The organism is Eilatimonas milleporae, from assembly GCF_003688555.1.
GTDB lineage: Bacteria > Pseudomonadota > Alphaproteobacteria > Sphingomonadales > Kordiimonadaceae > Eilatimonas > Eilatimonas milleporae.
This window is the reverse complement of the sequence record NZ_REFR01000015.1, coordinates 171,648-281,548: the sequence shown is the minus strand read 5'-3', so window position 1 is coordinate 281,548 and position 109,901 is coordinate 171,648. Positions and strand designations below refer to the sequence as shown.

General features: G+C 61.2%; 104 protein-coding genes, 2 tRNA genes and 1 pseudogene (1 of these 107 only partly in view). 52 read left to right on the top strand and 55 right to left on the bottom strand.

The genetic code is table 11. The features are described from left to right. Nucleotides 1-131: 131 nt before the first annotated feature. A tRNA-Arg gene (locus BXY39_RS17540) sits at nucleotides 132-208 on the bottom strand. A 139-nt stretch (nucleotides 209-347) separates the two neighbouring features. On the opposite strand from BXY39_RS17540, the gene BXY39_RS17535 reads away from it, so the two are divergent. Then, nucleotides 348-875 carry an Mpo1-like protein gene (locus BXY39_RS17535; protein ID WP_121940179.1) on the top strand — a complete coding sequence of 176 codons (528 nt, stop codon included), beginning with the start codon at nucleotides 348-350 and terminating at the stop codon, nucleotides 873-875. 45 nt (nucleotides 876-920) lie between these two features. Here the strand turns inward: BXY39_RS17535 and BXY39_RS17530 are convergent, their stop codons facing one another. After that, nucleotides 921-2,396: a phospholipase D-like domain-containing protein gene (locus tag BXY39_RS17530; RefSeq protein WP_147453628.1), complete on the bottom strand. Its 1,476-nt coding sequence runs from the start codon at nucleotides 2,394-2,396 to the stop codon at nucleotides 921-923. A 146-nt stretch (nucleotides 2,397-2,542) separates the two neighbouring features. Here BXY39_RS17530 and ccmA point away from each other — a divergent pair, with 146 nt between their 5' ends. From ccmA to BXY39_RS17475, 11 genes are all read left to right on the top strand, one after another. Then, the gene (ccmA, locus tag BXY39_RS17525) at nucleotides 2,543-3,274 is read left to right on the top strand and encodes a heme ABC exporter ATP-binding protein CcmA (protein ID WP_121940177.1); all 732 of its coding nucleotides are present in this window, start codon (nucleotides 2,543-2,545) and stop codon (nucleotides 3,272-3,274) included. Continuing rightward, nucleotides 3,271-3,999 (top strand): heme exporter protein CcmB, encoded by a 729-nt coding sequence (gene ccmB, locus BXY39_RS17520; RefSeq protein ID WP_245999418.1) that lies wholly within the window; start codon nucleotides 3,271-3,273, stop codon nucleotides 3,997-3,999. The genes ccmA and ccmB overlap by 4 nt, the downstream gene beginning before the upstream one ends. 161 nt (nucleotides 4,000-4,160) lie before the next feature. Further along, nucleotides 4,161-4,880 carry a heme ABC transporter permease gene (locus tag BXY39_RS17515; protein WP_121940176.1) on the top strand — a complete coding sequence of 240 codons (720 nt, stop codon included), beginning with the start codon at nucleotides 4,161-4,163 and terminating at the stop codon, nucleotides 4,878-4,880. Next, complete coding sequence (ccmD, locus tag BXY39_RS17510; RefSeq protein ID WP_121940175.1) at nucleotides 4,877-5,128, top strand: heme exporter protein CcmD; 252 nt, start codon at nucleotides 4,877-4,879, stop codon at nucleotides 5,126-5,128. Before BXY39_RS17515 ends, ccmD begins: the two co-directional genes overlap by 4 nt. After that, entirely contained in the window at nucleotides 5,125-5,640 is a 516-nt protein-coding gene (ccmE, locus tag BXY39_RS17505; protein ID WP_245999416.1) for a cytochrome c maturation protein CcmE, read from the top strand. The genes ccmD and ccmE overlap by 4 nt, the downstream gene beginning before the upstream one ends. Then, nucleotides 5,637-7,673 carry a heme lyase CcmF/NrfE family subunit gene (locus BXY39_RS17500; RefSeq protein ID WP_121940174.1) on the top strand — a complete coding sequence of 679 codons (2,037 nt, stop codon included), beginning with the start codon at nucleotides 5,637-5,639 and terminating at the stop codon, nucleotides 7,671-7,673. The genes ccmE and BXY39_RS17500 overlap by 4 nt, the downstream gene beginning before the upstream one ends. Further along, nucleotides 7,673-8,275 (top strand): DsbE family thiol:disulfide interchange protein, encoded by a 603-nt coding sequence (locus BXY39_RS19835; RefSeq protein WP_245999414.1) that lies wholly within the window; start codon nucleotides 7,673-7,675, stop codon nucleotides 8,273-8,275. The genes BXY39_RS17500 and BXY39_RS19835 overlap by 1 nt, the downstream gene beginning before the upstream one ends. Next, the gene (locus BXY39_RS17490) at nucleotides 8,272-8,775 is read left to right on the top strand and encodes a cytochrome c-type biogenesis protein (RefSeq protein WP_170163898.1); all 504 of its coding nucleotides are present in this window, start codon (nucleotides 8,272-8,274) and stop codon (nucleotides 8,773-8,775) included. The genes BXY39_RS19835 and BXY39_RS17490 overlap by 4 nt, the downstream gene beginning before the upstream one ends. A gap of 9 nt (nucleotides 8,776-8,784) precedes the next feature. After that, nucleotides 8,785-9,900 carry a c-type cytochrome biogenesis protein CcmI gene (gene ccmI, locus BXY39_RS17485; RefSeq protein WP_121940172.1) on the top strand — a complete coding sequence of 372 codons (1,116 nt, stop codon included), beginning with the start codon at nucleotides 8,785-8,787 and terminating at the stop codon, nucleotides 9,898-9,900. A 241-nt stretch (nucleotides 9,901-10,141) separates the two neighbouring features. After that, the gene (locus BXY39_RS17480) at nucleotides 10,142-10,552 is read left to right on the top strand and encodes a hypothetical protein (RefSeq protein WP_211332319.1); all 411 of its coding nucleotides are present in this window, start codon (nucleotides 10,142-10,144) and stop codon (nucleotides 10,550-10,552) included. Nucleotides 10,553-10,652: 100 nt separating this feature from the next. Beyond that, complete coding sequence (locus BXY39_RS17475) at nucleotides 10,653-11,228, top strand: NUDIX hydrolase (protein WP_121940170.1); 576 nt, start codon at nucleotides 10,653-10,655, stop codon at nucleotides 11,226-11,228. A 23-nt stretch (nucleotides 11,229-11,251) separates the two neighbouring features. Here the strand turns inward: BXY39_RS17475 and BXY39_RS17470 are convergent, their stop codons facing one another. Then, entirely contained in the window at nucleotides 11,252-11,881 is a 630-nt protein-coding gene (locus BXY39_RS17470; protein WP_121940169.1) for a septation protein A, read from the bottom strand. Nucleotides 11,882-11,964: 83 nt separating this feature from the next. Here BXY39_RS17470 and BXY39_RS17465 point away from each other — a divergent pair, with 83 nt between their 5' ends. The 7 genes from BXY39_RS17465 (at nucleotide 11,965) to BXY39_RS17435 (ending at nucleotide 18,920) form a co-directional block, all read left to right on the top strand. After that, nucleotides 11,965-13,341: an MFS transporter gene (locus BXY39_RS17465; protein WP_121940168.1), complete on the top strand. Its 1,377-nt coding sequence runs from the start codon at nucleotides 11,965-11,967 to the stop codon at nucleotides 13,339-13,341. Nucleotides 13,342-13,348: 7 nt separating this feature from the next. Beyond that, a complete protein-coding gene (locus BXY39_RS17460; RefSeq protein ID WP_121940167.1) occupies nucleotides 13,349-13,924 on the top strand; it encodes an RNA methyltransferase in 576 nt (191 codons plus the stop codon). A 102-nt stretch (nucleotides 13,925-14,026) separates the two neighbouring features. Next, the gene (locus BXY39_RS17455; RefSeq protein ID WP_147453626.1) at nucleotides 14,027-14,578 is read left to right on the top strand and encodes an invasion associated locus B family protein; all 552 of its coding nucleotides are present in this window, start codon (nucleotides 14,027-14,029) and stop codon (nucleotides 14,576-14,578) included. A gap of 227 nt (nucleotides 14,579-14,805) precedes the next feature. Beyond that, a complete protein-coding gene (gene rlmN / locus BXY39_RS17450) occupies nucleotides 14,806-16,047 on the top strand; it encodes a dual-specificity RNA methyltransferase RlmN (RefSeq protein ID WP_121940165.1) in 1,242 nt (413 codons plus the stop codon). A 201-nt stretch (nucleotides 16,048-16,248) separates the two neighbouring features. Next, complete coding sequence (locus tag BXY39_RS17445) at nucleotides 16,249-17,481, top strand: argininosuccinate synthase (protein ID WP_121940164.1); 1,233 nt, start codon at nucleotides 16,249-16,251, stop codon at nucleotides 17,479-17,481. A gap of 27 nt (nucleotides 17,482-17,508) precedes the next feature. Then, nucleotides 17,509-18,450 (top strand): AEC family transporter, encoded by a 942-nt coding sequence (locus tag BXY39_RS17440; RefSeq protein WP_121940163.1) that lies wholly within the window; start codon nucleotides 17,509-17,511, stop codon nucleotides 18,448-18,450. Continuing rightward, on the top strand, nucleotides 18,447-18,920 hold the full coding sequence (locus BXY39_RS17435; RefSeq protein WP_211332318.1) for a YtoQ family protein: 474 nt from the start codon (nucleotides 18,447-18,449) through the stop codon (nucleotides 18,918-18,920). The genes BXY39_RS17440 and BXY39_RS17435 overlap by 4 nt, the downstream gene beginning before the upstream one ends. A 138-nt stretch (nucleotides 18,921-19,058) precedes the next feature. Here the strand turns inward: BXY39_RS17435 and BXY39_RS17430 are convergent, their stop codons facing one another. The 4 genes from BXY39_RS17430 to BXY39_RS17415 form a co-directional block, all read right to left on the bottom strand. Then, complete coding sequence (locus BXY39_RS17430) at nucleotides 19,059-19,691, bottom strand: MarC family protein (protein WP_121940162.1); 633 nt, start codon at nucleotides 19,689-19,691, stop codon at nucleotides 19,059-19,061. A 15-nt stretch (nucleotides 19,692-19,706) separates the two neighbouring features. Next, a complete protein-coding gene (gene folD, locus BXY39_RS17425; RefSeq protein ID WP_121940210.1) occupies nucleotides 19,707-20,594 on the bottom strand; it encodes a bifunctional methylenetetrahydrofolate dehydrogenase/methenyltetrahydrofolate cyclohydrolase FolD in 888 nt (295 codons plus the stop codon). Between the two features lie 682 nt (nucleotides 20,595-21,276). Continuing rightward, nucleotides 21,277-22,605, bottom strand: coding sequence for a type II toxin-antitoxin system HipA family toxin (locus BXY39_RS17420; protein WP_121940161.1), 1,329 nt, complete (start codon nucleotides 22,603-22,605; stop codon nucleotides 21,277-21,279). Next, nucleotides 22,595-22,933, bottom strand: coding sequence for a helix-turn-helix transcriptional regulator (locus tag BXY39_RS17415; protein ID WP_121940160.1), 339 nt, complete (start codon nucleotides 22,931-22,933; stop codon nucleotides 22,595-22,597). The genes BXY39_RS17420 and BXY39_RS17415 overlap by 11 nt, the downstream gene beginning before the upstream one ends. Before the next feature lie 155 nt (nucleotides 22,934-23,088). Here BXY39_RS17415 and BXY39_RS19215 point away from each other — a divergent pair, with 155 nt between their 5' ends. Continuing rightward, on the top strand, nucleotides 23,089-23,292 hold the full coding sequence (locus tag BXY39_RS19215; protein WP_147453625.1) for a hypothetical protein: 204 nt from the start codon (nucleotides 23,089-23,091) through the stop codon (nucleotides 23,290-23,292). A 474-nt stretch (nucleotides 23,293-23,766) separates the two neighbouring features. On the opposite strand, the gene BXY39_RS17405 is transcribed toward BXY39_RS19215, so the two are convergent. Continuing rightward, complete coding sequence (locus tag BXY39_RS17405) at nucleotides 23,767-24,069, bottom strand: YggT family protein (protein WP_121940209.1); 303 nt, start codon at nucleotides 24,067-24,069, stop codon at nucleotides 23,767-23,769. A gap of 330 nt (nucleotides 24,070-24,399) precedes the next feature. On the opposite strand from BXY39_RS17405, the gene BXY39_RS17400 reads away from it, so the two are divergent. The 4 genes from BXY39_RS17400 (at nucleotide 24,400) to BXY39_RS17385 (ending at nucleotide 35,261) form a co-directional block, all read left to right on the top strand. Continuing rightward, nucleotides 24,400-27,501, top strand: coding sequence for an autotransporter outer membrane beta-barrel domain-containing protein (locus tag BXY39_RS17400; RefSeq protein WP_121940158.1), 3,102 nt, complete (start codon nucleotides 24,400-24,402; stop codon nucleotides 27,499-27,501). Between the two features lie 760 nt (nucleotides 27,502-28,261). After that, nucleotides 28,262-28,678, top strand: a complete 417-nt coding sequence (locus tag BXY39_RS17395) for a hypothetical protein (RefSeq protein ID WP_147453624.1) — start codon at nucleotides 28,262-28,264, stop codon at nucleotides 28,676-28,678. Nucleotides 28,679-28,935: 257 nt separating this feature from the next. Beyond that, complete coding sequence (locus BXY39_RS17390; RefSeq protein ID WP_121940156.1) at nucleotides 28,936-31,611, top strand: TonB-dependent receptor plug domain-containing protein; 2,676 nt, start codon at nucleotides 28,936-28,938, stop codon at nucleotides 31,609-31,611. Between the two features lie 299 nt (nucleotides 31,612-31,910). Next, nucleotides 31,911-35,261, top strand: coding sequence for a TonB-dependent receptor domain-containing protein (locus tag BXY39_RS17385; RefSeq protein WP_147453623.1), 3,351 nt, complete (start codon nucleotides 31,911-31,913; stop codon nucleotides 35,259-35,261). A 153-nt stretch (nucleotides 35,262-35,414) separates the two neighbouring features. Here BXY39_RS17385 and BXY39_RS17380 read toward each other — a convergent pair whose 3' ends face one another. From BXY39_RS17380 to BXY39_RS17370, 3 genes are all read right to left on the bottom strand, one after another. Beyond that, the gene (locus BXY39_RS17380; RefSeq protein ID WP_121940154.1) at nucleotides 35,415-35,978 is read right to left on the bottom strand and encodes a GNAT family N-acetyltransferase; all 564 of its coding nucleotides are present in this window, start codon (nucleotides 35,976-35,978) and stop codon (nucleotides 35,415-35,417) included. A gap of 110 nt (nucleotides 35,979-36,088) precedes the next feature. Beyond that, nucleotides 36,089-38,878, bottom strand: coding sequence for a DNA polymerase I (gene polA / locus BXY39_RS17375; protein ID WP_121940153.1), 2,790 nt, complete (start codon nucleotides 38,876-38,878; stop codon nucleotides 36,089-36,091). A gap of 94 nt (nucleotides 38,879-38,972) precedes the next feature. After that, complete coding sequence (locus BXY39_RS17370) at nucleotides 38,973-39,188, bottom strand: zinc-finger domain-containing protein (RefSeq protein ID WP_121940152.1); 216 nt, start codon at nucleotides 39,186-39,188, stop codon at nucleotides 38,973-38,975. A gap of 409 nt (nucleotides 39,189-39,597) precedes the next feature. On the opposite strand from BXY39_RS17370, the gene BXY39_RS17365 reads away from it, so the two are divergent. After that, on the top strand, nucleotides 39,598-40,575 hold the full coding sequence (locus tag BXY39_RS17365; protein ID WP_121940151.1) for an ABC transporter ATP-binding protein: 978 nt from the start codon (nucleotides 39,598-39,600) through the stop codon (nucleotides 40,573-40,575). Continuing rightward, complete coding sequence (gene nadB, locus BXY39_RS17360; protein WP_121940150.1) at nucleotides 40,572-42,200, top strand: L-aspartate oxidase; 1,629 nt, start codon at nucleotides 40,572-40,574, stop codon at nucleotides 42,198-42,200. Before BXY39_RS17365 ends, nadB begins: the two co-directional genes overlap by 4 nt. A gap of 237 nt (nucleotides 42,201-42,437) precedes the next feature. Here nadB and BXY39_RS17355 read toward each other — a convergent pair whose 3' ends face one another. After that, complete coding sequence (locus BXY39_RS17355) at nucleotides 42,438-42,794, bottom strand: energy transducer TonB (protein WP_245999409.1); 357 nt, start codon at nucleotides 42,792-42,794, stop codon at nucleotides 42,438-42,440. A gap of 759 nt (nucleotides 42,795-43,553) precedes the next feature. Between BXY39_RS17355 and BXY39_RS17345 the strand changes: the two genes are divergently transcribed. The 6 genes from BXY39_RS17345 to BXY39_RS17320 all read left to right on the top strand — a co-directional run bounded on the left by BXY39_RS17345 (nucleotide 43,554) and on the right by BXY39_RS17320 (nucleotide 51,527). Continuing rightward, nucleotides 43,554-43,630, top strand: a tRNA-Arg gene (locus tag BXY39_RS17345). Nucleotides 43,631-44,010: 380 nt separating this feature from the next. Next, entirely contained in the window at nucleotides 44,011-44,352 is a 342-nt protein-coding gene (locus BXY39_RS17340) for a MarR family winged helix-turn-helix transcriptional regulator (RefSeq protein ID WP_211332317.1), read from the top strand. A 133-nt stretch (nucleotides 44,353-44,485) separates the two neighbouring features. Further along, nucleotides 44,486-45,631, top strand: coding sequence for an efflux RND transporter periplasmic adaptor subunit (locus tag BXY39_RS17335; protein ID WP_170163930.1), 1,146 nt, complete (start codon nucleotides 44,486-44,488; stop codon nucleotides 45,629-45,631). A gap of 3 nt (nucleotides 45,632-45,634) precedes the next feature. After that, the gene (locus BXY39_RS17330; protein ID WP_121940147.1) at nucleotides 45,635-48,817 is read left to right on the top strand and encodes an efflux RND transporter permease subunit; all 3,183 of its coding nucleotides are present in this window, start codon (nucleotides 45,635-45,637) and stop codon (nucleotides 48,815-48,817) included. Further along, complete coding sequence (locus tag BXY39_RS17325) at nucleotides 48,814-50,283, top strand: efflux transporter outer membrane subunit (protein WP_121940146.1); 1,470 nt, start codon at nucleotides 48,814-48,816, stop codon at nucleotides 50,281-50,283. Before BXY39_RS17330 ends, BXY39_RS17325 begins: the two co-directional genes overlap by 4 nt. A gap of 23 nt (nucleotides 50,284-50,306) precedes the next feature. After that, nucleotides 50,307-51,527, top strand: a complete 1,221-nt coding sequence (locus tag BXY39_RS17320; RefSeq protein WP_121940145.1) for a multidrug effflux MFS transporter — start codon at nucleotides 50,307-50,309, stop codon at nucleotides 51,525-51,527. Nucleotides 51,528-51,687: 160 nt separating this feature from the next. On the opposite strand, the gene BXY39_RS17315 is transcribed toward BXY39_RS17320, so the two are convergent. Further along, nucleotides 51,688-52,590, bottom strand: coding sequence for a helix-turn-helix domain-containing protein (locus BXY39_RS17315; protein ID WP_121940144.1), 903 nt, complete (start codon nucleotides 52,588-52,590; stop codon nucleotides 51,688-51,690). 160 nt (nucleotides 52,591-52,750) lie between these two features. On the opposite strand from BXY39_RS17315, the gene BXY39_RS17310 reads away from it, so the two are divergent. Both BXY39_RS17310 and BXY39_RS17305 read left to right on the top strand, forming a co-directional pair. Continuing rightward, a complete protein-coding gene (locus BXY39_RS17310) occupies nucleotides 52,751-53,224 on the top strand; it encodes a hypothetical protein (protein ID WP_121940143.1) in 474 nt (157 codons plus the stop codon). Between the two features lie 95 nt (nucleotides 53,225-53,319). After that, nucleotides 53,320-54,129, top strand: a complete 810-nt coding sequence (locus BXY39_RS17305; protein WP_211332316.1) for an AraC family transcriptional regulator — start codon at nucleotides 53,320-53,322, stop codon at nucleotides 54,127-54,129. On the opposite strand, the gene BXY39_RS17300 is transcribed toward BXY39_RS17305, so the two are convergent. After that, entirely contained in the window at nucleotides 54,117-55,439 is a 1,323-nt protein-coding gene (locus BXY39_RS17300) for a hypothetical protein (protein WP_121940142.1), read from the bottom strand. The genes BXY39_RS17305 and BXY39_RS17300 overlap by 13 nt on opposite strands. Before the next feature lie 379 nt (nucleotides 55,440-55,818). On the opposite strand from BXY39_RS17300, the gene BXY39_RS17295 reads away from it, so the two are divergent. The 9 genes from BXY39_RS17295 to BXY39_RS17255 all read left to right on the top strand — a co-directional run bounded on the left by BXY39_RS17295 (nucleotide 55,819) and on the right by BXY39_RS17255 (nucleotide 63,962). After that, nucleotides 55,819-56,307 carry a nuclear transport factor 2 family protein gene (locus BXY39_RS17295; protein WP_147453621.1) on the top strand — a complete coding sequence of 163 codons (489 nt, stop codon included), beginning with the start codon at nucleotides 55,819-55,821 and terminating at the stop codon, nucleotides 56,305-56,307. Nucleotides 56,308-56,408: 101 nt separating this feature from the next. After that, nucleotides 56,409-57,626 (top strand): carbohydrate porin, encoded by a 1,218-nt coding sequence (locus BXY39_RS17290; protein WP_121940140.1) that lies wholly within the window; start codon nucleotides 56,409-56,411, stop codon nucleotides 57,624-57,626. 165 nt (nucleotides 57,627-57,791) lie between these two features. Continuing rightward, nucleotides 57,792-58,208 (top strand): nuclear transport factor 2 family protein, encoded by a 417-nt coding sequence (locus BXY39_RS17285; protein ID WP_170163929.1) that lies wholly within the window; start codon nucleotides 57,792-57,794, stop codon nucleotides 58,206-58,208. A 290-nt stretch (nucleotides 58,209-58,498) separates the two neighbouring features. After that, nucleotides 58,499-59,935: an aldehyde dehydrogenase family protein gene (locus BXY39_RS17280; RefSeq protein ID WP_121940138.1), complete on the top strand. Its 1,437-nt coding sequence runs from the start codon at nucleotides 58,499-58,501 to the stop codon at nucleotides 59,933-59,935. Further along, nucleotides 59,935-60,696, top strand: coding sequence for an SDR family oxidoreductase (locus BXY39_RS17275; protein ID WP_121940137.1), 762 nt, complete (start codon nucleotides 59,935-59,937; stop codon nucleotides 60,694-60,696). Before BXY39_RS17280 ends, BXY39_RS17275 begins: the two co-directional genes overlap by 1 nt. A 1-nt stretch (nucleotide 60,697) precedes the next feature. Continuing rightward, a complete protein-coding gene (locus BXY39_RS17270; protein WP_121940136.1) occupies nucleotides 60,698-61,183 on the top strand; it encodes a hypothetical protein in 486 nt (161 codons plus the stop codon). Nucleotides 61,184-61,370: 187 nt separating this feature from the next. Then, on the top strand, nucleotides 61,371-62,261 hold the full coding sequence (locus tag BXY39_RS17265; RefSeq protein WP_121940135.1) for an NmrA family NAD(P)-binding protein: 891 nt from the start codon (nucleotides 61,371-61,373) through the stop codon (nucleotides 62,259-62,261). A gap of 66 nt (nucleotides 62,262-62,327) precedes the next feature. Beyond that, entirely contained in the window at nucleotides 62,328-62,960 is a 633-nt protein-coding gene (locus tag BXY39_RS17260) for an NADPH-dependent F420 reductase (RefSeq protein ID WP_121940134.1), read from the top strand. 57 nt (nucleotides 62,961-63,017) lie between these two features. Next, nucleotides 63,018-63,962: a LysR family transcriptional regulator gene (locus BXY39_RS17255; protein ID WP_121940133.1), complete on the top strand. Its 945-nt coding sequence runs from the start codon at nucleotides 63,018-63,020 to the stop codon at nucleotides 63,960-63,962. Here the strand turns inward: BXY39_RS17255 and BXY39_RS17250 are convergent. The 11 genes from BXY39_RS17250 to trbB are packed head-to-tail and all read right to left on the bottom strand — an operon-like array spanning nucleotide 63,871 to nucleotide 73,403. Continuing rightward, nucleotides 63,871-64,131, bottom strand: coding sequence for a DUF2274 domain-containing protein (locus BXY39_RS17250; RefSeq protein WP_121940132.1), 261 nt, complete (start codon nucleotides 64,129-64,131; stop codon nucleotides 63,871-63,873). The two genes, BXY39_RS17255 and BXY39_RS17250, sit on opposite strands and share 92 nt — an antisense overlap. A gap of 3 nt (nucleotides 64,132-64,134) precedes the next feature. Beyond that, a complete protein-coding gene (locus tag BXY39_RS17245; protein ID WP_121940131.1) occupies nucleotides 64,135-65,352 on the bottom strand; it encodes a TraB/TrbI/VirB10 family type IV secretion system protein in 1,218 nt (405 codons plus the stop codon). Continuing rightward, nucleotides 65,349-66,371 carry a P-type conjugative transfer protein TrbG gene (gene trbG / locus BXY39_RS17240; protein ID WP_121940130.1) on the bottom strand — a complete coding sequence of 341 codons (1,023 nt, stop codon included), beginning with the start codon at nucleotides 66,369-66,371 and terminating at the stop codon, nucleotides 65,349-65,351. The genes BXY39_RS17245 and trbG overlap by 4 nt, the downstream gene beginning before the upstream one ends. Further along, complete coding sequence (trbF, locus tag BXY39_RS17235; protein WP_121940129.1) at nucleotides 66,368-67,057, bottom strand: conjugal transfer protein TrbF; 690 nt, start codon at nucleotides 67,055-67,057, stop codon at nucleotides 66,368-66,370. Before trbF ends, trbG begins: the two co-directional genes overlap by 4 nt. Continuing rightward, on the bottom strand, nucleotides 67,054-68,349 hold the full coding sequence (gene trbL, locus BXY39_RS17230; protein WP_121940128.1) for a P-type conjugative transfer protein TrbL: 1,296 nt from the start codon (nucleotides 68,347-68,349) through the stop codon (nucleotides 67,054-67,056). The genes trbF and trbL overlap by 4 nt, the downstream gene beginning before the upstream one ends. 1 nt (nucleotide 68,350) lies before the next feature. Continuing rightward, nucleotides 68,351-68,626 carry a putative entry exclusion protein TrbK-alt gene (gene trbK-alt / locus BXY39_RS17225; RefSeq protein ID WP_121940127.1) on the bottom strand — a complete coding sequence of 92 codons (276 nt, stop codon included), beginning with the start codon at nucleotides 68,624-68,626 and terminating at the stop codon, nucleotides 68,351-68,353. Between the two features lies 1 nt (nucleotide 68,627). Next, nucleotides 68,628-69,404 carry a P-type conjugative transfer protein TrbJ gene (gene trbJ, locus BXY39_RS17220; RefSeq protein ID WP_121940126.1) on the bottom strand — a complete coding sequence of 259 codons (777 nt, stop codon included), beginning with the start codon at nucleotides 69,402-69,404 and terminating at the stop codon, nucleotides 68,628-68,630. Then, nucleotides 69,394-71,832, bottom strand: a complete 2,439-nt coding sequence (gene trbE / locus BXY39_RS17215; protein WP_121940125.1) for a conjugal transfer protein TrbE — start codon at nucleotides 71,830-71,832, stop codon at nucleotides 69,394-69,396. The genes trbJ and trbE overlap by 11 nt, the downstream gene beginning before the upstream one ends. A 4-nt stretch (nucleotides 71,833-71,836) precedes the next feature. Continuing rightward, nucleotides 71,837-72,106: a VirB3 family type IV secretion system protein gene (locus BXY39_RS17210; protein ID WP_121940124.1), complete on the bottom strand. Its 270-nt coding sequence runs from the start codon at nucleotides 72,104-72,106 to the stop codon at nucleotides 71,837-71,839. Continuing rightward, nucleotides 72,106-72,393: a TrbC/VirB2 family type IV secretion system protein gene (locus BXY39_RS17205; protein ID WP_342779482.1), complete on the bottom strand. Its 288-nt coding sequence runs from the start codon at nucleotides 72,391-72,393 to the stop codon at nucleotides 72,106-72,108. The genes BXY39_RS17210 and BXY39_RS17205 overlap by 1 nt, the downstream gene beginning before the upstream one ends. A 38-nt stretch (nucleotides 72,394-72,431) precedes the next feature. Further along, nucleotides 72,432-73,403, bottom strand: a complete 972-nt coding sequence (gene trbB, locus BXY39_RS17200) for a P-type conjugative transfer ATPase TrbB (protein ID WP_121940122.1) — start codon at nucleotides 73,401-73,403, stop codon at nucleotides 72,432-72,434. A 187-nt stretch (nucleotides 73,404-73,590) separates the two neighbouring features. On the opposite strand from trbB, the gene BXY39_RS19210 reads away from it, so the two are divergent. Continuing rightward, nucleotides 73,591-74,604, top strand: coding sequence for a DUF6236 family protein (locus BXY39_RS19210; RefSeq protein WP_147453620.1), 1,014 nt, complete (start codon nucleotides 73,591-73,593; stop codon nucleotides 74,602-74,604). Between the two features lie 3 nt (nucleotides 74,605-74,607). On the opposite strand, the gene BXY39_RS17195 is transcribed toward BXY39_RS19210, so the two are convergent. From BXY39_RS17195 to BXY39_RS17150, 11 genes are all read right to left on the bottom strand, one after another. After that, nucleotides 74,608-75,024: a ribbon-helix-helix domain-containing protein gene (locus BXY39_RS17195; RefSeq protein WP_121940121.1), complete on the bottom strand. Its 417-nt coding sequence runs from the start codon at nucleotides 75,022-75,024 to the stop codon at nucleotides 74,608-74,610. 11 nt (nucleotides 75,025-75,035) lie between these two features. After that, a complete protein-coding gene (locus tag BXY39_RS17190) occupies nucleotides 75,036-77,042 on the bottom strand; it encodes a conjugal transfer protein TraG (protein ID WP_121940120.1) in 2,007 nt (668 codons plus the stop codon). A 22-nt stretch (nucleotides 77,043-77,064) separates the two neighbouring features. Continuing rightward, entirely contained in the window at nucleotides 77,065-78,822 is a 1,758-nt protein-coding gene (locus BXY39_RS17185; protein WP_121940119.1) for a relaxase/mobilization nuclease domain-containing protein, read from the bottom strand. Between the two features lie 247 nt (nucleotides 78,823-79,069). Further along, nucleotides 79,070-79,831: a lytic transglycosylase domain-containing protein gene (locus tag BXY39_RS17180; RefSeq protein WP_121940118.1), complete on the bottom strand. Its 762-nt coding sequence runs from the start codon at nucleotides 79,829-79,831 to the stop codon at nucleotides 79,070-79,072. A gap of 3 nt (nucleotides 79,832-79,834) precedes the next feature. Further along, nucleotides 79,835-80,347: a S26 family signal peptidase gene (locus BXY39_RS17175; RefSeq protein WP_121940117.1), complete on the bottom strand. Its 513-nt coding sequence runs from the start codon at nucleotides 80,345-80,347 to the stop codon at nucleotides 79,835-79,837. Beyond that, nucleotides 80,344-80,808 (bottom strand): DUF2840 domain-containing protein, encoded by a 465-nt coding sequence (locus BXY39_RS17170; RefSeq protein WP_121940116.1) that lies wholly within the window; start codon nucleotides 80,806-80,808, stop codon nucleotides 80,344-80,346. Before BXY39_RS17170 ends, BXY39_RS17175 begins: the two co-directional genes overlap by 4 nt. After that, complete coding sequence (locus tag BXY39_RS17165; protein ID WP_121940115.1) at nucleotides 80,805-81,089, bottom strand: helix-turn-helix transcriptional regulator; 285 nt, start codon at nucleotides 81,087-81,089, stop codon at nucleotides 80,805-80,807. Before BXY39_RS17165 ends, BXY39_RS17170 begins: the two co-directional genes overlap by 4 nt. 112 nt (nucleotides 81,090-81,201) lie before the next feature. Further along, on the bottom strand, nucleotides 81,202-81,750 hold the full coding sequence (locus BXY39_RS17160; protein WP_121940114.1) for a hypothetical protein: 549 nt from the start codon (nucleotides 81,748-81,750) through the stop codon (nucleotides 81,202-81,204). A gap of 51 nt (nucleotides 81,751-81,801) precedes the next feature. After that, nucleotides 81,802-82,173, bottom strand: coding sequence for a DUF2285 domain-containing protein (locus BXY39_RS19415; RefSeq protein ID WP_170163928.1), 372 nt, complete (start codon nucleotides 82,171-82,173; stop codon nucleotides 81,802-81,804). A 37-nt stretch (nucleotides 82,174-82,210) separates the two neighbouring features. Then, nucleotides 82,211-82,525, bottom strand: coding sequence for a transcriptional regulator domain-containing protein (locus BXY39_RS20130; protein ID WP_425458913.1), 315 nt, complete (start codon nucleotides 82,523-82,525; stop codon nucleotides 82,211-82,213). A gap of 134 nt (nucleotides 82,526-82,659) precedes the next feature. Beyond that, complete coding sequence (locus BXY39_RS17150) at nucleotides 82,660-82,932, bottom strand: DNA -binding domain-containing protein (protein WP_121940112.1); 273 nt, start codon at nucleotides 82,930-82,932, stop codon at nucleotides 82,660-82,662. 164 nt (nucleotides 82,933-83,096) lie between these two features. Between BXY39_RS17150 and BXY39_RS17145 the strand changes: the two genes are divergently transcribed. Next, complete coding sequence (locus BXY39_RS17145; RefSeq protein ID WP_121940111.1) at nucleotides 83,097-83,315, top strand: helix-turn-helix domain-containing protein; 219 nt, start codon at nucleotides 83,097-83,099, stop codon at nucleotides 83,313-83,315. Between the two features lie 54 nt (nucleotides 83,316-83,369). Here BXY39_RS17145 and BXY39_RS17140 read toward each other — a convergent pair whose 3' ends face one another. From BXY39_RS17140 to BXY39_RS17075, 14 genes and pseudogenes are all read right to left on the bottom strand, one after another. Beyond that, nucleotides 83,370-83,702, bottom strand: coding sequence for a DUF736 domain-containing protein (locus tag BXY39_RS17140; RefSeq protein WP_121940110.1), 333 nt, complete (start codon nucleotides 83,700-83,702; stop codon nucleotides 83,370-83,372). Nucleotides 83,703-84,375: 673 nt separating this feature from the next. Then, the gene (locus tag BXY39_RS17135; protein WP_121940109.1) at nucleotides 84,376-84,873 is read right to left on the bottom strand and encodes a GNAT family N-acetyltransferase; all 498 of its coding nucleotides are present in this window, start codon (nucleotides 84,871-84,873) and stop codon (nucleotides 84,376-84,378) included. A gap of 11 nt (nucleotides 84,874-84,884) precedes the next feature. Beyond that, nucleotides 84,885-85,262, bottom strand: a complete 378-nt coding sequence (locus tag BXY39_RS17130) for a VOC family protein (RefSeq protein ID WP_121940108.1) — start codon at nucleotides 85,260-85,262, stop codon at nucleotides 84,885-84,887. Continuing rightward, on the bottom strand, nucleotides 85,259-85,723 hold the full coding sequence (locus BXY39_RS17125; protein ID WP_121940107.1) for an SRPBCC family protein: 465 nt from the start codon (nucleotides 85,721-85,723) through the stop codon (nucleotides 85,259-85,261). Before BXY39_RS17125 ends, BXY39_RS17130 begins: the two co-directional genes overlap by 4 nt. Next, nucleotides 85,720-86,064 (bottom strand): ArsR/SmtB family transcription factor, encoded by a 345-nt coding sequence (locus tag BXY39_RS17120; protein WP_121940206.1) that lies wholly within the window; start codon nucleotides 86,062-86,064, stop codon nucleotides 85,720-85,722. Before BXY39_RS17120 ends, BXY39_RS17125 begins: the two co-directional genes overlap by 4 nt. A 67-nt stretch (nucleotides 86,065-86,131) precedes the next feature. Next, a complete protein-coding gene (locus tag BXY39_RS17115; RefSeq protein ID WP_121940106.1) occupies nucleotides 86,132-86,599 on the bottom strand; it encodes a hypothetical protein in 468 nt (155 codons plus the stop codon). A gap of 126 nt (nucleotides 86,600-86,725) precedes the next feature. After that, entirely contained in the window at nucleotides 86,726-87,655 is a 930-nt protein-coding gene (locus BXY39_RS17110; RefSeq protein ID WP_121940105.1) for a DUF2493 domain-containing protein, read from the bottom strand. A gap of 338 nt (nucleotides 87,656-87,993) precedes the next feature. Then, nucleotides 87,994-89,040, bottom strand: a complete 1,047-nt coding sequence (locus tag BXY39_RS17105) for a DUF7146 domain-containing protein (RefSeq protein WP_121940104.1) — start codon at nucleotides 89,038-89,040, stop codon at nucleotides 87,994-87,996. Nucleotides 89,041-89,275: 235 nt separating this feature from the next. Next, a pseudogene (locus tag BXY39_RS17100) lies at nucleotides 89,276-89,629 on the bottom strand (DUF6915 family protein); the annotation flags it as partial. Between the two features lie 11 nt (nucleotides 89,630-89,640). Continuing rightward, nucleotides 89,641-90,132: a DUF6878 family protein gene (locus tag BXY39_RS17095; RefSeq protein WP_245999406.1), complete on the bottom strand. Its 492-nt coding sequence runs from the start codon at nucleotides 90,130-90,132 to the stop codon at nucleotides 89,641-89,643. 72 nt (nucleotides 90,133-90,204) lie between these two features. Continuing rightward, the gene (locus tag BXY39_RS17090; RefSeq protein WP_121940103.1) at nucleotides 90,205-92,253 is read right to left on the bottom strand and encodes a ParB/RepB/Spo0J family partition protein; all 2,049 of its coding nucleotides are present in this window, start codon (nucleotides 92,251-92,253) and stop codon (nucleotides 90,205-90,207) included. Nucleotides 92,254-92,384: 131 nt separating this feature from the next. Continuing rightward, nucleotides 92,385-93,578 carry a DUF932 domain-containing protein gene (locus tag BXY39_RS17085; RefSeq protein WP_121940102.1) on the bottom strand — a complete coding sequence of 398 codons (1,194 nt, stop codon included), beginning with the start codon at nucleotides 93,576-93,578 and terminating at the stop codon, nucleotides 92,385-92,387. A 368-nt stretch (nucleotides 93,579-93,946) separates the two neighbouring features. Further along, a complete protein-coding gene (locus BXY39_RS17080; protein WP_121940101.1) occupies nucleotides 93,947-95,410 on the bottom strand; it encodes a DNA phosphorothioation-associated putative methyltransferase in 1,464 nt (487 codons plus the stop codon). Nucleotides 95,411-95,419: 9 nt separating this feature from the next. Beyond that, nucleotides 95,420-96,172 (bottom strand): hypothetical protein, encoded by a 753-nt coding sequence (locus tag BXY39_RS17075; protein WP_121940100.1) that lies wholly within the window; start codon nucleotides 96,170-96,172, stop codon nucleotides 95,420-95,422. A gap of 76 nt (nucleotides 96,173-96,248) precedes the next feature. On the opposite strand from BXY39_RS17075, the gene BXY39_RS17070 reads away from it, so the two are divergent. Further along, nucleotides 96,249-96,716, top strand: a complete 468-nt coding sequence (locus tag BXY39_RS17070; RefSeq protein ID WP_121940099.1) for an HIT family protein — start codon at nucleotides 96,249-96,251, stop codon at nucleotides 96,714-96,716. On the opposite strand, the gene dndE is transcribed toward BXY39_RS17070, so the two are convergent. The 4 genes from dndE to dndB are packed head-to-tail and all read right to left on the bottom strand — an operon-like array spanning nucleotide 96,713 to nucleotide 101,694. Further along, nucleotides 96,713-97,087: a DNA sulfur modification protein DndE gene (gene dndE, locus BXY39_RS17065; RefSeq protein ID WP_121940098.1), complete on the bottom strand. Its 375-nt coding sequence runs from the start codon at nucleotides 97,085-97,087 to the stop codon at nucleotides 96,713-96,715. The genes BXY39_RS17070 and dndE overlap by 4 nt on opposite strands. Continuing rightward, complete coding sequence (dndD, locus tag BXY39_RS17060) at nucleotides 97,087-99,078, bottom strand: DNA sulfur modification protein DndD (protein WP_121940097.1); 1,992 nt, start codon at nucleotides 99,076-99,078, stop codon at nucleotides 97,087-97,089. The genes dndE and dndD overlap by 1 nt, the downstream gene beginning before the upstream one ends. Next, nucleotides 99,075-100,607 (bottom strand): DNA phosphorothioation system sulfurtransferase DndC, encoded by a 1,533-nt coding sequence (gene dndC, locus BXY39_RS17055; protein WP_121940096.1) that lies wholly within the window; start codon nucleotides 100,605-100,607, stop codon nucleotides 99,075-99,077. Before dndC ends, dndD begins: the two co-directional genes overlap by 4 nt. Continuing rightward, complete coding sequence (gene dndB, locus BXY39_RS17050; RefSeq protein ID WP_121940204.1) at nucleotides 100,582-101,694, bottom strand: DNA sulfur modification protein DndB; 1,113 nt, start codon at nucleotides 101,692-101,694, stop codon at nucleotides 100,582-100,584. Before dndB ends, dndC begins: the two co-directional genes overlap by 26 nt. A 70-nt stretch (nucleotides 101,695-101,764) precedes the next feature. Between dndB and dndA the strand changes: the two genes are divergently transcribed. The 6 genes from dndA (at nucleotide 101,765) to BXY39_RS17020 (ending at nucleotide 109,557) form a co-directional block, all read left to right on the top strand. Further along, complete coding sequence (gene dndA / locus BXY39_RS17045) at nucleotides 101,765-102,934, top strand: cysteine desulfurase DndA (protein WP_121940095.1); 1,170 nt, start codon at nucleotides 101,765-101,767, stop codon at nucleotides 102,932-102,934. Between the two features lie 211 nt (nucleotides 102,935-103,145). Continuing rightward, nucleotides 103,146-105,053, top strand: a complete 1,908-nt coding sequence (locus tag BXY39_RS17040; RefSeq protein WP_121940094.1) for a DEAD/DEAH box helicase family protein — start codon at nucleotides 103,146-103,148, stop codon at nucleotides 105,051-105,053. After that, nucleotides 105,043-105,255 (top strand): CxC ATPase DNA modification system associated small protein, encoded by a 213-nt coding sequence (locus tag BXY39_RS17035; protein WP_121940093.1) that lies wholly within the window; start codon nucleotides 105,043-105,045, stop codon nucleotides 105,253-105,255. The genes BXY39_RS17040 and BXY39_RS17035 overlap by 11 nt, the downstream gene beginning before the upstream one ends. Next, a complete protein-coding gene (locus BXY39_RS17030; RefSeq protein WP_121940092.1) occupies nucleotides 105,255-107,234 on the top strand; it encodes an ATP-binding protein in 1,980 nt (659 codons plus the stop codon). The genes BXY39_RS17035 and BXY39_RS17030 overlap by 1 nt, the downstream gene beginning before the upstream one ends. Continuing rightward, complete coding sequence (locus tag BXY39_RS17025) at nucleotides 107,234-107,722, top strand: hypothetical protein (protein ID WP_121940091.1); 489 nt, start codon at nucleotides 107,234-107,236, stop codon at nucleotides 107,720-107,722. The genes BXY39_RS17030 and BXY39_RS17025 overlap by 1 nt, the downstream gene beginning before the upstream one ends. Further along, nucleotides 107,719-109,557, top strand: a complete 1,839-nt coding sequence (locus BXY39_RS17020; protein WP_121940090.1) for a DUF262 domain-containing protein — start codon at nucleotides 107,719-107,721, stop codon at nucleotides 109,555-109,557. The genes BXY39_RS17025 and BXY39_RS17020 overlap by 4 nt, the downstream gene beginning before the upstream one ends. A gap of 129 nt (nucleotides 109,558-109,686) precedes the next feature. Here the strand turns inward: BXY39_RS17020 and BXY39_RS17015 are convergent, their stop codons facing one another. Next, nucleotides 109,687-109,901: the 3' end of an RES family NAD+ phosphorylase gene (locus BXY39_RS17015; protein ID WP_170163927.1), read on the bottom strand. 385 nt of this gene lie beyond the right edge of the window; 215 of the gene's 600 nt are visible here — the last part of the coding sequence; its start codon lies off the right edge, out of view; the stop codon is at nucleotides 109,687-109,689.

Below are 109,901 nucleotides of genomic sequence, written 5' to 3'. Positions count from 1 at the left end.
GAAAAAGCCATCCCTCATCAACAAACTCCTTCATCCAGGAGCTTGAATCACAAAAAGGCCCCACCGTGAACCCTATTTATGGGTCCTGAGCCTAGAGTAGATGGTAATGATTTTCAGCTTTATGCTGGAAATGGTGTCCCCGGCAGGATTCGAACCTGCGGCCCTCAGATTAGGAATCTGATGCTCTATCCTGCTGAGCTACGGGGACCCATAGGACCATCAACAGCGCTTCTTTTACCGGCCTCCCCATCCAGGAACAAGCCCCGATCGCAACCGGAAAAGCCATGTGTCCTTGCGTGCCTTGCCGTATCCCGGCATGGTGAAGGGCTGTGAGGGGAGAGAACATCATGCGAAACTGGTTTTTCGGTCAAATGGCCATGTATGCGGCGTATCACCGCGACACCCGCAATCAGGCGACCCATCATGTGGGTGTACCGGCAATTGTGTTTTCCCTGATGGTTCTGGCCGCTCAGGTCCCCATCGCGATGACGGATGCCGGACCGCTGACATTGGCCGCCATTCTGATCGCCCTGCTGCTGTTGGTGTACCTGGTGGCCGTGCCGCTGGTCGGCATGGTGGCGGTTCTGGTTTACGGTACCCTGCTGTATCTGGCCGAAGGGGTGCCCGCCGGACTGGTATGGCCGGTTTTCGGCCTTGCCTTTGTCGGCGGCTGGATCGTCCTGTTTATCGGACATGCCTTCGAAGGCCGACGACCGGCCCTGTTCAGCAACCTGCTTCAGGTTTTCATGGCACCGGCCTTTCTTATTATGGAAATATTGTTTGCCTGCGGCCTGTTGGGCGCGGTGAAAACCGAGATCGAAGCCCGCATGCCTGCCTTTCTGCCGGAACACGGCAAAGACGGCGCGGCGGCATAATGCTATTGTGCACCCTTCTGTCCGCCAGACCCCTGAGATAAAGCTTTAGAGGTAGGGACTGAGCAGCCAGGCCAGCCGCCCTGCAAACCGTGTCAGCCGGGGATGTGCACGCAAGTCGTCCAGGCTAACTTTTTGGGAAGCCGCGAACCGTTCCTTCATGATGTCTGAAAGACTGTTTGCCAGCGTGCGCCCGTAGGCTTCCACATTGAATTCGAAATTCAGTTTCAGCGAGCGCGCGTCCCAGTTGCTCGACCCGATCAGGGCCCAATCATCGTCCACCACCATGACCTTGGCATGGTCGAAGGGCGGCGGTGACAGGAAAATCCGGCATCCCGCATCCAAAAGCGACGGCAGGCCAACGCGGACGATCGCGGAAAACAGAGGAAGATTGCTGTGTGCGGGAATGAGAATATCGACCTGCACACCGCGCAAGGCCGCCTGACGGAGAGCATGCCGCAAAGGCTCTAACGGCAGAAAATAAGGGGATATGATACGGACCTGCCGACGCGCGGCACCAAGGGCGCTGGCCATCAGCATGGACGTCCGGTCCAAAGGTTCGTCGGGCCCGTCCGGAATGGCACGGGCCACGGACAAATCACTTACCGTTTCTGAAACATCATGAATATCGTCCTGGATAACTTCCGGCGGATCCCATGGCTTGCCGGTGGCAAAGACCCAGTCATCGGCAAAAGTATCGATCATCTGGTGAATGACAGAGCCCTCAACATGGAATTGAAGGTCCCTTACGGCTTTTCCGTCAGGGCTGTCCTGAACGATATGATTTTTGCGGATGTTCATACCGCCGATAAAGGCATGGCGGCCATCCAGAATGAGCATTTTGCGATGAGTCCGCAGGTTGAAAAAGGCCAGCCGCCAGGACAGTCTCGCCGGATTGAAGCTGGCAACCGGCACGCCGCCCCGGCGCAACAGGCCCGCAACCGGGCGGAAGCCATAAAAATTGCCGACCGCATCCACAAGCACCCGCACATCCACGCCGCGGGCCGCTGCCCGTTTCAGACTGGCGATGAAACGCCTGCCGATGCTGTCGGCCTGAAAAATATAGCTGGTCAGCAGGACTGAGTGTTCGGCCGTGTCAATGGCTGCCAGCATCTCATCGTAAGCCGCGCGCCCGTCGCCGACAGGACAGATCCGGTTGCCGGCGGTCGGTGGCAGATGGGTGACGCGGCCGGCCAGGCGGTCATGGGCGCGCCAGCGGTCCGGAGCATCCGGCCACAATCTGTCCAATGGCGGTGACGGCGGTGCATCCACCAGCCCGCGCCGCGCCGGCAGACCGCTGCGTTGCCGTGCCGCGCGTGCCCGCCGTTCGATCCGGTTGATGCCAAAAAGAAGGTAAAGGACAAGGCCAAGGATCGGCACCAGCCAGACCACCCCAAGCCAGGACATGGCTGATGGGGCGTCGATCTTCGTGCGGAGGATATGGATGCTGGCGCCAAGCTGTAACGCCAGGAAAATAAGCCCCAGCCATATATTGCCGCCTGCACCGTCATCAAAAAGCGCCACTGCCCTCAATATCCCGACATGAACCCCTTATGCTTCGAGCCCTGCTGCCACCCTTTCCGCATGCCCCTTGATCCTTGGGGACACCTGGGTGGCATTTTATTTCCTTAATCTTGTGACCCGTCCCTGCTTTCGCTAGCGTGCCCGCCATGATGAGACAAGAACAATCAGATGGACACCGGAATACCGCGACAGGGCAGACATCTGCGGGCCCCGTCCTGTCGGGGCGGGGATTGGCCTGCCGGCGGGGTGGCCGGACCGTGTTTGAAGGTCTGGACATGGACCTCGCTTTGGGAGAGGTCGTTATTCTCGAAGGGCCGAACGGCAGCGGCAAATCCACACTCTTGCGGCTGCTGGCCGGCCTTGGGTCTGCCACCGGGGGACATCTGTCACTGGCGGGTATGTCGGCAGACCGGCGGATACAGGCGCGCATGCTTGTGTATCTTGGTCATGCCACGGCATTGAAATCCGTTTTCACCCTCGCCGACAATCTTGCCGATTTCGTACAAATGGCCGGCCACGACACCCCGGATGACGATCGCCTTGTGGAGGTTTGCAGCCATTTCGGACTGACAGCCCTTCTTGATCGGCCCGTACGCTATTTTTCCAGTGGACAGCGACGCCGCGCCGCGTTGTGCCGTTTTCTGCTTGTTCCCCGATCCATCTGGCTGATGGACGAACCCACTGTCGGACTGGATAGCGTCAGCCGGACGGCCCTTGCCGATATGATCAAAACCCACACAGATATGGGTGGTTCGGCGGTCATCGCATCGCACGATCCACTGGGGCTGGATGACAGGGTGCCCGCACGCACCCTGGATCTTAAGTCCTATCAGCCGGCGTCCACGGACCCCTATTGGACGGCAGAGCCTGCACCATGACCGCAGCGAAACAGGATATGCAGGAACATATCGCGCCCCCAGCTGACACACCGGCCGGCACCGTGTCCTTTGCCAGTGTTGTCAAGCGGGATATCCGCCTGGCGTGGGCGCAGGGCGGCGCGGCAGTCCTGGGACTGGCCTTTCTGCTGATGGGGGCCAGCCTGTTTGCGTTCGGCATCGGCCCGGCGCCGCAATTGCTGGCCCGTATCGCGGGCGGGACATTATGGGTGCTGACGGTGCTTGCCGTTCTGTTGAGCCTGGACCGGCTGTATCAGGCGGATTATGAAGATGGCAGCCTGGACGATATGGCCCTCAGCCCTATCGGCCTTGGCGGCATTGTTCTGGCCAAAGTCACTGCGCACTGGCTGGGCACTCTTTTACCGCTGGTGCTGGCTGCACCGTTTGTCGGCCTGCTCCTCAATCTTGAAGGGCGGCTGATGCTGCCACTGCTTGTCAGCCTGCTGTTCGCCACGCCGGCCCTAAGCCTGATCGGCAGCATCGGCGCCGCCCTGACGGTCGCTGTCCGGCGCGGCGGCGTGTTATTGTCCCTTCTGGTTTTGCCGCTTTATGTGCCGAGCCTGCTGTTCGCCATGAGTGCCGTCGAGGCCTTTGTCCTTGGCACCGATCCGCTGGCGCATCTGGCGCTGGCGCTGGCTGTCAGCCTGCTGGCGCTGGTGGTCGCGCCCTTTGCCTCTGTCGCGGCGCTGCGTCTGGCCCTGGATTAGGGATATAGGGGGATATAGCGGGACAGGACGGGATACCGGTGGAAACACGGCAAAGACCCACGGGGGCCGGCACAGTCCGCGATACGGACACGTGAAAACGCATACATGCGGCATGTTGGACGCTTGCCCAGGCACGCGGTTTGGGGGTAGGAGTTGAGGCCATGCACAGATTTGCCAATCCCGCCCGCTTCAACCGCCTGGCGGACCGTATTTTACCCTTTGCCGGTGTGCTGACCGTCTTTGCCTTTGTCGCCGGTCTGTATCTGGCCCTTGTCGCCAGCCCGGCCGATTATCAGCAGGGTGAAAGCGTGCGGATCATGTATGTGCATGTGCCGGCGGCATGGATGGCCGTCTTCGCCTATGTCGTCATGGCCGGCGCCAGCTTCACGGCCCTGGTCTGGCGGCATCCGCTGGCCCTGATCGCCGGGCGCGCGGCAGCCCCCATCGGCGCGGTGTTCACGGCCCTGGCGCTGATCTCGGGGGCGTTGTGGGGCAAGCCCATGTGGGGCACCTACTGGGTCTGGGACGGACGGCTGACATCGGTCCTGATTCTGTTTTTCCTGTATCTTGGCTATATGGCCCTGTGGTCGGCGTTCGAGGATGAGGACAAGGCCGGGCGCGCGGCGGCGGTTCTGGCGCTGGTGGGCGTCGTCAATCTGCCTGTGATCAAATTTTCGGTCGACTGGTGGAACACACTGCACCAGCCAGCCAGTGTCATGCGGCTGGACGGACCCACCATCCATGCGGACATGCTGTGGCCGCTCTTGGTGATGGCGCTGGCCTTCATGGGATATTTCACCCTGGTTTTCCTGTGGCGCATGAAATTGGAAGTGGACCGGCGCAAGCTGGCCGCCTTTCGTCTCGCGGATCAAGTGACATGACGGAATTTCTGCATATGGGCGGCTATGCCGCTTTTGTCTGGGGCGCTTACGGTGTGGCGGCGCTGGCCCTGATCTGGCTGGCGCTCGCCAGTCTTGGCGGCCAGCGCCGTGCCCGCCGCCAGGTGGATCGCCAGCGCGCCGCGCGCCGGCAGGGCGCACCAACCGCCCGGCCGGACGCCGCGGCTGAAACCGGGACGGCAACAAACACCCCTGCGACCGATCTGTCCCGGGCGGAGGGGGCGCTGTGACCGCGCGTATGTCGCACAAGGGTCTGACAGGCCGCAAACGCCGGCGTCTTGTGGTGTTGAGCCTTGCGCTTGCAACCCTGACCGGGGCGGTTCTCCTTGTCCTGTTCGCCCTGGGGCGGGACAGTCTCAGCCTGTTTTTGCAGCCATCGGCGGTGGCCGCCCGCGATCTGGCGCCGGGGACGCGGTTCCGCCTGGGCGGCATGGTGGCGGAAAACAGTTTTGAAAAACTGCCGGACGGCCTGACCTACCGTTTTGTCGTTACCGACTGCGCGGCGGATGTCCCGGTCCGTTTCACCGGCCTGCTGCCGGACCTGTTCCGGGAGGGTCAGGGTGTGGTGACCGAAGGCACCCTGGATGATACCGGACTGTTCGTGGCCGATACGGTGCTGGCCAAGCATGATGAAAACTATGCGCCGCCGGGCACCATGCCGGCGTCGCCCGATGCCTGCCGCCATCCGGAGGATGTACCGACAGCCGTTACAGAAAACGGACCGGCGGGAGGGGCACGGTGATCGCCGAAGTCGGACATTTCGCCCTTGTGCTGGCGCTGATGCTGGCACTGGCCGGCGCCGTTCTGCCCCATATCGGCATTGCACGGGGCGATGCGCGCATGATGGGGCTGGCGGACCATATGGCGCTGGGCCAGCTGACCATGGTCATCGTCGCCTTTGCCGCCCTGACGCATGCCTTTGTCACATCGGATTTTTCCGTCGCCCTGGTCGTGGCCAACAGCCATACGGCGAAGCCGCTGCTTTACAAGATTTCCGGTGTCTGGGGCAATCATGAAGGCAGCCTGCTATTGTGGGTGCTGATCCTCAGCGCCTTTGCCGCTGCCGTCGCCTGGCGGGGCCGGACCCTGCCGCTGCGCTTCCGCGCCCGGGCCCTGGCCGTGCAAAGTGCCATCGGCGTCGGTTTCCTGCTGTTTATTCTGTTCACCAGCAATCCGTTTCTGCGCCTGGATCCGGCGGCGCCGGAAGGTCAGGGCCTCAACCCCCTGCTGCAGGACCCCGGCCTCGCCTTTCATCCGCCGATGCTGTATCTGGGCTATGTGGGCCTGTCGGTCTCCTTCTCCTTTGCCATTGCCGCCCTGATCGAGGGCGAGGTCACCGCCGCCTGGGCGCGCTGGGTGCGGCCGTGGACACTGACTGCCTGGATCTTCCTGACCGCTGGTATCACCCTCGGCTCGTGGTGGGCCTATTACGAGCTGGGCTGGGGCGGCTGGTGGTTCTGGGACCCGGTGGAAAACGCCAGTTTCATGCCGTGGCTGGCGGCGACGGCGCTGTTGCATTCCGCCATCGTGGTGGAACGGCGCGATGCCCTGAAAAGCTGGACGCTGCTGCTGGCCATTGTCGCCTTTTCCTTTTCACTGCTGGGGACGTTTCTGGTCCGCTCCGGTGTGTTGACCAGCGTTCATGCCTTTGCCAGCGATCCGGCGCGGGGTGTTTTCATTCTGGCCTTTCTGGCGGTGGTCGTCGGCGGATCGCTGGTGCTGTACGCCTGGCGCGCGCCCAGCCTTGAGGGCGGCGGCCTGTTCGGCCTGGTCAGCCGGGAAAGCGCACTGGTCCTGAACAACGTCCTGCTGTCGTCCTTTGCCGCCGTTGTGCTGGTCGGGACTCTCTACCCCATTTTCGTCGAAGCCTTCGCCGACAGTCAGATCACCGTCGGCCCGCCCTTTTTTGAATTTGCCAGCGTCATGCTGATGAGCCCGCTGATCGTCGCCGTCGGGATCGGACCGCTCCTGGCATGGAAACGGGGCCGTCTGTCTCGCGCCTTGCAGATTCTGCTGCCGGTTCTGGCTGTGGCGCTGATGGCGGGACTTCTGCTGCTGTGGCGGACGGCCGGCGGGTATGTGATGACGGCGGTGGGCTTTGGCCTGGCCGTCTGGCTGATCGGCGCGGTGCTGGCCGATATGGCCGCAACGGCCAAACTGTTCGACGCCCCGGCACGGGCAGCGGGGCGTCTTTTCCGCCTGCCGCGCGCGCGCTGGGGGATGTGGCTGGCCCATGGCGGGGTGGGGGTCATTCTGCTCGGCATTACCTTTTCAGAAGCCTTCACATCGGAAACCCTGACCGTGATGGCGGCGGGCGACACCGCCGATGTGGGCGCATACCGGTTTCGCCTGGACGGCGTCGCCCCGGAAGCCGGCCCCAATTATGCCGCCGTTCGCGGGACGTTCAGCGTGTTTGACGGGGACCGGCTGGTGGCGACACTGCGCCCTGAAGACCGCGTTTATGCCGATCCCGTTCTGTCCACGACAGAGGCGGCCATTCATCCGCGCCTCAGCGGTGACCTTTATGCCGTCATCGGCGAAGCGGCCCCGGCCCTGGATGGGACCGAGCGCTGGTCGGTCCGCCTGTATTTCAAACCGGCGATATCCGGCCTTTGGGGCGGCACGGCGCTGATGGTGCTGGGCGGGCTTCTGTCCTTGAGCGACCGGCGCCTGCGCATGGGGGTGCTGGCGGGCCGCAAGGGACGCCCAGGTCCGTCACCAACCGCGCCGCAAGGCTCCGGTCCGGTCTCTCGCCCGGTCCGGGGGACGGCCTGATGGCCCGGCCCCTGTCGCGGCTTGCGGTGATGGCACCGGCCCTGCTGTTCGCGGTGCTGGTGGCCCTGTTTGCCCTGCGCCTGGGCGGCGACCGCAACCCGCAGGAACTGAAAAGCGTCCTGATCGGACGACCGGCGCCGGGCTTCACAGTGCCAGCCCTGACCGGCGGCAACGGGCCGCTGAGCCATACGGATCTGTCCACGGGCGGCCCCCTGCTGGTCAATTTTTTCGCTAGCTGGTGCCTGCCATGCCGGGCCGAACATGACAATCTGATGCGCCTGGCGCGGGATAAGGGCATCCCCATCATCGGGATTGCCTATAAGGACAAACCCCGTGCCGCCCGTGCCTTTCTCGCTGATCTGGGGAATCCGTTCATACGGACCGGGCTGGATGAAAGCGGCCGTGTCGGTATCGAATGGGGGGTGACCGGCGTGCCGGAGACCTTTCTGATCGATGGCGAGGGCATCGTGCGCTACCGCCATTTCGGACCTATTGTCGGCGACAGTCTGGACACACGGCTTCTGCCGCAAATCGCCGCCCTTGGTGGTCCCGGCCCATCTGCATCGGATACACGGACCGCAAGCGGGGAGGCCGCGTCGTGAGCCATGTGTTTCTGCGGCTGGCCGTTGTCCTTGCCCTGTCCCTGCCCGCTCTGTCCGTGGCGGTGGATGAAACGCCGCTGAAAGATCCGGCGTTGGAAGCCCGCGCCCGCACCGTGATGAAGGATATCCGCTGTCTCGTCTGTCAGAATCAGTCGATTGAGGATTCAAATGCCGACCTGGCCCGCGATCTGCGCCAGATTGTGCGCGAACAAGTCGCCGCAGGCAAAACGGATGACGAAATACGGGCTTATCTGGTCGCGCGCTATGGTGACTGGGTCCTGCTGAAACCCCCTTTCGATATGCGCACGGCGTTTCTGTGGATGTCGCCTCTCTTATTCCTCGGCCTGGCGGTGCTGTTGCTGATCCGCCGCGACCGGGCCCATGGCGCAGGGGCGATACCACCGGACCCCGATCTGAGCGCGGAGGAACGCGCACGGCTGGACAGCCTGCTGGAGACCGCGCCAGGCACCCCCCGCAACGGACATCTTGAGCGTGAGTGAGGACATGCGATGATCTGGGTCCTGCTGGGTGTTGTTGCCCTTATGGCGGCCGCGTTTGCCTACCGGCTTGGCGGTGTTCCGGCTTCCGGCGGCGATCCCCTTGCCCCGTTGAAGGCGCAGCTGGCCGACCTTGAAGCCGATTTCAAACGCGGTGAACTGGATGCCGACGCCTACCGGGCGACCAAGCTGGAGTTGCAGCGCCGTCTTCTCAAAGCCGCCGAGCGGCCGGACCGGCGTCTGACCGCAAATGCAACCCCGCGTCCGGCACCCGGACACGGACGGACAGGCCCTGTCCTGTTCACTCTTGCCGTCGTCCTTGGCGGTGCCGCGCTTTACGCCTGGCTCGGCACACCGGGCCTGGACAGTGCACCGGGCATGCGCATCAGCCGTGGCGCCACGCCGGTAACGCCGGAAGGACCGACATTCGACGAGGCCATCGCGGCGATCGAGGACCGGCTGGCCGGTGTCCCCGACGATGTCGAGGGATGGCGCATCCTGGCACGCACGGCCAATGCCCTCGGCGATTATGGCCGTGCGGCCCGCGCATATGGTGCCCTGTCCACCCTGGAACCGGACCAGCTGCAATGGCGGGTGGCCCGAATCGAAAGTTTTCTGGCCATGTCACGGGGACAGGTGACGCCGGCCGCGCGTCTTTTGATCGACCGCATGGTGCGCGATGTCCCCGATCATCCCGCCGGCCGGTATTATCTTGGCCTGGCACTGGATCAGGCGGGTGATGAGGACGGCGCCAAAGCGGTGTGGCAGGCCCTGCTTGACCGCACACCGCAGGACGCCCCCTGGCGGTCCCGTCTGGTGGCCGCCCTGCGGCGACTCGGCGCCGTTCCCCCGGCCCTGTCCGATGAGATACTGGAGGGGGTCGCCGATATGTCGCCGCAGGACCGCGATGCCATGGCACGCGGCATGATGGCACGCCTGGCCGCGCGGCTGGAGGAAACGCCGGCGGACGCGGATGGCTGGCTTATGCTGGCGCGCAGTCATCTGGCGCTGGGCGAAAAGGCTGTGGCCGCCGATGTCCTGCGAAAGGGCCTTGGCCATGTCAGTGCAGATCGCACAGCCGCCTTGCAGGCATTGCTTGACTCTTTGGGGCCAGATGCCTCACCCTGAAAAGGTCGATCAAGGAAAAACAATCGGCACGTGGCCACAGGCCGCAATCAAATGTATCCGGAAAAAATCGGATACCGGGCACAAAGGCCCCGCGAAGAAATCGTCAGATCGGACACAATCTGCTGCACGCACGGCCTTGGTGGGACGCATCCATCCGGCGCCGTCAGGGTAAAGCCGTTGGGCACGGCCGGAACAGCGGGTGCCGGGGGAGAGGGACAAGGGCCTGAAAAAGGCTCTGAGCTTGACGATGGTCATCGATCAGAATTCATCCACGCTACAGGCACAATTGCAGGCGCAGCTTCGGGCGACACAGGACGATGGATCCGGTGCGCGGCGGACCCTCAACCAGCGGGCGGATGCCAGTGAAGCCGGCCGGGATACAAGCCGCGACCGCCTGTCCTTTCGCGGTCAGGACGATGCGGCCGGCCGGTCCGGGGTCTCCCAAAGGGCGCTGGAAGCCGGGGTCTCGCGCCGCCGGCCCGACATATCCAGCGACCAGGACATTGCCGCCGCGCAAAACCGTGTACAGTCCCTGGAGGCCGGTGATGCCACCGCCGCACCGCAAACACGCGAAGCCCCCGTGGGTCGTTTGTCGGCAGGGAATGACCGGCGCGACGTGCCGCTGGGCCAGATTGTCGATCTGCGGGTCTGACACGGCCGGCGGTACATATCATATGCCCCGCCCGGGCTGATGAATGCCCGTCCCGCCATCGGTACTGGACAGGGGCGTATACCCCCGCCAGACTGGCGCCATGATAAAATCCGACACACCCGAAAACGATACGGCGGACACGGAGTCCGGGGACCCTTTCCAGGATTTTCACCGGACCGTGCCCGATGGCGACGATCATGAACGTATGGTCTGCCGGTCCTGCGGCTTTGTCCATTATGAAAACCCGAAACTGGTGGCCGGGTCCGTTGTCACCGATGGCGGCAGGGTTCTTTTATGCCGGCGCGCCATAGAGCCGAGAAAAGGGTTCTGGACCATTCCGGCCGGGTTTATGGAACTGCACGAAACACCTGCCGAGGGCGCGATGCGCGAAGCGTGGGAGGAAGCCCGCGCCCGCATCCGTGTGCACGACCTGCTCGCCGTCTATACCGTCAAGCGCATCTCGCAGGTCCAGATGATGTTTCGCGCCACATTGGACGACCCCGGCATTGCCGCGGGCCCGGAAAGTCTGGAGGTGGCGTTTTTCGACTGGGCGGATATTCCGTGGGACAGTCTCGCCTTTCCAAGTGTGCACTGGGCGCTCACCGATTTCCGCGCGGTTGAGGACAAAAACGCCTTCGCCCCCTTTTCCAATCCGAAAGGCTGGGAAAACGCCTGACCGGCCGCCGGTGCGGGTCAGCCTCAGTCCCGGCTGTCGTCGTCAAGCTGATAGCGGGCGATGACGGGCGTCTGCAACAGTGCGAAAACCAGGGTGATCGGCAGATAGCCGAAGGTTTTGAAATTGACCCAGACATCCGTTGTCTGGCTGCGCCACACCAGTTCGTTCAAAACGGCCATGGCGGCGAAGAAAAGCGCCCAGTTGCGGGTCATGACGACCCAGCCCTGTTCCGCCATGGGGGGCAGTCCGCTCGCCAGAACCGTTTTCAGCAGGGGCCGCCCGGTTACAAGCCCGACGATCAGAACCGTGGAAAAGATCAGATTGACCAGTGTCGGCTTCATTTTCACGAATGTTTCGTCCGCGAAATACAGGGTCAGGGACCCCATGACCATCACGATGACAAAGGATACCCACAACATGGGCGCGACATGGCGCGTCATCAGCCAGCTTGTCCCCATGGCCGCCACCATGGCGACCATGAAGGCGGCGGTGGCCACCATCAGCCCGCCCCATTGAAAGGCCGCGAAAAAAACGATCAGCGGCCCCAGCTCGATCGCCAGCTTGACAGGGACGGAAGGCGCCTTTGCCGCCACCGCGTCAGACGCCCGGCTGCCGGGCGCAGCGGGTCGGGGGGTATTGTCATCATCTGTCATATATCTGCCGCTTGTGGTTGTTACGGGCCTGATGTACTACCTTCGGCCCTATTTCCTGCCGCTCCATGTGATGACCGTCTCTTATGATACAGCTGTTCAAAGACCGCAACTTTCTGATCTTCTGGATCGGTGAACTGGTCTCGGTCATCGGGGATCACATCAGTCTGATCGCCTTTCCGTGGCTGGTGCTGCAAATGACCGGCAGCCCGGCCATGACCGGGCTTGTCTTCGCGGCACAGGGCCTGCCACGGGCGGTTCTGATGCTGGCGGGCGGGGCCGTGGTCGACAGGACAAGCCCGCGGGCCGTCATGCTGGCGACCAACTGGATACGCTGTGCCCTGGTGATGACCCTGGCCTATATGATCTTCACCGATACGGCGGGGCCCGCTTTCGTCTTTGTCATCGCCCTTGCCTTCGGGATTGCCGACGCCTTCTTCTATCCCGCCAGCACGTCGATCATTCCAAGTCTGGTCAAACCCGAACAGTTGCAGGCCGGCAATGCCGTTGTGCATATGACCGCCCATCTGGCCGTGGCCCTCGGCCCCATTATCGCCGGCCTGGTGATCGCCGGCGAAATTGGCGACATGTCCCATGGCGCGGCGCCGGTGCCGGCGGCGGACACCGCCGGCGGCTATCAGCAGGATCGTCCGGGCCTGGCGCGCGCCTTTTTTCTGGACGGGCTGACCTTTGCCGTCTCGGGCCTGACGCTGGCGCTGATCAGAACGCGGTCCCTGAAACAGCAGGACGCCAACGGGGAGCACGACGGGCAAGAGACGGCCGAAACCACGCAGACGACCGGGTCCGTCAACAAAAAGACATCCATGTTCAGGGATGTCGTCGCGGTGATGCGCCATATCTGGGCGCAGCCGCCGGTGCGCCTGTGCTTCATCGGTATCATGGCGCTGGAATTCTTCTATCAGGCGCCGATCTTTGTCGGCCTGCCGGCGCTGGCCAAGGAACGGTTTCTGGACGGCGCGCGGATTTACGGACTGGAAATCGGCGCCTGGGGCATGGGGGCCTTTATCGGCAGCCTGCTTGGCGGCATGGTCCGCCCCATACCGCCGAAATGGCTGCCGCGCGCGATGTTCGCGGCCTTTATCTTTTCCGGGGCCACGCTGGGCATGGTGGCGTATTTCGAGGCCTATCAGGTGGCGATGATCCTGTTTTTCTGTGCCGGGCTTGGCGACAGTTTCGTCTGGATCCAGTTCATATCCTGGCTGCAACGCATTACCCCCGGCCATATGATGGGCCGGGTGATGAGCATGCTGATGTTCATGGCGATCGGCCTTCTGCCGGTGGCGAACATGGCGATGGGGCTTCTGTTCGAACTGCATGTGATACGCACCATGTACGGCGCATCGCTGGCCATTATCACCATTTGCCTGATCGCGGTTCTGCATCCCGATGCACGCAAAACCGTGCCGCCGCTTGACAGCGGCAAAGCGACTGGGACAGCGTAAGCCTGTTATGCGCGGTTTTTTCGCCATCGGTATCGACGGGGCCTCCAAGGAAGGCAATGTGGGCAATCTGATCCGCACGGCCCATGCGTTCGGAGCAAACTTCGTCTTTGCGGTCAAGCCGAAACGCGTCGCCCACACAGGCGAGGTCGTGACCAAGGATTTCGCCGACACATCGAAAACCCACGAACAGATCCCCTTTTTCAATTATGATAGCGCCGACGCCGTACCGGTGCCGCAGGGCGGGCGGATTGTCGGGATAGAACTGGATGACGCCGCCATCGACCTGCCCAGTTTTCGCCATCCCGCCCAGGCTCTTTACGTTCTGGGCGGGGAACGCTCGTCCCTGTCGCCTGAAATGCGCGCGCGCTGCGATTTCATGATCAAAATTCCGACACACTTCTCTCTGAACGTGGCCACGGCGGGTGCCATTGTTCTATATGACCGGTGGCGGTTGATGGGCGGCTTTGCCGAACGGCCCGTGATGGCGGGACAGACGCCCGTGGAACCGCGCGGGCACGTCCACGGCCGGCCGATCAGCCGGCGGGACCGCGCCGCCAGACGGGTAAAAGCCGCCGGACAATGATAAAGGGGTCACAAACGGGGCAGCCAACAGGGGAAACGGACAGTGGTCGGTGTAAGGACACATAAGAAATTTTTCAGCCGGGCAGGCATGGGGACCGGCGCCATGATTGTGAATACCATGGTTATGCATGTCGTCGCTCTGGGCGCCATGGTTTTGACCATGCTGTGCCTTCCGGCATATGAGGCACAGGCGCAGGGACGCGGCAAGCGGGAACTCCTGGGCAGTTTCCGGGATTGGGACGCCCTTGTCATGACGTCGAACGCGGGCGAGAAAACCTGTTACATGATTTCAACGGCGAAACGCTGGACAGCCAGCCGCAAGAATGTCAGCCGCGGCGACATTTATGTGATCGTCCAACACCGCCCCGCCTTCGATGTGAAGGATGAGATCAATGTCAATGTGGGTTATCCCCTGAAATCCGGCAGCGAGGTGACTGTCAGCGTTGACGGCAAGCCGGCGTACCGTCTGTTTACCGAAGGGCGCGCGGCCTGGGCCTATGACCCGCGCGATGACAGGGCGATGGTGGCCGCCTTCAAACGCGGCAGCCGCATGGTGGCAAAGGCTACAAGCGCGCGCGGCACGGTGACAACGGACACATATTCCCTGTCCGGATTTACCGCCGCCTATAACGCCATCACCAAAGCCTGCCGCTGACGGGACTTCCACACGGCTTTGCCCCGGTTTCCTTGACAGGCCCCGATTTCCTTGACAGGCCCCGATTTCCTTGACAGGGACGCCGTGCCCGCGATAGGGACGGGCACCCCGCGAAACCGGGGTTTGCCTGGGCCGTTACCAAAGGCCCGCCACAATCATGACCAGAGGTCCTGGCGCCCGGCCGTCCCGTCATCAGGGGGCCATCCGGCAAAAGGCAGGAGAGACAGATGCAGATCACGCCCACCGGCGACATTCCGGTCGCCACCCACCGTGCCGATCCCGATGCGACAACCGGCAAACGCAATATTCTTGGCCTGGACAGGGACGAACTGCGCGTGGCGCTGACCGATATCGGCGTTCCTGAAAAACAGGTGAAAATGCGTACAGCCCAGGTGTGGCACTGGCTGTATCATCGCGGCATCAGCGATTTTGCCGTCATGACCAACATATCCAAGGATGTGCGCGGCGCGCTTGACCGTCATTTCATCATCCGCCGCCCGGAAGTGACCGAGGCACAGTATTCCAGCGACGGCACACGCAAATATCTGATCCGCTTCGCCGACGGGTCCGAGGCCGAAACCGTCTACATCCCGGAAGAAGATCGCGGCACGCTGTGCGTATCGTCCCAGGTGGGCTGCACCCTCAACTGCAAATTCTGCCATACCGGCACCATGCGCCTGGTGCGCAACCTGACGGCGGCGGAAATCGTCGCTCAGCTGATGGTGGCACGCGACGATCTGGGGGAATGGGAAAACCCGACGGAAGGCCGCAGCGTCACCAACATCGTCATGATGGGCATGGGCGAACCGCTGTACAATTTCGACAATGTCAAAAAAGCACTGGATATCATCATGGATCCGGAAGGAATCCAGATGTCCAAACGGCGCATCACCCTGTCCACGTCCGGCGTGGTGCCGCACATGGAACGGTGCGGCGCGGAAATCGGCGTCAATCTGGCCGTGTCCCTCCATGCGGTGCGGGACGATGTCCGCTCCGAGATCATGCCCATCAACAGGAAATACGGTCTCGAACAGGTGCTCGGCGCCTGTGCCGCCTATCCCGGCGCCCATAATGCCCGCCGCATCACCTTTGAATACACCATGCTGAAAGGCATCAATGACAGCGACGGCGACGCGCGCGAACTGGTGCGGCTGATCCGCAAATACAAACTGCCGGCAAAGGTCAATCTGATCCCGTTCAACCCCTGGCCCGGGACGGATTATGAATGCAGCGACTGGGACCGGATTCAGCGTTTTTCCGACATTGTATACGAAGGGGGCATTTCCGCACCGGTACGCACCCCGCGCGGACGCGACATCATGGCGGCCTGCGGCCAGTTGAAGTCCGCCTCGGAAAAAAAATCCAAGGCCCAGATCGCCCGCGAGACCGCTGCGGCGGCAACCGCGGTCGCGGCCACAGCCGAAACGTCACCCGAAGGCGATCATTTCAGTTCGACCGGTCTGACATAAGGCCGGCTTGCCTGTACCCGCTGCCATGTCACCGGCAAACAATAATTCATCGCCCCACCGGTGGATTGTTTTCCCCACGACATGGAGCCGCTCCGCCAGGTATGTTGCTGTGCCGCTGCCCTGTCTATTTGCCTTTGACCGGGCAGATGCCCTCTCTATACTCGCGGGCCAAACGATCACGCCAATCCACAGGGTTCTTTAATGTCTTCTTCTCCCATGAAAGTGGTGCTTGCCTATTCCGGCGGGCTCGACACCTCCATCATTCTGAAATGGCTTCAGGTGACCTACGATGCCGAAGTCGTCACCTTTACCGCCGATCTCGGCCAGGGCGAGGAGCTTGAGCCCGCGCGCAAAAAAGCCGAACTTCTGGGCATCAGGGAAATTTTTATCGAGGACCTGCGGGAGGAATTCGTCCGCGATTACGTGTTCCCGATGTTCCGGGCCAACACCGTTTACGAAGGACAGTATCTGCTGGGCACCGCCATTGCGCGCCCGCTGATCGCCAAACGCCAGATCGAAATCGCCGCCGCCGTGGGCGCCGACGCGGTGTGTCACGGCGCCACCGGCAAGGGCAACGATCAGGTCCGGTTCGAACTGGGCTATTATGCGCTGAACCCTGACATCAAGGTGATCGCACCCTGGCGGGAATGGGACCTGACGTCACGCACCCGCCTGATCGAGTTCGCCGAACAGCATCAGATCCCGATCCCCAAGGACAAGCGCGGCGAGGCGCCCTTCAGCGTCGATGCGAACCTGCTGCACACCTCATCCGAGGGCAAGGCCCTCGAAGATCCGTGGGCGGCGGCGGAGGAATTTGTCTACAGCCGTACGGACAATCCGGTCTCCGCCCCGGATGAACCGGAATTCATCGATATCGATTTTGAAAAGGGCGATGCGGTCGCCATCAACGGTACGGCCATGAGCCCGGCAACCCTGCTGACCGCGCTGAACGACCATGGCCGCCGTCACGGCATCGGCCGGCTGGATTTGCTGGAAAACCGCTTTGTCGGCATGAAGTCGCGCGGCATATATGAGACGCCCGGCGGCACGATCCTGCTGGCGGCGCACCGCGGCATCGAAAGCATCACGCTGGACAAGGGCGCCATGCATCTCAAGGACGAGATCATGCCCAAATATGCCGAACTGATTTACAATGGCTTCTGGTTCTCGCCGGAACGCGAGATGTTGCAGGCACTGATCGATACATCGCAGGACTGTGTGTGCGGCACCGTGCGGGTCCGGCTTTACAAGGGGTCCGCCCAGGTCGTCGGCCGGAAAAGCCCGATGAGCCTGTATTCCATGGCCCACGTCACCTTCGAGGAAGACAGCGTATACGACCAGCGCGACGCCGAGGGCTTCATCAAACTGAATGCCCTGCGTCTGCAACTGCTGAAACAGCGCGGCCGGGTCCAGGAACCGCCCAGTTACGAATAGGCATCAACCGGGAACGGTATCGACGGCATGGCCGGGACCATCAGCATCATCGCGCCGGTCTTTCTGGTGATCGCGCTGGGTTTCGGCCTGGGACGGACGGCCCTGTTTCGCCAGGGGGACGCCCAGGTCCTGATCACCTTTGTCTGGTATGTGGGGATCCCGGCACTGATTTTCGGGTTTATCGCGCCGAGACCGCTGCCGGGGGGCACGGAACTGATGCTGGCGGCGGCGTTTTACCTGTCCCTTTACAGTGTCTATTTTCTGGCGATGGCGCTGGCGAAACTGCTGTTCCGTCTCAGTCTGGGAGAGCAGGGTGTTTTCGCGCTGGCCACCTGTTTTGCCAATGGCGCCTTTCTCGGCGTACCGATCATGGAGGCCGCTTATGGCCCAGAAGGCGTGCGCCTGCTGCTGATTTTGCTGTCCTTTCATTCCCTGACACTGCTGCCCATCACCACCGTGGTGGTGGAAAGTGCCGGTGGCGGATCGGGCGCGGTGATCCTGCGCCGTGTGCTCGGTGCCATCGCCCATAATCCCATCATGGTGGCCCTGGCGGCCGCCCTTGTCTGGTCGGCGCTGAGCCTGCCCTATCCGCTTTGGCTGAACCGGCTTGTCAGCCTGCCGGCGGCGGCGGCCGCGCCGGTGGGACTGTTCGCGGCCGGACTGGCCCTGTCGCAGGTGCGGATTTCCGGTGACCTGCCGCAGGCCCTGACCGCTGTATTTTTGAAACTGGTGCTGCTGCCCGCCGCCGTTTACGGGATGGGCACCTATGTCTTTGCCCTGCCGGCCACATGGGTCGGCACGGCGACGGTGCTGGCGTCGCTGCCGACAGGGATGGTGGCCTACAGTTTCGCCAGCCAATACGGCATTGCCCCCCGGCGCGCGGCCTCGACCGTGTTGTTGTCGACCATCTTGTCAGTGATCAGCCTGACCGTCGTTTTGCTGCTTCTGAAATCGGGAGAAACCGGATGACCTACAATGATGACATGCCCTGGACCGTTTATCTGTCAGGGGAAATCCACACCGACTGGCGTGAGGAAATCACCAAAGGCGTGGAGGGCGCCGGCCTCAACGCCGTCCTGACATCGCCCGTGACGGCCCACGCGGACTCGGACGATTGCGGCGCCACCATATTGGGTGAACCGGAAAGCGCTTTTTTCCGCGATCAACTGGGCGCACGGGTCAATGCGATCAGGACCCGCAAACTGATCGAAGACGCCGATGTGGTCGTTGTGCGGTTCGGCGACAAATACCGGCAGTGGAACGCGGCCTTTGATGCGGGCTACGCCAGCGCACTCGGCAAGGCCGTCATCACCCTGCACGACCCGTCCCTGACCCACGCGCTGAAGGAAGTGGACGGCGCCGCCCTCGCCGTTGCCGAAACACCGGCCCAGGTGGTGCGCATCCTGCAATACGCCCTGTCCGGCATCCTACAGCGATAAGACCTGCCATTGGGGGCGGTATCCACCGCGACGGCTGTATACCGCCCGGCCATGGCATATCCGGACCAAGGGAATTAGGTCACGAACGGGAACGCCGGGCGCGACAGGCGGCCGGCCGTATCCCCTGTTTCATTCGGTTCAGACGACATCCGGGCGGAAAACGCCGACCAGACCGTCCAGAACATATTGCGCCGCCAGGGCCGCCAGAATGACGCCGAGAACCCGTGTGAGCACCGTGTTCACCGTCGGGCCCAGCCAGTCCATGACCTTGCCCGCCATCAGAAAGATGATCAGCGTCAGCAGAATGACAATGCCGAGGGCCGCCAGGATCGCGCCCTGCGCCGCCAGGCTGTTTTCATAATCTGTCATCAGCAGGATGACGGTGGCGATGGACCCGGGGCCGGCCAGAAGGGGCAATGCGACGGGAAAAACCGATATATCCTCGAAATATTCGTGAATTTCCTCAGCCGTTTCCTGTTTCCGCTCGCCGCGTTTTTCCATGACCATTTCAAAGGCGATGACAAACAGCAGAATGCCGCCGGAGACGCGCAAGGCATCGATGGAAATACTGAGGGCCGCCAGAAACGGTTTCCCCGCCCAGGCAAAAAACAGCAGGATCAAGAGGGCCACGATGGACCCCTTGATGGCCATGGCGCGTTTGTGCGCCCTGGACGTGCCCTGGGTCAGACCGGCGAAAACCGGCGCGATGCCGATGGGATCGACGATGACGAACAGGGCGACGAAGGCCCCGACAAAGGCGTCGTAAACCACTGGACCGGCCCTCCCTTAAAGTCGCGGGTCCTCAAGACCCGCCTGGCGGCAGGCCGCCACCAGCGTGTTGGCCAAAAGACAGGCGATGGTCATCGGGCCGACACCGCCCGGAACCGGGGTGATGGCGCCGGCATGGGCGGCAGCGGCCTCATAGTCCACATCGCCGACCAGCCGGGTTTTGCCGGGCCCTTTTTCGGGCGCGTCCACCCGGTTCATACCGACGTCGATGACGGTTGCGCCCGGTTTGATCCAGTCGCCCTTGATCAGATGCGCCCGGCCCACGGCGGCAACGACGATATCGGCCCGCGCCACCTCGTCCGCCAGATCTGCTGTACGGCTGTGGGCGATGGTGACGGTGGCGTTTTCACCCAGCAGCAGTTGCGCCATGGGCTTGCCGACGATGTTGGACCGTCCGACGATGATGGCGCGCTTGCCGCTCAGATCGCCAACAGTCTGTTTCAACAGCATCAAACAGCCACGCGGCGTGCAGGGGATCAGCCCGCCGGTACCGGTCGCCAGACGCCCGGCGTTGACCACATGAAAACCGTCCACATCCTTGGCCGGATCGATGGTGTCGATGACCTTGTTCGCATCGATGTGACCCGGCAGGGGCAACTGCACCAGAATACCGTGAACGGTCTCATCCGCGTTCAATTCGGCGATTTTGGCAAGCAGATCGGCCTCGGGCGTGTCGGCCGGCAGGGCGAAATGCAGGCTGTTCATGCCGGCTTCGCCGGTCTGTTTCACCTTGTTGCGGACATAGACCTGACTGGCCGGGTCCTCGCCGACAATGACCACGGCAAGGCCGGGCGTCAGGCCGTGATCGGCTTTCAGCCGCGCCACATGGCCCGCGATGCGCTCTCTTAAAGCCGCGGCGGTTTTCTTGCCGTCGATACGATTGATGCCGGGATGCGTTGCGCTCACGTGTCTGACCCCCAATTCATTCGGGCGTTTCCGGACGGTCGTCTTCTGCCGTTAGGTCTGCCCCGGAAAGCCGTGCCGTCAGCCCTGACGAAGCCTTCGGCCGGTGGCCGAATGTCACCGACAGGCTTTGCCGACGATCTGCCGTCTCGCTATAATCCGCATCGCAAACTGGGGCAAGCCGCAAGATATTACGGCCTATCCAACTCGATTCTGAACAAATTAAAGCATATCCGATGAAGGACCCTGTTTTGCAAAGCGCGGAAAATACATTGTCTATGTCTATGAAATCAAAAATCTGGGTCTTTGGATTTCTGATAGAAAATTCGCAATTAATTCCAAAGCCTTATAAACTCGATCTTCTTTGCATAGACGGAATTAAAAGACGCTGGCATACACATTGAGCAAAGTTATCAGTGGACACAATCAAAATTCAAAAACTAAAATATAGAATCGATAATACTTCTATATACAACAATACTAAAATTAAATATTGTGATCTTTGCATATGTATGAGACGAAATTTATTTGATTTTTTGTAGATATTCTGAAAAATATGTTTCAATTTGATAGCAGGCAGTGAAAATCGGTAACTTTATTGGACTGGCACTCTACGCATTCTGCCTTCGAACCCCAAAAGAGTGGGCAGGTTAGATATTAAGATTTAAGTTTGCACATTTTTTATTATATATTGTCGAGCTTTTTTAATTATAGAATCAAGATGCGTGTTACGCTCGCTTAATCCATAAAGGATTGAGATATTGAGGAATTGACCGCCTGCAAACAATCTCCGATCTACAGGGGTTAATTTGGCTTCATTAATAACACTACTCCAGTTTGTCGCAATCGTTTCCACAAGGTCATTGATAATCCTAACAGCACAGTCTTCATGTAAGAAGAATTGCTTTGCAGAATCTAGTAAAGTCGTTATCCGACTAGATCTATCATTTCCCACCAGCAGCATAGCTTGCGATGTTTCTCCGCCCGTTCGGCCCTGTGGACATATATCGTAGCTAGGAGTCAGTTCGAGCATTTCTCCATCCCAGAATGCGGCATGGTTACGGGCGTGATCGTCCGTATTACCGATTAAAACATTGAAAACCATTCTTCGGTAGAGTTCGATGAGAGTTATTTTAGGATCTGTGAATCTATAGCGAATTTTCTCTGCCAGATCGCCATAACTGGCATAACGGGCTTCCATTTCATCCAGACCAAGAATTGTTAACGCAGAAACCATAGCTCGTCGCAACCAGCCTGTATCCGTGGGCACTCGGTCAAACCGCTCTATAAGCAAAACATCTTTATCTAGTGTTTCGTTCAGGGAGACAGGAGCAACATTCAGACCGGCAAGAGCTGCCAGCCGCATGGCGATGTACTCACCCTTGACGACCGAGTATGCGTCGTTTGATGCAGAGAATTTAGCTATATATTTTCTTCCTCCAGATTCAAGTATTGCTTTCGGTCTAGCGCCCCCTATGGAGGTACCGTGATTAAGTACACGGTCAAGCGCTTCGGATAAAGGCAAACCCTTCTCTACTCGCTCACTAGCTTCAAGCAACTCTGCCAGAGAAGCGTTATCTTCGATACGCGAAACATACTCGGTTGGAGATGCTTGAAAGTCTAGAGCCCCAATTCTGTCTGATCCTGACTCTAATAGAAAACCCAGTTCATCATCTGTTTCTATCGCATCTAATGCTGTACCGGTTTTTCCAGTGCGTCGATTTAAGATGACCCGCCGCCCCCAAGCATCTGGAGATGCATCTCTAATAGAGCTATGCATAGCCCCTTTCACAGGCTTTTTTATTCCAGAATCAAGTGGAAGTTCGGGGAGAAAGATTGGAATTGCGCCGGATCGTTCGAGATAGGATCTACCGTAATTAAAAACCAGCTGACTTCCTGAACGACTCAATCTACCAGCAACCACCGGCTTACTTTGACCCGGCAACCAAATCCAAACATAACATTCGACATAGGGTGTACCGCTAGAAGTCATCTTTTAGGTCATCTTGGCTTTCGCGAATACGGCTGGGCAAGAGTGCAATCTTATTGCGTGTACTTTCACGTGTCGATTCAATCGAACCATCCAAATCGCCAAACAGAGGAATGCCGACAAGCCCTGCAAGTTCAAAAACCAAGCCGATTTCGCTTGTCATACTACCTTTTTCAATACGTTGAATAGTCGCACGACTTACACCAGCACGTTCAGCCAGTTGGGCTTCTGAGAACCCTCGTCTTTTGCGGCCAAGCTGAATGAGCTCGCCAAGCAGTGCGACAGCGCTTTCTGTTATTTTAGTGTATCTCCGCAATCGCTTCTTAGGCATAAAATCTATCCAAATGACTCATATATAGTACATAAAATCATTCTATGACTCATATATCAATCATTTTACATCAATCCAGATTCAATCTTCCAGAATTATGACCAATCAACCATCGGCGAATCTCAAAACCGATATGAGCACAAAGAGCAATTCGAATGGATGACGCCATTCGCTTGACCAACCAATACCATCCTTCCTGTTCGCGTAATTTTATGGATGGCATACGCAAAAACCTGAAAATACCAGAAGCCGAACTTTCAACAGTTAGCAAACATGCACTTGATCCTGGATTATGGCGGGCTTTATACGACCGCGAAAACGAAGATGTTACACTCTATAAGAGGCGCAAAAATCTCTAATGCTGTAGATCAATTTGCACTGCTGGAATTAGAAAACAACACACTGAACAACCAGAACACCATGAACGTTACTTTTGAGGCGAAGCCGCACGTTCGTAATTCGGCTTTGCATAGAGCTAAAGGGTCGGTGCGAATATTGCAGATTGATAGGTTTCCCAATGCGCAACGGTAGCACTTACCTAGAAACCCATCATAGTAACGCGCGATCATTGCCTTGAGAAAATTACTAAAGAGCCGCGAGCACTACATATGTGACTTAGACCCCATTCAGCGCTATACATTTGTTGTCGTAAAAATGGCCTCCTAAGCCATTGATAAAGACTGGTGCACACTTTATCCAACAGCATGCATCACAAGCACACCAAGCTTGTGGCCGGCACCGTACCGGGTCCCAGGACAGCTTTGGGATTAAAAGCAAGCTCTACAGCACCATGCCCCCAGTTACCAATACCGGGACAGACTTTCCAGGCCGGATCAATACCCATAGACGCCGAATATGGGCGCCACCGATGTGCGGATCAGAATCTGGAGGAAGTGAATGGCCAGCAAAAGCAGGATGGGAGAGATATCCATACCGCCCAGTGACGGCACAATCTGGCGGAACGGCCGGAGAAGCGGTTCCGTCACCGCATCGAGAAAGCTCAACACCGACCGGACAAAGGGCTGATAGGCGTTGATGACGTTGAAGGCGACCAGCCAGCTTAAAATGACACCGACGAAAACCGCCAGCTTGACCAGCCCAAGCAATGTGTCGATCAGCCAGAAAAGTGCGAACATGGATCCTGGAGCCTCCTTGAGGGATGCGGTGCCGCAATGATTTGTTGCGGCATGCATGCTGAATTGTCACAAGTTTTGCAACAGATGTAGGATCAAAGGGCGGCAGATGCAAATACCCGGCAAGCTTTGCCGCCCGACTCGGCCCTTTGGGGCAGTGTATCGTCCCATGGGACGGCATTTTTTGCCGGTGGGTTGTTTTTGCCCGGTTAAGGCCGGTGTGATTTTGTACTGTAAATCTACCGGCACCGCCGGTTTTTGAAGACACGCCAGGGACAACGGACGCCAGGGACAACGGACGCTGGGGACAAGAGACACTGGGGAAAACAGGCAATGGCCTTGTTCGGATCGGTCAGTCTAAGCGGATTGTTTTCACCGCTGAACACGAGGAACGGTTCCTCGTCCGGCGGCCTGTTCGGGTCTTCCGGCGGCAACCAGCGGAGCAATCCGATCATCCGGCCCGTTGTCGGGTTTGATCCCAATCTTCTCAGCGCCAGTCTGAACGCCCAGATTGCGCAGCGGTCCCTGACCACCCTGTCGGACGAGGACCGCGCCGCCATCAATCGCCGGGAGGAAGCGGTGATCGTGCCGCCCTGGGTGGCCGAGCAGGACAGCGATCCGCCGCTGAACCAGGAAATCCGCGAAGTGCGCGGCCTGTCCAGTTTCATCGACACCAACACCAGCGAGCTGGAGGCTGTCGCCGGCGATGCGGACCGCGAGGCGACATTCGTTCTGTTCCGGGCGCTCGAGCGGCTGCGGGTTCTGGCCGAATATGCGGGCCAGGACAGCACATCGGACAGTTCGCTGGCCCGCCTGGACGAACAGTTCCAGCAGGGCCTGGCGGAGGTGCGCGACTATATTGCCCGGACCGAGCTGGACAAGTTGGATATCCAGCTTGGAAACCGCACATCGAGAGCCGAGACCAGCACCCGTCTCGGCAAGGATGAAACCGATTTCCGGGGCGCGACGCTCACCGCCAGCGCGGATGACGTGCTGACCGGCCTGACAGGCACGGAAACCTTTGAGATCGCCGTCACCAAAAGCGGCCGGACCGATACCGTCACCATTGATCTCAGCCAGGTGACGGGGCCGCTGACACTGAACAATCTCGTCACCTACATGAACGAACAGCTTGCCGTCCCCCAGGCCGTGGACAAAGACGGACAGCCGATTTTTGACAGCGAGGGGCAACCGGTCTCCCAGATCAACAGCCAGTTCACCGTGTTCACGGACAGAACGCGCAATGAAGTGGGCCTGCTGCTGGACGGTACCCTGACCGAAGATGTCCGCTTTTCCGCGACCGACGGCAGCCCGACCCTGTTTGTCGCCGGCGCGGTCGAGCAGGTGCTGGACGGATTTGCCGTGACCAGCCGGATCAAGGAAATAACCGACCTGAGCGGCAGTCTCAGGGTGTCGGACACCTATTCCTTTTCCGGCATCGACATTCCCGAAACAGAACTGCGGGAGCGCACGGCGAAAAGCGACACGGATGAAGAACCGCTTGATCCGGCCATCGCCGCGCGCCGGGACCAGTTCCTGGCGGATTCCCGCAGGGAAGTCGTCGGCGAGGACCGCGCGGCGAAAGAGGCAGACGCGGTCGATGAAGACGCCTCCTCCATCACCAACATCACCGGCACCAGCCGTGTCAATGCCGACACCAGCGCCGCGCGGATTGCCGTCGACAGCGAGGGCAGTCTGTACGTTGTCGGGTCCTCGGCCGGGTCGTTCGACCGGCAGATCAATGTGGCCGAGGGCGAGGACGTCTTCCTGACCAAGTTCGACAGCGAGGGCAATGTCCTGTTTTCCCGCCTTCTGGGGGTGAGCGGCGATGCCGACGCCTTTGCCATCACGCTGGACAGCAATGACAATGTGATCGTCAGCGGCCAGACCGACAGCCCGGTGCGACAGGGCGATCTTCTGGACACAAAGGATGCCTTTGTCGCCAAATTCACCGCCCGCGGGGATGAGGTGTTCCGCTACCAGCTTGACAATTTCGGCACGTCGTCGGCTTTGTCGGTGACAACGGTGGCCAGCAGCACGCCGGGGGCCGACGATGACATTGTGGTGGGCGGTTTCACCACCAGCAGCATCAATGCGTCGACCACATTCAACGGCGGACGCGACGGGCTGCTGTTGAAACTGGACGGCACCCGCGGAACGGTCAGTCAGTCCGCCCTCCTCGGCACGGCGGGTAATGAGAGCATTGCCGGCGTCGCCGTCGCCGACGACGGCAATATCCTGCTGGCCCTGGAAGAAGACGGCAATGCGGTCCTGCGCAAGGTCAGCGCATCCGATTTTTCAACGGAAATTTTCAGCCTTGATCTGGGCAGCCTTGGCACGGACGGCGCCATTCAGGGCATTGCGGTGGACGGGACATCGGTTTTTGTCTCAGGCATCGTGCAGGGCACCGTGCCGGATGCCGGGGGTACCGCCACCGTCAACGGAACGCCGGCGGGCGGCCTGGACGGCTTTGTTACCGGTATCACCGATTCCGGCACCGGAGCCACGGCCAATTTCACGACGCTGATCGGAACAAGCGGGGCCGACAGGGTCAATGACATTCTGGTCAACGGCACGGACATCTTCGTCGCCGGCACCACCGCCGGGGCGCTCGGCACGGAAACCCAGACGGGCGCCACAGACGGCTTTGTCGCCCGGCTGGACACCACGACCGGGCTGGTGGAGGACATCGAGCAATTCGGCGAACTGCAAACCCGGTCAACCGGCGCCGGCATTGCCTTCGGCAGATCGGAAGGCAGTGTCCTGTCCAAGCTGGGCCTGTCCTCGGGCACTGTGAACGCCTCTGAAACACGGGATGTCATCACCCAGACATCGGCCCGGGAGGGCGATTATTTCACCCTGTCGGTGGAAGGCGGCCGCCGTGTCCGCATCGATATTGATGCCGGCGACACCTTTGACGACCTGATGCGGAAAATCCGCATCGGCGCGGTCGGTCAGGTGTCGGTGTCTGTCAGTTCCACCAGCGAGGGCGACAAACTGAAGATCGAGGCCGTGCGCGGCGGCCCCGCCATTGATCTGCTGCCCGGCAAAGGTGACAGGGATGCGCTGGAGCGTCTGGGCCTGGAACCCGGGCGACTGTTGCCGCAGGACCGGATTTTTACCAGCCTGTCCACGGACGAGAGCGACACTGACGATCTGGGCGGTGCCTTCGGTCTTGGCCTGGACGGCGTCCTGAACATCCGGGACAAGACGACGGCCCGTTTTGTCCAGACCGAACTGGAAGATGCCGTCGCAACGATTCAGCGTGCCTTCCGGTCGCTGGAGCCGAGTCCCCTGACCGATCTGTTCAGTCGTCAGGACGCGGCCTCCGGTCCGGTCTCGGAACGCACACAAAGACAGATTGCCGGTTTCCAGACCGCCCTGAACAGGCTTCAGCAAATCAACACATCGCCCAGCATCAGTCTGTTCGGCTGACGCTGCCGCACCGGCCTTTGCAGCCTGCGCCCCTGTGGGCAAGGACCATACGCAACAGGCGGACATGTCCTGTGGCGCCTTGGAAACTGATGGCTGTTACAGGGGAAGGATATCGCCGGAACCGGGGGATGCGGGAATGGGCACGCGATTGGGGGTCGAGTCTTTTCAGAGATCCCATTCCCGCTTTCCCTGTCCGGGAGACCTGACTATGAGCAAGCGGTGTGCCAAAATTAAATTCTGTGAAGCTTGGAAAAAAACTTCTTTATTTACATATAGTTAAAATTTTAACATGTGTGCGCTCACGTTAAGGATGAGCCGTAGAACCTTGTATTCTGCAAGATTTTAATATTGCAAATTACAATAAATCTTGCAACTTGCCGCAAATAAAACCTGCAAATGACGCGCGCAACCTGAACCTGATCGGAATCGATGAGTCTTAAGGGGGTGCGGCCCAAAGATTTTCTTAATCTCTGCCGGGCAAACTGGCAAAACCCGACCGATAAAGACGTGCGCCGATACGGAATAATCAAGAACACGGTCCCACCGGGTATGGACGGACGGAATAGGGCTCGATGAGCGTGGTACGGACAAAAGACATGGTACAATCGGCTGTGACAGCTAACCGGCATGAAACATGTGGAAAAGAATGATAATACAGCGGTCTATCGATAAGCGTCCGGGCGATAAGCGTCCGGGCTCACTCGGAACCGGCCCTTGCTTCGGACTGTTCTGTGACCGGTTCGTCAGGCTGGTCGCACGCGTGCCGGCGGCCGCCCTGGCCCTGATGGTCATGGCGGTCCTTGCCATACCGGCGGTGTCGCAATCAGCCACCGCCCAATCCGAGGACTCCGAGGGTGACGGCATCCTGCGCAAACTGGATATGCACCCCATAGTCTTCGCCCTCGTCCATCGGGGCCGGATTGATGGACGTGTGACCATCGAACTGACACTGGACGCCCAGTCACAAGACGACATGGCCGATATCCGCCTGCATGAACCGCAAATCCGCTCCGATTTCGTCACCGCCCTGAACGGTCTCGCCCGACAACGATTCCGGGTAACGGATCCGATCGATCCCGATCTGGTGGTGGCGTATCTGACGCCGTATTTAAACCGCAGGCTGGGTCATGACCGCGCCGCGATTTATGTGCAAAGCGCCCTGATCGAGCCTTTGTAATCCGGACCAGCCGGACGCAAGCGCCGGCAGCCGGGATCGCCCGTCATTTCCGCCTTCTACAACCTATGCGCCATGGCGCGGAAGCGTCAAAGCGTGCTGTTTTTGTGACAGGTGGGTGAATTTTCTTTGTTCAATAGGCTTTTGTACTGTGCCTGTGGTGCATCGCATCTTGACGGCATGATCAAAAATCTTAAGGATTGGTTGCGGGAGAGCGTGCCGATGGTGTCGTGCCGTGGGCTCATTTTCGGAGGGATTATATGCGTTTGAACCGTCTTTACGGGGCAACGGCTTTGATGGCCGGATGCCTGACTTTCACCATCAACTCATCAGCGAATGCCCAGGATACCGCGCAAGATGTATACGCGGACGAGGAGCTTGACGAGGTTGTCGTCACGGGCACCTATCTGCGCGGTAAAACCCAGGCCAGCAGTCCGTCGCCCCTGACTGTGATCGGCGCGGACAATCTGAATGAAATCGGCGCGACCAACTTCGCCAATCTGGTGCAGACCCTGACGATCAACAACGGCGCGCAGAACAATCCGGACGCCTTTACCCAGAACAGCACGACGGGGACGTCCAATTTCAACCTGCGCGGCCTTGGCGTGGCCTCGACCCTGGTGCTGCTGAACGGCCGCCGTCAGGTCAATTCCGGCACGGTGACGAATGACGGGGTCACCTTTGTCGACACCAGCTCCCTGATTCCGATGATCGCCACGCAAAGAATTGAAATCGTCAAGGACGGCGCCGCCGCCATTTACGGCACCGACGCGGTGGCCGGCGTGGTGAACTTCATCACCGACGATGATTTCCGCGGTATCGCCACGTCCGTGAATTACCAGTTCCTGACCGACGAGGGCAGCCAGGAGGATTTCCTGGCGCAGGTCAAGTTGGGCTGGGGCAATGACCGGCAAAGCCTGATGGGCGCGTTCAGCTTTTACGACCGCTCACCGCTGACAACGTCCGAACGGCGCCTGAGCCGTCCGGAAGACGACAGTTCCGCGCTTGGCAATCCAGGGTCCTTCATCGGTACGGGGGCGTTCAACCTGCCTGCGGGCGTGCCCTTTATCGACCCCACGGGGTGTGAGGAATTCGGCGGTATCCCGCAGCCTCTCGGCGCACCCGCCGGCGGTCTGACCCCGGGCTTCTGCCGCTTTGATTTCGGCGATTTCTTCAATCTGGTGCCGGAAGAACAACGCATCCAGGGTTATGGTGTCTTCAAGCAGCAGATCGGCGACGCCCATGAATTCCGCATCGAAGGTGCCTTTGCCCTGAACGAAGCGGAACGCGGCAACTCGCCCACTTTCCCCTTCCTGCAGTCCGACCGGGCGGTGGTGCCGACGGACCATCCGAGCAACCCCTTCGGCGAGCCGGTGATCTTTTTCGGCCGGGGAATCGGCAATGGCGGGCAGACCTCGCCCGCGCCCTTTGAATCCGACACCTACAGAATCAGCGCCACGCTCAACGGCGAACTGACCGGCGAGTGGACGTATGACGTCAATTATACGCATGCCTGGAATGACTTCTTCCAATCGACGGAAGACACCATCACGGACAATTTCTCCCTGGCGCTACAGGGCCTGGGCGGCTTTAATTGCGACGTCGCGGCCGGTACGCCGGGTCAAAACGGCTGTCTCTATTATAACCCGTTCGCCACCAGCTTCGGTGCCCTGCCGAACGATCCCGAAGTGATCGATTTCATCATCGGCGAGCAGCTCATCGACGGGCGGTCCGAATTGTCGACTTTCGAGGCGATTGTCTCGGGCCCGCTGTTTGATCTGCCGGCCGGTACGGTCGAACTGGCTGTCGGCTTCCAATACAGGGACGAGACCTTCAGCCGTGATTTTGACGACATCGCCAACGCGGACGGCTTCGCCTTTGTCATCGGATCACCCGATTTTGAGGGGGAACGGACCGCCAATGCATGGTTCATGGAAACCCTGATCCCGCTGCATGAAACGCTGGATCTGTCCTTTGCCGTGCGCCATGAGGACTATGGCGGAAGTATCGGCTCGACGACGGACCCGAAAGTGTCGCTGCTGTTCCGCCCGACGGAAACCCTGACGCTGCGCGGCTCCTACTCCACCAGTTTCCGCGCACCCAGCATCTTCCAGCTGGCCGGTGCCAGCACCAGCCTGAACCAGGTTCTGGATCCTGTGACGGGCAGCCAGTTCTTTGCCGCGGTCCGTACCAATCCGCCCGAGGGCGTCGAACGCGATCTGTTGCCGGAACAGTCGGAAGCCTTCAATGTCGGCTTTACCTGGCAGCCGGTCGACGGTCTCGACATCAATGTCGACTACTGGAACTATGATTTCTCCGACGTGCTGATCCAGGAGAACTTCCAGGCGGTGGTGGACGCCGACCCGACCGGGGACCGCGTGATCCGTAACGCGTCCGGCAATATTCTGCTTGTCCTGACGGACTTCATCAACGCGTCCAGCGTCCAGACGGACGGCTTCGACTTCAATGTGCGCTATGCCATCGATACCGATATCGGCACGTTCCAGCCCTTCTTCGAGGGGACATGGGTCAACAGCTATGACCTCCTGAATGCCCAGGGCGAAGACGTGATAGACGGCAAGGGCAACCGCAACTTCACCAATTTCGGCGCGCCGACGCCGGAATGGCGGTTCAACACCGGCCTGGCCTTTACCGACGGCACCCATGAAGGCCGGTTCTTTGTCCGCCACATTTCCGGCCTTGACGATGACCAGAATGGCGGCATTCCCATCGACAGCATGACCACGGTTGACGCGCAGTACCGTCTGAACGTGGCCAATCTGTTCGATTTTGACAGCGATCTCGGCTTTACCGTCGGCGTCATCAACGCGTTTGACGAGGACCCGCCGCAGGTGTTCACCAATGGCGGTTTCGAAAGCCGGACGCATGACCCGCGCGGCCGTGTTCTCTATCTGCAACTGGACACCAGTTTCTAGAGGGACGGAGCGATCACACACTGTACCCGGTTCAGGGCGGCGGCAACGCCGCCCTTTTCCATTTTGACGTGTTTTCGCGAGGACACGGAATCAGTGCCTTGAAAGGCAATTTTACCTTCCGACAAATGACCTTAATTACAAAACTGTTGTTATCGGGTAACACCTCACAGCGGTTGCACCGCAGCATATGGTAGTGATGCTTGACCTTTCCGGAACGGGAAAGGAAAACTGAAGACACGTCGGGTCTGCCGTGCGGGTTGAAGGCAGGCTCCGAACCGCTGCCTGAGGGAGGAATTAAAGTGATCAGAGCAATTTTGATGGCAAGCACCACGCTTGCCGGGTTTGCGGCTATGGCATCCATGGCCGCACCGGTTTCCGCACAGCAGGACGGTGAACCGGACGCCCTTGAAGAGATCACCGTCACAGGGTCCTATATCCGCCGCCGGTCGCAGACCGACACGGCCAGTCCCATCCAGGTGGTGGGCCGCGATGAGTTGCAGGCGGCGGGCGTGACCACGATTTCCGATTTCACCCAGCAGTTGACCGTCAACAACGGCGCGCAGAACAATCCGGATGCCTTCACGCAAAATCTGACCACGGGGACCAGCAACATCAACCTGCGCGGCCTCGGCGTGGCATCGACCCTTGTCCTGCTGAACGGCAAGCGGACCGTCACGGCGGCGCCGCAGACGGACGGAGGCGTCAGCTTCGTCGATACGGCCTCCCTGGTGCCGCCCATCGCCATAGACCAGGTTGAGGTTCTGAAAGACGGCGCCGGGCCGCTCTATGGTTCGGACGCGGTTGCCGGTGTGGTCAATTTCAAGACCCGCGGCAATTTCGAAGGCTTCGAAATCCAGAGTGAAATCAAGAATATCACGGAAACCAGCCAGCGGGATATCACGGTCGGCGCCATCGCCGGCTGGAAAAACGAAACCTTCCGCTTTATGGGCGCGGTGAATTATTTCGACCGCAGCAACCTGTCCCAGCGCGACCGCGATCTGCGTACGGCGGAAGCGATCGCCAACAATATCTCCATTTCGACTCAGTCCGGCTTTCCCGGTACCTTTATCGTGCCGACCGCACCGCAGGGCAATCTGACGGACACGATTGCCTTCCTGTCGGTCTATGACCAGCTGGCCCCGGTGTTCGCCAACCCGGCCTCGCCGCTGGCCCCCGATGTGCTGCCGACAGGGCTGCCGGCGCCGGGGCTGCCGCCGGAACTGGCGGCGCTGGGTATCACCAGCAATTCCTCGCCCGGTTTCATTCCCTTTCCCGGCGTGGCGGGCAGCCCGGTTCCAGGCAGCGTCTTCACCGGCTACGCGCCGGCGAATGCCGCCGCCGGCGGGGGTGTCATCAACATTCCGGCCGCCGCCGCCGCCCTTCTGGGGTTGAATGACGGCAGTGCGCCCATCGCCCTGGGCGCGGACGGTGTGGCCGATGCCCTGACGCCGCTGGTTTACAATTCCATTTACGGCATCGCCGCGCCGGGCGTGGCCGCCGGCCTTGGCGTGTCGCCGGATGCACTCAGCTTTGCCACGCCGGGCGCGGCGGCAGGGGCCGCGACACCCGCCTTCGCCGATCCGTTCTGCCGCGAGGTCGCCCAGCAGTTCGAGGATGTTGTGCCCCTGATCCAGGATTTCACCAATCCGTTGGACGGGTCCACCGCCCAGCTTGGCGCTTGCGGCTATGACTTCAACAATCAGTTCGATCTGGTGCCGGAGCAGACCCGTCTTCAGGGTTATGCCGAATTTGGCGCCCAGCTCGGCGACAGTGTTGAATTCTATTCCAATTTCTCATTCGCGGAAAATGAGTCGACGCGCGGCAATTCCAACTTCCCGATCACATCGCTGGTGCCCATTGCCGGCAACAACCCCTTCAACACCTTCCGGACCGATGTTTTCTGGGTCGGCCGGTCGGCGGGCAACAATTTCACCACCGATCCCCTCAATCCCAACCCGTCCACCCATGACACCACCACATGGCGCATCGAGGGCGGCTTCAAGGGTGAATTCGGCAATGGCTGGATTTTCGACGTGTCCGGCGTGCGCGGGGAAAGCGATTGGGACCTGACGGCGGGCGACGGCGTGCGCGACCGCTTCTTCCTGGCGCTGCAGGGCTTCGGCGGGCCGGATTGCGATGTTGCCGCCGGCACCCCCGGACAGAATGGCTGCCAGTTCTTCAACCCCTTCGGCAACGGCCTGATCGCCGGCCAGGATGAGCGGGTGCCGGTTCTGGACGCAAATTTCCAGCCGGTCACGGATGAAAACGGCAACACGGTTCTGGTGCCGGTGCGCAATTCCGCCGAACTGATCGACTGGATGCAGGGCCAGGTGACCATCGACGGCAAGTCGGAAGCCACCATTCTGGACGGCGTCGTCTCGGGCGATCTGTTCGAGACCGCCGCCGGACCGATCGGCGCCGCCTTCGGCTTCCAGTACCGGGACCAGTCGCTGGCCTGGGATTATGACGGCAACACCAACAGCAACAATTTCCTGTTCGTGCAGGGGGCCGATGATTTCGACGCCAGCCAGGACGTCTTTGCCTTCTTCGGCGAGGTTCTGGTGCCGATCACCTCAAAACTCGAACTGTCGGCGGCGGTTCGCTATGAAAATTACAGCGGCGGCGTGGGCGACACGATCGATCCGAAATTCGCCGTCCGGTATAACCCCACCGATGAGTGGAGCTTCCGCGCCACTTACAGCTCCAGCTTCCGGGCGCCCAGCATCTTCCAGCAGTTCGGCAATCAGACGACGCTGAACAGCGTGCGCGACCCGCGTGACAATGGCCAGCCCTTCATCGCCATCCGCACGCAAGGGGCCGACAATCTGAGCCCGGAGACCGCCGACACCTACACCGTCGGCTTCACCTGGCAGCCGCAGGCACTCGCCGGCTTCACCTTCGACGTCAATTTCTGGCGCTTCGAGTTCAACGATGTGATCGTCCAGCAGAACGCGCAGGAACTGGTGAACCGCGTCCTGCTCGGCGGCGAGACCGATCTGCTCGCCTTTACCGGGGATCAGGTGCCGGAGGGCCAACCCTTCGTCTTCCTCGACCCGGCGGACGGGTCCATCGACGCGGTGCAGAATTTCTATGAAAATGCCGCCTTCATCAATACGGACGGCCTTGACGTGTCGGCGTCCTATGTCTGGGAGACGGACGGCATCGGCACCTTCAACCTGTCGGCCATGGTCACCTATGTCAGCGAATATGATCTGTCGGGTCCCGGCGGCATCACCATCGAGGCCGCCGGCCGCCGCAACCGCGAAAACTTCGGCGATCCGGTGCCGGAACTGCGCGGTCAGGCCATGCTGGGGTGGAATTACGAACGGCACACGACCAATATCGCCGTGCGTCATATCGGCCAGTTCACCGATGACCAGAACAGCGTGTTCGGCACGCTGCCGGACGGCACGCCCGATTTCAACAATCTGATCGAACGCCGCGAGATCGACGGCATGACGACGGTGGACCTGTTCTATTCCTACGATTTCTCGGACTCGTTCGGCCTGACCAACGCGGCCCTGAATATCGGCGCGCTGAATGTGTTCAACGTGCGGCCCCCGGCCGTGCTGGGGGACGGCGGGTTTGAGACCCGCACGCACGATCCGCGTCAACGCATCGTCTATGCCGGGATCCGCTTCGGTTTCTAAGCGCCGCCCGGTCCCGACCCTCTTGAAAAGGGCGGCTTTTCAGCCGCCCTTTTCCATGGAAGTACGGAATACAGGCCGATCCGCCGGCCAGGTGAGATCATCAGGCCATAAAATCAGATCGGAAAAACAAGTAGGACAGGTCGGATCGCCGAATCAGGCCACCGGATCGCCCAAAGGCGGCAAGGCGGCGTTTTCCGAACGGCACGCGCCGGCATGTTCGTGCCGCAGGATGGACATGAAGCAGGTGTCCCAGCGCTCCTCCCCGCATTTGGCGGAGGAGCGGCGGCAGCCCTCATGGACGAAGCCCAGCTTTTCATAGGCCCGGATGGCCGGACGGTTGTGGGCATAGACATTCAATTCCAGGCGCATGATGTCGGGGATGCCGAACGCCATGTCGATCAGCGGCGCCAGCATGGGACCGGTCAGGCCCTGCCCGCGCGCCGACGGCGCGATCAGAACATAGACCAGCGCCGCATTGCCCTGAACGCGGTCCAGAACAAGCTGGGCATGACCGAAGGGGGTTTCATCCCGTTCCGCCATCCAGGCAAGGCGCGCGGGCATGTCGCCCTCGCCGGCCTCGGCAATACGCTGCCACTGTTGCGGGTTCAGGGGATAGTGAAGAAGGGGTCCGGCCCATTGCAGCACGTCGCGCGCGCTCGACACCCAGTGCGCCAGGGTCGGCAGGTCCTGCATGGTGAAGGGACGATGGATGATCATATGATGTCCGCCTGACCGGGGCTTTGCCCAAAAGGTTTAACAGGATTTACACAGGGCTTTTACAAGGGGTGCCGGAGCCCTCAAGGATGCAGACCCGATCCCGGCAAGCCCTAGTGGGCATCGTCCCAGTTGTCGCCGACGCCCACGTCGATCACCAGCGGCACGCTGAGGGTCACAGCCGGCAGTGCCGCATCGCCCATGACCTTGCGGATCACCGGGATCGCCCTGTCCACATCGCCCTCCGGCGCCTCGAACACCAGTTCATCATGGACCTGCAACAGCATGACGGTGCCGGAAAGGCCGGCATCGGCCAGGGCCGCCGGCATGCGGATCATGGCGCGGCGGATGATATCGGCGGCGGAGCCCTGAATGGGGGCGTTGATCGCCGCGCGTTCGCCGAAATTCCGCATGGCCGGATTTTTGTCCTTCAGCGCGGTGACATGACATTTGCGCCCGAACAGGGTGGTGACATACCCGGTTTCCCGCGCGTCGGCGATGGTGTCGTCCATATAGCGGCGGATGCCGGGGAATTTTTCGAAATAGGCATCGATGAAGGCCTGGGCCTCCCCGCGCGGAATGCCGAGCTGACGGCCGAGGCCAAAGGCGGAAATGCCATAGATGATGCCGAAATTGATCGCCTTGGCCCGGCGGCGCACCATCGGGTCCATACCCTCAAGCGGAATGCCGAACACCTCGGACGCCGTCAGGGCATGAATGTCGATCCCCTTGGCGAACGCATCCTTCAGCGCGTCGATGCCGGCGATATGCGCCAGGAGGCGCAGCTCGATCTGGCTGTAATCGGCGGCGATCAGCCTGTTGCCCGTCTCCGCCACGAAGGCGCGGCGGATTTGCCGGCCCACATCGGTGCGAATCGGGATGTTCTGAAGATTGGGATCGTTGGAGGACAGGCGCCCCGTTGTCGTCGCCGCCATGTGGAAACTGGTGTGCACCCGGCCGGTGCGGTCGTTGACCTCGCGGGCAAGGGCATCGGTATAGGTGCTTTTCAGCTTGGCGAACTGACGGTATTCCAGCACCTTCGCCGGCAGATCGTGCCCTTCGCCGGCCAGGGTTTCAAGCACTTCGGCATTGGTGGTCCAGGCACCGGTTTTTTTGGATTTCTTGCCGCCCTTCAGACCCATTTCATCGAACAGGATTTCGCCCAGCTGTTTCGGCGAATTGATGTTGAAGGCACGGCCGGCAAGGGTATGGATCTCGCCTTCCAGCCCGTCGAGGGCGACGGCGAAATCATTGGACAGCCTGGTCAGAACGGCGGTGTCCACCCTGATGCCGGCGCGTTCCATCGCCGCCAGAACCGGCGCCAGCGGGCGTTCCAGCCGTTCGTAAACGGTGGTGACACCGTTTTCGGCCAGACGTGGTTTGAGGATGTGCCACAGGCGCCCGGTGATGTCGGCATCCTCGGCGGCATAATGCGTCGCCTTGTCGAGCGGCACGCGGTCAAAGGTGACCTGCGCCTTGCCGGTCCCGGCCACCTCCTTGAACGACACCGGCGTGATGTCGAGATGAATGCCCGCCAGTTCATCCATGCCGTGGCCGTGCATGCCGGCCTCCAACGCATAGGACATCAGCATGGTGTCGTCGAAAGGCCGCACCGCGATACCCTCGCGCGCCAGGATCGACAGGTCGTATTTCAGATTCTGGCCGATTTTCAGGACCGCGGGGTCTTCCAGAAGCGGTTTCAGCGCGGCGATGACGGCCCCCTTGTCCAACTGGTCCGGCCGCTGCGCCAAAAGGTCGTCATCCCCGCCGGCCCCGGTATGACCCACCGGCACGTAACAGGCCCGGCCGGGCTCGACCGACAGGGACAGGCCGACCAGATCGGCGGCGGCCGCGTTCAGGGATGTGGTCTCCGTATCGACGGCCACGCGGCCGGCTTTTTCCGCCCGCGCGATCCAGTCGCGCAGCGTGTCCATGTCGGTGACGCAGACATAGTCCGTTGTGTCGGTGTCCACATGGCGGCTGACCGGGTCCGCCATCACCGCATCGCCGCCGAAACTGTGCGCGGCCTTCACCTTGAGCGAACGGAACTGCTGCGCGTCGAAAAACGCGATCAGCGGATCGGCCTCGACCGGTTTCAGGACAAGACCGTCCAGCCCCACATCCAGCGGAACCTCACGGTCCAGGGTGACAAGCCGCCTGGAGATGCGCGCGTCCTCGGCATGGTCGATCAGATTCTGCCGCCGTTTCGGCTGCTTGATCTCGCCGGCGCGGGCCAGCAGCGTTTCCAGATCGCCGTATGCGCGGATCAGCTCCGCCGCCGTCTTGATACCGATGCCGGGCACACCGGGCACATTGTCGACGCTGTCGCCGGCCAGCGACTGAACCTCGATCACCTTGTCGGGGGCGACCCCGAACTTTTCCACCACACCGCCCGCGTCGATGCGCCGGTCCTTCATCCCGTCATAAAGCGTGGTCCGCGCATCGATCAGCTGCATCAGATCCTTGTCGGAGGAGACGATGGTGACGTCCCAGTCACGCGCGCGGGCCTGCCGTGCATAGGTGGCGATCAGATCGTCGGCCTCGAACCCGTCCTTTTCAATGGACGGCAGGCCGAAGGCGGCAACGGCCTCGCGGATCAGCGGAAACTGCGGCACCAGATCTTCCGGCGGCGGCGGCCGGTGCGCCTTGTATTCGGGATAGATGTCGCTGCGGAAGGTTTTGCGCGCCGTATCGAAAATAACGCCCAGATGCGTGGGCATGGCCCCGTCGTTCAAATCCTGAAGCAGTTTCAGGATCATGGTGCAAAAGCCGTAAACCGCGCCCACGGGCGTGCCGTCGGCGCGCGTCAGCGGGCGGGAGCGCGCCAGCGCGTGATAGGCCCGGAAAATATAGCCCGAACCGTCGACAAGATAGAGATGGGGCGGTGTCTGTTCGTCGGGCATCACACTCTCGCCGTGGCTGGAAGGAGGGGCGGGTGACGGGCGGCCGCACCGCCCGCGCCAAAACCGGGCGCCGGACCTGCCCGGCGCTGTAAAATCAGGCGGCGGACAGTTTTTCCGCCTCGGCCCGGACCTCCGGGGTATCGGCCGGCCCGCCTTCAAGAATGAAAAGACGGTCGCAGTAGCCGCATACCACACGGCCGTCCGTGCCCATGTTCAGATAGACACGGGGGTGGCCGAGCGGCCCTTCATCGCCGTCGCAGGCAACCCGCTGGGTGGTGACGAATTTGATTTCGGGGGGCGCGATGGTCATAATAAGTGGTCCTCGCAATTAAGCGGTATCGGTGTGTCCGGCGGACACGGGCCTGTATACAAAGCCTTTGAAACGGGGCCTTCGACGGGCCGTCCGAACGGGTGTCCATGATCTGGTTCCGTGTATAGCGAAGCCGGCGCGGCACCACAAGCCGCACGGACGGCCGCATCGCGCAATGAACGGCCATGTCTTCATATCCCCCGGCATATCCCCCGGCATATCCTCTGGGCCCTTGCCACCCGCACGCCCCGCTCGACGCATTGACAGCCGCTTGAATTGACGGCGATCCGGCTTGAATGTTAGCGCTTGTGCATTATGTCAGGCACTCTCTGCGTGGAAAGCCGTGCGGCCCTTTTGGCCGCCGGATACGGGTCCGGGAATATAAGGGCCAGGATAAAGGGTTACGGCGTTGGGCGATGCGGCGATTGAAATCACGGGACTGAAGAAGGTTTACAAGGGCCGGGGCGGTACACCGGACAAGCTGGCGCTCAAGGGGGTCGACCTGACCATTCCGCGCGGCTCCATGTACGGCCTTCTGGGGCCGAACGGGGCCGGCAAGTCCACCATGATCAACATCCTCGCCGGACTGGTCAACAAGACCGGCGGCACGGCCCGGGTGTGGGGCTTCGACATCGATAAAAACCCCCGCAACGCCCGCGCCAATATCGGCGTCGTGCCGCAGGAACTGATCATGGATGCCTTTTTCACCCCGCGCGAGGTGCTGGAGATGCAGGCGGGCATGTACGGCGTGCCGGCATCCGACCGGCGCACGGACGAATTGCTGCGGGCCGTGCATCTGTTCGACAAGGCCGACGCCTATGCCCGTACCCTGTCCGGCGGCATGAAACGCCGCCTGCTGGTGGCCAAGGCCATGGTCCACAATCCGCCCGTACTGGTGCTGGACGAACCGACGGCCGGCGTCGACATCGAACTGCGCCAGCAATTGTGGGATTATGTGCGCGAACTCCACGCCCGCGGCACCACCATCGTGCTGACCACCCATTATCTGGAAGAGGCCGAGGAGCTTTGCGACACCATCGCCATCATCAATCACGGTGAAGTGGTCTGTGCGGAACCGACGGATCAGCTTCTCAGGCGAATCGACGAAAAGGAAATCGTCATCGAGGTGGCCGAAGCCCAGGACGGCATCCCGGCGGCGCTGGCCGGCTATCACGCCGTACTCAAGGACAGTCACCGCATCGCGGTGCAGATCAGCCAGCAAAGCGCCAATGTGGGCGCGGTGCTGGCCGCCGTTCAGGCGGCGGGCCTGACCATCCGCGACATTTCCACCGACGAAACCGATCTGGAGGATATTTTCCTGCAACTGACGGGCTCCGCAGGTGACGGATCTTCAGATGACAGCCCACCCGCGGAGACGGCGGCTTGAGGCGCACCTATGACATCGTCATCGCCGGTTCGGGCGCGGCCGGGCTGACGGCGGCGCTGAAACTGGCGCCCCATGCCCGCGTCGCCGTCCTGTCCAAGGGGCCCCTGTCCGCCGGGTCCACGGCCTGGGCGCAGGGCGGGATCGCCGCGGTTCTGGAAGACGGCGACAGTATCCAGTCCCACATCGACGACACACTCGTCGCCGGCGCCGGGCTGTGCAACGAGGAGACCGTGCGTTTCGTCGTTGAACGCGGCCGGCGGGCGGTCGAGGACCTGATCGCTCTCGGCGTGCCGTTCGACAAGGCCGACACCCGCGCCGAGGACGGCTACGGCTATCATCTGACGCGGGAAGGCGGGCACAGCCACCGCCGCATCATCCACGCGGCGGACGCGACCGGCAAGGCCCTGCAGACCACGCTGAACGCCCGCGTCATGGCCGAGCCCAATATCGACGTGTTCACCGACCATGTGGCGGTGGACGTGATCACCAACCGGCACCTGAAATCGGCACCGCCCTATCAGGATCAGGCCCACGGTCTCTACGTGCTCAATCTGGCCAAGGGGCAGGTGGAAACCTTCTCCGCCCGCGCCACGGTGCTGGCGGCCGGCGGGGCCGGCCGGGTGTATCTCTATGCCTCCAATCCCGACGGCAGCACCGGTGACGGGATCGCCATGGCCTGGCGGGCCGGGTGCCGCGTCACCAATATGGAGTTCAACCAGTTCCACCCCACCTGCCTGTACCACCCCAAGACCAAGACATTTCTCATCACCGAGGCCATGCGCGGCGAAGGCGCTGTGCTGAAGGGCGGCGACGGCAAACCGTTCATGCCCCGCTATGACGAACGCGGCGAACTGGCGCCGCGCGACATCGTCGCCCGCGCCATCGATTCGGAGATGAAGCGCACGGGCAGTCCCTGCGTCTGGCTCGATATTTCGCACAAGGACGCGGATTTCATCATTTCGCATTTTCCGACCATTTACCGGCGCTGCCTGAAACTGGGCATCGACATCACCCGCGAGGCCGTGCCGGTGGTGCCCGCCGCCCATTACACCTGCGGCGGGGTCCAGGCCGACCTTGACGGCCGCACCGATCTGGACCGTCTCTACGCCATCGGCGAATGCGCCCATACCGGCCTGCACGGGGCCAACCGCATGGCCTCCAACAGCCTGCTGGAATGTCTGGTGTTCGCCCAGGCGGCGGCGGCCGACATTCTGAACCGGCTGGATGACATGCCGCGTGCCGGCATGGCCCGCGATTGGGATGAAAGCCAGGTGACCGATTCGGACGAGGAAGTGGTCGTCACCCACAACTGGCAGGAATTGCGCCGGTTCATGTGGGATTATGTCGGCATTGTGCGCACCGACAAACGGCTGGAGCGGGCCAAGCGCCGGGTCGATCTTCTGATGGGCGAGATTCTGGAGTATTACGGCAATTTCCGCGTGACGGCGGATCTTCTGGAATTGCGCAATCTGGCCACCGTCGCCGACCTGATCGTGCGCTCCGCCCAGATGCGCAAGGAAAGCCGGGGCCTGCACTATACAGCCGATTATCCCGACACCGCGGCCGAGGCCCGCGATACGGTGCTCATCCCCTTCGGACGCGCCGTCTCCGATCGGGTGGCCTGAACGGCGGCACCGTCACCAGGCGGCGAAACCAATCATACGGCAGGGGCGGTGCAAGGCAGGCGGGATGCGGCAAAACCGGCCATGCGCTGCCTGGCGATTCGCCAGCCCCGGCAGGGTCTCGCGGCCCCGTCGTCATTCCCATGACAGGAACGATGCCGAAAACCAAAAGGGCACGCCGTGTTCACCACGGCATGCCCCCTGTATCCGGAATGTCCGGACCCCTATGGTGCGTAAGGCTTAGTCAAGCGCCCAGTTCAGCGGCAGGACGAAGCTCAGCTCCGTCTGGCCGGACGGCAGGGCCGGCAGCGGGTTCAGGCGGCCGACCAGCTTGGGAATTTCCCGGTCGAGAACCTTTTCGCCCGTCGGCTTCAGAATTTCGTGGGCCGTGATGGTGCCGTCGCCGGAAACCACCAGACGCACCTCGGCGCGGCCTTCGATTTCACGGGTCAGGGCAGAACGCGGATAGGTCTGCTTCGTGGCGATTTTCTTGGCGACGGCGCGTTTCCAGTCGTCCATGGAGTCCACCGCGCTTGCCGGAACCACGGCAACGACGGCACTGAGCAGAAAGCTTGCGGCAGTAAGAATACGGATCATTTTCATCACCTGAACTATGTTGCGGTCTCTAAAATCAATACGGCTTCTGGCCGGCGTATATCCCCTGGCTGGACTGTCCTGTGATTATCAGCCCATCCACCCCCGCCGGATGCATGCCCGCTCCCGGCCCGGTCACGTCTTTATCCGCTAGCTTCTTAAAAAAACGTATATGGACGGATTTTTCGAAAAGCAGCGGATGTCGACACATGGGAAAGGCGCAACCGCGCAAATCCCATCGGCCGCAGGTATAAATGTCCGCAATTAAGATTCCGTCTGTGATTTGATAAAATTGTATCTATCTTTCGAGGAGCCCCGTCCGACCCGCTTCCGCACCGCGCGCACCCAAGGAAAACGCCCGGAAAATCTGTGAGACCTGATCGGCGGGCTGCCCCGGAACACAGCACACCCGGCCGGACAGGGAACGCAAAACCGGGGGGGGGGACACCCGGCTGCCCGCAATCCCTGTTTCAGCCGGACGTTCCGGTGGGGCCCGTGCTTGCCTCTTGCCTCGCGGGGCCGGGGCGTGTAGTGTCCGCGCCGGCGCCGGCCCCTTGGCCGGACACTCAGGACAATTGTCCCGGCACCCGTAGCTCAGCTGGATAGAGCGCTGCCCTCCGAAGGCGGATGTCAAGTCTGGCGATCGCGAAAGGTGCTGGAAGAAAGAAGTGACTAAACAACGGCTTGAGCGGATATCGGGTTCGCTCTTCAAGGAGCCGGAAATCTCGCGTAAGCATGGCGTAAGCATCTCGCGAACGGTATGCACCCGTAGCTCAGCTGGATAGAGCGCCGCCCTCCGAAGGCGGAGGCCAGAGGTTCGAATCCTCTCGGGTGCGCCACTTTTCTTCATAAAATCAGCGCCTTAGAAATTTCGGTTCATCGGGAAACAGTGCTTACGCGGTGTTTACGTGGCCATTTTGCGGAAGCAAACGGCTCACTCGGGCGTGCGGAAACTTCCATCGGCCCGTTCACTTCGCCCTCCTCCTTGAAGCGGATCCACCGGTAGTGTCGGCTGAGCCGACGCAGGAACGCTAGCGCAGCGACTTTGATACAATTGAGACTTGACGACCGCGTTTGTAACGTGCATATACACGTCATGAGTCATTCACGCACCAATCTTCGCCAACTTGCGCTCGAAGCGAGTCAGGATTGCATGTGCCAGCGTACACGCAGAGCGTCGCGCCTCATAACGAAAGCGTATGATAACGCTCTTCGACCCATGGGCCTTCGGATCACGCAGTTCACGATGCTTGCCGCGGCGACGGCCTCGGACGGCGGCGCGAGCTTATCCGATGTGGCCGATCTCTTGGGCATGGACCGGACAACGCTGAGCCGTAATCTCAAGCCGCTTGAACGAGACGGGCTGATCGTCTTTTGCGATGACGAAATGAGGGGTCGCTCGCGCGCTATTCGGATTACCAAGAAGGGCGAAACCCTTTTTGGTAAAGCCGAGCCTATTTGGCGACGGGTACAGAGTAATCTTAAGTCGGACTTGGGGCCTACCGAATGGAAGCAATTCCATACGGCCATAACGACCGCATCAAAATCCATATCAAGTTAAACCAAAAAGGCGTTGGCAATGACAGATCGAGGTACGTTTCTACACTCGATAACGTGCATATACACTATAGAGGTCAGTGGTTATTCCACCTCGATGATCGCGTTCCACGCGCTTCGCAGTCATGGAGAATCCCATGCCAAATAAACTCGTCTCATTTGGCGCCCCGATGCTGCTCGCTGTGTCCTTGGTCGCTGCCGGCGCTGTTTTTGTCAGCCACGCAGAAAGCTCTCATCGGAGTAGTAAACCCGCTGCTGCGCTCAGTGTTTCGACCATGGCGGTCGAGCAGGCGGCATCGTTCTCCACCGAGCGTTTCTTTATCGGCCGGATCGAAGCCCGAAGGGAGACGGCGCTCGGATTTGAGTTCGGAGGGCGGGTAATCGAGGTCCTCGTCAACGAAGGTGACGCCGTCCAAAGCGGGACTGTGTTGGCCCGTCTCGATACAGATATTCTTCGGGCCGAGCGCGCTGAACTCGTTGGTATGCGCGATCAAGCTGCCGCCGACAGCGCTTTGGCCGACGCCACCCTCATTCGCATGCGCGAAGCGCGGTCACTTAACGCGATATCCGTTCAGGCTTTGGACGAGGCAGAAAAAGGGGCTCGCGCACGACGCGCCGCACTCCGCCGCGCCGAAGCAAGTGTGCGGAGCATTGATGTTCGCTTAGAAAAGAGTGTGCTGAAAGCACCCTATGATGGAGTCGTCGCGGAGCGATTTATCGATGAAGGTCTGGTTGTAGAAGCTGGATCTCCCCTTATTCGCTTGCTTGAAACTGGTGCGCTTGAAGCGCGAATCGGTGTCGCTGGTGACGGCGTCGGGTACTTCGAACGCGGCGACATCCACATCCTTTCTGTAGACGGGCGCAATTATAGCGCGACGGTTTCTGGCGTTCTACCGGTCCGTGATCGGACAACGCGCAGCGTCGACGTCATTTTCCATTTCAATGGCGATAGCGGTCCTCTTCGCCAAGGTGATCTAGCACGCGCCACTATCACGACTCCAATCGAAGAAAGTGGCTACTGGGTCCCGGTCGCTGCTCTGACAGAAAGTGCACGCGGACTTTGGGCGGTCTATGTGGCCGAACCGTCAGAAGGCGCCGATGCGATCATTTCACGGCGGGACATTGAGGTCCTCCATCACGACACGGATCGCGCTTTTGTCCGTGGTGCGCTGGAGCCTGGCGACCGTCTTGTTGCCGACGGTCTGCACCGCTTGTCTCCCGGCCTTCTCGTCGCGGTCAGAAACGCTGGATCTTCTTCCCTCGCAGTCCGGTCGGAGGACTAAGCAATGCAAAGTTCCAGTCAAATTCATAAAGACGCTTCGCGGACGACCATCGCCAGTCTCTTCTTTCGCAACCGGCACCTCCTGGTGCTGACGATCCTCGTCATTTTGGTGAGCGGTCTTTCAGCAATAGTGTCCCTTCCGAGACTGGAAGACCCTCGGATCGTGAACCGCAACCCACTCATCATCACACCGATGCCCGGTGCGTCGGCCGAGCGGGTGGAAACCCTTGTGACCGAAGTGCTCGAAGAGGCGCTTCAAGAGGTCGACGCGATTAAAGACGTGGAGTCGACGTCCAGCGCCGGTGTGTCGGTTATTGTCGTTGAACTCGAAGACGCGGTCACCGCGGCGCAGAACGCTGCGATCTTCTCTGAAATACGCGATAAAATCTCAGAAGCCCGACCGTCGCTGCCGGCAGGCGCGCTTGAACCGCAGATCGATGATAAGCGCGACCCAGCAGCCTATACGCTGATCGCTGGGGTTTCGTGGCGTGGTGAAGCGGAGCCTGCGCTAGGCGTGCTGAACCGGCGGGCTGAAGATCTTGCTGAACGTCTACGCAATGTTCCGGGGACAGAGCTCGTCAGAATTTATGGCGAGCCCGATGAAGAAATCACGGTCACTGTCAACGCCGAAGACTTGGCTGAACTCGGGCTGACGGCCGGCGACGTGGCGTGGGCGACCGCTTTGGCTGACACGAAGACACCTGCCGGTGTTTTGCGCGGTGATCGCGCTGACGTTTCGATCGAGGTTGCCGGGGAGCTTTCTTCGCTGAGCCGCATTGGCCATGTGCCGATCGCTGTCGGTGGCGACCAACAGTCCGTACGGATCGCAGACATTGCCCATATCGAGCGCGCCTATCGAGACCCCCCAACGGAAATAGGTCTCGTCAATGGCAAAAGGACCGTGTTCGTGGCAGCCCGCATTGGCTTCGGCAGACGTGTCGATCTTTGGGCGAAGGACGCGAATGCAGTGCTCGCCGAGGCGGCTGCGGAAACCGGCGGCCCTGTCATTATCGAACCCGTCTTCGAGCAAGAACGCTACACAACCGGCCAGCTCGCCGAGCTCTCCGGCAACCTTATTGCCGGCGCCTTGGTCGTTGTGGCGGTCGTGTTTGTTATGATGGGCTGGCGTCTCGCTCTTATCGTTGGAGCAGCCTTACCGCTGACGGTCGCCATGGTGCTGTTTGGGCTGCAAGTGTCTGGCAACGCCATTCATCAGATGTCGATCTTCGGTCTCATCATCGCGCTCGGTCTTCTGATCGACAACGCCATCGTCATGGCGGATGAAGTGGCCAAGAACAAAGCCGCTGGCAAAACGCCTTTGCAAGCGGTAGAGGCCGCCGTCGGGCATTTGTTCACACCGCTTTTCGCCTCAACGCTCACGACCGTTCTCGCCTTTGCCCCGATCTTTCTGCTGCCGGGCAGCGTTGGCGATTTTGTGGGCTCGATTGGTCAGATGGTCATCCTGGCGCTGATCAGCTCTTTCATTATTGCCATGACAGTTACCGCTGCACTTGCGGGCCTGTTCGCCGAACCAAGTGCGCCGGACGCACCGAAACGGTTTTGGCGCGATGGGCTGACCTCAAAGCGTTTCGGACGGTTCTATCGAGGCGCCTTGCTCTCAGGATTAAAACGTCCGTGGGCGGCGATCGTCGTCGCCATCGCAGCGCCAGTTGCGGGCTTTGCCGTCGCACCGACCTTGGGCAATCAGTTTTTCCCGCCGGTCGATCGCGACATGTTTGAAGTCGAGGTTTGGGCGCCGTCAGACGCGTCGCTTTCTCGCACGGCAGATCTTGCATACGCCATCGAAGCCGAGATCAAGGCCTTCGCGGAGACCGAGCAGATGACTTGGCTCGTCGGCGGCTCGTTTCCAAGCGTCTACTACAACCTCATGATGGATAAGGACGCGGCCGCGCACTACGCTCACGGCATTGTCACAGCCCCCTCTAACGAAGCGGCAAAAGCGATGATCGCGCCCCTACAAGCGCATCTCGACGAGCGCTTCCCGGACGCCCAGATTGTGCTCGGACAATTCGGACAGGGCCCGCCGCTCACCGCCGATATCGAGTATCGCGTTTTTGGTCCGTCAATCGCGGAACTCCAACGCATTGGCGAACGGCTTCGCACCGGACTCCAAAACTATTCGGGTGTCTTGCACACGCAAATGACGATGGAGGGCGGACACCCCAAACTTTGGTTCAACGCCGACGAAGATGAAACCCAATTGGCAGGTCTTCGCCTAACAGAGGTCGCTTCACAACTCCAAAGCAATCTTGAAGGCGCGACCGGCGGCTTCATCATAGAACAGTTAGAGCAATTGCCGGTCCGGGTTCGCTATGAAAATACCGTTCGGGCCGATGTGAGCGATATCGCATCAACGCCGCTCGTGACGCAAAACTCCGATCGGTGGGTGTCCGCGGCAGCTCTCGGCGACTTCACATTGCGCCCTGAACTGCGGAGCATTACCCGCTTTGATCGTGAACGGACAAATATCATTCGCGGATACACGGCCAATGATGCTTTGCCGATCGACATCACCCGGGACGTTCTTGAGCAATTGGAAGCAGAAGGCTTTATTCTTCCAGCGGGTTACCGCATCGAACTTGGTGGCGCCGTAGAACAAGACGCGGCGGCCAAGGGCAATCTGCTGACCTACGCGCCTGTACTCTTGACCCTTACCATTGCGACTTTGGTCTTAGTGTTTCGAAGCGCGGCGATCGCCGGCCTCTTAGGGGCCGTGGCGTTCCTGTCGCTTGGGCTTGGCATGCTATCGACGTTCGCCATTGGCTTTCCGATTAGTTTCAACACGATATTGGGAACCCTTGGCCTGATCGGCCTCGCCTTTAACAACGCTATTGTCGTATTGGCCGCGATACGGGCGAATCCGGTGGCTAAGGCTGGCGACCCAGAAGCCGTCACAGAGGCAATTCTTGGAACGTCTCGGCACATCGTATCGACGACCCTGACAACGATCGGTGGATTTCTGCCGCTCCTCCTATTCGTGGGCGGTGATTTCTGGCCTTCGCTTTCCATCGTCCTTGCGGGAGGGGTGGGCGGGTCGATGATCTTAGCCCTGATCTTTGTGCCTGCCGTCTATCGATTGGTCGTAAAGCCTGCTGGCAAACCTAAGGCCGCGGCATCGAAGACCGTCTCGCCATCTAGCCATTTCGCCTTTGGAAGCGCCCGATGAAACCGCTCATTTTTGCCGTCTTTGGCACCTTAACCTTGTCTGCATGTACAATTGGTCCCGACTACCAATTTGATCTCCAAGCACCGCAACAGACCTACGCGAATGAAACCGCGGCCATCATCGCCGCCGATGGTAAAGCGGGTCTCACAGCCGAAGCGTCATGGTGGGAGACTTTTGAAGACCCGCTACTATCGCGCCTGATCGGTGATGCTGTCGCTCACAATCATGACTTGGAAGCGGCGCGCGCCAATGTCCGGCTAGCGCGGGCGTTGCGTGCCGGCCGATATTCGCGGCTATTGCCGCAGGTCGATGCATCGGGCGCAATTGTGCGCCAACGGCCGAGTGAGAATGGTGCGATCGATATTGGCGCTCTATCAGATGCGGGCGTAGCCTCCCTTGAAACCAACCTCATCCAAACTGGTTTCGACGCCGGCTGGGAAATCGATGTTTTCGGGGCGGCACGTCGCGGCGTTGAAGCGGCGGCAAGGGAAGTCGACGCCGCTTATGATGCTCAGCGGGATGTCACCGTCACTGTGATTGCAGAGGTTGCGCGCAACTATGCGGAACTGCGCGGTGCGCAACGCCGTCTCGCGCTGATCGAAAAAAACATCGGATTACAGTCCGAAACAGTGGCGCTTGTTGAGGGAAAATACCGTGCTGGGGTTGCCCCGGAACTCGACTTAACGCGCGCTCGTGCAAATCTTGCCTCGACCGAAGCGCAGCGCGCTGACATCCGGGCCTCAGAACGCGCTACTGCGCATCGCTTAGCGGTCTTGACCGGGCAGGCGCCTGCCGCGTTGCTTGAAGAACTCTTGACTGCCGAGCCGCTTCCAAGCCCACCAGATATTGTCCCAACAGGGTTGCCATCAGACCTGCTTGTCCGGCGCGCGGACGTGCGTGAGGCTGAGCGGCGAATGGCCTCCGCCACCGCGCGCGTTGGTCAGGCCAAGGCTGATTTCTATCCGCGCTTTTTCTTAACGGGCAGCGCCGGGCTCGAAAGCACCTCGTTTACGGATCTGTTCATGGGCGGCAGCCAAGCCTGGTCAATCGGACCAGCAATCAGTCTGCCGATCTTTCGCGGCGGACAGTTGCGCGCAAATCTAAGCCGTTCCGAAGCCGAACTCGACATTGCGCGAACAAGGCTCGAACAGTCCATCCTCATTGCCGTCGAAGACGTGGAAACAGCATTGGTCAACTATGCCGAGGCACATCGCCGGCAGCAGGACCTAAGCGATGCGGTAGCGGCTGCAACCCGCTCTGTCGAGCTCGCGCGCATCCTCTATGATCGCGGCCTCAGCGAATATCTTGATGTCTTGGACGCCGAGCGGAGCCTGACTTCGCTCGAAGATACGCTCGCGCAAAGCGAGACCGGCACAATTGTCCGCACGATTGCACTTTACAAGGCCCTTGGCGGCGGCTGGCAGGTCTTTGAGCCATCCCCTCCCGACGTAGGCGCCAACAGCTAGAATACGACGGAAAGGCCATTGTGATGGAACATACCGCGAAATCGACAAGGGCCCCGCGCCCCGTCTCATCCGGCAAGGGCGTCATCGCGCTTCTTGCGGGACTATCGGCGGCTGGCCAGATCGCCAGCAATATTTATCTTCCCTCGCTACCTGACGTCGCCGCGGATTTAGCGATTGATCAGGCCCAAGCGCAGTCGACCTACAGCATTTATCTGGCTGTCTTTGCCGTCTCCCAGCTGTTCTACGGACCGATATCGGATCGCTTCGGTCGGCGTTCAATCCTCGCCATTGGTCTCATGCTGTATGTGCTGGGCAGCGCGCTTTGCGCATTTGCAGCCAGTCTCGACGTTTTACTGCTGGGGCGCGCCATCCAAGCGGGCGGCGCTGGCGCAGCTGTCGTCTTAGCCCGGGCAATCGTTCGGGACAGCTTCGAAGGACCGAGGCTCACCCGCGTTTTAGCCTTGGTCACCATTCTTTTCGCATTGGCGCCGGCGATGTCGCCGCTGCTCGGCGGTGTCATTCAGCAGCAATTGGGATGGCATGCGGTCTTTTGGGTAACGGCGGCGTTCGGCGTTCTCTTGATGGTGGGAAGTGTTCGCTTGCCAGAAACCAACATGAACCGTCTCGACCATGTCAGTCTAGGCCTTGCCGCCAAGAACTATAGCGTCGTTCTACGCGATCCCCAGTTCATCAAATTCGGCCTTGTTTCTGCCTGCGCCATTGCTGCCATGTCGGCGTTTTTCGGGGGATCACCCGCGGTCTTCATTGATCAATTAGGACTCTCGCCGATCGAATATGGCTTGTACCCGCCAATCGCCGTATCAGGTTTTGTCGTTGGCAGTATGTTCGTCCGGCGACGCGCTGAAAAACACTCCCTTGAAGAGCTAGCGATGATCGGAGTCATGATCATGCTTGCAGGCGCGCTCTTGAGCATTGCCTTGCCGGTCATGGGCATTGTCCACAAACACGGCTACAATGCCGGTATCATCCTTACAGTGACAGGCCTTGGCGTTCTCATGCCGTCGGCAGTTGCCGGCGCATTAGCACCGTTCAAAGAGAACGCGGGCTCTGCATCCGCAATGCTAGGTTTCCTGCAAATGGGGGCGGGAGGAGTAGCCGTCGCACTCGTATCTGCAATTCAGAACGATTTACCCTTAATCGCTTACCCCGTCGCCATGGTCGGCGCTGCAGCCTTGGGACTTCTTATACTCGTGATCCCAAGGCGAGCGGAAGTTTCTATGTGAAGACAATAAAAAGCCCTCTGGCCTTGGTCGTCAGAGATCTTAGACTTTAGAAATCAGGTTCTGGCGCAACAATAAGAGAACTGACGGGCGTCGCGGGATGGAAACGCGAACTCTTATTTTGCCGTAGCCCTTCGATAGTGCTTGCTCAACTGGGCCTCAATCACTGTCGCACCTCCTCGCGCCACCTGCCGGGCGTTGTGCCAAGGACGCGGCGGAAGGTGTCTGTCATGTGGCTTTGGGAGGCGAAGCCCGTGGTGTAGGCGATTTCGGCGATGGGCATTTCACCGAGGCGGAGGAGTTCGCACGCCTTTTCGACGCGCTTGCCGGTGACATAGCTATGCGGCGTGTCGCCGGTGGTGGCCTTGAAGGCGTCGGCGAAGGTCCAGCGAGGCATGTCGAGGGTACGAGCCAGGTCTTCGACGGTGAGGCGCTCAGCGAGACGATGTTCGACCAGCGTGTCGATGCGGGTGATCTCGGCGGGGCTGAGTAGCAGGATCGGTTGCGGCTTGCGCAGCGCGCCGGACTTGTCGAGGAGCCGGGCGATCAGCACCTGGGTCAGCCCATCCATTAGTAGATCGCTGGCGCCGCCGGACCGCGCGCTCTCGACCCACATCTGCATGGCTGTGCGGCGAACGGTTTCGTCGCGAAAAACGACAGCGCCCGTTAGCGCATTGAGTGTTTCGACGCTTCTGCCGGTGTTCTCTTTAATGAGGCTACCCAGCGGGGCAGCAGGAATTGAGGCATTAAAGACTGTTTGAGGGCCTCCTAGTTCGTAGTGGACTGCGGTATCTTGCGGAACAAATGACATATCGCCGGAACGAAGATGAATACCCTTTGACCAGCCGTCACCAGTATCCCATCGAAAGGGCACATTGGCTTCGACCGCAACGACGAGTGCGATCTGTGGGACGGCTGGGTCTATCGCGTCGAAAGCCTCTTGATGGGACTGAATGAAAGTGACCGGCAGCGACCCGCCCGATCGGTGTTCTTGCGGAAACGCCGCATAAGGCGACGCCGGATCGGTATAGAATTCCGCCAAAGAGGAGGCGGTTTGTTGAGTCATGTCATCCGCCTCCTTTTTCTGCGGGTGGATTACTCCTATCCATTAAACTATAGCATAGATCGGGCATGTATTCCGTAATCGTCGAGGGATTCAGGCTTCGCCGAGAGTTCGCCGACGATTCTGGAAGACGGTGCGGCTGTGCGGCTGCCATCCATCGTCGATGGTGTCCGGTTCTTCCAAATCCCCCCGTGATCGCCGCGCCGGCCGTAAGCCTGATAACCTGGCCCTTCGCGAACTCAGCGGCGGCGCCATCCGTCATGTCATACATGACGCGGGCGACACGATCAGCGCGAGCGATGCGCCGGAGATCGTCCTGCGGATCGCCGGGCGCGGCAAGATCGGCTGGCCGGAAGCGCCTACCAAAGACCGGTCGGGGGCCGCCATTTTTGTGCCGCCAGGGCAAACGCTGACGATCCTCGGCAAGGTGCGCGCGCTGCGGGTGGCGCTGCCGGGACTTGAAGTGACCGCCTCTATGGGCCCGCTTTCGGACGCCCTGATCAGCCTTCTCATCCCGCGCGCGTGGCATGCGCCGGAGCCAATCGCACAAGCCGCATTCACGCTGGTCTGCCTGCTCGTCGAGGAGGATCTGCAGCAGCGGGGCCGTCCGCAGCGTGAGCGATCACCGCTTCGCTGAGGTCGTACAAGGATCGTCGGCCTTTCCATCTTTGCAAATCCTGAAAACAGGTCGGTCCGGAATACCGCCAGGCCCGGACATGCTTTCCAGAGACCATGGACCGCGCGTCGGAGCATATTACTGGGCGGCAGCGTTCGGCCGGACCGCCGGACGAGCGATTGCGACTGCTGACGCTCGCGCGCGGTGAAATGTGGCCGGAGCGGGAGGTCTGCGAAATCGTCCTCGTCCTGGACTGCCGCGCCCGCGGGTTCACCATGACCGACATGGACGAGACTCTGTGCGTCGGCGAAACCGCTCTTCTGCCCCTCGGCGACGGGCTGATCTCAAGCGCTCATGGGCGGGTGATCAGTGCACGTATGGAGCAGCTTGCCGCGCCGCCCGAGCCCCAACGTTTGACCGACAGTTTGATCGCCCGACTTCTTCGACGCGCGTGGGCATCGGTTTACACGGCGCGGGATGTGGTCGAGCCAAGCTTGAGCCTCATCGAGGTACTCATCACACAAAGTCAGCGTGCGCATCAGGAGCGTCTGGATTTCCTTGACACGCTGGACCCCCGCATCGCTCGGGTGCTTGACTATATCGAAGTGCACTTTGGCGAAGGCTTGACGGTGGCGGAACTTGCCGACGTCGCTTGCCTGTCACCCGGGCATTTCTCCCGTTTGTTCAAGGCGTCGATCGGGGATGCGGTTTGGACCTACGTTCAGAGCCGCCGCTGCGAAAGGGCGAAGGAGATGCTGTTGACAACACAGTCCACCCTCTCCGACATCGCCTATGCCTGCGGCTTCGCCCATCAGGGCCATTTCACCCAGTGCTTCAGAAAGCAGTTTGATGTGACGCCTGGACAAGTGCGTAACGAGCCCTGTGCGCTGCCGGAGGGCACCCACGGATCGTGTCAGTCGGACTGAGACACACTATCGCCCCAAGCCACACCGCCGAGCAGGTCACCCGCCATGGGCGTGAACACCGTGCCTTCGCATCGCGCATATACGCCTGCGACGAAGTAAGGTGAGGCTCTCATCAGGGTTTCTGCCTCGCCCACGCTCATGCCACGGAAGACATACTGACGAGCGGAGGGCGGCGCACCCACTTCGGTGGTGACTTGCCCCGCCATCATGATCCGCGGTGCATTCAACTCCAGGAACCGCGTATACTGAGGGGCGGCGCGTTTGCGTGCGGCGTTCTTTCCGGGCGCGGTGCTGCAGGTCACCAAGGCCGCTGGAGGCGTTTCGATTTTTCCCGGATACGGAATATGATCAAAGGATGCCGCGATGGAGAGGCCAGGGTCATTGACGTCGAGGCGCACCAGAAAAGCCTCATTTGCGTTTTCAGGGTCCAGATAGAAGCCACCATCTCCCACGACATAGAGATGTGCTGCATCGTTCGCGCTTCGCCCGAACGCGGTTGCGGTCGAGCCTTCAACCCCATCTTCGGTCGTTGCGATTCGGGTAAGCCCGCCGTCGGGTTCAATCCGCACCACCGTGTTGTAAATGTGCGTGGTGCCGTAAATGGTTCCATCCGCGGCTATAGAGAAATCATCGATGATCAGATCACGGTGGAGGATTTCCGGTTCACCGGCTGCGAAGTCAGGGCCCTCTAGCGGCGTGCGGAGTATGGTCATCTGGCTGGTGTTGGAGATATAGGCGGCGCCCTTCGAAATCTTGATACCGTTAATGCCGGGGATGAGCTCTGATTGTTCCGGGTCGCGCTGGTAAAGCGCGTGCTCATGCCAAGTGGTGACGGAGTTGGTCTCCAGATCGATCCGGAAGATCCGACCGATCGTAGCGTCGTTCGCCAGGACCACTGTCGGGGTAAGGAAGGTCGCGCCGTTCAACCCTTCGGCGTCCGCCACGGGAATTGAGGTACGCAGCTCCCCCGTGGGCGCGAAAACAAAAATGTTCCACTGATCCTGTCCGTCGCGCCCTGTGGCGATGACCGTGTTGTCGATGCTGATCGCGAGGCCCATGGGGCTGATATCGCCGGAGAAGAAGACGGACACATCGCCGGAGGGCGTCGCCCGCAGGATGTCGTGTCCGATGGCATCGGGGATGAGCAAATCGCCATTGGACAAGACAACCAGGCTTTCCAGGAACGTATCTGGCGCCCAGCGAGCCAAACGCTCTGCCTCCACCCTTTCAAGCGCGCCATCCCGATGATCGATGGCGTCAAGATCGATCCGCGGCTCGGCTGTGGCCGAGCTAAAGGGCGCGAGCGCCATAATACCAGCCACAACTCCATAGTGTCTCAGTCTCATCGTTACCCCGCGCGTTCAGATGTTGGCTTAAGTCCATTCGAAGCACGATCAGAGAAATAGAGAGTTTTCGTCGCGGGGCGTTTCGAATTCGCGACTTTGCTTTGTGGAATTCAAACATACTGAAAACAGGCGTGCCGACGCCATGAGCCCTTGGCTGGGGCCGGGTCGGAGAAACCCGACTGCAAGCCATCCGCTCGCCGATGTTCGATTTACGAAAAACCCCGTCAGCATCTTGAAATGCCCAACCGCAGCCAAGCAGTACATTCGTTGCGCAGCCGGCGGAAGACGGCGGTCTTTACTGTCAGCGACTGCAGCGTCAATCGCACGGATTATGGAGAGTGAATTGAAGAGAACTCTTGTATCGGGTGTCGCTGCCGTCATCCTTGCAACGCCAGCCCTTGCAATAGTCCAAGAGCGACAGCTTTCGGCCGACGAACGCATTGAGACCGTCGAGCAATGGTACGCGACGCGTGATTACTCGATGCTCGCCGACGAGTTGGACTGGCGCCATGCACCGGGCTTCTTCGGCGGTGAAACATTGACCACGCGGGCTCAGGTCGAAGAGCAGTTAGCGCCATTCTATTTCGAGATGTTCGATAACATCGCGGTCAAGATCGAAAAGGTCGAGGCGAGCGAGCAGTCGGTCTTCAGTTTCGGTACTTATGTATTCACACCGCGCAATACCGACACGATCCATCGGGCGCCCTTCATCCATGTCTGGACGGTCGATGCAGACGGAAAGCTGGATACGCTGGTTCAGTATGCTGACACATATCTGATCAATCGGGCGCTCTCTGACGCGCGGGTCCTGACCTCACCCGCGCGCGAGTAATCCGCTGTTCAGGCTTCTTTTGAGCGTCGTCGGTCCTCTGGGTGCTGCTTCGCGGATGGAGGTGCAAGAAAAGGCATGGCCATTTGAGGTGAGTCCGGGGGATGATTTTGCAAGGCCAAGAACGACTTTTGCAGGTATCCAGCGTATGCGTTTTCTACGCCATCGCTCCATTTGCCCCCGCCGCTTTGGCGCAGGACTCCGTCGTTGATCCAGAGCAGTTGATCGAGGAACAGGATGGACCCGCAGCGCCCGGCCGCTTGCTGGACACCGTCTTTGAGACCTTGCCGGCGGCAAGAGATCGTCTTCGCCAAGACTATGGCATCAGCTATGCGGGAAATCACTTCGCGGGCATCTACACGGATGTGGATGAGGGCGAGGTGTCTAGCGCAGGGCTCGCCGGTCTGGCTGTGCGGTGGGACATCTTCAACCGTGCCGCCCCGAACCAGGGGTCCGTCATCGCCTATGTCGAAAACCGCCACGAAATCGGTGGGACGGCAAGCACAGCGTTTAACGCGGCTTTTGGTCCGGCATTCTCACCCAACGCCCTCAACTCGGCCGGAGAGTTCACCAGACTTCGGCAGTTGTATTATCGGCAAGCCCTGTTCGACGACGCGCTCATCACGGCGTTCGGCAAGTTCGCTTTGCGGGCGAACTTCTCATTCAGCCCACTGACGACCAATCGGTTTCGAAACTTTCAGTCTTCGGCGATGTCTCTGGCGCCTACCGCCCCATGGCCCGGCGATTCCGTCGGGCTATACGCGCGGTGGCAACCCGCAGATCGTCATTGGGGCGTCACCGCTGCGGTGGTCGACGCCGCGCCGGAGGTGAACGGCTTCGATTTCGACATTGATGGGCCTTACGTCCTCGGATCCATTTACCTCATGTCTGAACCCTGGCGCCCCGACAGTGGGACACCGCCGCCGCCACACTATGTCCAGGCAACGGTGTATCGCCAGCCGGATGCGGCCGGGCGCCCGGAAGGCTGGGGGATGATCGCCACCTATGACTTGCGGCTCCGTCCAGAATGGTCCGTGGGTCTGCGCTATGGATATGCCGAGGAGGATTTGAGTCCTGTCGAGCAGAACGCGGCGGCTGTGCTTGTCTTCAATAACCCTTTTCTGCGAGCCTCCGACGGCGTCGGTATTGGCGTCGCGTGGAGCCGAGAAGCGGCTTCGGCAGAGGACGTGCTGACCGCAGAAGCCTTTTACCGATGGAACGTGATCCCAGGATTTGAGCTCACCCCGACCGTCCAAATGGCGATGTCGGATGATAGGGGCGACGAACTCATCTTCGGACTTCGCACGGGGCTCTCGTTCTGAGATGGCGTGATCCTCCCGGGGCGCTGTGTCTGCCAAAATCATGATCGCACAAAACCTCATTGGAATTGTGAAATCGCCGGTGAAGTCGGCTCGCTACGCTCAGCCTGTTCTCGATGCTTCCTCGAACCGAAGCATCGGTTGATAGGTGAAATGAAAGAGGCTGAGATGACACCTCCAGACACACGCTCGGTCGTCGAGCAGTTTCTCAAATACACCGAAGAGCAGGATTTCGATGGGCACCGCGCCATCCTCGCGGAAGACTGCGTCTTCATTTATCCCTATGCGGCCGAAGGCGCGCCCGAGCGGATCGAAGGCCGGGACGCTATCATTGAGCGCGCGCTCATCGGTGGCTGGAAAACACGCAAGAGCATGAAGGTCGTCGGCTTCAAGTATGACGCGCTGGCCGATCCGGAATGGGCGCTCATTCAGTGGAGCAACACCTCGACGACGGACGAAGGCAAGCCCTACGACCAGCAATATGTCAACGTGATCCGCGTCGTTGACGGCAAGATGAAAGAATTCATCGAATACTATAATCCGCTGCGCGAACTGGCCGCCGGGAACCCCCGAGCCCGCACCTAGACCCTGCCTCTGCCCCCCTTGGCAGGAACAGCGGCCAAAGCGTTTGTCGGACCCGGCGCGTCATCGCACGCGCCGGGCTTTTTTTTGTTGTCATGCCCGTACAAATCAAGCGCGCGGACCGAATGTTCAAATTCTGCCATCGCTCGTCAGTTTCCAGAAATCACTCCCGCCGGCTGCTCCTTATCCTCGAAGCATGAAATCGGCTGTTGGCGTCGTCAGTTGCCAGACGTCAGCGCAGAACCACTGCAACCTGTCGCATACCGGCGTGCGCCTAACAATGGAGAGTAAGCATGGAGACTTATGATTACTTATGGATCGACGGCGAACGGGTCCGACCGTCCGGGTCGGAGACAGTCGATCTGATCAATCCTGCCACAGAGGATATCTATGCCCGAGTGGCGATGGGCGACACGTCAGACGTCGACAAAGCAGCGTGCGCTGCCCGGGCCGCATTCGCTTCATGGGCGGCGCGCCCCATGGGCGAGCGTGTTGCGATCATGAGACGCTTCGTGGACCTTTACCGGGAAAACGCCGAACGCCTGACGGTGACGGTGACGCGCGAAATGGGTGCGCCGGTTAAAATCTGCCGGAGCTTTCTCGTCGATGAAAATGGCAACGCCGCCGAAGCCTTTGTGGATCTCGCTGAAAGCTATCAGCACGAACAACCCATCAATGGCGCTCTTGTTATTCGCGAAGCTTACGGCGTTGTCGGCGCCATAACACCCTGGAACAACCCCCTCATCATGATGGTCGATAAGGCCGTGCCGGCGATGCTCGCTGGCTGCACGGTGGTGCAAAAGCCGGCGACACAGACATCTGTTGATGTGCTCGTCCTCGCAGAACTATTGGAGGAAGCAGGTCTGCCGAAGGGCGTCTACAATGTCGTCCCCGGCGCCGGGTCGGTGGTCGGACAAGCCATTATCGAGCATCCGGAGGTTGATCTTGTTTCGTTCACGGGCTCCACTGGCGGTGGGCGGAGGATCGCAGAGGCCGCCGCAAAGGGACCCAAGAAGGCAGTTCTCGAACTTGGCGGAAAGTCCGCTTGCATCGTTTTGGACGATTTCGACCCGCGAAAGGCGGCCGAGGTCGCCGCGGGCGCAATTTTTTCGAATTCCGGTCAGCTCTGCGCCGCGTGGAGCCGCCTCCTCGTACCGCGCTCCAGCCACAAAGCGATCGTCGAGGCGCTCGTAGCCCATGTAAACGCCATGAAGATCGGCGATCCTGAAGATCCAGATACGGACCTCGGTCCTGTGGTTTCAGCGAAGCAGAAACAGACCGTCACAGACTACATCCGGGTCGGCATCAAGGAAGGCGCGACGCTCGCCGTCGGCGGGCCGGAGACGCCGGACGGCCTCGAAAAAGGCTACTACGTCAAGCCGACAGTCTTCGACAATGTCGACAATTCCATGCGGATCGCACGGGAAGAGATCTTCGGACCAGTGCTCGTTGTCATCCCCTATGACGACGTCGATGACGCCGTGCGTATCGCCAACGACTCTGAATACGGACTGCATGGTGGGGTTCTTTCGAACGACCACGACAGGGCCTTGAGTGTCGCCAAGCGGATGAGCACCGGCCAGATCGGCCTCAATGCGTTCGCCTTCCACCTCACGGCGCCCTTCGGCGGCTATCGCATGACCGGCTACGGGCGATGCATGGGACCTATGGGGTACGAGGAATTTCTCCAGACCAAGGCCGTCATCTTCGAGCCGAAGGGAGGTGAATAATGACTGATATTTCGCTTGAGAACAAAACCGCGATTGTGACGGGAGCCTCTTCTGGTATCGGCGCCGCGACAGCCCGCGCTCTGGCAAGTGCCGGCGCGCGGGTGGCTCTTGTCGCCCGCCGGGCCGACCGCCTCGCTTCACTTGCTGAAGACCTCAATCAGGAGACGAAACGCTCTGATGCGGCGGTGGCGCTGTCCGCCGATGTTGCGACCAATGCGGGCGTCGAAAGGGCGTTTGCCGACGCCAAGACCGCGCTCGGATCGGTTGATATCCTCGCTAACATTGCTGGGGTCATGCTGGTTGCGCCGGTTCTTGGGACCAACACGGATCAATGGCGGCGCATGGTCGAAATCAATCTGATGGGGCTTATGCAACTGACGCAAAAGGCCGCAGAACATATGGTCGATCGCAAAACAGGCCATGTCGTTAATGTGTCATCGCTCGCGGCGCGGCACACCTCGTCGAACTTCGCCGTTTATTCAGCGACCAAGTTTGCCGTCGCTGCCTTTACAGAAACGCTGCGCAAGGAACTGATCGGCACTGGCGTGCGCACAACTGAAATCATGCCAGGCATCGTAAAGTCCGAGCTTGCCCAGCAGATCGAAGACGACGTCATCCGCGAGGACATTGGTCGGTGGATGGAATCTGTCACGCCTCTTGAACCGGAGGATATCGCCGAAGCGGTTCTCTTCGCGGTGACGCGACCGCCGAACGTCGCGGTCAGCGAAATGATCGTCCGTCCAACGAATGAGGAGCTTTGACATGGCAGACGCCATCACCCCAAAAGAAGTGCAGGCGCTGCGCCATAAACCGGTCGACGTCGCTCTCCTGAACAGCAATGATGTTCGCCGATTGATCTTCGACGTCTTCGCCCATTTCAGTCATCTTGCGCCCGCCGACTGGTTCCTCCAGCATTTTGACCCGGAGGACATGCACCTCGACTTCGGGCCGGTCCAGATACGCGACCATGACGGCTTTCGTGCTTGGTATACGGATTGGCTGGCCCATTGTCCGTGGGAGTATCACGAGATCAGCGGGATCGAAGTCGCCGGAGACGCGACCGGGGGCTTTCACGCTCAATTCCTCCTGCACCACACTGGTGAATGGCAGGGCGGTCCTGGCGAAATCAATGTGGCGATGACCGAAGACGGGCCATTCAATCGCCTCTTGCGTGAGACCTGGCGTCTAAAGGTCTCAGGCGGCGATCTGAAAATCACGTACTACGGTGCCGATTTCATTTTGCTCTGACGACGCAGCAATGACGCAATGCGGTTGATTCAACAGTGTCTCCAGAGAAGGTGAGTCACTCTTTACCGCGCAAGTGCTCGGCTAGTTTCAATTGAGCGCTTTGACGATCAGCGACCAGGCGAAAGTAAAAATAGTCTCCGATCGGGGTGTGCAGATCGTTTAACTGAAGTTCAAAAAGGATAGCCCCATGCCGACCACCCTTGTCACAGGCGCGACCGGTAACATCGGACGCGAACTCGTTCACCTCCTGTCGATCGATCCGCGTGTCGGCGAAATCCGGGTCGCGACACGCGATCCCGATAGCCCCTCGGCCCAGCTGCTGACGGCGATCGATCCCGCGATCGTGCATCCAGTGCGGTTCACGACCGATGCAGCGGATCTTGCCGAAGTCTTTGGCGATGGCGTCGATCGCATGTGCATGATCACGCCCATGGTGGGCGACATGGTTGCGTGGCAGGAAGCTGTCCTCAGCGCGGCGCGCGGTTTGAAACGCATCGTGAAAATCAGCAACGACGCGGCTCGTCCGACCTCGGAGGGGTCCGTTGAAGGCACGCCGCCAGCGGCGCACTGGGCGGGGGAAGAGATGCTGCGTGCCATGGACGTGGAGCAGGCTATCCTACGCCCGACGATCTTCATGCAGCATTTCATGATCGTTCCCGGGCTTTATCAGCGTGGAGACGACACGTTCTATCTGCCCTCCGGAGACGGACGCATGGCGATGGTCGACGCGCGCGATATCGCGTTCGCCGCGGCGGACTTGTTGTTACGTCCGAAAGCTGAGCTTCCGGATGAACCAATCTGTGTCACCGGTCCAGAGGCGCTAACCGGCGAAGACATGCGTGCCCGGATCAGCCTCGCCACCGGCCGGGCGTTCCAATGGAACAAGGATCCGGCGGCGTTTGAAAAGCATTCGAAGGCTGTCGGGACACCGGTTGAAATCGGAGGTGTCTATGCCGCCGGCGCTGAGGGTGCTTTCGCCTCTGTTCACGCCGACCAGTTTGAAACGGCGTTCGGTCGTCGTCCGACCAGCTTCGCCAAATTCGCGCTCGATAACGCCGCACATTTCCACGCCTTCTAGAACGGAGCCATAGCGATTGGTTGCTTGGAGGTTTTTTCGAGGAAGCAGAGATAAGGGAGTAGGTTTATGCGTATAGGGATCGTAGGCAGCGGCGCCATCGGAGGACCGCTCGGGCGTCTCTGGGCAAATGCGGGACACGACGTGATGTTTTCATCTCGACGCCCCGATCAACTACGGACGCTCGTCACAGCAGCGGGGAGCAAGGCGCGCGCTGGATCGGCCAATGAAGCCATGGATTTCGGCCAGATCGTGCTTGAGGCGGTTCCCTTTGCGGCTTCGCTCGATCTGCCAGCCGATCGGCTGGCAGGCAAAGCCCTTATCTCCGCCTCGAACTATTACCCGCAGCGCGATGGGGAGATTGATCTGGGCGGTGTGTCACAAAGCGAGGCGCTGGCGCAGCGCTTGCCGGGCGTTACCGTGGTCAAAGCATTCAACATGATGTTCGCCGAAGAGATCGAAGCGCGCGCCAACGGGGACACCAACGCTTCCCTTGCCATCTACTTTGCCGGTGACAGCGCCGATGCGAAATCTACTGCTGCTTCTTTGATCGAGGCGGCGAAATTCGCGCCTGTCGACGCCGGACCGCTGGCAGCAGGATGGATCTTCGAAAGCGGCGGCCCGCTTTATGCCAAGCGAATGTCTACAGATGAAGCGAAAAGCAAGCTGGAGAACCTTGCTCGAAACGGTGCTCCGTCGTGAACCGAAGCCTTATCAGCGGCGCTTCAACAAGCCCCCCTACTCGATTGGGCCGTACGCATGGCCGAGCATATTGAGACACTTCAACTGGTGAGCTTCCTCGCTGTCGCCGAGACGGGGAGCTTTCGAAAGGCGAGCGCGCGCCTCAGTATTGGCCAATCCGCCGTAAGCAGGCGGGTGCAGAGACTTGAAGATCTGCTCGGCGTATCTTTGTTCGAGCGACGGCCAAGCGGCGCAAGATTGACGGCAGCTGGATCGTGCTTTGCATCACGAACGCGCGCGCTTCTCGACGATCTCGATGCTGCGGTGGATACCGCGAGGTCGGCAGGCGTGGCAGGTAATGGACATCTCAGGATCGGGCTTATCGCATCGCTGTCGCGCGGGGCGTTGAGAGGCGTGTTCGAGAGCTTCCTGGCGGCGCATGACGACGTCGATTTATGCTTGATCGAGTCCGATCGAAGTGAACTCCTGACTCTGCTGAACCACCGGCGCATCGACGCCGTCTACGCAGCTGGCGAGCCTGACAACACTGTTGGCGACGGGCTCACGGTCGACGAAGAGGGCCTCTTTCTTGCCGTGCAAGCAGACGGACCGCTTGCTTCTCGTGAACATCTCGAGTGGGAGGACGTCGCGCAAGCCACATTCGTTGTCAGCGCGCGGGAACCCGGTCCAGAGATCCATGACTACATCATCCGTAGGGTGAGCGACCTCGGCCGCGCAGCGACCGTGCGTCGCCATCGCTTGGGTCGAGAAGGCATCATGACCCTTGTCGGGCTCGGATTGGGTGTCAGTCTCGTCGCAGACCATTGGCGTGGGGTTCAATACCCGAACGTCGCTTTCATTCCGATCGGGGCCGAAGACGAGAGGATTCCGTTCTCCTTAGCTTGGCGTGCAGAGAACGATAATCCCGCGCTCAGGCGTTTCCTGAGCCTGGCGCGGGTGGAGGCGAAGAAGGCCGCTTCTTCTCCTTTCGCAGCTTCGCAAAGCCCCGATCTGTCGCCATGAACCGCGCCAGCATGGGCGCGATCAGCTTGGCGGGCTCATGGGTTTGGCCGGTCTCGCGTGCGAGCGCCTCGGCATAGGCGACCAGATCGCGGTGGACGCCAGCAGGCAGTTCGAGAGCCACCTTTACCGGCTTGTCGTCGGGGATGGGTCCGAGTTTCAGTTTCGTCATCGATCAGCTTTCGTAGGGTTCAAGGATCAGGTCGCGCGTGACCATCACCCGGACTGGGAATCCGGGCCGGATGGTCAGGGTTGGCGGCACGGTGAGCTGGCGACGGACGATCTCGTCTCCGGCGCGGCCGACCGTGTCTTGAGCGCCGTCGCGGATCGCCTCGGCGATTTCGTCGTCCTCGTCCTGGCCGAACTCGAGACCGATATTGAGGATGGTGGCGAGGCCGGCGGCCCGCAGGAGCTGACCCCAATGATAGTCGACGCCGTCTTCGAGCCCGGCGTAACCGGCTTCGTCGGCGCCGGGCTGGCGTTCCAAGACGATGGAGCGCCCGTTGGGCAGGATCATCCTGGTCCAGACGAGGAGCACGCGACGCTGACCGAAGGCGACGCGGCTGTCATACTCGCCGATCAGTCGCGCGCCTTGCGGGACCAGGAGGAAGCGGCCGGTCGGGCTGTCATAGATGTGCTGCGTCACCTGGGCGGTGATCTGGCCGGGCAGATCGGAGCGCAGGCCGGTCACCAAAGCCGCCGGGATTGCGGCGCCGGCCTGGAGCACATACGGGCTTGCCGGATCTGTAAGACGTTCCGCGCTCATGGTGCGGCGATCAACAGGCTGGTCGAGAAACGCCTGACGCCTCTCGATGGCGTCCGGCTCCGATCCAGGCTGCGCGACCGTCGGAAACACCGTCTGCGGATCGATCTGCGGGCTCGTTGGGGCAGAGATGTCGAGGACGCCGCCGCTCTCGGCGGTGCTGGCGTCATGGAACAGCCGACTGAGGCGCGCCGCTTCCTGCTCCTGCAAACGCATCTGGTCTTCCGGGTCCATCGCGGGACCAGGGGCGACCGGCGCAACCGGGACTGGTTCGCCGCGCTCACGCGCCGCCAGAACCGGCCGCCCCAGTTCGCCCGGCAACGGCGGGCCGAGTTGCGGAACCTGGCTGTAATCCTCCGGCAGAGACAAGAGCTCGTCGGCGGTCGGCACGCGATCCGTATTGAACAGCTCGGTCGGCCCTTCACCGCGCTCTGGGTCCTGCAAGGCGACGATCAGGATCGCGCCGAGGCTCAGCCCGCCGACGGCGGCAAGGACGCCGAGCGTTTTGCGCGACAGGCGCATGACGCGGGGCGGATCGGGCCGCAGGCGCAGCTCCGCCGCGATCTCCGCCTCGGGACGCGGACCGGGCCGGATCTCCGTCTCTTCCCGGCCGTCGCCTGGGTCGCTCATGAGTCCGCTCCATCATGGCGTTCTGGCGCGCGACGCACGCCATCGGTGCGGACGATGCGCACCAACTGTTGACGATCGCCGAGACGCAGTTCGGCGGCGGCGAACAGACGGTCGACGATGATGTAGTTGCGGCGGATGCGGTAATTGACGAGCTGGCCTTCGCCTTCCGGTCCGATGATGAAGAGCGGCGGCATCTCACCCTGGCCGATGCCACGCGGGAACTCGATGAAGACTTGCCTTCCGTCATCGAAGGCGCGGCGCGGCCGCCAGGGCGGCCGGTCGCCTTCGATCCGGTAGCGAAACCGGAGATTGTCGAGGGCGACGTCGCGGCCGATCGGAAGCGTGGCCTCGGCGTCGGCGTTGCCGCGCCGCAGCGCGATCAGTTTGTCTTCCGGGTAGCGCCATGAAACCGAGGCCATATAGGCGCTCGGATGCGCGCGCAGCTCAAGATGGTAGGTCCGCCGGTCGGTATTGATGACGAGGTTGGTGACGATGTCGGGCCGGGTCGGCTTGACCAGGATGTGTGTGCGCTGGGTCTCGCCAGCGCCGCTGATCGTATCGCCGATGATCCAGCGGGCGGTGTCGCCTGCCGCGATCGGTCCGTTGCCGACAAGGTTTTCGCCGGGTTGGAGGGCAATGTCGGTGACCTGTCCAGGGGATAAGTAGACCTGATAGAGCGCCCCGGCGCTGTAGGGATAGAGTTGCACCGCGTTGATGAAACCGTCGCGCACAGGTTCTATGCGGGCTGCGGCGTTGGCCTCTTCGATCCGCTCGGGCGGCTCGCCGGCTTCTGGGAGCGGACCGCCGTCTTCTATGGACATGAGCTGTCCGGGAAGCGGCAGCGGCACGGGCCGCTCGACCACTTCGACCGGACGGGCGGGCTCCGGCAGGAGCGTCGCCTCGATGGGAGGGTCGTCATAGGCGATCTGCGGCGGACGGAAGGTCGCGCAGCCCGCCAGCGCGGTCGCCGCGAGCAGGATCGCCGGAAGCGCCGCTGAGTGAAAGTTCGAGTTTTTCATTGGGCGCTCTCCCGTGACCAGTTGATGGCGTGAACGAAAATGCCGAGTGGATTGCTGCGCAGACGCTCGGCGTCGCGCGGCGGCTGGATCGCGATGGTGAGGATTGCCGTCCAGCGTTCGGTCGCTGCGAGCTGTCCGTTCTGGTAACGGCGCTCGATCCAGGCGATGCGGAAGCTGTTGTCTGAGGCGCGGATCACGCTGGAAACCTCGACAGAGATCTGCGTCTGACCGACCCGCGCGAAGGGATCGTTGACCCGTGCATAGTCGTTGAGCGCGAGCGCGCCGCGATCGGTGGTGAAGTCGTAGGCGCGCAGCCAGCTTTGTCGGAGGACGATCGGATCGGCGGGGACCTGCCGAACGTTCTCGATGAAGCGGGCCAGGTGAAAGGCGATCTGCGGATCGGTCGGTCGGTAGTCTGCGGTTGCGGGCGCAACGGCCTGGGCCTGACCGAGTTCGTCGACCTCGACGACATAAGGCACGATGGTTCCTTGCGTCGATTGCCACGCCAGCGCACCTGCGAGCCCGCCGGAAAGCGCGAGACAGCAGAAGGCCGTGAGCCGCCAGTTGTGCGCCTGAACCCGCGCCGAGCCGATGCGCTCGTCCCAGGCTTGCGCGGCCTTCTGGTAAGGCGTGACTGGCTCGGGGCTTGTCGCGTAGCGGACGCTGGGGCGCTTGAAGAGGTTCATGGTTTCTCCGAAAGGCTGACCGACGTGCCCCCACCGCCATGGTCGCCGGAGCGGACGACATGGGCGGCCGTGGCGACGCCGTGATTGAGAGTCTGCTGGCGCCGGAGGCGCTGCGCCCAGGCGGGCGGGCCGTCATTGGCGGGCGCCGGCATGTCCGGCGTGTTCGAGAACTTGCCGCCGGTCGCGGTGAACGCGGCGCGCGATCCGCTTTGATAGCTCTCTTTCATCGCACCGGCGGCCTTACGTAGCGGACTTACCGCCGCGCTCATCCCAGCCTTGCCGACATTCGCGAGACCGGCGGCGACACCGGATGCGCCGCCGCCGGCGCCAGAACTGCCGAGGCGGTAGGCGGTGGACGCGCCGCCGGCGACAGAGGCCGCCCCACGTGCGCCCGCTCCAACGGCGCCGGCGGCCATACCGCCCGCCATGGCGCCGCCGACGGCAAGACCACCCGCCGCAAGGCCGGTTCCGACCGCAGCGCCCGCACCAAGCTGCGGACCGCCGGAAACGATGCCGTTGGCGATGCCAGGACCAAAGATGCCAAGGGCCAGCAATGAGAGTGCGGCGAGCACGACGGCCATCGCGTCTTCGATGGTGGGCTCGCCGGTGAAGCCGGCGGTGAACTCACCGAAGATGGTCGATCCGATGCCGACGATGACGGCGAGGACCAGGACCTTGACGCCCGAGGAGATGACGAGGCCGAGCACCCGCTCGGCCATGAACGCGGTTTTGCCGAACAGCCCGAAGGGCACGAGTACGAAGCCCGCGAGCGTCGCCAGCTTGAACTCGATCAGCGTCACGAAGAGCTGAATCGCGAGGATGAAGAAGGACAACAGGACGATCACCCAGGCGAACATGAGGATTGCGATCTGGATGAAGTTCTCGAAGAAGGAGACGAAGCCCATCAGCTCGCCGATGGCTTCGAGCAGCGGCCGTCCGGCGTCGAGCCCGACCTGCGCGATGCGGCCCGGCTGAAGCAATTCGCCCGCGGAGATACTGCCGCCTGAGGCGATCAGGCCGAGCCCGGCGAAGCTCTCGAAGATGATGCGCGCGAGCGCGTTCCAGTTGCCGATGATGAAGGCGAAGATGCCGACGAAGAGCGTCTTCTTGACGAGGCGGGCGATGATGTCGTCGTCGGCGCCCCAGGCCCAGAACAGCGCGGCGAGAGTAATGTCGATGACGATCAGCGTGGTCGCGAGGAAAGCAACATCGCCGCCGAGCAGTCCGAAGCCTGAGTCGATATAGGACGTGAAAACGTCCAGGAAGCGGTCGATGACGCCGACGCCGTCCATGTCACTCGTTCCCGTCCGGAGCGGCGTCGGCGGGACCGAAAAACCGCCGACGGTTCTCGGCCCACACCGCCTGGCAGGTGGTGTCCGTTACAAGGTCTTCTGGCGTGATCGTCCGGCAGCGTTCGAGTTCCGCGCGAAGCGGATCATCGGTAGGCGAAGCATCCTCGCTATGCTCAGACGGTGTTCGCCCGTCGAGCTGCGCGGCGGCGGTCAGCGCGGCCGCGATCAGGGCGATCACCGCGACGGCGCGCAGGAGTATCTGTGGGTCGCGCGCCATCTCAGTCCTGGAACATCCGGACCGTGGTGGGCGCGTAGCCCGTTCCGTAGTCGAGGAATTGGTTGAGATTCTCGCGGGCCTGGGCTTCGGCCGAGGCCCGCCGCGCAGCTTCGAGCGCCTGGGCGCGGTTCTGCGCGGCGATGGCGGCGGTCAGGTCGGCCATCTGGGTCGATTGCAGGGCGAGGAGCTGATTGCCTGCCTGCGCGGCCTGCAGGGCTCCTGTCGCGCCCTGGCTCTGGGCGACGAGCGTCTGCATCTCGGACCGCGCGCTTTCGATGTTGCCGACGACCCCTGCTTGGACACGCAAGGCGTCTTCGAACCCGGCCACGGAGTTGCGCCAGCGCTCGCGGGCGCCCGTCACCCGGGCGGCGAAGTCGCCGGTTCCGGCCGGCGCGCCATAGTCTTGCGCGAAGGCCTGTTCGATGTCGGCGACCGCATGCGCGATCCGTTGGGCTTCAGCGAGGAGCTGCTGTGTGCGCTGCACGGAGGCCTGCAATTGCGCCAATGAGGAATGCGGCAGGCTCGCGAGGTTGCGGGCCTGATTGAGCAGCATCTGCGCCTCGTTTTGGAGCTGGGCGATCTGGTTGTTGATCTGCTCCAGGGTCCGCGCCGCGGTCAGCAGGTTTTCGGCGTGGTTCGTGGGGTCGTAGACGATGCCGCCGAAGCCGCCGAACGGGAAGGCTTGTGCCGGCGGCGCAGTGATCGTGGTGACGCCGACGATGGCCGACGTCAGAATCGTGGCGGCGACAAGCGCGCTGCGCAGGGGTTTACGGATCATCGGAGGTCTCCTGTGCTGGGGGATTGAGAAGGTCGGCGGCCCAATGGAGGTCGCGGTGGTGGAGCCAGGCGGCGGCGAAGCCGCCGGGCCCATGCTTGGCGAGCACTTCGGTGATGGCGGCGTGATCGGTCTTGGACGACGCTGCCGTGAAGGCGAGCGCGACCTCGCCGAGGCCCAGCTCGAACAGCCGGTTGCCCCGCCGGGATTGGGCGTAATAGTCGCGTTTCGGCGTCGCGCGGGCGAGAATCTCGATCTGGCGGTCGTTCAGCCCGAACCGCCGATAGATGGCCGCGATCTGCGGCTCGAACGCGCGCTCGTTCGGCAGGAACACCCGCGTCGGGCAGCTTTCGATGATCGCCGGGGCGATGGTCGATCCGTCTACGTCGGACAGCGACTGGGTGGCGAAGACGACGCTCGCGTTTTTCTTGCGCAGCGTCTTCAGCCATTCCTTGAGCTGGCCGCCGAAGGTGGCGTCGTCGAGCGCGAGCCAGCCCTCATCGACGATGATCAGGCTCGGCCGTCCATCGAGACGGCCCTCAATGCGGTGGAAGAGATAGGCGAGCACCGCCGGGGCGGCGGCCGTACCGTTCAGACCCTCGGTCTCGAAGGCCTGCACATCGGCGGCCCCTAACTCCTCATGCTCGGCGTCGAGCAACCGACCGAACGGACCGCCGATGCAATAGGGCTGGAGCGCGCGCTTGAGCTCCTGCGATTGCAAGAGCACGGAGAGACCTGTGAGCGTGCGTTCCTCAACCGGCGCGGAAGCAAGAGACGTCAGCGCCGACCAGAGATGGTCCTTGGCGGTCGGATCGATGGTAACGCCTTCTCGCCCGAGCAGACCCGCGAGCCAGTCCTGCGCCCAACTCCGTTCGGTCGCGTCGTCGATCCGGGCGAACGGTTGCAGCGAGACCGCATCCTCAGCCTCGGACAGCGCTCCGGCCAAGTCTTCGAAGTCGCCTCCACAAGCGAGCGTCGCGCAGCGGATCGACCCGCCGAAATCGAAAGCGAAGACTTGGGCTTGCTCGTAACGCCGGAACTGAAGCGCCATCAGCGCCAACAGGACGCTCTTGCCCGTGCCGGTCGGCCCGACGATCAGCGTATGGCCGACATCGCCCACATGGGTGGAGAAGCGGAACGGCGTCGAGCCTTCCGTGTCTGCGAAGAACAACGGCGGTCCGTCCAGATGGTCGTTGCGCACCGGTCCGGCCCAGACCGCGGAAAGCGGGATCATGTGGGCGAGGTTGAGCGTCGAGATCGGCGGCTGGCGCACATTGGCGTAGAGATGTCCCGGCAGCGATCCGAGCCAGGCTTCGACGGCGTTCAGGGTTTCCGCCATGCAGGTGAAGTCGCGGCCCTGGACGATCTTTTCGACCGCTTTCAGTTTGGCTTCGGCGCGGCGTTCGTCCTCGTCCCAGACCGTCACTGTGGCGGTGACAAAGGCCGCGCCGACCAAGTCCGAGCCTAGCTCCTGCAGAGCTTCATCCGCGTCCACCGCCTTGTTGGCGGCGTCGGAATCCATCAGCGTCGAGGCTTCGTTGGTCATCACCTCCTTGAGGATCGCGGCGATGCCCTTTCGCTTGGCGAACCATTGCCGACGGATGCGGGTGAAGAGCTTGGCCGCGTCGGTCTTGTCGAGGCAGATGGCGCGGGTCGCCCAGCGATATTCGAAGGCCTGGCCGTTGAGCTCGTCGAGCAGACCCGGCCAGGTCGCGGTCGGAAAGCCGATTATGGTCAGCGTCTTGAGATGAACCTCGCCCAATCGCGGCGCCAGACCGCCGACGAGACCGCAATCGGCGAGCAGCGCGTCGAGGTACATAGGCGTCTCGGGTACGCGCACGCGCTGGCGGCGCGCCGAGATCGTCGAATGCAGATAGGTCAGCGTCTCCTCGTCGGAGAGCCAGGCCGCCGCCGGCATGAAACCGTCGAGTAGGCCCAAGACGCTGTCGGTCCGGCTAATGAAGCTCGTCAGATGCTCGTGGGGATCAGCGCCGCCGTCTTCGGCGCCCTCATAGAGCCAACGCTCGGCGCGGCTTGCATCGTCGGCCGGCGGCATCCAGACGAGCGTCAAAAAATAGGCGCTCTCGAAATGCGAACCGGCTTCTTCGAACTGCGCGCGGCGTTCGGCATCGACTAACGCCGAGACCGGGTCGGGAAATTCCGAGAGCGGATAATCGCGCGCCGGTAGCCGTTGCGCTTCGACGAACGCCGCCCAGCCCGATCCAAGGCGCCGGAAGGCGCTGTTGAGTCGGCCCGCGGTCGCCACCAACTCGGCCGGTGTCGCCGAGTCGAGATCGGGTCCGCGAAACTGCGCCGTGCGCTGAAGGCTGCCGTCCTTGTTGAGGACGACGCCAGGCGCGATCAACGCGGCCCAAGGCAGGAAATCGGCGAGCTTCGAGGCTTTGGAGCGATATTCTGCGAGGCGCATCATCGGCTCACGCCTCGAACCAGGTCGGGAAGCGCAGATGCCGGCGCGTGACGTCGACGATGTCCGGGTCGCGCTTGGCGGCCCAGACAGCCAGGAGATGCCCAACCAGCCAGAGCAACAGGCCGACCATCCAGAGCCGAAGTCCCAGGCCGACGGCGGCTGCGAGCGTGCCGTTGGCGATGGCGATCGCCCGCGGCGCGCCGCCGAGCAGGATCGGCTCGATCAGCGCCCGATGGACTGGCGCGGTGAAGCCGGGAATGTCGGCGCCGCCCGCCATCAGACGAGCGCCCCGCCGCCGAAGTCGAAGAAGGTCAGGAAGAAGGACGACGCGGCGAAGGCGATCGAGATGCCGAAGACGATCTGAACCAGCCGACGGAAGCCGCCGCTGGAATCGCCGAAGGCGAGTGTCAGCCCGGCGATGATAATGATGATCACCGCGACGATCTTGGCGACCGGCCCTTCGATGGATTCGAGGATCGCCTGCAGCGGCTCCTCCCAGGGCATGCCGGAGCCGGCCGCGTAAGCTGGGTCGGCGATCAGAAAGCCGAGCACGAGTGCTGTCACGTAATAAGGCCAGCGCGGATAGAGGATGGATGTTCTGGTCACTGAGTGTCTCCTTGCTTGTGGCTGAGGGCGTAATCGCCTTGGGAATCGAGGCAGGTGATGTGGGCGAGTTCGGCGAGGCGTCGGTCGGCGCCGCGCCCGGCGAGCACGGCGACGAGATCGATTGTCTCGGCGATCAGCGCACGCGGGACGGTGACGACGGCTTCCTGGATGAGCTGTTCGAGGCGGCGCAGCGCGCCGATGGCGGAACCGGCATGGATCGTGCCGACGCCGCCCGGATGACCGGTGCCCCAGGCCTTCAGGAGATCGAGCGCTTCGGACCCGCGCACCTCGCCGATGGGGATGCGATCGGGGCGCAGCCGAAGCGATGAGCGGACCAGATCGGAGAGCGTCGCGACGCCGTCCTTGGTGCGCAGCGCCACAAGATTGGGCGTCAGGCATTGCAGTTCGCGCGTGTCCTCGATGAGAACGACGCGGTCGGAGGATTTGGCGACCTCGGCTAGCAGCGCATTGGTCAGCGTCGTCTTGCCGGTCGAGGTGCCGCCCGCGACAAGAATGTTGCGGCGCTCGGCAACAGCGAAACGCAGCGCGTCCGCTTCGGCGCCGGTCATGATCCCGGCAGCGACATAATCGTCGAGGGTGAACACCGCGACGGCGGGCTTGCGTATCGCGAAGGCCGGTCCCGCAACGACTGGCGGAAGCAGCCCCTCGAACCGCTCCCCCGTCTCGGGCAGCTCAGCGGAAACGCGCGGATTGCCGGCATGCACCTCCGCCCCGACATGGTGCGCGACCAGCCGGACGATCCGCTCGCCATCGGCCGGGGCCAGTCGTTCGCCGGTCTTCGCGAGACCTTCCTTGAGCCGATCCACCCACAGACAGCCGTCCGGGTTCAGCATGATCTCGACGACGGAAGGGTCGTCGAGCCAGGCGCCGACATGCGGCCCGAGCGCGGTGCGAAGCATGCGGGAGCCGCGCTTGATCGCTTCTGTTCCGAAAGGTTGGACGGTCATTGGCGGCCCCGCAGTTGCTTACGGGGTCGATTAAGAAGACCGCTATTGGGCGCGGATCAACAGAGGCGACGGCGTAGTAGTGCGGCGGCGTGCAATGGCAGGTAAAAGGGATTGTCCCACGCTTTTGTCTTGTGCGTGGCCGGATGAATCGCAATCAAGTCTTCTGAATCGTACCGGGAATAAACTGATGATGAAACGAGCGATATACTTTCCACATATCTCGCTACCCCAAAATCTCTGGTTTACGCGCTCTCTCATTTATTGGGATAAGGTCTCTTCAATTGTACCTTCGGAATTCATGTATGAACCTGAGAAACTAGGCGAATACACTCAACGCCTCGTTCAGCTAAATCTTGTCGAGCCTATTTTTCCCGCAGCGCATCTGTATGGAGCGGACCGGTTTTATGAAGAATTTGACGGATATATTACTTCAAGAGAGCTAAAATCTCTTTCACCTCATAAGCGTTGGCATCGCTTACACATGGAAAAACTCGAGGCAATTGGAGAGAGGCTGTGTTCGCTTGGCGTCGCAAAGCCCCCGACAAAACAGAATAGATCTTGGTACAGCGTTCACCCTGACGTTTCTGATGCTTTTATGGTATATCTAACCTTGGTATTGGGCAGAACTTTAGATAAGGGCCCGGCTAGTCCAATAACCGATAAGAAAAAACTCTTGGCGCTCATCTCCAAAGATCGACCGGATTTCGGCCTATCGCAATCCGATATTCGTTCTGTGGAGAGTCGAGCCGTCCTACTCAAAGGATTGTTGCCGGTCCCACGGTCAAATGTATCACCGGAGAAGATCGCTGATTTCAAGTTCAGGTACGGGACCCAAATGCAGGCTTTCCGTAGAGAAGTCGAAAACGCTGTTTCCGAACTATCTGCAATAGCTGATGTTCGAGACCGGGCTTCTAGATCAGAGCATATTGTAAGTGGATTTCGAGAGCAAATCGAAGACATTGAGAGGCGAATGGAAACGTGGAAATGGCCGAAGGTCGACTTTAGTGATGTTTGCTCTATCACGGCGTTATCGGTAACTGGCCATAAGGCCTACGAACTAAGTGATGAGAGGCTCGGTATCGTTGCTGGTCTTGGACTTCTTGGTGCGGCGTACCGTGCTGTAACCAAGGAGCGAAGGGCGACAATATCAGAGCCTCTGGCCTATGCGGCGTTTGCTAACCGAAGGTTGGGCTCCCGCTGATCATCATTCAACACTGGTGACGATGTCATTTGAGACCTCTTTGGTGAGCGTGCTGCCTTTGGCGAGCCGCCGGCCGAGCGCTTCGACGAAGCCCTCATAGCGTTCGCGGCCCTTGGCCTGGGCGGCGTCGCGCATCGTATCGGGCAACGGCGGCGTGGTGGTGAGCCAGAACTTCACGAACAACCCGACCGCCTCGTTTCCGATAGTGACATCGCGTTCCAGCCGTTCGACGGCGCGGGTCAGCCGGTCGAGGCGGCGGACGATGGCGGCTTCACGTTGATCGGCCGCGTCCGGCGAGAGATAGGAAGCGAGCGCGGCTTCGACGATCTGCGATTTCGACACCTTGCGCCGCGCCGCGAGGCTCTCCAGTTCACCCGTCAGCGTGGGATCGAAATACACATTGAGGCGGTCCTTCTTCATCCTGGCGCCTCTCAAAGCTCGATGCCGTCTTCGGGGTCGAGCGACACCTGACGCGCGACGCCGCGGAACCGGTCCTGGAGCTGTTTTGCGCGCTGGGCATCGTCGTCGGGCTCATCATCCAGCGCGGCGAACTCCTCGCGCGCGGGCGCCGGACGTTCCGGCGCGATGTCTTCATGCTCCGGGATCTCGGGCTCGCGCCGGATGCCGCCATCGGCATCCTCGTCGTCCGTCGCCTTGCTCGGTGAGTTGGCCAGGTCTGGGCCGATGAACGGAACGGAGGCCCAATCATCGGCTCTGGATGCCGCCGGGCCTTCGATCACTCCCTTCGGGGCTGGCGGTGGCAGAATGCGCGCCTTTAGCTGGGGATCCTTGAAGTAGCGCGCCTTCTGCGCCCGGATCGGCGGCGCGCCAGAGACGAGCACCAACTCCTCATGGGGCGGGAGCTGCATGATCTCGCCCGGCGTCAGAAGCGGCCGCGCCGTTTCCTGACGCGAGACCATGAGATGACCGAGCCAGGGACTGAGCCGGTGGCCGGCATAGTTCTTCATCGCCCGCATCTCGGTCGCCGTACCGAGGGCGTCCGAGACACGCTTGGCGGTGCGCTCGTCGTTCGTGGCGAAGGCGACGCGCACATGGCAGTTGTCGAGGATCGCGTTGTTCTGGCCGTAGGCCTTCTCGATCTGGTTGAGCGACTGGGCGATCAAGAACGCCTTTAATCCATACCCGGCCATGAAGGCGAGCTGGCTCTCGAAGAAGTCCAGCCGACCGAGCGCGGGAAACTCGTCCAGCATGAGGAGAAGGCGATGCCGCCTGTCGGCGTGCAAATCCTCCGTCAACCTGCGGCCGATCTGGTTGAGGACGAGGCGCACCAGCGGCTTGGTGCGGCTGATGTCGGAGGGCGGCACGACGAGATAGAGCGTCGCCGGTCTATCGCCTTCGATCAGGTCGCGGATGCGCCAGTCGCAGCGGCTGGTCACCTTGGCGACGACGGGGTCGCGATAGAGGCCGAGAAAGCTCATCGCGGTCGAGAGCACACCCGAGCGTTCATTGTCCGACTTGTTGAGAAGTTCGCGGGCCGCCTGGGCGACGACCGGATGCGGCCGGTCCCCCAGATGCGGCGTCTTCATCATCGTCGTCAGGGTCGCCTCGATCGGACGGCGCGGATCGGAGAGGAAGGCGGCGACGCCGGCGAGTGTCTTGTCCGCCTCGGCATAGAGGACGTGGAGGATCGCGCCAACCAACAGCGCGTGGCTGGTCTTCTCCCAATGGTTCCGGCGTTCCAGCAGGCCTTCGGGATCGACCAGGATGTCGGCGACGTTCTGGACGTCGCGCACCTCGCTGTCGCCGCGCCGGACTTCCAGCAACGGATTGTAGGCGGCGCTGTCCGCATTGGTTGGATCGAATAGCAGCACGCGACTGAACCGCGACCGCCAGCCGGCCGTGAGCTGCCAGTTCTCGCCCTTGATGTCGTGGACGATCGCCGAGCCCGGCCAGGTCAGAAGCGACGGCACGACCAGCCCGACCCCTTTGCCTGATCGTGTGGGCGCGAAGCAGAGCACATGCTCGGGACCGTCATGCCGCAGATAGCTTCGCTCGAACCGTCCGAGCACCACGCCGTCAGGGTCGAGCAGACCGGCCGCCGCGACGTCCTTCGTCTGAGCCCAGCGCGCCGAGCCATAGGTGGTGACGTCGGAAGCCTCGCGGGCGCGCAGCACGGACAGGAAGATGGCGACGACGATCGACATGATGCCGCCGGCGCCGGCGATGATGGCCCCCTCGACGAACACCCTTGGCGCATAAGCGTCGTACCAGTACCACCACCAGAAGAAGGCGGGCGGGATGTAAACCGGCCAGCCGAACAGAGAGAACCAGGGCTCGCCGAGCTCCGGCTGGAAGCCGAGCCGCCACGCGGTCCACTGGGTGGCGGCCCAGACGAAGATCAGCGCGACCAGGCTGACGATCAGTATCTGACCCCAGAGGATCGTGGTGGCGGGAGATTGGGGATCGCGTTTCGTCATGGGGTTCTCTTTCGTCGGTGGCTCAAAGCGTCAGGCCGCGCTTGCGACCGAGCGACCAGTCAACGCCGCCGCCCGGGGTCATCGTGCCGGTCACGCTCTGGCCGAGATGCTTTTCGAGTTGCGGCTTCCAGGGCACGAGTTCGAAACCCAATCCGTTGTCGAGCATGGCGAAGCGGCCCGAGGCGAGATCGAGGCGCTGGCGATAGACGCCGGCGACGTTCTCGCCTTGGCTGCTCTTCTGGCGCTTCAATCCCGTCTCGGCTTCGAGCTTTGCGGCGGCGGCCGCGAGGTCTCGCTCGCGCAGCGTCTTCAGAAGATCGCGGGAGAAGCTGACACGGGCGCCTAGCCGGGTTGCAAGGCCTGCCGTCTCCAGATGATCGATCCGCCGTTCGAGGGCGACGGAGACCTCGGCGCCGAAGCCAGCCTGGCTAAGCGGTGCGCGCTCGCTGGCGAGCTGCAGACGGTCGAGCCAGGTCGCACCGCCGGCAGACACCTGCGCGTCCAGCGTCAAGTCGGATCTGCCGACCAAAGAGAGGCGCGGACGGCCGCCCTCGCGGGCTCTCCAACTCCGCGTCTCGACGACCCCGCCGACCGGCGTGTCGCCTGTCATGTCGAGATCGGAAAAGCGTAAGTGATGGATGCGGCCGTCGACGCCGTCGATGACGGCATAGGCCTCGCCCTTCAGCTCGTCATGCAGGCCGCGATCGACCAGCCGTCCGAGGATCGGTTCGGCTGGCTCTGCTTGGATGGCGAAGTCGGTAAGCGGCCGCTCGGCGCCGCTCCCCATCGCCCGGTGCATGGTCTTGATGATGTCGCCGCGCGTCGCGAGATCGCGCAGGGTCTGCTCGGCGCCGGGCTTCATCGTCCAGACCGCCGGGGCGAGCTTCTCGGCGACGCCGAGCCGTTCGAGCGTCTGCGCGCGGCCGATCAGGCGCCTGCGTAGGTCGGGGTCTTGCGGTTGGGGCGATCCGGGGCGCAGGTCCGCGACGCCGCCATTGTCATCGCCGAGGCTGCGCAGGGCCCGGTCGAGCCCCGTCCAGCGTTCCGCTTCGACCTCCTTGTCGAGACCTGCCGCGATCTCCTTCTCGCTGCGCGGCCCCAGCTCGAGTTCGACCAGTTGCTCGGCGCGTCCCCGCAGTCCGGATGAGATATAGTCGCGCGCAATGACGAGATCCTTGCCATCGTCGCCGCGACCCCTGACGAGAACGTGCACATGCGGATTGTCCGTGTTCCAATGCTCGACCGCGACCCAATCGAGCTCGGTCCCGAGGTCCCGTTCGGCCTGGCTCATCAGGTCGCGTGTGAAGCCGCGCATGTCTTCCATCTGACCCGCGTCCTCGGGTGAGACGATGAAGCGGAAGTGGTGGCGGTCGTCTTCGGTGCTCGCGGCGAAGGCGCGATCGTCGGCGGTGTCATGCTCCTTGTCGAACATCGCCGCGTCGCGACCGTCTTTCGTGACGCCCTCGCGCTTCAGATAATCGATGTGCTTGGCCAGCGGCGCCGACCGGAATCTCTGCCCGCGATGGCGCACGATCCGGGCGTTGACGATGACGCGGCGCTGCGTCCGGGCGAGGCCGCGCGAGACCTTCACGAAGCGGCCGCGACCGAAGGTCGATCGTCCGGCGCGCCAGCCGGACGATCGGAAGCCATGGCCGGTATGCCCCGCCTTCTTGGCCGCGCGCATGACCTGTCCGACGAAGCTCTTCGCCTTGCGGCCCGGCGTTCCCTTGTCGCGGATGCGGCCCGGGCGGACGCGGATGTCGTTGTCGCGCCCGTTCATGGTGAAACGGCCCCTACCGGCCGAGTGGCACGGCAAGACGGCAGGGAAAACAGAGCGCTAGCGTTATGTGCGGCACTGTCGACTGCCGTGCGGCGCGCGAAAAACCTAACAACAACAACGCCGTAGCCGCCTCTCGCGCCCGGCCTTTTATCTTGCCCTCCTCCCGTTGTTCCACTCTCCGTGTGCTGCACTCCTACCGGGGATGCGATGAGGCACGCCATGGTGCGCCAGATTGCGATTGGGGCGATCATTGCGAATTCTCCGCCTGGGGACGGATGAAGAGACCTGTCGGGCGCTCTTCGGGCTGTAGGAGATTCGAGATCGCGGGCTGGGCTGACGGCCCATTGGATTCCTGCTGATCGGCGATTGGTTGGTCAGCGGAACGCTGATCGATCCGGGCGACGAAGAGCGGTGCGGCGCGCCAATCGACGACGATTGTCGTGCGCTCGCTCTGCGGAGGAACTGTCGGCGCGCCGGTGACGGCAGGCGCCAGCGCGGCGATATAGGCATGGGTTTCGTGCGGCAGCCGGCGGCCGGTCGCGAGGTGCTCAGCGTAACGCTCCGGTCCCGCATTGTAGGCTGCGAGAAACCCCGGCGCGCCGAACCGGTCGTACATCTCGCGCAGATAGGCCGTGCCCGCCAGAATGTTGTTGCGGGGTTCGAACGGATCCTCGCCGAGACCGTAGCGGGCGCGCAGTTCGTCCCAGGTTCCGGGCATGATCTGCATCAGGCCCATGGCCCCGGCGCTGCTGACGGCGCGCGGATCGTTCGCGCTTTCGGCCTGCATCACGGCGCGTATCCACCGCTCGGGAATGGCGAAGCGCTGCGCCGCCTCCGCAATGTAGCCGTCGATCGCTGCCCCGTAGAATGTTGCCTGCGCGTCGGCCGAGACGTCGACGGTCTGCTGTAAAACTGCGGCGGAAGGGCTGCTGAAGAAAAGCGCGGCTACCACAAGCGCTGCGGGACGGACTGCGCCCAAATGTCGAGCAGTCTGCGAAAGGCGGAGCATCCGTCAGTCCTCCCGCGTCCAGATCGGTGTCGCTTGGCCGATGATCGTCTCGGTGCCGAGCGGCCCGAAATACCGCCCGTCCAGGCTCGCGGGATGATCCGCATTCAGGAAGAAGACCTCGCCCTCCGCGAGCCGGTGGCAGCCGTTCCAGACAGGCAGCGGTCGCTCGAGCCGGTCGCGCTCGCGCGCCTCGGCGATGGCGTCTCCGTCGATCAAGATAGAGGTGCCATCGCGGCACACTTCGGCCCTGGGTAGAGCCGCGATGTATTTCAGAAGCGGCGTGTCACGACCGAGATAGCGGTTCTCGACGAGCCACGATTCGAGCGGCTCGGGCGGCCGCACGGCGACCAAGGTACCCACTTCCAGGGTCTCGATCGGGGTCACGGCGTAGAAGCCGACCGGAACGCTCGGCGACGGATTCCAGAGCACGGCCGGATCGCTCTGGACGACCGCCGAGGCGCCGATCAAGGCGAGCGCCGATCCGCCGAGGATGAGGGTTTTGGGCGCGCGTCTCATGCGCCGATCTCGCGGCGCTTGAGCCAGGCGTCATGCCGTAGTTCAGTATAGGCGCGCGGGTCGAGCCCGGTGGTGAGGCGGTTGTGGACGTGCCGCCAATGGTCTGGGCAGACGTCTTCTGGGGCGAGCCCGAGCGCTTCGATCTGGTCGATGGCGAGCAGCGCCGCCTCGACTTTCGGCCAGCCGGAAAGGCGCAGCAGCATCTCGCCGCCGGGTGTCACGCAAGGCACGGTCGAACAGCTCGCGCCCGGCTGAACCGCGCGCAGGATGTCGATCCTGCTCTCGACGGTGCCGTAGTCGTTCGACGACCATCGGACGAAGGCGAAGACCGCGCCGGGATCGAAGCCGACGGTGCTCCTGCTGCGGCTCGTCAGCGTCTCCTGGACGATGCGGCCGAAGCGAATCCAGCGCTCGACCTGCCCTTCGATCCACAAAAGATCGACCGTGGTGCGGATGCTCATGAGCGGCTCTTGTCCGCATAGGCGGGCGAGATGGCCGCATGCCGCTTGGCGGGCAACACAGTGTCGCCGGTGTCGTCGGAGGTCGATGATTTCTCGCCGCGGCCGACCCAAGCCTGCAGATCGTCGACGGCGTAGACGACGCGTCCGCCGATCTTCGAATAGCGTGGGCCGGTGCCGTAGGTGCGGTGTTTTTCCAGCGTCCGGCCGGAGAGCCCGAGAAAGCGGGCGGCTTCTGGGGTTCTGAGATAGCGCGGCGGAAGGCCGGCATTGGGATCGGGCATGGGGTGCGCCTCCGGTGCTTGCGCCGCGCCGCGGGATGCGGCGGGCTGTCGGAGGTCACAAAAGCGGAGAAGCGCGTCCGGGAGGGATGACGATCAGCGAGGGCGGAAGACGTCACCCCCTCAGAGGCGGCGGGTTCTGCCTGTAAACGTGGCGGAGCTGGACGCAGATGAAGTTCAGATCGACGCCAAGTTGCGCCAGTTCGTTCATGATTTCGTCGCACCTCGCCTGCGAGAGATCCTCCTGAGTGTACTCGACATCCCCGCCGCGGCGGCGAACATCGAGCCGCATTACCGGCTGACCGATTGCAAGAAAATCGAAGAGGAACTGAGCATGCAGGATGCCATTCCGGCGCTGTCGTTCCGTGTGCAGGCGGTCGATGGCCTGATCGAAGCGATCGTACCAGCCTTCGATCGGAACGCGATCGAACGGCTCATCGGCATCCACGACGTCGCGGAATGCGTGAATCTTATCGACGTTCCGAAGACCACTTAGCCATTGATGCGTCTCATCCCAATGGTCGTGACCGCGCGCCAGAAGCAGGATTTGATCGATCTGTCCTTCCAACCATTGAAAGGAAATAACGTACTGCCCGACAAAGCTGTAGAAGCGCTCGGCTTCGGCGATCGTTGCGGGATCTTCTTCCCAACGGTTTCTGGTCATCGCGTGTGCTCAGGATTGGGTGTTCTTCATCGTTATAGAAACTGCCTGAGGTTAGGGGATGTATTTTCCGCGCAATAGGTTTTTGTAGCCCTGATCGATCAGCCTGCGGCCGTGCGCCGTGAGTCTGGCAATCTGGGCTTTCAACGAACTCGTCTTCCAAGGTTCTTCGGCAACACGGCGGGCGCCGAAGAAGGCGGCCGCGATCGCCCGGTAGGTTGCGCCATCACGGCGGCCGTCCATGCAGCGCAGTGCGCGTTTAATGCGCTCTCGGCGCTGGGGCGTGATGGGTGGGTCGGCAGTTCGCTCGATCAGCCGTAGCCGTAGCCGTTCGGCGGCGGCGACACGGACCGGCCAATGATCATCGAGCGGGATGAGGACGCCGATGCTTCGCGCGTCGAACGCGTCGGAGGTCGCCACAAGCACGGCGCCATCCGGCAGTAGAGCCCAAGACTGTCCGTGATCATCGGTTTGACGCTCGGAGACGTGCTCGGTGATGCTGGCCGTTTGCAGCCCGAAGTCCGGCAGCTTGGCGACCAGGTTGACGACTGCGGGGGCGAAGTCGGGCCGCCAAAAAACCGGAGCGTTGGGTGCGGCGATGTCCGGGTCGGCGGGGAAATCGTAACCCCCAATCGGCTGCTGTGGCGCCGCCCTCGCTCATTCGTCCGTAGTCGGCACGGTAGTGTTCGTTCCGTCTCAGACACTCCCAGGCCAGCCCCGAGAGGTCGAGGCTGTCGAAATGGTCGTAAGCTCGATCATCGCTCCAGTCTCGCAACATAGCCGATCTCCATTCAGCGGGCGAACACTGGACACATCGCCCTGCTTTAAGAGTTTCGGATCGAAGTCGTCTTTGACTAGTCTTCGGCGGGACACTGGGTGATGCGCCATGCGCATCACTGAGCGGATCGTGTGTCAGGGAAGGCCACGCTGTAGGAGGTCACGGTAGCCGTTCTCGGTCATCCAGCGTGCGCGACCGAGATGGTTTGCATGCACCCGTTCGGCGCGTTCGGGTTCGACATCTGCGTCGATGCCGAGGAGGATGATCGCGACGTCTGCAAGCGATGCGCCCGCCGCTTCAGCGTCGAGGAGACGCATGTAGAGCTTGAGATGCTCGCGGTCATAGACCGTCACGACGTTCGCCGTAGGAGGCGCGTCAGCGATGGGCGTTGCGGGAGCGTGGGTCATGGAGAAGATCCTGGAGGGCTTCTGCCCAAATCGTTAATGGCCCATAAACCATAGCTGACGCAACCGCCGAGCGGTTGCAAACGGTAATGACGTTATGATCGGCAGTCATGGTCGCGTATTATAATACGTCGCATTAAAATACGCGATGGTGATCGTTACGGCGGATGGATATCCGCAGCACATTTGGAAACAATCTGAGGCATTACCGGCAAGAGGCGGGCATCAGCCAGGACGCGTTGGCGGCGAAGATGGGCGTCGACCGCGCCCATGTGAGTGCGATGGAGCGCGGCCAGCAGAACGTCACGATCATCACCCTCTGGCACGCCGCGCTGGCGCTCGACGTGAAGCCGGCGGCGTTGCTTGAGACATCGGAGGACGGTTGAGACGCACGAAAACGCCCCGTCCGGCTTGCCGGACGGGGCGTGTTGCTGGCGGCTTCAGTCGCCGTTCTGGCGGCGGGCGCGCGACCAGATGAGGCTGTAGCTCTCTTCGCCTTCGACGACCGTGTCGTCGAAGAGGTTGGCGTAGATCGGCTGGGTAAAGCTCGGATCGTCGAGCTTGAGGCTCAGATAGTCGCGGCCTTCGTTCGAGGTCTTGGACCAGGCGGCGCCGATCTCGGCGCGGCCGACGAAGACCCGGTGGCTCGGCGCGTTGCCGTTGGATGAGCCTTCCTCGGGGACGATGCGGACGTTCTTCGCCTGCACGCTGAGGGTGACGATTTCACCGACGAACTCGTTGCCGGTCTTCTTGAAGGTTCCGATGGTGGCCATGTCAGTTCTCCTTTTGGCTTCGAGCCCGCGCCCTTCGCGGCCTCGATGGCGATCGGACAGGCCGGGGCGATCCGCCGACGCAGCCATTCATGGCCCGCAGCGTGAGCGGAGGACGGCGGGGACGGTCTTTCTTGCCTCGCGAGGAATGGGCGAAGCCCAGGGGAAGAAAGTCCGGCCCCGTCGTTGCGGCCAAGGCGGTCGAGGCGTCAGCCGGCCCCGGCCAGATCAGCTCATGGAGAGGCCGTGACGGGCGCGGGCGATGGGGCATCGGAGAAGACCTGACAGCCACGCATGGATACCGGCAAGATCCCGGTGCCTCGCGTCGCGTAAAGACAGGCGGCGGCGTGCAAATGGGTGCAGGCGTTTCGTCCCTGTCAGGAGCGTGACGCGTGGCAACGACTCTGTCGACCAGTGGTCCTTCGCGCCGCTCGCTCCGAGTCGGCGCTTCATTGTCCATCCTCTAGCAGGAAACGCGCCCCGGGCTCAGGCTACTGTTCGCGTCTTCATCACGACCAAGATCAACGCGGATGGTCGGCATACAAAGAAAGGGTTGGAGACGCTCTCAGCGATCGTTCGCTGCGCGCCCGCCGCTGAACACTTGTGGTGTTGCCGATGCGTTTTCATTCGACCCGGCGAGGACGGCTGTGCGCCAACACCGCACGGTCAGTTAGCTTCACGATCTGCCGGATAAGTGAATCTCATATCTCCAGACCTCTAGCGTAAATGTCCCTTCCGGGGTTTCGAGCTCACTTGTCATTGTGCCTCTGTATCGCCAACCGCTTTTCTCGTAGAATCGCGCGGCTCGCATGTTGCCGATAGCGCAGGCTAACCACGCGACCCGAAACCCTTCCTTTCTAATCCGAGCCAAAGCGTCTGCATTGAGGCTCGCCGCAATCCCTGAACCGCGACCCGCTGGCGCCACATAGAGTTGGTAGAGTTCGTCATTTTTGACCATGCCGAACCCAACCAACTCGCCTGCCAGTACGGCAACGCGGACGTCGCCCAACGCTCTGGCTAGCCGATCGCGAAAGGAGTCGAACGTCCGGTGCTGAGCCAGCTTGCTCGGCAGAAGATCGGCGTGCGCATCTTGCCAGCCGTCGTACCAGATCTGAGCGAGGTCGCGGACATCATTGGCTTTGGCGTCGCGAATCAGCGCTTGCTGACTTGCCATTCTGGGGCGAATCAAACTGCGCCAGTCACGTGACTGGAAAACACCGTAATGATGTGTCCGGCCGGCTCACGCACCGTAAACACTTCATGGTCAATCTGTGGGCGCGGCTCGATCGGCGATGGTTCCAGGCCGAGTGCGGCAAATTTCTCGTGGCTTATGTGGATGTCATCGACCATGAGGTCAAAAGCGGCGTCGCCGCCTGTCACCACGGCTTTAGCCTTCACGAGCAAATGCGTACCGCCCCGCAGCTCAAATACGGAGACGTCTGGCCCTTCAAAGACACTTCGCATGCCAATAGTGCGCATGAATTGGCAAGACGCTTCCATTTGATCGGTTTCGAGGACAACGTGGGCAACGCCGACGTCCGGCCGTTGAGCGGTTTTACTCATGCCAACTGCTCGGCGAGCTTCCCGAGTTGATCAATCGCGGTACCCCAGCCATCGAGAAAACCCATATCGGCATGCTTTTGTCGATCTTCATCGTTCTTATGCAGTGCAGTCGCTGTGTAGAGTGTCCCTTCCGGATGCTCTTCAAGTGTAATGACTGCCGAAAAGAAAGCCTCCTCGTTCGGTCTCCAGCCGCCTTGCAGTGCATCGGTAAACACAATGCGCTCGTGCGAAATCACCTCAAGAAAGCATCCTTTCGACGGCATCACGGTACCATCAGGCAGCGTCATTTCTGTATCGAAACTTCCGCCAGCTTCGAGCGTCATGTCTAAGACTTTCGTCTTGACTGGCGCAGGAGCCCACCACTGCTCGAAGTGTTTTGGCTCAGTCCAAGCACGCCACACGGCGGAACGTGGGGCTTTGATTACTCGGCTAACTGTTAAGTCGGTTGGTTGATTGCTCATGAAAGGCTTCCCTTTGATTGGTTCGCTTCGACATATTCAGCCAGTCGGTCGGTTCTGCCTTCCCAAATGGCGCGTTGCTCAGCTAGCCACGCCTCGGTTGCGGCGAGTTGCTTCGAATTCAGACGACAGGTTCGAACACGGCCTTTCTTTTCCGTCTCGATTAACCCGCTTTCTTCAAGCACTTTCAGGTGCTTCATGAACGAGGGCAGCCCCATTTCAAAGGGCTCTGCCAACTCCTTTACGGGAGCGTTTCCTAGCACCAGGCGTGCGAGCACGGCGCGGCGGGTGGGATCGGAAAGAGCGTGAAAGCTACTATCGAGAGATGCTGAATAGTTCTCCATGTGGAAAACCATATGCTATAGTTCACCAGATAGCAAACTATTGTTGACGGACTGCTTTGGACTCACGTTAGCCGTCGTTCGTCGCGCGCCTGCCAGTCGTGGCGATCGCCGTCTGCGGCGCTTCCTCGTCCGGCCCCGCGAGGGAGGCGATCCGCGCCCAAGCCGTGGCACCGACGACGATGGCGCCGATCCATCCGAAGACGAGCGTCGAGGTCTCCCCGGCGCCGCCGATCTCGGAGAGGCCTTTGATGGCGTGGTAGCCCGCGATGCCCGCGGGCGCGGCATAGACAGCGCCGATGGCGAACCTGACGGGTACGGAACGGATCGTGGCGAAGGCGATCTGCCCGGCGACGAGGGTGATCGCGCCGGCGAAGAATGCGGACACGATGGCGGCGACAAGGCCGGCGTCGGCACTATAGACATACATGCCGACCGTGACGGCGACGAAGAATGGGAGTGCATAGACGGCGAGCGTGAACAGCAAATAGACGAGCACGCCGAGCCCGAGCGCGCTCAAGATGGCGGATATGAACATGGGCGGTCTCCTCGATGAGAGCGCGTCCCCAACCGCCGCCATGACGCAGTCGAAGTATAGCGCAAGGTGTCGCGCGCCGGAATATTCCGGCGCGCGTTCAGGTGATGCGCAGCGGGCATCGCGGGGTCACAGCGCCCCCGCTTTCCGTGAGCGGAAGTCGTAGAGGGGGACGCCCATCTGCCGGGCCTTGTCGGCGAGATTGTCGGTGATCCCCGAGCCCGGGAAGACGATCAGCCCGATCGGCGCGGTGTCGAGGAGCTGGTCGTTGCGCTTGAACGGAGCGGCCTTGCCGTGGCGTGCCCAGTCGGGCTTGAAGACGATCTGCGGACATTTTCGATTGTCGGCCCAGCAGGCCGCGATCTTCTCTGCGCCCTTGGGCGACCCGCCATGCAGCAGAACCATGTCGGCGTGCTTGGCATGCACCTTGTCGAGCGCGGCCCAGATGGCCGTGTGGTCGGCGACGTCCGTCCCGCCGGCGAAGGCGATCTTCGTGCCAGTCGGCAGGAGGGGTTCGAGGTCCGTCCGACGCTTGGCGGCGAGGAAGTCGCGGCTGTCGATGAGGGATGCGGTCAGGTTGCGCCGGTTCGTGTGCGACCCGGAGTGTGGATGCCAGCTCTGACCGAGATGCGCCTCGAAGAGGTCGGCGGCGACATCGCGCATGCCTTCATAGGCGTTGCGGCGCTCGATCAGCGCGATGCCTTGAGCGGTCAGTTCCTCGAGTTCGACAGAGCGCACTTCCGAGCCGTCCTGTTCCCGCTGGGAGCGCTTCTGCGCCTGTTCGTTGGTGTCGAGGTCGCGGTCGACGCGGGTCGCCATGCGGTGGAAGACATTGGTCGTCGACCAGAGCAGGTCTTCGAGATCGGGTTCGAGCCGTGTGTCGCTCAAGCTGACAATGAACGCGTCGAAGATGTCGGTCAGCGCGCCTCGAAGACTATCGGCCTCTGGCAGCGGTCTTGGGTCGGGCTCGCCGGCAAAGGGTCGGTAGCCGTGGAGCTGCAGCTCGTCGAGGACCATGGCGGTCGATGAGCGGTTGGCGGTGTCGGCATGGTCGGTCATGGCGGATCGTCTCCTCGTTCGAAGACCACGCCTCTCGCGGCCTTCCCGGGCGACGGGAAAGCGGCGGCCGTCCGGGCCTGCATTCTCAGGGGTCCCCATCGCGCTCGCGCGATGGGGTGGAACCGGAGCGTCAGCGGAGGACGGCGGAGGCGGCCCCGTTTTGCTTCGCGATGCAAAGCCGAACCTCTGGTTCGGCAGCGGAAAACGGGGCCGTCGCAGCCGTTGCCGGACCGGGCGGGCTCCGCTCCGTCTCGCCCCTCTCAAGGAAGGCCGGAGGCTTGGCTCTTTGCCTGGGGGATGGATACGTGACCGATACATCGACGCTTGGTCCTTATCGATCAGGCTGCGGAGGGTGGCAACAGGGTCGCGGCGTCGTCGGGCGCCAGTTGACCCCGTAGGTGCGCCCGGAGCTTCTGCAGCCCGAAGGCGCGCAGATCTTCGTTTGCGTCGCCTCGCCGAAAGCGGAGTGGCACCGTCTCGATGCCCTTCTCGTGCGTCCTTTCGGCCAAAGCCTCGGTCGCGATACGGCCCGCCTCGTCGGCGTCGGCGGCGATGTAGAGGCGATCGGTGCCGTTCGGCAGCAAAAGCGCTGGGAGGTGGTTCGCCGACAACGCTGCGATGACCGGCAATCTGGGGAGCGCCATGCGCAGCGACAGCATGGTTTCGAGACCTTCGCCGGCTGCAAATATGCGGGCCGGTGCGCCGATGCGCACGCCGTGACCGAGCAAATGGCCCATCGCCTTGCGGTTCGGATCGAGCGGCGCCTTGTTTGCGGTTTCGGGATCGAGCCAGGTCCGATGCAAGCCCGTCAGCTTACCGTCGGCGTCGGTGACCTTCGCCAGCAAAGCCGGCCAGGTCTCCGGCTTGCCCACGTCGGCAGTATCCTCGCGCCAATAATAGCAGTTCGGGTGGAATCGCAGGGCGCTGACGGTCCGGACACCGACAATGCCGCGTCCGGCGAGATAGCGCTCCGCCAGCGTGCCGGCGATCGGTTTGCCCATGGCCCACAGCCGTCGTGCGGCTTCCGGCGACCCACTCGGCGCTTTGGCAAGCGGTGCCGGCTTCGGTGGTTCGGGCCGCGGCAGGCTGAGGAAACGGCGCGCCTCGTCGAGGGTTTCGCCGAGCGTGTCGATACGCAGATTGGCGGCGATGAGATCGAGGAGATCGCCATGTTCTCCGGTGGCCGCGTCGGTCCATTTGCCCGCCGCGCCCTTGCCCGACGACGGCCCGGTGAGCCGCACATAAAGGCTGCGCCCGGGCGCGTTCTCGACGTCGCCGACGATCCAGTAGCGGCCCTGCTTGCGCCCGTTTGACAGGTAGTGACGGCAGACGGTTTCGGCCTCGCAGCTGAGACGCTGCGCGAGGTCTGATGCTGAATTCTCCATGTCCGGTCTCCAGGAAGCGCGCACGAAAAAGGGCCTGCCGCGTCCGGCAGGCCCCAGGCGCGAGGGAGCTGGGGGGAACGCTCCCTCGATTGGTGGTCGCCGTGTCCTACGGTGAGTGGGCGAAGGCGGCGTCGGCGACAGGTGCATCATCGCGCGAACGCCGCGGATCGGCTATCGACCGCGCGCCGCCGTCCGCCTGTCGTCGTGCGACAGGCGCATTTCCCTTGTCGGGGTCTGCAGCGAACGGATCGACGATCCGGTGGATCGGTTGCGCTCGCTGCATCCAGGGTTCGGGCCGGATGCAGCGCACCCAGTCGGCGAAGCTCGGGATGAAACCGAGGTCTTCGATCACATGCTGTTCGCCGATCTGACGCACGGGCACCTCGCGCCCGGTCGAAACCGTGATGACGGTTCCGAAGACGCGCTCGAGCATGAAAATGCCTTCCGCATGATGGCGCAGCGCGCGGTGCCGGAAGTCGGCGGTGATCGCCTTCGATTCGTCGAACCAATTGTGGAGCGCGATGTAATCCTCCGCGAAGCCGCCGAACTTGCGGGCCGACGACAGGGCATGGTGGTAGCAGTGTCCCATGTCCACCTCCCTCAGAATATGTGTTCGAAGAATTCGGTGTCTTCGAAGCGCATGTTGAATTCGAGGGTGACGGTTTCGGCGGCCACGTCGAAGACGAAATTGCCGAAGGCGCCGGCATTGTTCTCCCAACCGCCATGGGTCTGGCCGAGCAGCTCGTAGACCATGTGCTCGATGGCCTCGCTCAAGGGCATAACCCGCTCGGTCGGCTCGGTCTCGCGCCAGCCGAGCGTGAGAAGCGTGATTGAACCTTCGGGCAAGGCTATCTCGCTGCCGTCGGCTTCAGCATGGATGCTCTCGATGCCGCCGCTGTCGCCATAACCGTCGAACTCGACGGTGACGCTGGTAATGCCAGCGTCGGCGAGAAGGGCGAAGATCGCCGTCTTGTTCTTGGGGCGGATGGTTTCGAGCAGCGCGTTGTGCGCCCGCTGTTCTGCCTCCCATTTGGCGAAATCGAACGTCGGGGTCGGTGCGGCCTGGGCCGCCATGTCGGTCGTGTCTGTCATCGGACATCTCCTTGAAACGAAGAAGGCCCGGCGCGAGGGCCGGGCCTTTGAGGGGTGATGGGGGGGGCGGACTCATTCGGCTGCCTGGAGTGCCGCCTCGTCGTCCTCGACGGCAGGTTCGTCGGAGGTGACATTGCCATCATCGACGATGTCGAACTCCGGTTCGTCGGGCTCTTCCGCAAGCGGCGTCGTGCGCAGCGGCTCGGGCAACCAGCCGGTGCCGGCCAGCAATTCTTCGGCGGCTTCGACCATGTCGGGCTTCTTGAACCCCGCGATCCGGTCGGCGTCCCTGTCGCCCTTCGCCTCGCGCACGGCCGCGAGGATCTGCGCCTTAGTCACGCGGCCGAGATAGCTTTCCGCCGTCGGCGTCCAGCCGACCTCGGCCATGTCGAGCCCGATCGTCGCGGCGAGGACGCCCGCATGGGCGATCTGGCGCGGCTTGCGGTAATGCGGCTCATGCACGGCGTTGACGGTCATCGAAACGCAGTGGGCGAAGAGGTCCGCGAGCGTGTCGCCGTCGAACTCCGACAGCACGTCCCACAGGTCCTCGGCCTGCTTCGGCAGTGTCTTCGCCCAACGCTCGATGCGGGTATCGACGGACCGCGCATAAGGCGTGTCGCCGAGGCCTGCCGCTTGCGCGCCGAAGCTCGTGGAACGCGGTTCGATCTCGACGCAGCTTTCCTGGCCGTAGTGGTAGAAGAGCCGGAGCGTCAGGGCGTGCAACGCGGCGAGGAAGGCGACTTTCGGATCGTTCGCGAGCCGGTCGCGCAGCGCCAGCGTGCGATGGGCCGTCAGGTCGCTGACGAGGCGGTCGGAGAGTGGCTTGAAACGATCCTCCTCGTCGTCTTCTTCCGCATCGACCGGGGCGTCGTCCACGGCGTTCGCCTCGGCGTCGCTCGGCTGATCGTTAGAATACGACGTTTCGGTTTCCGGCTCCTCCACTGGCGGTTCGTCCTCGGGCCGCACATAGCCGCGCTCGATCCGCAACCGGCCAGAACGGTCGATACTGACGAAGGCCCCGGCGAGTGCGATGTCCTCGGCATCGAACTGGACGGGACGGTCCTGCAAAGCCTCCATCGCCGTCTCGATCTCGCCGAGGCGCTCGTCGATGTCGTCGGGGAGTTCGTCCGCCTCGGCATAATCGTCCTCGAGCTTCTCGTGCTCGGCCTTCAGCGCCGCGTAGGATGCCTCCTCCTCGTCGCTCATCGGCTGCGGCTCGCCGATGATCCGGCGCATGTTCCAGGTGTGGCTGTAGGGGAACTCAGGCGCGGCCTCGATCCACTTCCAGCCTTCCTTGCGCACGGCTTCGGCTTCGCGCTCCAGCTTCTCCGCGAGCAGCTTCTCCAGCAGGCTCGCATCTTGCAGCCAGCCGCCATGGTCCGTGTCGAAGAGATCGCGCAGGACCGCGCCGCCAGCCTCGACATAGGCGTCGAGTCCCACGAACACGGCGCGGTGATCGGAAGCGCGCACGGCGCCTTCGGTCAGCATGCGGCGGATTTCATAGGGCTGCTTGTTGTAGTGCTGCTTGAGCGCTTCCCAGACCTGTTCCTGGCGCTCATGATCGGGATTGACCGTGAAGGCCATGAGCTGTTCAAGGGTCATCTCTTCGTTCGCATAGGCCTCCAGCAGGGTGTCCGAGACGGATGCGAGCTTGAGGCGCTGCTTGACGACATTGACCGAGACGAAGAAGGCGGCCGCGATCTCTTCCTCGGACTTACCTTTCTCGCGCATCGCCTGGAAGGCGCGGAACTGATCGAGCGGATGGAGCGGCGCGCGCTGGATGTTCTCGGCGAGGCTGTCTTCCTCGGCCAGACCGTCGGTGCGCACGATGCAGGGCACTGGGGCCGTGCGGTTGAGGCGGCGCTTCTTCACCAGCAGTTCGAGCGCCCTGAAACGGCGCCCGCCCGCCGGGACCTCGAACATGCCGGTCTCGGCGCCGTCCTCGTCCAGCACGGGCCGCACGGTCAGGCTCGCCAAGAGCGTGCGCCGGGCGATGTCCTCGGCCAGCTCCTCGATCGAGACGCCGGCCTTGATGTGGCGGACATTCGCCTGGCTGAGCACCAGCTTGTTGAAGGGGATGTCGCGCGAGGCGCTGAGGGTGATCTTCTTCGACTTCGTCATGAGACTTCTCCGCGACGGGCGGCCAAGAGACACTCTCTCGGGCCTCCAAACCCGTCACGAAAAACACGGCCCACCTCTCCCTCTAAGGAGCGATGGACCGTGGACGAACGGCGGGGGCGGAAGCGGAAGGCCTACGCGGCGCGCTCCAGGAGCGTCTTCGCGCGGGTCTCCATGGCAAGCCGCGCGTCCTGCTGCGGTTTCGACCGCGCGGCGGCGGTGATGCCTTGCACGAAGTCGAAGACGCTCTCGGGCGGACGGTCTTCCTCGGCGAGGACGGTCTCGACGATTTTCGCTGTCTCCGCCTTCGAGAAACCGCGCTTCCTCAGGAAGTCGGTGCGGTCCTCGTCGCTGCGCGCGACGATCCGTTCGCGGGCCGCGCGGATGCCCCGGATGAAAGGTTGTGGTGAGGAGTCCGCGAAGCTGGTCAAGGCCGGGGCCGCCTCGTGGGCGAAGCGGTTGGCGGCGTATTTGGAATGCCGGATGCTAATCTCCTGGAAGTCCTCGACCCCCCAGAGATTGCGGTTCTGGCAGACGGCGCGGAGGTAGAAGCTCGCGATGCCGAGCGTCTTGGCGCCGACCTCGGAGTTCCAGCAGTAGAAGCCGCGGAAGAACAGGTCGGGCGAACCGTCGGGCAGCGTGCCCGCCTCGATCGGGTTCCTATCGTCGACCAGGAAAAGGAAGACGTCGCGGTCCGAGGCGTAGAGCGTGGTCGTGTCCTTGGTGACGTCGACCATCGGATTGTAGACGCCGGTCGACCAGTCGAGCACGCCCGGAACCTTCCAGCGCGTGTCGCCGACACCGTCGCCCGCGATCCGCTGGACGGCCGCGACGAGTTCGTGATCGTAGATGCGGCCATAGTCCGGCCCGGTGACGGCGCGCAGTTCGGTGCGACCGTTCGCAACCTCCATCGTCTTCACCTGCTCGGCGCGGTGGTTGGTGAGGCCATATTGCAGGTTGATGCCGGCAAGCGGCCCCGGGAGCTGGCGCAAATAAGCCGCTGGCGCGCTGACCAGGCTCGCGAGCTGGCCGAAGCTCCAATGGGTCGGTGCGACCGGGGCCTCGGCGTCCGGCAGGACGAGCGCCAGCTTTTCCGGATCGTCGCGATGGGCTTCGACACGGATCGCCGCGCTCTCGACCGTCCGTGTCTTGCTCCGCTCGGCCCGGCCCTTCACTGAAGCGTAGAGCTCCGAAAGCGAGAGATACTTCTCGTCGTCGGGCCGGGAAAACCATTCGGACGACACTCGCCCGTTGTGCCCGCCGCGGGACACATCCACCTTGTAGCCGCCGCTCTCGGGACGCGCGTTCATGATTTCGATTGCTGTCATGGCTATTCTCCATGACGGGCGGTCCGAGAGCCTCTCTCTCGACCTTCAACCCGTCACGGCGACAGCCGGGGCCCTCTCACTCTGGCCGTCCCGCATGACATTGCGGCCTTACGCCATACCGGCGCGCCGCGCCCCGCGTCAGGGACGGACGCCCGTCAGGGGGAAGACCCATGAGGGGCTTCCGCTTCGCCGACAGCCAGGCCCGCAGGGAGACGCCTTCCTTCCGTTGGTGATACAAATCCCCACAGCCTGGGGCCTGCCGTGTGAGGTTTTGAACCACAGTAGCTTCGTTAGATCGGTGTTCATGGGGACTGTTCGAGGGCATTTGACATGGACATGCTTGGATGAACGACATGTCGCCCCAGAAATCACCCGCGCGCTGACAAAAGGCGGTGCCCTTTGAGATAGACGCCCTTCTGAGCAAGTGTCTCGTTCCATCCTTCCTCCAGCCCGATACGGCTGGTGTCGTCAAACAGCCCCTTGCTTTCCTCGATCCGCGTCAGGCGCGAAAACTTCGCATGGAGGGGATGATCCGCTGATATGAACAGCTCCTTGCGGTGCAGGATCGGCCGGTTGCTGCTGGCGCCGAAACTGCGTGTTTTCACGCGGAAGGTCTGCAAATGCACCGTGAGGGATTCTGCCAGCGGCGGGTGCGGATCATTATCAAAGTCAGGATAGTTCAAATAGGATATCTTTGGTTCGCCCCGGTGCATCTTTATGATGTTGGCACCGTCCACTCGTCCGAGATAGCCTCGAGCGCATCCTTCATAGAGACGCAAGACAGGTGAAAGTATGGGCAATGCTGACTCATGTATATACAGCGCAGTCGGCGTGAGCTTGCCGACTGCTGAATTCTGACATGCCTCTTCCACGGTACCCGGTTGTCCGAGAGAATACAGAAGTGTGTCGGCCTCGGTGCAGGCCTGCTTGTAGTTCCCAAAAAAGGCCTTCACATCCCGTTGCAGCGCGAGCGGCAGTTTTCCGAAAGGCGGGCGTCCTTCAAACCGCGAGAGCGCCAGATAGATCGACAGGTCCCGCCCGCGCTCTTCACGGACCGCCTCCCAATCAGCCTCATCGGTCGCATACAGAACGACACGAAACGCTTTGCGGATCGAGCCGAACACTTGAGCGAGTTCAGCGGTGTTTGCCAATTCATCATCCTGGGGCAAGCGCCCGCGCTCGCCCACGAACTCCATGAGTGGTGCGAGCACCGCTTCATGTCTGGCGAACAACTCTGCGGATTTTGTGAGGCGCGGTGCGGCAAGGCGGCGGCGGTAGCGTGACGCGAGGAAGTGCGTGCGCGCTTGTTCATCGCGGAAGACGTAGAAGACGCCTGGGGCGGCAGGAACGGCGTTCGCCTCAAGCGTCCTGTCAATCCACTGGCGGAGTTCCTGCTGTTCGAAGAACTTCTGGAAAGTGCCACGGCTAGTCAGACAGCCGTCCTCATAGTCGGTGCGTTCGCGTAACGCCTTCGCTTCAAGTGTTAGCCGCGCACTGACGACCAGGACTTGCTCGGCGAGCGCCCATGCGCGGCGTAGCGCCTCCTGACGTTCGGCGGGGTTCTCGATTACGTTGACGACGTAACCGATAGTGACGACGGGGGCGCTGCGGTGTTCATGATCGGGGCGGTGAACAGGGTCCCAGCCACTCGCTTCGAAACCCAGCATGGAGAGGTGACGAAGGTCGTCGCCGCGTCCGCAGCCATAGTCAAATAGACGTATACCGGGCGTGAGTAGCCCGTCCGCAAGAATGCACTTGAGCGGCCGCGACGGCTCTGCCCGGCCGATCGCCGTGCGCGCGCGGTTCTCAAGGTATTTGGGGGCCGGTTGCATGAGACTAGCTTACTTGCGCCCCCGGACCTCTGACCAGCTCTCGACCGCGTAGTCCTTGTAGCGGAAGTAGTTGGATAGGTGTTTGAGGAAGACCAGTTCGACGATGAGCCAGACCGGGCCGAGCGCAAGGATGCCCCAGAACCAAAAGGCGGACAGCGCGGACTCCACATGAAACCACCCGGCCGCCGCGACGATATAGAGCAGGATCAGAATACCTAAGAACAGGCCGTAGCCGAGTTCGGAGACCATCTTCCAGAAGACCGTTCCGAGGGGTAACGGCGGACAGAAATCGTCATCATACTGCCTGATGCGGCCGGTCAGTTCCCTGAGCACGTCCGGTGTTACAGGAACCGGCGATGAGCTGACACGCAGGCAGTGGGAGTACAGCCCGACATAGCGTATTAGGTTGAGGTAGCCCTTGATCGACCGCGACAGGAAGTTGGAGACGAAGGCGAATGACAGGCTGATGACGGCCGTTAGCAGGATGACGTCGGCGTCGGTCAGGTTTTGCAGGACGGCGGCGAGGCTGCGGCCGGTGACGGTCCCGGACGGAGATTTGACCTCCTGCAGGGGGGATATGTAAGTGAGGGCAAAGATGACAACGGCAGTCAGGATACCAATAGACCAGGAGATGCCCTGATTGAGGTACGTGCGGTTGCTGTCCATCAGAGAGTGGACACCGGAAAAATACGGCCCGCATATCCAGTCGAAGACCTTTTGTTCTTGTGCCGACAGCGGCTCCGGGGCGTTATTTTTATTCATTACATTATTCCACCGATATTCTTCTTTGCACACCACTTTTGTTGCAAATTTTTCCCTAAATTTCTAGAATATAGGTATGGCTATGAAATCAGTAACGGTTGCCCTGTCGGACGGGAGCAGCAACACGATGGACGACCCGAAGCAGAGCGGCGGCAGCTTACCCGTATCCCCGTTCCACGATCCGTCCCGCTGGACCGGGGAAAACGAACACGCCTTTGCGATCCGTGATGCCTATCCGCTCGCCGAAGGCCATACGCTTGTGGTGCCCAAACGGGCGATGGGCCGCACGACCCAGCTGACCGAAGAGGAACTACTGGCATGCTTTCGGCTGATCGAGGAAGTGAAGACCGCACTAATCAAAGAGAGCGGCGCGGACGGATTCAATGTTGGTGTGAACGAGAACGCGGCGGCGGGGCAAACGATCGCGCAGCTCCACTTCCACGTTATTCCCCGCTTCCACGGCGATATCGACGATCCGGTTGGCGGCATCCGGAACATCTTCCCGGGCCGCGGCAACTATCTCAAGAGCACAAAAGAGGGTTAGGCGACCAGGGCTACGAGGTCGTCGATCCGCCGCATTTCGCGATTGCCAGCGAGGTATGAAATCCCGCGATGGAGGTGCAGCCGGAACTGTTGCGCGAGGACTTCGGGGTCGGTTCCAAGACCGTCGCGAACACACCGTTCCTTGAGCAGGGCCATGTACAGATCGGCGTAACGTCCACCGAACACCTTCCAACTCATCTCAACATTGCTGTCGGCGGGGATCTTCGATACAGGCGGTACGCTCTGCTCAGCCAGAGACAGGCACAGCGCCCAACGGCACAGCACGTTCCAGTGCTCGATGCCCGTTACCCGCTTAAGTTTGATGAGCTGCTCTTTTGCCTGCTGGGAGAGGCGTATGTGTTCTATCGCCACTACGCCGCCTCCTTGGATGGCAGGTAACCGGGCGCGATATGCGTCGCACCCGTCTTGTCATCATAGGTCAGTTGATAGGTGTGCCCGACCCATGGACGCAGGCGCTCGTGATAGTCGCCCGCGATCTCTTCGTCTGTGGAAAGCAGTAATATCTGATGGCTGGCGAAAGGCAGATAGCGCTCGACCAGATGCATCCGGTGAATGGAATCCAGCCGCCCGAGCGGTGTATCGATGGCCGTCGGCAACGGACGCCCGGAAGCCTTGGCCAGCCCCCAGAGCAGCGCAATCGCAAGAAGCTGCCTCTCACCCGCAGACAGCCTTTCAGCGCTCAACGGTTCGTCGTCACGGCCGTACAAGGTCAGGGCGTAGTCTTCGGGATCGATTGAAAGTCGCGTAACAAGGCCGCCCTTGCGCAACAATTGCCGGTAGCTATCCAGAACCAGTTGCTCGATACGCCGTACATGACGGGCGATGACGGCATGGCGGAAAGCCTCCAGGGTTTTGCGGACCTTACCGGAGTGGTGAAGGATGCGTGAGCGGTCATCGCGGCGACCGCGGTCTTTCGCATCGGCCTCCAGCAGCCGGGCGAGTGCCGTCTCTCGGCGTTCTAGTTCGCGCTGCTGGCGCTCGATATCCTGCCCCATCGCCGCATGCATGGCTTCCAGCTCAGCGATCTCGGAACGAAGCTCGTCACGTTCCTTGGCGATATGCTCCACGGTATCCGAGCTGGGGATGCTCTCGTATTCGACCCGTGAGTGTTCCTCGCTCGTGCGGCGGCGATTTTGGTCGGAGAGGAGCTTACCGGACTCCGCAGCCAGTTGGTCCGTATCTCCGCGCAGCAGGGTATGCAGGTCACTGCGCACTTCGGGCGTCAGGTCGAGAACGGTGTCTTTCTTTCCAAGCGCTTCACGCTCTGCGCGGTCGGCATCAAGGAACGTCTTGAGCGCATCGACCACTTCTTTCTGCGCCTTCCGACCGCGCAAATGTTTGAGCGCCGCCTTGTCCCGGTCTTTGAGCGCCCCCGCAAGTTCGCGCGCACGGCGGCATTCCTCTTCGTGCTGGTCGCGCAGCTCGGCCGACTCAAGCAGGACGCGCACGAGAAGCAAGGGGGCGGCCCCACCAGCAAAATCCCGCAATGTGGCCTCCCCGTCCTTTAAGTGCTGGACGGAGCCGGACCATTTGTTCTCGATGGCATCCTTCTGGTCGTAGAGCGCGCCTCCGATCTTCCGGTATCTCTCTTCGGCTTTCCGTAAGGCCTTGCGCTGCTTGTCCATCCGGTGGGTTTGCAGCGAAGCGCGTTCTTGTTTCAGGGCATCAACACGGCGGCGCAAATCGAGGACCGCATCCTGGGCGGAGGTGATTTCGGCGTCGCGGGGCGCGTCCTTGTCTTCCGAGCGTTTGCGACGCTCATAGACCAGCAAGTCCTTATCGAGCTGGTCAACCATATCCAGCCCCAACAGGTTCTGGATGGCTGCTCCGATCAGGGCGGAGGAATCGGTTTGCGAGGCATAGGCCTCGACCTGCTCGCCGTCGAACAGGAAGAGATGTGCTATATTGGCGGGGAAGAACTCTTCGACCTGTGTGGCCCAGTTATCTGCCAGAGTCGGTTCCGCATGGCCGTTCTTGAAGACCTCAAAGCGTTCCTTGCACCCGTTGCCGTTTGTCTTCCAATAGCGGCGCAAATGGTAGCGCTCTTCGGTTCCTTCCACGGTATGGCGAAAGGCGATCTCTATCCCGGCTTCGGTATTGCCCGGTCTTCTGTGGATGCAGCGTGAAAGGTATTCCGGATATGCGAGCGAGCCCCTATTGGAACATTTTGCGTGGGGTCCGAATAATACCAGTTGCAAAGCATCCAGAAACGTCGTCTTTCCGCCGCCATTCAGCCCGCCGATGAGGACGATGGGCTTGTTGGAGCCAGGCGGGGTGAGTTCAACGCGCTGCGTTCCCTGATAAAGCCCGAAATTGTGGAGTACGATCTCGTCGAATATCATTTGCAGGCCTCATCAATAAGGGATGAGGAGGCTTCGACGGGGGCAAGCTCATCCGTGGCGCGCTCTTTCGCTTCGCCTAGGGCATCACGCCTCAACCGCGCCCTTTGGACCGCATCGTCCTCGTCTTCGTAGAAATTCCGGTAGAATGAGGATTCGAGGGCATCGAACAATCCGGCCCTGCGCAGCATGGATTTGTGCCGCTTCTCGATAGAGAGCAATTCACGGACGAGCTGGAAATGCAGTTCGTCGTCGTTACAAATCTCGCGCAGCAATTCCATTTCCGTCGCGCCCATGACGAGATTGTCGTCCAGACTGCCGCCCGGATAGGCGTCGCCCGTAGCGTCCTCGTAGACGCGCGGCAGGGTGTCTTCGATTTCGTGTTTCTCGACGACCCAGATGCGCCGGATTTCCTCAAGCTCTTCCAGCGTGATCAGTTCGATATAGCAAACTTCTTCGGGGCCGTTCTCGCGGATGTGCCGCTGGGCCTCCAGCACCTGGCGAAGCCACATCTCGCGGGCTTCCTGCTTGTAGGGGCCGGGAATCGGCCTGTCATTGTAGAGCTGGACGGCTCCGTTCATGCGCCGGAAGTCGCGTATGGGTCTGTCAGCATCCGGAGTTTTGGGAGGGTCGAGCCTGTTGCGCAGCTCAAGGAGCGGCAACATCCACTCCTTCTCCTCGTCGTTCTGGATCATGGCGTGCATGGACTTGTCCTTTTCGACAAGCGTGCACACCCAGCACCCGAAGCGGCTGTCGCCGCAGCTCGGCGTGGTGGTATCGACGACAAGCGGGCATTCGCCGTCCGCAGATGCGCCCTGATACATCGTCAGCAGGTCTTTGTTGTTATAGCCCCATGGGTTCCCGACCTGCATGAGAAACATCCACACATCATCATTCGACCAGTCTTCGATGGGCGAATAGACGTAGGAGTTCGGCAAGCCGCCGTTCGGGCTCAGGCGGTCGCGCACCCGCTTTTGCTCGAAGCGTTCCATCACCTTGGCGCGGGCCGTGCTCTCGGCTTTGCGCGTCCCCAGAACGAGGATGGCTTCTCCGTGCTTCTGGACAACTGAGCTGATGAACTGTGTTGACGGGTTGATCTTGAGGCGTTCGGTGCACCACCTGAATTTCGGCCGTGGCGCGGGATAGCCACGTCCGATCAGATTGACCCAGAACGTGTTCTCGGGCGCAGGCGTCAGCCTGTGCGCCGTCAGCGGGAGACCCTGATCGGCTGCGTGACTCCCCATCCGGTCAAGCGACTTCGAAACCCACAAGGCCACGACGGGGTTTTCAACGAGCGTATCGGTGCTGATGACATAGACCGGCTTCGAACGCTCGTCTTCGGGCAGCCCTGCGAGCGCCAGCCAGACGAGCTGCAAGACAGCCGTGGAGTCCTTCCCGCCGCTATAGCCGATCACCCACGGAATCTCGTCGGACAAATAGAGATCGACGATTTCCTGCTTGAGTGCTTTAATCGTATTCTTGAACCCGGCTTCTGCGAATGCCGAATTACGCTGTGGCTTTTTTGCTGCCATTGGCCCCCCGCATATATGCGTTTTCGACACGTAACTCGTCGTCCGATAGTTCAAGGCCCAAATGGGACTTGATGGCGTTTGAAGTCAGGACGACATTTTGATTTGCTTTTGAAAGTTGACCGCCAACTAAGGCGCGTCCTTCCCACAGGCTACTATTGGCGCGCCGCCAGTCTATGCTCTTGAGTCCTGGAATCTTCTTTTTCCAGGTCTTAGGATACTTGATAATGAGTGCGCGGCCAGCTCGTGCCAGTGCTTGCAGCACCACGCCATGGGTGTGAATAAAGTCCGTACGCACTTCACCGGCCGTCAGGTCGCCGCTGCGGACCCGGCCCCATTCATCGAACTGGGCGGCCACGCACTCCCAAAAGTCGACGGCAAGCCGCGCCGTCTCCTCGGGTGTCGTTTCCGGCAATCCGACTAGCAAATCATTTGTCGCATGGTAGATGGCGCTCAACGTAAACAGCCGACGCGAGCGCGGAGCGAGGCTGGTCTTCTCCAGCTCGACAACATCTCGGAATATGTCAGAACCGGCGACTAGAGATTTGGCAAGCTGGGCCGCTTCGTCGCGGTAGTCATACAGAATGCTGAGCGAGGGTGACGGACGGATGGCATAGCGGTTGAGGTCTGCGAACATCTGCTGGCAGCGTTCTAGCCCTTTATCGAGGAAGAAGACGACCGCGATGGTCTCGTCGCCAAGCTCGGGGTGATTGCGAAGGGCTTGATCGATGGCCGCGCGGCGGTGCTGGCCGTCATTAATGATAAAGCGGGCCGACATAGGAATTTTCAGTATTCCGATTCGGTTGGCCTCGCCCTCTCCAGCGAAGGGGGCGAAGGCGATATCGGCATCAATCGATACGGTGATGGCCGAAAAAACGTAGTTATCCACGTTTTCCGTGATGTATCGCGAAAGCTCCGGAATCCGCGCCCTGTTAAGCTGCCGCTGCGCCCGCAGCTCGGGGGCGAGTTCGTCTTCGTCGAACTGGAACAGCTTAGGCAAGAGCCGCATCGGACACATGGAAACGTAGTATTCCCGCTGCGCCTGAATGCCCCTGATCGCGGGGAACTGATACTCGAAGCCGTCGCTCATTTTTCTTTGTCGAGTCGTGGGTTTATACGGTACAAACATATTGAATCACATCGACCAAAGTTTGTCAAACATGAAACATACGTTTGCATCGGCATACAAACAAGAAGGCGGCCCGGTATACCTGGACTGCAATGCCACGGCCCCGATCGAGCCCGTGGTTCGGGATGCCGTGTTAAGGTGGATGACGGACGAGATGGGCAATGCGGGCAGCCGGACGCATGAGTACGGGTTGCGTGCCAAGCGGGCTGTTCAGCATGCCCGCGATCAGGTCGCCAGGGTTGTTGATGGGGTCGGAGACGAGGTGGTCTTCACGAGCGGCGCGACGGAGAGCAACAACCTCGCGCTCCTCGGACTGGCGGAGCACGGCGTTCAGACGGACCGCCGTCACATCGTCTCAACGGCCATCGAACACAAGGCGGTTTTGGAGCCGCTTGAGGTTTTGGAGGCCAGAGGGTTCTCGGTGACGCTGGTACGCCCGGATGAAAACGGGCTCGTCAAGGCGGATTCGATCAAAGACGCGCTTCGCCCCGATACGCTTCTCGTGTCCGTAATGCATGCGAACAACGAGACGGGCGCGGTCCAGCCGCTGGTTGAGATCGCGACCGCACTAGAAGACCACGATGCCTTCTTCCATGTCGATGCCGCGCAAGGGTACGGCAAGGTTCTCGAATCCTTACGCAGCAAGAGAATCGATCTGATCAGCGTAAGCAGCCACAAGATTTATGGGCCGCTCGGCATAGGCGCACTCATTGCGAGGCGGCGCGGATTCAAACGTCCACCGCTGAAAGCTCTTATGTATGGAGGAGGGCAGGAGCGTGGGTTAAGGCCTGGCACACTTCCAGTCCCTCTGATCGTCGGCTTCGGCGTAGCCGCAGAAGCTGCCCTCAAAAATCAGGCGTCTCGTCAGGTGCGGTGCCGCGATATCCGTCACCAGGCGCTGGCTGCGCTAGAGCCACTCGGAATCCGGATGCACGCTGATCCTGATCGGACACTATCGCATGTGATGAATTTCTCAGTTCCCGGTGTGGATTCCGAAGCGGTGATGGTCGCGCTCAAGGACGTGGCTGCTGTCTCCAATGGGTCTGCCTGTACATCGCAAAGCTACTCGCCCAGCCATGTGCTTGAGGCGATGGGGTTACCGGAAGAGGAAATCGCGGGCGCGATTCGTGTATCGTGGTCGCATCTTACTCCCGATGTGGAGTGGCCCTTGTTGGTGGCGCGGCTGGATGCGCTCCGATGACAGACATACTCGGGCCGAAGCACGGCGACGAAGGGAGGTAGAGGGCGAAATTGAAGTCAAGGGTTCATCCGCAACTCAATGTAAAGGCAACAAATTTGGGAACAACTACAAGATTCCAGTCCGACACGACAAGCAACGTTGCGCAAGGTGGTATGACGATTGGGATCTCATGAGTCGGGGCAACCGACCTAAACGGGGGTATTCATCACCTATGAGTTTGCGCGAGATTGAATATCAGGAGGATTACCGGTCCGGCTATAATAGTATAGTTGATGACTTTTTCCGTCCTTCTCTTGCAAGCTCTCAGGCCTATTGGCGCGCCGTCGGTTATTTTTCCAGCAGTGCATTGGAATCGTTCGGCGCACCTTTGGGCGAATTCATCAAGAACGGCGGCCATATTCGGCTAGTCACATCAGTCGAACTCTCGCACAGCGATCTGGAAGCGATCCAGAATGGTGCGCCGAAACAGGATATCTGCGCGCAACGCCTCGAGCGGATCATTGAGACCGATTTCGCTGACGGCCTCGGAGGCGGAACAGCACGCCTTGTCAGACTGCTAGAACTCGGACGGCTGGAAATACAAATAGCGGTGCCAAAGACCGGCACCGGTATCTACCATGAGAAGATCGGTGTTTTCTTCGACGGCGAAGACTATGTGGCCTTCACTGGCTCCTCAAACGAGAGCCGTAATGCGTTTGAGAATAACCGGGAATGCGTAGACGTTTATCCCTCCTGGTCAAGCGCCGCGCGCGCGGCACGAAAGAAGGCCCATTTCGAGGAACTTTGGGAGCGGAACGACCAGGGCGTAGACGTGTACAGCTTCCCGGACGCGGCACGCCAGCAACTCATCAGGGTTTGCGGTGAGTGGGAAGCCGCATATCGGCAACGCAAGCAGGACGAAAAAGCCAAGCCCAATAAGTGGCGTCACCAGGACGATGCACTCGAAGAATTTCTTGCGGCCGAACGCGGCGTGCTCAACATGGCCACTGGCACAGGCAAGACGCGCACGTCTCTCAAGATTTTACGCAGCCTGTACGAACGCGACAGCATTGACACTGTGATCGTCAGCACCGACGGCAATGATTTGTTAGATCAATGGTATGCGGAACTGCTTGGTGTGCGAAAAGATATCGGCGCAAAAGTTTTCCGGCACTACAAGTCCTCGCGTGAAGTTGAGGACTTTTTGCTTGCGCCGAAAAACGCCATCCTCCTCGTATCACGCCAGCCCCTGGCGTCAGCATTGCGGCAACTGCCGGCGCTGATCGGGCAGCGAACCCTTTTGATCCATGATGAGGTTCACGGGCTTGGCAGCCCGGCCAACCGGAACCGGCTTAACGGCTTGTCCGATAACGTCCGCTACCGGCTTGGTTTGAGTGCAACGCCTGAGCGTGAATACGACGATGACGGAAACGCATTTCTCCTAGAGCATGTCGGGCCGGAGCTTATGCGGTTCGAACTGGACGATGCGATCCGCCGCGAAATTCTCGCTCCTTTTGACTACTTCCCGCTTTCTTACGACCTGACGGCCGAAGACCGCCAGCGGGTGCGCGATGTTTACAAGCGCCAGGCCGCGCGAGCGGCCGCAGGCAATCCGATGAGCGATGAGGAAGTCTGGATAGAGATCGCGCGCGTCTACAAGACTTCCAGAGCCAAGCTGCCGATGTTCGATACGTTCATACGTGAAAACCAGCACCTGCTTGAGCGGTGTATCGTATTTGTCGAAACCCAGGAATATGGCGATGAAGTCCTGGAAATAATTCACAAGTACCGCTCAGACTTTCATACTTATTTCTCCGGAGAGGAGTCGGAGACGCTGAAACGGTTTGCACGCGGCGAGCTTGAGTGTTTGATCACTTGCCACCGCGTGTCCGAGGGGATCGACATCCGGTCCCTCAATTCGGTGATCCTCTTCTCATCGGCCCGCGCCCGGCTCGAAACCATCCAGAGAATGGGCCGCTGTTTGCGGACGGACCCTGACAATCCGGAGAAAACCGCCAGCATCGTTGATTTCATCCGGCACTCGGATGAGGACGGCGAACAAAATGCAGATGAAGAACGCGCGGAGTGGCTGACAAACCTCTCAAAAGTGCGCGCGGGGGAAACACCAAGTGACGATTGATGCACGGATCACGCAGGCCATCAACGAGGCCGTTAAGGAAGCGGGACAGCCCGATACGCTGGCGCGCCGCCTGATCGCATGGTTCGAGGCCGTAACCTCGGGTAACGAAGACATCAACGATCAGGCGACGGCCGCGCGGCACCTTGAAGTGCTTTTCGAGGGAACGGTCGTCGAGAATGCCGACGGGGAGGATGCGGACTGATGGCGACCGTCATGCGCATTCTCGGTTGGAAGGCACAGGGTCTCAGATGTCCTGACCACGAGATCAGTTGTATCGATCCGCATGGCCAGCCTTTCCCCGTTTCGCTCATTCAAATGCCCAACGGCACTGGGAAGACCACGACATTGGCGTTGCTGCGGGCGGCCTTGTCCGGCGCTGCTGCCGATCCCGGCTGGGACAGACAGACGATATCGGAATACCGGAAGAAAAACGGCTCCTCGTCGGAAGGGTATTTCGAAGTCCGGCTGCTGCTGAATGACCGGCGCGCAACTATCCTCATGGAGTTCGACTTTGAAAATGGCCGCGTCTCCTACAAGACGACACACGGACCGGGGCGGCGCGAAGGCTTTAATCCGCCCTCCGATTTCCGGCGCTTCATGAACGAGAACTTCGTCAACTTTTACGTCTTTGACGGCGAGTTGGCGCAGCACCTGCTCGACAGGGAATACACAGACGCGCAGGTCGTCGTTGAAAACCTGTTCCAGATGAATGCCTTTGATGCGATGGCCCGGAAGGTCGGCGAATACTGGGACAGCAAAACGCAGAACGTCAGCGCCACTGAAGAGCGAGGACTTGCTCGGCGTCAGAACCGCCTCGCCAGTCTCAGAAGCCATCTCGCTAAATGCAAACGCGAACAGCAGGGTTTGCAGGAAAAGCGCACGGACCTGACGGCACAGCTCCAGAAGAAGGAGGATGCCTATCAGCAGGAGATCAAGAAGGAGGATGCGCGCTTTCAGGCTTTGAACAACGCCGAGACGAAGGTTGAGCGCTTAAAGGGCAAGGTCCGCGAAGAGGCGCTGGATGTTCTTGACCGGATGCGTGATCCGCACGCCCTTTCATCTTCTTTTGCGACCTCCATGCTGGCGCTCAAGGACGGGCTCGACAAGGTGAAGCTACCGGAGAGCGCGGCACGAGAGTTCTTCGAAGACCTGGCCGATGCCAAAGAATGCGTTTGCGGCCGGCCGATCGATGCGGAAATCTCTGCAACGATCCGCACACGCGCGGCCCGTTATCTGGGCACGGAGGATGTCGCCCTCCTGAACTCGATGAAGACCGCGATCAAGGATGCGGTCGGCGATCCGGCGGATGAAGCCGAGAAAGACCTGAATACGAAGATGGCAAGCCTGGGTACGGCTGTAGAAGAAGAGCGCGATGCACGAAACGACCGCGACTCCTTGCGGCTGGAAGCCGAACAAGCCGATCCGGCCGTCAAGAGCGCGCGTGATGATATCGAGAGTTTGCGCAACCAGATCGAGGGTGTCGATGCCGAGCTGGAGAAGTTCGACAGCAAGGATCAAACCCAGAATGACGAACGGACATACGGGATCGAAATTCTCGAAAGGCGGATCGATGATGCCGAGCGAAAGCTCGCGGAAATAACCCACACGCTGACGGAGAAGACCAAACGCGACACGCTCACGGCCATCATCAACAGCGCGCACAATAAAGCGCGCACAGGCATCACCACGGAGCTATGCGAGCAGGCCAACGCGCGCATTTCCGAATTGATGCCCCATAACAGCATCTCAATAGAGCGCATCGAACAGAATTTGATCCTTGAAGGCCAGGAAGGCGGGAGCGTCGGCGAAACCCTGTCGATCGCCTATGCCTTTCTTGCGACTCTCTTCCACCGCTCGGACCATCAGCTTCCTTTCGTCGTTGACAGTCCGGCCGGCCCAATCGATCTCGCTGTCCGTCCGAAGATCGGGGAGCTAATCCCGAACCTGACGGGGCAGTTCATCGCCTTCACGATTTCCTCTGAACGCGCCCGCTTCATCACGCCTCTGAAGCGGGCAAGCCGCACCGAAATCCAGTTCATCACGCTGTTCCGGAAGGGCTCGCAGGAGTTGGAGCGCGAGGCTCACGATAAGGGCACGGTGCTGGAGACGGGCGACGGCCTGAATGTTACGGGCGAAGACTTCTTCAATGCGTTTCAGCTCGAAGAAGAGGAGGCCGCCTGATGCAACCTTTCAGACTACGTTTGGATGCGCGTCAGTGGTTCAAGGACCTCCGAGACCAGAGGGTGTTCAAGACGGATTTCGATGCGTTCTACTTCTGCTTCATCGCGGGCGTAACGGTGAAGCGCAAGGAAGCCGTACCGCTTGATGAGACGGCTGAACTCGTTGCTTATTTCCCGGACCGCTACAGCGGGCGCGGGAAGTTGCTTGTCGGGCTGTTCCTGAAATCCGAGCTGGAGGTCCTTGGTGTATCGATGGATGAGCGCCCCGAAGTTCACTCGGCCATTGCTCATCTGGTGTCGCCCGATGCGCCCAACTTTCTGAGCGATGAAGGTGTGCGCGAATTCAACAAGTACGCTCATGGCGGATATGAACAGCTCATTGAATGGTTTGAGGACCGCCCCCGGTCTCTGGAGACGTTTCTGCGTGCCTATAAGCGCAGGGTGGATGCGGCAATAAGCGGGGCAACGAGCGGACTGGCACATTCATGACGATCGAAACAGCGCATCAATCAATCACCGTCCTCTTCGAACAGAACCAGACTTTCGAAGTACCGAAGTACCAGCGCGAGTATGCGTGGGATGCGGATGCTATTGAGGACTTCGTGGAAGACCTTGGCAAATGCCTGGAGGCCAGGCTTCAGAACGGAAAGAGAAACCATTTTTTCGGCGGGATTGTCAGCGCCCGATTGAATGTTCCCGGCTCAAGCCGACCAAGCTATGAGGTGATAGACGGACAGCAGCGGATTTCGTCCTTGGTCATGCTTGCGGCTGCAGTCGTGTTTGCGATGAAGGCGATATCGGCCAATATCGAGGTCGAGGAGGAACCCTCCGAAGAGGACGGAAAAGCACTTGATTACCTGAAGCAGACCATAGCGAAGATCGAGTCTTTATTCTTGACTCACCGTTATGCAGTTGGCCTCGAATATAAAGTTGTTCCGAAGCTTACTCTGTCAAAGGCGGACAACGTGTTCTTCCAAGCCATTCTGGCGGGAAATAATCCGCCAACTGAACGCCCCTCACATGATCGGATCAAGTATGCCTGGCAGCGGCTTAACTCATTCCTGGCGTCTGCACTAGGGGCCGAAGAAACGGCCTCGAGCAAGGCAACCAAGCTTCAGCACCTGATTGACCACGTGCTGGCCGAGGACTGCACTGTTATCTTCATGTGGTCTGACAACCGTTCCGAGGCTTACCGGATCTTTCAAGTACTCAATGACCGGGGCGTAAGTCTGACAAATGGAGACCTTCTGAGAGCAAGGACTCTCGAGCTGCTTGATCACAAGGCCGTTGAGACGACGCAGAACGAGCTTGCCGAGCGTTGGGACAGCACGCTGGCCTATCCTCCGTCGTCGATTGATGACTACTTGCTTTGGTATTTCGGGTCCTACCAGGGCGTCAGGCCGAGGCAATCTGATGTGACTGACAGCTTTATGGAAGTGCGTTTTGCTGAAGCATCGCTCGACAAACCGATAACGCAGTCCCAGGCCACCAAAATACTGGCCGAGGTAAAACGCCTCGACGATGACTTCGCGCTTCTGAACCAGCTCAATAGCGGCGAGTGGCCCTACGCCGATCAAACCGGTGTCAAGCAGTGGGATGTGGAGCGCCTAAACCTGCTTGTTAGCCATCTCAAGCACACAAATGCCATGCCGCTGCTCATGGCTCTACGGTTGCTTGAACCAAAGCGGTTCGCGGAGGCAGTGGCATCTTTGGAACGGTTCGTTTTCCGCTACAAGACTATCGGGAGCGCTCACATTAGTCCGGCAACGAAGCTATATCATGAGCAAGCGTTGCTCGTAAGGAACGACCCCAGCACCTACAAAGTCGGCGTACTGCGGACGGCCTTAGGAGAGCTGATTGAGAAGTATGCTTCCGGTAACCGTTTCTCCGCCGCGATTAGTGAACTCACGTATTCTCCTCGCGGAGGCAACGGCCATATCCGCTATCTGCTCACCGCGCTCGAGGATTATGCGAAGTGGTATGAAAGCGGAGCGAACGGCGTACCGAAATGCAAGGATAAGACCCGCGTATTCGACTTTTCCAACACGACCCTTGAACATGTCTATCCGCGTTCGGCCAAAGGTGCAGAGAAGATTGAGGATCTGGAGAAGGTCAAGCACGCACTCGGCAATCTGACGATTTTCGGACCCAACGACAATGATGCGGCTGCCAACAAATCCTTCGCGGATAAACGAACTATCCTTCAAGCCTCCAATCTGAAATTGAATCGCGATATCGGTGCTCATGCGGATTGGACAGCCGAGAGGATTAAGCAGCGCACGCAAAGCCTGGTCGATATGGCATTGAAGGTCTTCGTGCCCTAGAGAGCCACAAAAGGTTTGAGCCGATTTCGCCATGCAGGATTTTTGGGGCAAGCCATTTTGTTCTGCTGCGGGCAGGCTTCGCTTGGCGCGATCAATCAAGCTGTTGCTGTGGTTTGAGCGAATAGCGGATCAACTGCGGACAATCAGTCTTATGTCGTGGCGTCTAAGCACGTCAGGCAATTCATCGTGTTCTTCCAGTCTCTCAGATTTCCGCGAAGTTAGCTTTGGGGCCGCTCGATCGAAGATTGCGAAGACATCCTCACCAGTGAGCCGTGACGAGAACACTATTCCATCAACGTATTTGTGATTGTCGTGAATGTCACGTCCAAGGGCACGCCCAGCGG

Coding starts and splice junctions, on each gene's coding strand:
- BXY39_RS17535 (WP_121940179.1), top strand. CDS start 348: ATGCGAAACTGGTTTTTCGGTCAAATGGCCATGTATGCGGCGTATCAC.
- ccmA (WP_121940177.1), top strand. CDS start 2,543: ATGATGAGACAAGAACAATCAGATGGACACCGGAATACCGCGACAGGG.
- ccmB (WP_245999418.1), top strand. CDS start 3,271: ATGACCGCAGCGAAACAGGATATGCAGGAACATATCGCGCCCCCAGCT.
- BXY39_RS17515 (WP_121940176.1), top strand. CDS start 4,161: ATGCACAGATTTGCCAATCCCGCCCGCTTCAACCGCCTGGCGGACCGT.
- ccmD (WP_121940175.1), top strand. CDS start 4,877: ATGACGGAATTTCTGCATATGGGCGGCTATGCCGCTTTTGTCTGGGGC.
- BXY39_RS19835 (WP_245999414.1), top strand. CDS start 7,673: ATGGCCCGGCCCCTGTCGCGGCTTGCGGTGATGGCACCGGCCCTGCTG.
- ccmI (WP_121940172.1), top strand. CDS start 8,785: ATGATCTGGGTCCTGCTGGGTGTTGTTGCCCTTATGGCGGCCGCGTTT.
- BXY39_RS17475 (WP_121940170.1), top strand. CDS start 10,653: ATGATAAAATCCGACACACCCGAAAACGATACGGCGGACACGGAGTCC.
- BXY39_RS17470 (WP_121940169.1), bottom strand. CDS start 11,881: ATGACAGATGATGACAATACCCCCCGACCCGCTGCGCCCGGCAGCCGG.
- BXY39_RS17465 (WP_121940168.1), top strand. CDS start 11,965: ATGATACAGCTGTTCAAAGACCGCAACTTTCTGATCTTCTGGATCGGT.
- BXY39_RS17460 (WP_121940167.1), top strand. CDS start 13,349: ATGCGCGGTTTTTTCGCCATCGGTATCGACGGGGCCTCCAAGGAAGGC.
- BXY39_RS17455 (WP_147453626.1), top strand. CDS start 14,027: ATGATTGTGAATACCATGGTTATGCATGTCGTCGCTCTGGGCGCCATG.
- rlmN (WP_121940165.1), top strand. CDS start 14,806: ATGCAGATCACGCCCACCGGCGACATTCCGGTCGCCACCCACCGTGCC.
- BXY39_RS17445 (WP_121940164.1), top strand. CDS start 16,249: ATGTCTTCTTCTCCCATGAAAGTGGTGCTTGCCTATTCCGGCGGGCTC.
- BXY39_RS17440 (WP_121940163.1), top strand. CDS start 17,509: ATGGCCGGGACCATCAGCATCATCGCGCCGGTCTTTCTGGTGATCGCG.
- BXY39_RS17435 (WP_211332318.1), top strand. CDS start 18,447: ATGACCTACAATGATGACATGCCCTGGACCGTTTATCTGTCAGGGGAA.
- BXY39_RS17420 (WP_121940161.1), bottom strand. CDS start 22,605: ATGACTTCTAGCGGTACACCCTATGTCGAATGTTATGTTTGGATTTGG.
- BXY39_RS17415 (WP_121940160.1), bottom strand. CDS start 22,933: ATGCCTAAGAAGCGATTGCGGAGATACACTAAAATAACAGAAAGCGCT.
- BXY39_RS19215 (WP_147453625.1), top strand. CDS start 23,089: ATGGATGACGCCATTCGCTTGACCAACCAATACCATCCTTCCTGTTCG.
- BXY39_RS17405 (WP_121940209.1), bottom strand. CDS start 24,069: ATGTTCGCACTTTTCTGGCTGATCGACACATTGCTTGGGCTGGTCAAG.
- BXY39_RS17400 (WP_121940158.1), top strand. CDS start 24,400: ATGGCCTTGTTCGGATCGGTCAGTCTAAGCGGATTGTTTTCACCGCTG.
- BXY39_RS17390 (WP_121940156.1), top strand. CDS start 28,936: ATGCGTTTGAACCGTCTTTACGGGGCAACGGCTTTGATGGCCGGATGC.
- BXY39_RS17380 (WP_121940154.1), bottom strand. CDS start 35,978: ATGATCATCCATCGTCCCTTCACCATGCAGGACCTGCCGACCCTGGCG.
- polA (WP_121940153.1), bottom strand. CDS start 38,878: ATGCCCGACGAACAGACACCGCCCCATCTCTATCTTGTCGACGGTTCG.
- BXY39_RS17370 (WP_121940152.1), bottom strand. CDS start 39,188: ATGACCATCGCGCCCCCCGAAATCAAATTCGTCACCACCCAGCGGGTT.
- BXY39_RS17355 (WP_245999409.1), bottom strand. CDS start 42,794: ATGATCCGTATTCTTACTGCCGCAAGCTTTCTGCTCAGTGCCGTCGTT.
- BXY39_RS17340 (WP_211332317.1), top strand. CDS start 44,011: ATGGGCCTTCGGATCACGCAGTTCACGATGCTTGCCGCGGCGACGGCC.
- BXY39_RS17335 (WP_170163930.1), top strand. CDS start 44,486: ATGCCAAATAAACTCGTCTCATTTGGCGCCCCGATGCTGCTCGCTGTG.
- BXY39_RS17330 (WP_121940147.1), top strand. CDS start 45,635: ATGCAAAGTTCCAGTCAAATTCATAAAGACGCTTCGCGGACGACCATC.
- BXY39_RS17325 (WP_121940146.1), top strand. CDS start 48,814: ATGAAACCGCTCATTTTTGCCGTCTTTGGCACCTTAACCTTGTCTGCA.
- BXY39_RS17320 (WP_121940145.1), top strand. CDS start 50,307: ATGGAACATACCGCGAAATCGACAAGGGCCCCGCGCCCCGTCTCATCC.
- BXY39_RS17315 (WP_121940144.1), bottom strand. CDS start 52,590: ATGACTCAACAAACCGCCTCCTCTTTGGCGGAATTCTATACCGATCCG.
- BXY39_RS17310 (WP_121940143.1), top strand. CDS start 52,751: ATGGTGTCCGGTTCTTCCAAATCCCCCCGTGATCGCCGCGCCGGCCGT.
- BXY39_RS17305 (WP_211332316.1), top strand. CDS start 53,320: ATGGACCGCGCGTCGGAGCATATTACTGGGCGGCAGCGTTCGGCCGGA.
- BXY39_RS17300 (WP_121940142.1), bottom strand. CDS start 55,439: ATGGCGCTCGCGCCCTTTAGCTCGGCCACAGCCGAGCCGCGGATCGAT.
- BXY39_RS17290 (WP_121940140.1), top strand. CDS start 56,409: ATGATTTTGCAAGGCCAAGAACGACTTTTGCAGGTATCCAGCGTATGC.
- BXY39_RS17285 (WP_170163929.1), top strand. CDS start 57,792: ATGACACCTCCAGACACACGCTCGGTCGTCGAGCAGTTTCTCAAATAC.
- BXY39_RS17280 (WP_121940138.1), top strand. CDS start 58,499: ATGGAGACTTATGATTACTTATGGATCGACGGCGAACGGGTCCGACCG.
- BXY39_RS17275 (WP_121940137.1), top strand. CDS start 59,935: ATGACTGATATTTCGCTTGAGAACAAAACCGCGATTGTGACGGGAGCC.
- BXY39_RS17270 (WP_121940136.1), top strand. CDS start 60,698: ATGGCAGACGCCATCACCCCAAAAGAAGTGCAGGCGCTGCGCCATAAA.
- BXY39_RS17265 (WP_121940135.1), top strand. CDS start 61,371: ATGCCGACCACCCTTGTCACAGGCGCGACCGGTAACATCGGACGCGAA.
- BXY39_RS17260 (WP_121940134.1), top strand. CDS start 62,328: ATGCGTATAGGGATCGTAGGCAGCGGCGCCATCGGAGGACCGCTCGGG.
- BXY39_RS17255 (WP_121940133.1), top strand. CDS start 63,018: ATGGCCGAGCATATTGAGACACTTCAACTGGTGAGCTTCCTCGCTGTC.
- BXY39_RS17250 (WP_121940132.1), bottom strand. CDS start 64,131: ATGACGAAACTGAAACTCGGACCCATCCCCGACGACAAGCCGGTAAAG.
- BXY39_RS17245 (WP_121940131.1), bottom strand. CDS start 65,352: ATGAGCGACCCAGGCGACGGCCGGGAAGAGACGGAGATCCGGCCCGGT.
- trbG (WP_121940130.1), bottom strand. CDS start 66,371: ATGAAAAACTCGAACTTTCACTCAGCGGCGCTTCCGGCGATCCTGCTC.
- trbF (WP_121940129.1), bottom strand. CDS start 67,057: ATGAACCTCTTCAAGCGCCCCAGCGTCCGCTACGCGACAAGCCCCGAG.
- trbL (WP_121940128.1), bottom strand. CDS start 68,349: ATGGACGGCGTCGGCGTCATCGACCGCTTCCTGGACGTTTTCACGTCC.
- trbK-alt (WP_121940127.1), bottom strand. CDS start 68,626: ATGGCGCGCGACCCACAGATACTCCTGCGCGCCGTCGCGGTGATCGCC.
- trbJ (WP_121940126.1), bottom strand. CDS start 69,404: ATGATCCGTAAACCCCTGCGCAGCGCGCTTGTCGCCGCCACGATTCTG.
- trbE (WP_121940125.1), bottom strand. CDS start 71,832: ATGATGCGCCTCGCAGAATATCGCTCCAAAGCCTCGAAGCTCGCCGAT.
- BXY39_RS17210 (WP_121940124.1), bottom strand. CDS start 72,106: ATGGCGGGCGGCGCCGACATTCCCGGCTTCACCGCGCCAGTCCATCGG.
- trbB (WP_121940122.1), bottom strand. CDS start 73,403: ATGACCGTCCAACCTTTCGGAACAGAAGCGATCAAGCGCGGCTCCCGC.
- BXY39_RS19210 (WP_147453620.1), top strand. CDS start 73,591: ATGATGAAACGAGCGATATACTTTCCACATATCTCGCTACCCCAAAAT.
- BXY39_RS17195 (WP_121940121.1), bottom strand. CDS start 75,024: ATGAAGAAGGACCGCCTCAATGTGTATTTCGATCCCACGCTGACGGGT.
- BXY39_RS17190 (WP_121940120.1), bottom strand. CDS start 77,042: ATGACGAAACGCGATCCCCAATCTCCCGCCACCACGATCCTCTGGGGT.
- BXY39_RS17185 (WP_121940119.1), bottom strand. CDS start 78,822: ATGAACGGGCGCGACAACGACATCCGCGTCCGCCCGGGCCGCATCCGC.
- BXY39_RS17180 (WP_121940118.1), bottom strand. CDS start 79,831: ATGCTCCGCCTTTCGCAGACTGCTCGACATTTGGGCGCAGTCCGTCCC.
- BXY39_RS17175 (WP_121940117.1), bottom strand. CDS start 80,347: ATGAGACGCGCGCCCAAAACCCTCATCCTCGGCGGATCGGCGCTCGCC.
- BXY39_RS17170 (WP_121940116.1), bottom strand. CDS start 80,808: ATGAGCATCCGCACCACGGTCGATCTTTTGTGGATCGAAGGGCAGGTC.
- BXY39_RS17165 (WP_121940115.1), bottom strand. CDS start 81,089: ATGCCCGATCCCAATGCCGGCCTTCCGCCGCGCTATCTCAGAACCCCA.
- BXY39_RS17160 (WP_121940114.1), bottom strand. CDS start 81,750: ATGACCAGAAACCGTTGGGAAGAAGATCCCGCAACGATCGCCGAAGCC.
- BXY39_RS20130 (WP_425458913.1), bottom strand. CDS start 82,525: ATGTTGCGAGACTGGAGCGATGATCGAGCTTACGACCATTTCGACAGC.
- BXY39_RS17150 (WP_121940112.1), bottom strand. CDS start 82,932: ATGACCCACGCTCCCGCAACGCCCATCGCTGACGCGCCTCCTACGGCG.
- BXY39_RS17145 (WP_121940111.1), top strand. CDS start 83,097: ATGGATATCCGCAGCACATTTGGAAACAATCTGAGGCATTACCGGCAA.
- BXY39_RS17140 (WP_121940110.1), bottom strand. CDS start 83,702: ATGGCCACCATCGGAACCTTCAAGAAGACCGGCAACGAGTTCGTCGGT.
- BXY39_RS17135 (WP_121940109.1), bottom strand. CDS start 84,873: ATGGCAAGTCAGCAAGCGCTGATTCGCGACGCCAAAGCCAATGATGTC.
- BXY39_RS17130 (WP_121940108.1), bottom strand. CDS start 85,262: ATGAGTAAAACCGCTCAACGGCCGGACGTCGGCGTTGCCCACGTTGTC.
- BXY39_RS17125 (WP_121940107.1), bottom strand. CDS start 85,723: ATGAGCAATCAACCAACCGACTTAACAGTTAGCCGAGTAATCAAAGCC.
- BXY39_RS17120 (WP_121940206.1), bottom strand. CDS start 86,064: ATGGAGAACTATTCAGCATCTCTCGATAGTAGCTTTCACGCTCTTTCC.
- BXY39_RS17115 (WP_121940106.1), bottom strand. CDS start 86,599: ATGTTCATATCCGCCATCTTGAGCGCGCTCGGGCTCGGCGTGCTCGTC.
- BXY39_RS17110 (WP_121940105.1), bottom strand. CDS start 87,655: ATGACCGACCATGCCGACACCGCCAACCGCTCATCGACCGCCATGGTC.
- BXY39_RS17105 (WP_121940104.1), bottom strand. CDS start 89,040: ATGGAGAATTCAGCATCAGACCTCGCGCAGCGTCTCAGCTGCGAGGCC.
- BXY39_RS17095 (WP_245999406.1), bottom strand. CDS start 90,132: ATGACAGACACGACCGACATGGCGGCCCAGGCCGCACCGACCCCGACG.
- BXY39_RS17090 (WP_121940103.1), bottom strand. CDS start 92,253: ATGACGAAGTCGAAGAAGATCACCCTCAGCGCCTCGCGCGACATCCCC.
- BXY39_RS17085 (WP_121940102.1), bottom strand. CDS start 93,578: ATGACAGCAATCGAAATCATGAACGCGCGTCCCGAGAGCGGCGGCTAC.
- BXY39_RS17080 (WP_121940101.1), bottom strand. CDS start 95,410: ATGCAACCGGCCCCCAAATACCTTGAGAACCGCGCGCGCACGGCGATC.
- BXY39_RS17075 (WP_121940100.1), bottom strand. CDS start 96,172: ATGAATAAAAATAACGCCCCGGAGCCGCTGTCGGCACAAGAACAAAAG.
- BXY39_RS17070 (WP_121940099.1), top strand. CDS start 96,249: ATGGCTATGAAATCAGTAACGGTTGCCCTGTCGGACGGGAGCAGCAAC.
- dndD (WP_121940097.1), bottom strand. CDS start 99,078: ATGATATTCGACGAGATCGTACTCCACAATTTCGGGCTTTATCAGGGA.
- dndC (WP_121940096.1), bottom strand. CDS start 100,607: ATGGCAGCAAAAAAGCCACAGCGTAATTCGGCATTCGCAGAAGCCGGG.
- dndB (WP_121940204.1), bottom strand. CDS start 101,694: ATGAGCGACGGCTTCGAGTATCAGTTCCCCGCGATCAGGGGCATTCAG.
- dndA (WP_121940095.1), top strand. CDS start 101,765: ATGAAACATACGTTTGCATCGGCATACAAACAAGAAGGCGGCCCGGTA.
- BXY39_RS17040 (WP_121940094.1), top strand. CDS start 103,146: ATGAGTTTGCGCGAGATTGAATATCAGGAGGATTACCGGTCCGGCTAT.
- BXY39_RS17030 (WP_121940092.1), top strand. CDS start 105,255: ATGGCGACCGTCATGCGCATTCTCGGTTGGAAGGCACAGGGTCTCAGA.
- BXY39_RS17025 (WP_121940091.1), top strand. CDS start 107,234: ATGCAACCTTTCAGACTACGTTTGGATGCGCGTCAGTGGTTCAAGGAC.
- BXY39_RS17020 (WP_121940090.1), top strand. CDS start 107,719: ATGACGATCGAAACAGCGCATCAATCAATCACCGTCCTCTTCGAACAG.